At 32.5% G+C, this 115,343-nt stretch carries 111 protein-coding genes, 3 tRNA genes, 6 rRNA genes and 1 other RNA gene (2 of these 121 cut by a window edge); 17 read left to right on the forward strand and 104 right to left on the reverse strand.

Annotated elements, in window-relative coordinates; genetic code table 11:
• The 3 genes from radC to nagB all read right to left on the reverse strand — a co-directional run.
• On the reverse strand, positions 1–50 hold the 5' portion of the coding sequence (gene radC / locus FVE77_RS11140; RefSeq protein WP_051254471.1) for a RadC family protein. 670 nt of this gene lie to the left of the window's left edge; the window shows 50 of its 720 coding nt (coding positions 1–50); its start codon is at positions 48–50; the stop codon falls past the left edge of the window.
• A gap of 110 nt (positions 51–160) precedes the next feature.
• Entirely contained in the window at positions 161–1,309 is a 1,149-nt protein-coding gene (gene nagA, locus FVE77_RS11145) for an N-acetylglucosamine-6-phosphate deacetylase (RefSeq protein ID WP_026745698.1), read from the reverse strand.
• A gap of 15 nt (positions 1,310–1,324) precedes the next feature.
• Entirely contained in the window at positions 1,325–2,158 is an 834-nt protein-coding gene (nagB, locus tag FVE77_RS11150) for a glucosamine-6-phosphate deaminase (RefSeq protein ID WP_026745697.1), read from the reverse strand.
• A 217-nt stretch (positions 2,159–2,375) separates the two neighbouring features.
• Here nagB and FVE77_RS11155 point away from each other — a divergent pair, with 217 nt between their 5' ends.
• Both FVE77_RS11155 and rfbC read left to right on the forward strand, forming a co-directional pair.
• Entirely contained in the window at positions 2,376–3,581 is a 1,206-nt protein-coding gene (locus tag FVE77_RS11155) for a dTDP-glucose 4,6-dehydratase (protein WP_026745696.1), read from the forward strand.
• Positions 3,582–3,609: 28 nt separating this feature from the next.
• Positions 3,610–4,182, forward strand: a complete 573-nt coding sequence (gene rfbC, locus FVE77_RS11160; protein ID WP_026745695.1) for a dTDP-4-dehydrorhamnose 3,5-epimerase — start codon at positions 3,610–3,612, stop codon at positions 4,180–4,182.
• 470 nt (positions 4,183–4,652) lie between these two features.
• Here the strand turns inward: rfbC and FVE77_RS11165 are convergent, their stop codons facing one another.
• From FVE77_RS11165 to FVE77_RS11210, 10 genes are all read right to left on the reverse strand, one after another.
• Positions 4,653–5,678, reverse strand: coding sequence for a glycoside hydrolase family 16 protein (locus FVE77_RS11165; RefSeq protein ID WP_026745694.1), 1,026 nt, complete (start codon positions 5,676–5,678; stop codon positions 4,653–4,655).
• Positions 5,679–5,949: 271 nt separating this feature from the next.
• Positions 5,950–6,135, reverse strand: coding sequence for a hypothetical protein (locus tag FVE77_RS11170; protein ID WP_026745693.1), 186 nt, complete (start codon positions 6,133–6,135; stop codon positions 5,950–5,952).
• A 472-nt stretch (positions 6,136–6,607) separates the two neighbouring features.
• Positions 6,608–7,459 (reverse strand): glycosyltransferase family 2 protein, encoded by an 852-nt coding sequence (locus tag FVE77_RS11175; RefSeq protein ID WP_026745692.1) that lies wholly within the window; start codon positions 7,457–7,459, stop codon positions 6,608–6,610.
• 718 nt (positions 7,460–8,177) lie between these two features.
• Positions 8,178–8,254: transfer RNA gene (locus FVE77_RS11180), tRNA-Asn, on the reverse strand.
• A gap of 15 nt (positions 8,255–8,269) precedes the next feature.
• Positions 8,270–8,382 (reverse strand): 5S ribosomal RNA (rrf, locus tag FVE77_RS11185).
• Positions 8,383–8,443: 61 nt separating this feature from the next.
• A 23S ribosomal RNA gene (locus tag FVE77_RS11190) occupies positions 8,444–11,348 on the reverse strand.
• A 115-nt stretch (positions 11,349–11,463) separates the two neighbouring features.
• Positions 11,464–12,975, reverse strand: a 16S ribosomal RNA gene (locus FVE77_RS11195).
• Together the 16S, 23S and 5S rRNA genes with 1 tRNA gene alongside form the textbook arrangement of a ribosomal RNA operon.
• A gap of 384 nt (positions 12,976–13,359) precedes the next feature.
• On the reverse strand, positions 13,360–16,272 hold the full coding sequence (locus FVE77_RS11200; RefSeq protein WP_026745836.1) for a type I restriction endonuclease subunit R: 2,913 nt from the start codon (positions 16,270–16,272) through the stop codon (positions 13,360–13,362).
• Complete coding sequence (locus FVE77_RS11205) at positions 16,262–17,563, reverse strand: restriction endonuclease subunit S (protein ID WP_051254478.1); 1,302 nt, start codon at positions 17,561–17,563, stop codon at positions 16,262–16,264. Before FVE77_RS11205 ends, FVE77_RS11200 begins: the two co-directional genes overlap by 11 nt.
• Positions 17,556–19,733 (reverse strand): type I restriction-modification system subunit M, encoded by a 2,178-nt coding sequence (locus FVE77_RS11210; protein WP_026745837.1) that lies wholly within the window; start codon positions 19,731–19,733, stop codon positions 17,556–17,558. The genes FVE77_RS11205 and FVE77_RS11210 overlap by 8 nt, the downstream gene beginning before the upstream one ends.
• Positions 19,734–20,326: 593 nt before the next feature.
• Between FVE77_RS11210 and FVE77_RS11215 the strand changes: the two genes are divergently transcribed.
• From FVE77_RS11215 to FVE77_RS11240, 6 genes are all read left to right on the forward strand, one after another.
• The gene (locus FVE77_RS11215; protein ID WP_026745838.1) at positions 20,327–21,298 is read left to right on the forward strand and encodes a tyrosine-type recombinase/integrase; all 972 of its coding nucleotides are present in this window, start codon (positions 20,327–20,329) and stop codon (positions 21,296–21,298) included.
• A 116-nt stretch (positions 21,299–21,414) separates the two neighbouring features.
• Complete coding sequence (locus FVE77_RS11220; RefSeq protein ID WP_026745839.1) at positions 21,415–22,296, forward strand: peptidyl-prolyl cis-trans isomerase; 882 nt, start codon at positions 21,415–21,417, stop codon at positions 22,294–22,296.
• Between the two features lie 188 nt (positions 22,297–22,484).
• Complete coding sequence (locus tag FVE77_RS11225; protein ID WP_026745840.1) at positions 22,485–24,011, forward strand: hypothetical protein; 1,527 nt, start codon at positions 22,485–22,487, stop codon at positions 24,009–24,011.
• A gap of 88 nt (positions 24,012–24,099) precedes the next feature.
• Entirely contained in the window at positions 24,100–24,849 is a 750-nt protein-coding gene (phnC, locus tag FVE77_RS11230; RefSeq protein ID WP_006806067.1) for a phosphonate ABC transporter ATP-binding protein, read from the forward strand.
• A gap of 12 nt (positions 24,850–24,861) precedes the next feature.
• Entirely contained in the window at positions 24,862–25,656 is a 795-nt protein-coding gene (locus FVE77_RS11235; protein WP_026745841.1) for a PhnE/PtxC family ABC transporter permease, read from the forward strand.
• Between the two features lie 32 nt (positions 25,657–25,688).
• Positions 25,689–26,495: a PhnE/PtxC family ABC transporter permease gene (locus FVE77_RS11240; RefSeq protein WP_232052920.1), complete on the forward strand. Its 807-nt coding sequence runs from the start codon at positions 25,689–25,691 to the stop codon at positions 26,493–26,495.
• Positions 26,496–26,566: 71 nt separating this feature from the next.
• On the opposite strand, the gene FVE77_RS11245 is transcribed toward FVE77_RS11240, so the two are convergent.
• From FVE77_RS11245 to FVE77_RS11380, 28 genes are all read right to left on the reverse strand, one after another.
• Complete coding sequence (locus FVE77_RS11245; protein WP_036087787.1) at positions 26,567–27,256, reverse strand: hypothetical protein; 690 nt, start codon at positions 27,254–27,256, stop codon at positions 26,567–26,569.
• Positions 27,257–27,602: 346 nt separating this feature from the next.
• The gene (secY, locus tag FVE77_RS11250) at positions 27,603–28,910 is read right to left on the reverse strand and encodes a preprotein translocase subunit SecY (RefSeq protein ID WP_026745844.1); all 1,308 of its coding nucleotides are present in this window, start codon (positions 28,908–28,910) and stop codon (positions 27,603–27,605) included.
• 46 nt (positions 28,911–28,956) lie between these two features.
• A complete protein-coding gene (rplO, locus tag FVE77_RS11255) occupies positions 28,957–29,571 on the reverse strand; it encodes a 50S ribosomal protein L15 (RefSeq protein ID WP_026745845.1) in 615 nt (204 codons plus the stop codon).
• Positions 29,572–29,576: 5 nt separating this feature from the next.
• A complete protein-coding gene (rpmD, locus tag FVE77_RS11260; RefSeq protein WP_006806072.1) occupies positions 29,577–29,756 on the reverse strand; it encodes a 50S ribosomal protein L30 in 180 nt (59 codons plus the stop codon).
• A 21-nt stretch (positions 29,757–29,777) separates the two neighbouring features.
• Entirely contained in the window at positions 29,778–30,287 is a 510-nt protein-coding gene (gene rpsE, locus FVE77_RS11265; RefSeq protein ID WP_026745846.1) for a 30S ribosomal protein S5, read from the reverse strand.
• An 18-nt stretch (positions 30,288–30,305) separates the two neighbouring features.
• Positions 30,306–30,668 (reverse strand): 50S ribosomal protein L18, encoded by a 363-nt coding sequence (gene rplR / locus FVE77_RS11270; protein WP_026745847.1) that lies wholly within the window; start codon positions 30,666–30,668, stop codon positions 30,306–30,308.
• Positions 30,669–30,681: 13 nt separating this feature from the next.
• Positions 30,682–31,215 carry a 50S ribosomal protein L6 gene (gene rplF, locus FVE77_RS11275; RefSeq protein ID WP_026745848.1) on the reverse strand — a complete coding sequence of 178 codons (534 nt, stop codon included), beginning with the start codon at positions 31,213–31,215 and terminating at the stop codon, positions 30,682–30,684.
• A 32-nt stretch (positions 31,216–31,247) separates the two neighbouring features.
• Complete coding sequence (gene rpsH / locus FVE77_RS11280) at positions 31,248–31,643, reverse strand: 30S ribosomal protein S8 (RefSeq protein WP_018451269.1); 396 nt, start codon at positions 31,641–31,643, stop codon at positions 31,248–31,250.
• Positions 31,644–31,664: 21 nt separating this feature from the next.
• Positions 31,665–31,952 (reverse strand): 30S ribosomal protein S14, encoded by a 288-nt coding sequence (gene rpsN, locus FVE77_RS11285; protein WP_012806360.1) that lies wholly within the window; start codon positions 31,950–31,952, stop codon positions 31,665–31,667.
• 30 nt (positions 31,953–31,982) lie between these two features.
• Positions 31,983–32,537: a 50S ribosomal protein L5 gene (gene rplE / locus FVE77_RS11290; protein ID WP_006806078.1), complete on the reverse strand. Its 555-nt coding sequence runs from the start codon at positions 32,535–32,537 to the stop codon at positions 31,983–31,985.
• Between the two features lie 25 nt (positions 32,538–32,562).
• Positions 32,563–32,946 carry a 50S ribosomal protein L24 gene (rplX, locus tag FVE77_RS11295; RefSeq protein WP_006806079.1) on the reverse strand — a complete coding sequence of 128 codons (384 nt, stop codon included), beginning with the start codon at positions 32,944–32,946 and terminating at the stop codon, positions 32,563–32,565.
• 15 nt (positions 32,947–32,961) lie between these two features.
• A complete protein-coding gene (gene rplN / locus FVE77_RS11300; RefSeq protein ID WP_012806357.1) occupies positions 32,962–33,330 on the reverse strand; it encodes a 50S ribosomal protein L14 in 369 nt (122 codons plus the stop codon).
• A gap of 96 nt (positions 33,331–33,426) precedes the next feature.
• The gene (gene rpsQ / locus FVE77_RS11305; protein ID WP_026745849.1) at positions 33,427–33,687 is read right to left on the reverse strand and encodes a 30S ribosomal protein S17; all 261 of its coding nucleotides are present in this window, start codon (positions 33,685–33,687) and stop codon (positions 33,427–33,429) included.
• Positions 33,688–33,698: 11 nt separating this feature from the next.
• Positions 33,699–33,890 carry a 50S ribosomal protein L29 gene (gene rpmC, locus FVE77_RS11310; protein WP_006806082.1) on the reverse strand — a complete coding sequence of 64 codons (192 nt, stop codon included), beginning with the start codon at positions 33,888–33,890 and terminating at the stop codon, positions 33,699–33,701.
• Positions 33,890–34,315, reverse strand: a complete 426-nt coding sequence (gene rplP / locus FVE77_RS11315; protein ID WP_018451265.1) for a 50S ribosomal protein L16 — start codon at positions 34,313–34,315, stop codon at positions 33,890–33,892. Before rplP ends, rpmC begins: the two co-directional genes overlap by 1 nt.
• Before the next feature lies 1 nt (position 34,316).
• On the reverse strand, positions 34,317–34,973 hold the full coding sequence (gene rpsC / locus FVE77_RS11320; RefSeq protein WP_006806084.1) for a 30S ribosomal protein S3: 657 nt from the start codon (positions 34,971–34,973) through the stop codon (positions 34,317–34,319).
• Positions 34,974–34,998: 25 nt separating this feature from the next.
• Positions 34,999–35,337, reverse strand: coding sequence for a 50S ribosomal protein L22 (gene rplV, locus FVE77_RS11325; protein ID WP_006806085.1), 339 nt, complete (start codon positions 35,335–35,337; stop codon positions 34,999–35,001).
• Between the two features lie 46 nt (positions 35,338–35,383).
• Positions 35,384–35,656, reverse strand: coding sequence for a 30S ribosomal protein S19 (gene rpsS / locus FVE77_RS11330; protein WP_006806086.1), 273 nt, complete (start codon positions 35,654–35,656; stop codon positions 35,384–35,386).
• Between the two features lie 212 nt (positions 35,657–35,868).
• Complete coding sequence (gene rplB / locus FVE77_RS11335; RefSeq protein ID WP_021768816.1) at positions 35,869–36,696, reverse strand: 50S ribosomal protein L2; 828 nt, start codon at positions 36,694–36,696, stop codon at positions 35,869–35,871.
• Between the two features lie 209 nt (positions 36,697–36,905).
• Complete coding sequence (gene rplW, locus FVE77_RS11340; RefSeq protein WP_006806088.1) at positions 36,906–37,190, reverse strand: 50S ribosomal protein L23; 285 nt, start codon at positions 37,188–37,190, stop codon at positions 36,906–36,908.
• Entirely contained in the window at positions 37,190–37,834 is a 645-nt protein-coding gene (gene rplD, locus FVE77_RS11345) for a 50S ribosomal protein L4 (protein WP_021768815.1), read from the reverse strand. The genes rplW and rplD overlap by 1 nt, the downstream gene beginning before the upstream one ends.
• Positions 37,835–37,855: 21 nt before the next feature.
• Positions 37,856–38,482 (reverse strand): 50S ribosomal protein L3, encoded by a 627-nt coding sequence (rplC, locus tag FVE77_RS11350; RefSeq protein ID WP_026745850.1) that lies wholly within the window; start codon positions 38,480–38,482, stop codon positions 37,856–37,858.
• Between the two features lie 67 nt (positions 38,483–38,549).
• Positions 38,550–38,855 (reverse strand): 30S ribosomal protein S10, encoded by a 306-nt coding sequence (rpsJ, locus tag FVE77_RS11355; RefSeq protein ID WP_012806349.1) that lies wholly within the window; start codon positions 38,853–38,855, stop codon positions 38,550–38,552.
• 193 nt (positions 38,856–39,048) lie between these two features.
• Positions 39,049–40,233, reverse strand: a complete 1,185-nt coding sequence (gene tuf, locus FVE77_RS11360) for an elongation factor Tu (protein WP_026745851.1) — start codon at positions 40,231–40,233, stop codon at positions 39,049–39,051.
• A 77-nt stretch (positions 40,234–40,310) separates the two neighbouring features.
• Positions 40,311–42,395 carry an elongation factor G gene (fusA, locus tag FVE77_RS11365; protein ID WP_026745852.1) on the reverse strand — a complete coding sequence of 695 codons (2,085 nt, stop codon included), beginning with the start codon at positions 42,393–42,395 and terminating at the stop codon, positions 40,311–40,313.
• 157 nt (positions 42,396–42,552) lie between these two features.
• Positions 42,553–43,023: a 30S ribosomal protein S7 gene (rpsG, locus tag FVE77_RS11370; protein WP_018451569.1), complete on the reverse strand. Its 471-nt coding sequence runs from the start codon at positions 43,021–43,023 to the stop codon at positions 42,553–42,555.
• 32 nt (positions 43,024–43,055) lie between these two features.
• The gene (gene rpsL / locus FVE77_RS11375) at positions 43,056–43,424 is read right to left on the reverse strand and encodes a 30S ribosomal protein S12 (RefSeq protein WP_006806098.1); all 369 of its coding nucleotides are present in this window, start codon (positions 43,422–43,424) and stop codon (positions 43,056–43,058) included.
• 370 nt (positions 43,425–43,794) lie between these two features.
• Entirely contained in the window at positions 43,795–44,508 is a 714-nt protein-coding gene (locus FVE77_RS11380; RefSeq protein ID WP_026745853.1) for an N-acetylmuramoyl-L-alanine amidase, read from the reverse strand.
• A gap of 258 nt (positions 44,509–44,766) precedes the next feature.
• Between FVE77_RS11380 and FVE77_RS11385 the strand changes: the two genes are divergently transcribed.
• Together FVE77_RS11385 and FVE77_RS11390 are read left to right on the forward strand one after the other, a co-directional pair.
• The gene (locus FVE77_RS11385) at positions 44,767–46,242 is read left to right on the forward strand and encodes a carbon starvation CstA family protein (RefSeq protein WP_036087795.1); all 1,476 of its coding nucleotides are present in this window, start codon (positions 44,767–44,769) and stop codon (positions 46,240–46,242) included.
• A gap of 146 nt (positions 46,243–46,388) precedes the next feature.
• On the forward strand, positions 46,389–46,940 hold the full coding sequence (locus FVE77_RS11390) for a phosphatase PAP2 family protein (protein WP_026745854.1): 552 nt from the start codon (positions 46,389–46,391) through the stop codon (positions 46,938–46,940).
• A gap of 42 nt (positions 46,941–46,982) precedes the next feature.
• On the opposite strand, the gene FVE77_RS11395 is transcribed toward FVE77_RS11390, so the two are convergent.
• The 5 genes from FVE77_RS11395 to FVE77_RS11415 all read right to left on the reverse strand — a co-directional run bounded on the left by FVE77_RS11395 (position 46,983) and on the right by FVE77_RS11415 (position 52,803).
• The gene (locus FVE77_RS11395) at positions 46,983–48,638 is read right to left on the reverse strand and encodes a tetratricopeptide repeat protein (RefSeq protein ID WP_026745855.1); all 1,656 of its coding nucleotides are present in this window, start codon (positions 48,636–48,638) and stop codon (positions 46,983–46,985) included.
• A 147-nt stretch (positions 48,639–48,785) separates the two neighbouring features.
• Positions 48,786–49,184, reverse strand: a complete 399-nt coding sequence (locus FVE77_RS11400; protein WP_021744587.1) for a hypothetical protein — start codon at positions 49,182–49,184, stop codon at positions 48,786–48,788.
• 1 nt (position 49,185) lies between these two features.
• Positions 49,186–49,854: a protein adenylyltransferase Fic gene (fic, locus tag FVE77_RS11405; RefSeq protein ID WP_026745856.1), complete on the reverse strand. Its 669-nt coding sequence runs from the start codon at positions 49,852–49,854 to the stop codon at positions 49,186–49,188.
• Positions 49,855–49,877: 23 nt separating this feature from the next.
• Positions 49,878–50,786, reverse strand: a complete 909-nt coding sequence (locus FVE77_RS11410) for a hypothetical protein (protein ID WP_026745857.1) — start codon at positions 50,784–50,786, stop codon at positions 49,878–49,880.
• A 34-nt stretch (positions 50,787–50,820) separates the two neighbouring features.
• Positions 50,821–52,803 carry an ABC-F family ATP-binding cassette domain-containing protein gene (locus FVE77_RS11415; RefSeq protein ID WP_051254480.1) on the reverse strand — a complete coding sequence of 661 codons (1,983 nt, stop codon included), beginning with the start codon at positions 52,801–52,803 and terminating at the stop codon, positions 50,821–50,823.
• Positions 52,804–53,019: 216 nt separating this feature from the next.
• On the opposite strand from FVE77_RS11415, the gene FVE77_RS11420 reads away from it, so the two are divergent.
• Positions 53,020–53,178 carry a hypothetical protein gene (locus FVE77_RS11420; RefSeq protein WP_006806112.1) on the forward strand — a complete coding sequence of 53 codons (159 nt, stop codon included), beginning with the start codon at positions 53,020–53,022 and terminating at the stop codon, positions 53,176–53,178.
• A 70-nt stretch (positions 53,179–53,248) separates the two neighbouring features.
• Here the strand turns inward: FVE77_RS11420 and FVE77_RS11425 are convergent, their stop codons facing one another.
• From FVE77_RS11425 to FVE77_RS11510, 18 genes are all read right to left on the reverse strand, one after another.
• The gene (locus tag FVE77_RS11425; RefSeq protein ID WP_026745858.1) at positions 53,249–54,220 is read right to left on the reverse strand and encodes a hypothetical protein; all 972 of its coding nucleotides are present in this window, start codon (positions 54,218–54,220) and stop codon (positions 53,249–53,251) included.
• A gap of 181 nt (positions 54,221–54,401) precedes the next feature.
• Complete coding sequence (locus FVE77_RS11430) at positions 54,402–55,808, reverse strand: MFS transporter (RefSeq protein WP_026745859.1); 1,407 nt, start codon at positions 55,806–55,808, stop codon at positions 54,402–54,404.
• A gap of 79 nt (positions 55,809–55,887) precedes the next feature.
• The gene (gene crcB / locus FVE77_RS11435) at positions 55,888–56,247 is read right to left on the reverse strand and encodes a fluoride efflux transporter CrcB (RefSeq protein WP_026745860.1); all 360 of its coding nucleotides are present in this window, start codon (positions 56,245–56,247) and stop codon (positions 55,888–55,890) included.
• A 120-nt stretch (positions 56,248–56,367) separates the two neighbouring features.
• Positions 56,368–56,946 (reverse strand): DUF937 domain-containing protein, encoded by a 579-nt coding sequence (locus FVE77_RS11440; RefSeq protein WP_026745861.1) that lies wholly within the window; start codon positions 56,944–56,946, stop codon positions 56,368–56,370.
• A 176-nt stretch (positions 56,947–57,122) separates the two neighbouring features.
• Positions 57,123–57,779 carry a hypothetical protein gene (locus FVE77_RS11445; RefSeq protein WP_036087799.1) on the reverse strand — a complete coding sequence of 219 codons (657 nt, stop codon included), beginning with the start codon at positions 57,777–57,779 and terminating at the stop codon, positions 57,123–57,125.
• Positions 57,780–58,008: 229 nt separating this feature from the next.
• Positions 58,009–58,248 carry a 30S ribosomal protein S18 gene (gene rpsR, locus FVE77_RS11450; protein WP_006806119.1) on the reverse strand — a complete coding sequence of 80 codons (240 nt, stop codon included), beginning with the start codon at positions 58,246–58,248 and terminating at the stop codon, positions 58,009–58,011.
• A 67-nt stretch (positions 58,249–58,315) separates the two neighbouring features.
• Complete coding sequence (locus FVE77_RS11455) at positions 58,316–58,741, reverse strand: single-stranded DNA-binding protein (RefSeq protein ID WP_026745862.1); 426 nt, start codon at positions 58,739–58,741, stop codon at positions 58,316–58,318.
• 76 nt (positions 58,742–58,817) lie between these two features.
• The gene (rpsF, locus tag FVE77_RS11460; RefSeq protein WP_006806121.1) at positions 58,818–59,102 is read right to left on the reverse strand and encodes a 30S ribosomal protein S6; all 285 of its coding nucleotides are present in this window, start codon (positions 59,100–59,102) and stop codon (positions 58,818–58,820) included.
• Positions 59,103–59,343: 241 nt separating this feature from the next.
• Positions 59,344–60,492 (reverse strand): cell division protein FtsZ, encoded by a 1,149-nt coding sequence (ftsZ, locus tag FVE77_RS11465; RefSeq protein WP_026745863.1) that lies wholly within the window; start codon positions 60,490–60,492, stop codon positions 59,344–59,346.
• A gap of 46 nt (positions 60,493–60,538) precedes the next feature.
• On the reverse strand, positions 60,539–61,207 hold the full coding sequence (locus FVE77_RS11470) for a cell division protein FtsQ/DivIB (RefSeq protein ID WP_026745864.1): 669 nt from the start codon (positions 61,205–61,207) through the stop codon (positions 60,539–60,541).
• Between the two features lie 104 nt (positions 61,208–61,311).
• Entirely contained in the window at positions 61,312–62,166 is an 855-nt protein-coding gene (gene murB / locus FVE77_RS11475; protein WP_026745865.1) for a UDP-N-acetylmuramate dehydrogenase, read from the reverse strand.
• A 69-nt stretch (positions 62,167–62,235) separates the two neighbouring features.
• Entirely contained in the window at positions 62,236–63,597 is a 1,362-nt protein-coding gene (gene murC, locus FVE77_RS11480; protein ID WP_026745866.1) for a UDP-N-acetylmuramate--L-alanine ligase, read from the reverse strand.
• 33 nt (positions 63,598–63,630) lie between these two features.
• Complete coding sequence (gene murG, locus FVE77_RS11485) at positions 63,631–64,680, reverse strand: undecaprenyldiphospho-muramoylpentapeptide beta-N-acetylglucosaminyltransferase (RefSeq protein WP_026745867.1); 1,050 nt, start codon at positions 64,678–64,680, stop codon at positions 63,631–63,633.
• A gap of 95 nt (positions 64,681–64,775) precedes the next feature.
• Complete coding sequence (locus FVE77_RS11490; protein WP_026745868.1) at positions 64,776–65,948, reverse strand: FtsW/RodA/SpoVE family cell cycle protein; 1,173 nt, start codon at positions 65,946–65,948, stop codon at positions 64,776–64,778.
• A 40-nt stretch (positions 65,949–65,988) separates the two neighbouring features.
• On the reverse strand, positions 65,989–67,368 hold the full coding sequence (murD, locus tag FVE77_RS11495; RefSeq protein ID WP_026745869.1) for a UDP-N-acetylmuramoyl-L-alanine--D-glutamate ligase: 1,380 nt from the start codon (positions 67,366–67,368) through the stop codon (positions 65,989–65,991).
• Between the two features lie 183 nt (positions 67,369–67,551).
• Positions 67,552–68,640: a phospho-N-acetylmuramoyl-pentapeptide-transferase gene (gene mraY / locus FVE77_RS11500; RefSeq protein ID WP_006806129.1), complete on the reverse strand. Its 1,089-nt coding sequence runs from the start codon at positions 68,638–68,640 to the stop codon at positions 67,552–67,554.
• A gap of 90 nt (positions 68,641–68,730) precedes the next feature.
• The gene (locus FVE77_RS11505; RefSeq protein WP_026745870.1) at positions 68,731–70,110 is read right to left on the reverse strand and encodes a UDP-N-acetylmuramoyl-tripeptide--D-alanyl-D-alanine ligase; all 1,380 of its coding nucleotides are present in this window, start codon (positions 70,108–70,110) and stop codon (positions 68,731–68,733) included.
• A 254-nt stretch (positions 70,111–70,364) separates the two neighbouring features.
• Positions 70,365–71,786, reverse strand: a complete 1,422-nt coding sequence (locus FVE77_RS11510) for a glycoside hydrolase family 1 protein (protein ID WP_026745871.1) — start codon at positions 71,784–71,786, stop codon at positions 70,365–70,367.
• Positions 71,787–72,163: 377 nt separating this feature from the next.
• Between FVE77_RS11510 and FVE77_RS11515 the strand changes: the two genes are divergently transcribed.
• A complete protein-coding gene (locus tag FVE77_RS11515) occupies positions 72,164–72,703 on the forward strand; it encodes an ankyrin repeat domain-containing protein (RefSeq protein WP_026745872.1) in 540 nt (179 codons plus the stop codon).
• A 918-nt stretch (positions 72,704–73,621) separates the two neighbouring features.
• Here the strand turns inward: FVE77_RS11515 and FVE77_RS11520 are convergent.
• The 10 genes from FVE77_RS11520 to FVE77_RS11565 all read right to left on the reverse strand — a co-directional run bounded on the left by FVE77_RS11520 (position 73,622) and on the right by FVE77_RS11565 (position 83,410).
• Positions 73,622–74,884, reverse strand: a complete 1,263-nt coding sequence (locus tag FVE77_RS11520; RefSeq protein WP_026745873.1) for a prolyl oligopeptidase family serine peptidase — start codon at positions 74,882–74,884, stop codon at positions 73,622–73,624.
• Between the two features lie 45 nt (positions 74,885–74,929).
• Positions 74,930–76,678, reverse strand: coding sequence for an ABC-ATPase domain-containing protein (locus FVE77_RS11525; protein ID WP_232052923.1), 1,749 nt, complete (start codon positions 76,676–76,678; stop codon positions 74,930–74,932).
• A gap of 220 nt (positions 76,679–76,898) precedes the next feature.
• Positions 76,899–77,492 carry a flavin reductase family protein gene (locus tag FVE77_RS11530; RefSeq protein WP_026745875.1) on the reverse strand — a complete coding sequence of 198 codons (594 nt, stop codon included), beginning with the start codon at positions 77,490–77,492 and terminating at the stop codon, positions 76,899–76,901.
• A gap of 94 nt (positions 77,493–77,586) precedes the next feature.
• Positions 77,587–77,973, reverse strand: coding sequence for a VOC family protein (locus FVE77_RS11535; RefSeq protein WP_026745876.1), 387 nt, complete (start codon positions 77,971–77,973; stop codon positions 77,587–77,589).
• Positions 77,974–78,011: 38 nt separating this feature from the next.
• Positions 78,012–78,695, reverse strand: coding sequence for a YczE/YyaS/YitT family protein (locus FVE77_RS11540; RefSeq protein ID WP_026745877.1), 684 nt, complete (start codon positions 78,693–78,695; stop codon positions 78,012–78,014).
• Positions 78,692–78,916 carry a hypothetical protein gene (locus FVE77_RS11545; RefSeq protein WP_026745878.1) on the reverse strand — a complete coding sequence of 75 codons (225 nt, stop codon included), beginning with the start codon at positions 78,914–78,916 and terminating at the stop codon, positions 78,692–78,694. The genes FVE77_RS11540 and FVE77_RS11545 overlap by 4 nt, the downstream gene beginning before the upstream one ends.
• Positions 78,917–79,524: 608 nt before the next feature.
• A complete protein-coding gene (locus FVE77_RS11550; protein ID WP_026745102.1) occupies positions 79,525–80,946 on the reverse strand; it encodes a 6-phospho-beta-glucosidase in 1,422 nt (473 codons plus the stop codon).
• Between the two features lie 138 nt (positions 80,947–81,084).
• Entirely contained in the window at positions 81,085–81,945 is an 861-nt protein-coding gene (locus FVE77_RS11555; RefSeq protein ID WP_026745103.1) for a MurR/RpiR family transcriptional regulator, read from the reverse strand.
• 208 nt (positions 81,946–82,153) lie between these two features.
• Positions 82,154–82,477: a YlxM family DNA-binding protein gene (gene ylxM, locus FVE77_RS11560; protein WP_026745104.1), complete on the reverse strand. Its 324-nt coding sequence runs from the start codon at positions 82,475–82,477 to the stop codon at positions 82,154–82,156.
• A 39-nt stretch (positions 82,478–82,516) separates the two neighbouring features.
• Entirely contained in the window at positions 82,517–83,410 is an 894-nt protein-coding gene (locus FVE77_RS11565; RefSeq protein WP_026745105.1) for a tetratricopeptide repeat protein, read from the reverse strand.
• 390 nt (positions 83,411–83,800) lie between these two features.
• Between FVE77_RS11565 and FVE77_RS11570 the strand changes: the two genes are divergently transcribed.
• The 5 genes from FVE77_RS11570 to FVE77_RS11590 all read left to right on the forward strand — a co-directional run bounded on the left by FVE77_RS11570 (position 83,801) and on the right by FVE77_RS11590 (position 87,718).
• Entirely contained in the window at positions 83,801–85,273 is a 1,473-nt protein-coding gene (locus FVE77_RS11570; protein ID WP_026745106.1) for a hypothetical protein, read from the forward strand.
• A gap of 103 nt (positions 85,274–85,376) precedes the next feature.
• Positions 85,377–85,853 carry a hypothetical protein gene (locus FVE77_RS11575; RefSeq protein WP_026745107.1) on the forward strand — a complete coding sequence of 159 codons (477 nt, stop codon included), beginning with the start codon at positions 85,377–85,379 and terminating at the stop codon, positions 85,851–85,853.
• Positions 85,854–85,942: 89 nt separating this feature from the next.
• Positions 85,943–86,494: a hypothetical protein gene (locus FVE77_RS11580; protein ID WP_026745108.1), complete on the forward strand. Its 552-nt coding sequence runs from the start codon at positions 85,943–85,945 to the stop codon at positions 86,492–86,494.
• Positions 86,495–86,894: 400 nt separating this feature from the next.
• Positions 86,895–87,335, forward strand: coding sequence for a transposase family protein (locus FVE77_RS11585; protein WP_026745109.1), 441 nt, complete (start codon positions 86,895–86,897; stop codon positions 87,333–87,335).
• Between the two features lie 11 nt (positions 87,336–87,346).
• Complete coding sequence (locus tag FVE77_RS11590; protein WP_232052927.1) at positions 87,347–87,718, forward strand: transposase family protein; 372 nt, start codon at positions 87,347–87,349, stop codon at positions 87,716–87,718.
• Between the two features lie 221 nt (positions 87,719–87,939).
• Here the strand turns inward: FVE77_RS11590 and FVE77_RS11595 are convergent, their stop codons facing one another.
• From FVE77_RS11595 to FVE77_RS11730, 30 genes are all read right to left on the reverse strand, one after another.
• Positions 87,940–88,371 carry a DUF6314 family protein gene (locus FVE77_RS11595; RefSeq protein WP_026745111.1) on the reverse strand — a complete coding sequence of 144 codons (432 nt, stop codon included), beginning with the start codon at positions 88,369–88,371 and terminating at the stop codon, positions 87,940–87,942.
• A gap of 496 nt (positions 88,372–88,867) precedes the next feature.
• Positions 88,868–88,944: transfer RNA gene (locus tag FVE77_RS11600), tRNA-Asn, on the reverse strand.
• Between the two features lie 16 nt (positions 88,945–88,960).
• Positions 88,961–89,073: ribosomal RNA gene (gene rrf, locus FVE77_RS11605) — 5S ribosomal RNA — on the reverse strand.
• 62 nt (positions 89,074–89,135) lie between these two features.
• Positions 89,136–92,044, reverse strand: a 23S ribosomal RNA gene (locus FVE77_RS11610).
• Between the two features lie 115 nt (positions 92,045–92,159).
• A 16S ribosomal RNA gene (locus FVE77_RS11615) occupies positions 92,160–93,671 on the reverse strand.
• Positions 93,672–93,888: 217 nt separating this feature from the next.
• The gene (gene rsmG, locus FVE77_RS11620; RefSeq protein ID WP_026745924.1) at positions 93,889–94,611 is read right to left on the reverse strand and encodes a 16S rRNA (guanine(527)-N(7))-methyltransferase RsmG; all 723 of its coding nucleotides are present in this window, start codon (positions 94,609–94,611) and stop codon (positions 93,889–93,891) included.
• 51 nt (positions 94,612–94,662) lie between these two features.
• Positions 94,663–96,585 (reverse strand): tRNA uridine-5-carboxymethylaminomethyl(34) synthesis enzyme MnmG, encoded by a 1,923-nt coding sequence (gene mnmG, locus FVE77_RS11625; RefSeq protein ID WP_026745923.1) that lies wholly within the window; start codon positions 96,583–96,585, stop codon positions 94,663–94,665.
• A 200-nt stretch (positions 96,586–96,785) separates the two neighbouring features.
• Positions 96,786–97,124, reverse strand: a transfer-messenger RNA (tmRNA) gene (gene ssrA, locus FVE77_RS11630).
• 71 nt (positions 97,125–97,195) lie between these two features.
• The gene (locus tag FVE77_RS11635; protein WP_026745922.1) at positions 97,196–97,711 is read right to left on the reverse strand and encodes a COG2426 family protein; all 516 of its coding nucleotides are present in this window, start codon (positions 97,709–97,711) and stop codon (positions 97,196–97,198) included.
• A gap of 168 nt (positions 97,712–97,879) precedes the next feature.
• Complete coding sequence (locus FVE77_RS11640; protein ID WP_197735413.1) at positions 97,880–98,602, reverse strand: class I SAM-dependent methyltransferase; 723 nt, start codon at positions 98,600–98,602, stop codon at positions 97,880–97,882.
• Between the two features lie 154 nt (positions 98,603–98,756).
• Positions 98,757–99,431 carry a cupin domain-containing protein gene (locus FVE77_RS11645; protein ID WP_081690298.1) on the reverse strand — a complete coding sequence of 225 codons (675 nt, stop codon included), beginning with the start codon at positions 99,429–99,431 and terminating at the stop codon, positions 98,757–98,759.
• A gap of 15 nt (positions 99,432–99,446) precedes the next feature.
• On the reverse strand, positions 99,447–100,187 hold the full coding sequence (locus FVE77_RS11650; RefSeq protein WP_026745919.1) for a sirohydrochlorin cobaltochelatase: 741 nt from the start codon (positions 100,185–100,187) through the stop codon (positions 99,447–99,449).
• Between the two features lie 250 nt (positions 100,188–100,437).
• Positions 100,438–101,451 carry a type I glyceraldehyde-3-phosphate dehydrogenase gene (gene gap, locus FVE77_RS11655; RefSeq protein WP_026745918.1) on the reverse strand — a complete coding sequence of 338 codons (1,014 nt, stop codon included), beginning with the start codon at positions 101,449–101,451 and terminating at the stop codon, positions 100,438–100,440.
• Positions 101,452–101,665: 214 nt separating this feature from the next.
• Positions 101,666–101,740, reverse strand: a tRNA-Gln gene (locus FVE77_RS11660).
• 279 nt (positions 101,741–102,019) lie between these two features.
• A complete protein-coding gene (locus FVE77_RS11665; protein WP_051254483.1) occupies positions 102,020–102,736 on the reverse strand; it encodes a hypothetical protein in 717 nt (238 codons plus the stop codon).
• A 249-nt stretch (positions 102,737–102,985) separates the two neighbouring features.
• Positions 102,986–103,120 (reverse strand): hypothetical protein, encoded by a 135-nt coding sequence (locus FVE77_RS13025; RefSeq protein ID WP_269472240.1) that lies wholly within the window; start codon positions 103,118–103,120, stop codon positions 102,986–102,988.
• Between the two features lie 26 nt (positions 103,121–103,146).
• On the reverse strand, positions 103,147–103,851 hold the full coding sequence (locus tag FVE77_RS11670; protein ID WP_026745917.1) for a hypothetical protein: 705 nt from the start codon (positions 103,849–103,851) through the stop codon (positions 103,147–103,149).
• A 271-nt stretch (positions 103,852–104,122) separates the two neighbouring features.
• A complete protein-coding gene (locus FVE77_RS11675) occupies positions 104,123–105,151 on the reverse strand; it encodes a hypothetical protein (RefSeq protein WP_026745916.1) in 1,029 nt (342 codons plus the stop codon).
• 19 nt (positions 105,152–105,170) lie between these two features.
• The gene (locus tag FVE77_RS12765; protein WP_026745915.1) at positions 105,171–105,464 is read right to left on the reverse strand and encodes a hypothetical protein; all 294 of its coding nucleotides are present in this window, start codon (positions 105,462–105,464) and stop codon (positions 105,171–105,173) included.
• Positions 105,464–106,225, reverse strand: coding sequence for a precorrin-4 C(11)-methyltransferase (cobM, locus tag FVE77_RS11685; RefSeq protein WP_026745914.1), 762 nt, complete (start codon positions 106,223–106,225; stop codon positions 105,464–105,466). The genes FVE77_RS12765 and cobM overlap by 1 nt, the downstream gene beginning before the upstream one ends.
• A 48-nt stretch (positions 106,226–106,273) precedes the next feature.
• Complete coding sequence (locus FVE77_RS11690; protein WP_155828130.1) at positions 106,274–107,023, reverse strand: hypothetical protein; 750 nt, start codon at positions 107,021–107,023, stop codon at positions 106,274–106,276.
• A 323-nt stretch (positions 107,024–107,346) separates the two neighbouring features.
• Positions 107,347–108,984 (reverse strand): AAA family ATPase, encoded by a 1,638-nt coding sequence (locus tag FVE77_RS11695; protein WP_026745912.1) that lies wholly within the window; start codon positions 108,982–108,984, stop codon positions 107,347–107,349.
• A gap of 106 nt (positions 108,985–109,090) precedes the next feature.
• Positions 109,091–109,939 (reverse strand): hypothetical protein, encoded by an 849-nt coding sequence (locus tag FVE77_RS11700; protein ID WP_026745911.1) that lies wholly within the window; start codon positions 109,937–109,939, stop codon positions 109,091–109,093.
• Entirely contained in the window at positions 109,915–110,643 is a 729-nt protein-coding gene (cobI, locus tag FVE77_RS11705; protein WP_026745910.1) for a precorrin-2 C(20)-methyltransferase, read from the reverse strand. The genes FVE77_RS11700 and cobI overlap by 25 nt, the downstream gene beginning before the upstream one ends.
• Positions 110,644–110,653: 10 nt before the next feature.
• Complete coding sequence (locus FVE77_RS11710; RefSeq protein ID WP_146967936.1) at positions 110,654–111,187, reverse strand: hypothetical protein; 534 nt, start codon at positions 111,185–111,187, stop codon at positions 110,654–110,656.
• A 10-nt stretch (positions 111,188–111,197) separates the two neighbouring features.
• Positions 111,198–112,109: a hypothetical protein gene (locus FVE77_RS11715; protein WP_026745908.1), complete on the reverse strand. Its 912-nt coding sequence runs from the start codon at positions 112,107–112,109 to the stop codon at positions 111,198–111,200.
• Between the two features lie 25 nt (positions 112,110–112,134).
• Complete coding sequence (locus tag FVE77_RS11720; RefSeq protein ID WP_026745907.1) at positions 112,135–113,373, reverse strand: ATP-binding protein; 1,239 nt, start codon at positions 113,371–113,373, stop codon at positions 112,135–112,137.
• Positions 113,374–113,631: 258 nt separating this feature from the next.
• A complete protein-coding gene (locus tag FVE77_RS12510) occupies positions 113,632–113,793 on the reverse strand; it encodes a hypothetical protein (RefSeq protein ID WP_154669763.1) in 162 nt (53 codons plus the stop codon).
• Positions 113,765–114,889, reverse strand: coding sequence for a cobalt-precorrin-5B (C(1))-methyltransferase CbiD (cbiD, locus tag FVE77_RS11725; protein ID WP_006805271.1), 1,125 nt, complete (start codon positions 114,887–114,889; stop codon positions 113,765–113,767). Before cbiD ends, FVE77_RS12510 begins: the two co-directional genes overlap by 29 nt.
• A gap of 30 nt (positions 114,890–114,919) precedes the next feature.
• Positions 114,920–115,343, reverse strand: the 3' portion of a protein-coding gene (locus FVE77_RS11730; protein WP_012806221.1) for a precorrin-8X methylmutase. The gene runs 221 nt beyond the window's last position; the window shows 424 of its 645 coding nt (coding positions 222–645); its start codon lies off the right edge, out of view; its stop codon occupies positions 114,920–114,922.

The raw sequence follows: 115,343 nt of genomic DNA on the forward strand, positions 1-115,343 counted from the left end.
TCTTCAGCCAATTCAGGTCCCAATATCAGCTCTCTATTATCCCCTATCATTTTCCCCCCAAAAATGTATATTAAACTTTATATAGACAGTTTATCATAAAACGAAAAAAATAACAACATATCCCAAGCTCGTTTCAATACTGCATTATTAAAATTTTTAATTAATATTCTGTCAATATGCCCTTACTAATTGTCCCCTTCACATTAAACTTGTCATCAAAATATGTCAAATCTGCAACATACCCTTCCTTTATAAATCCATATTTTTCATCCACAGCTACAGCCTCTGCTGGATAAGAAGTAGCCATTCTAAGTGCTTCTTCTAGCGAAACATGAACTTTTTCTACAAGATTTTTTACTCCATCAATCATAACTAAAGCTGATCCACCTAGCGTCCCTTCTGGCGAAACACATTTTCCATCCTTATATAGAACTCTATTTCCTTCAAACATAAATTCTGTCATATTATCAGTTCCAGCAGGACTAACAGCATCTGTCACAAGATAAAGCCGATCCTTCAATATTTTTTTAGCAATCTCCACAGAGGCAAAGTCCATGTGAAGCCCATCAACTATTATTCCGCAGTTTGTAGTGTCATTATTGAATAAAAACCCTACAACTCCTGGCTCTCTTGAATCCAATGCTCTCATGGCATTATACAAATGCGTAGCACAGTTAAAATAGTCTTTCTTTTCCATACATTCCTTATACGTTGCATTCGTATGCCCCACAGCGATATTAATCCCTGCTTTTTTTAATATTTCAAGATGTTCAACTTTAGCCTTTTCAGGTGCAATTGTTATTATTTTTGTAGATTCAGGTCCTGCATTCGCTATTTTTTCTATCATTTCATCAGATAGGACTCTTATATATTCAGGACGATGAATTCCTTTTTTTTCAACACTTATATAAGGTCCTTCTATGTGAAGCCCCAAAACTCCAATTTCCTCCTTATCTTTTATTTCCTTCATAAGATTCAGAGCTTTTTCTATTTTCTCATCGGGAGAAGTTATAAGCGTTGGCAAAAACGAAGTGCATCCATATCTTTTATTAGTTTCATTCATTATCTCAAGTGTCTTTCTCGAAATATCATCATTAAACAGCACTCCTCCACATCCATTAAGCTGTAAATCAATAAATCCTGGCGACAGAACCATCCCTTTGGCATCAACTACTTCCTGATTTTCTAATTCTTTTTCATCAATCAATGAAAAATCTGTTATTTTCTTTATAAATTTCCCATCCAAAACAACGGTATCTTCCTCAATAAATTTTTCCCCATCAAATATCTTTGCATTTTTTATAATCATCTCAATAATTCCTCTCTATTCTGCTAATTCTATTAAATACTTTTTATATTCTTCCAAATCCAAATTTTTTGCCTCAATTTCCTTAAAATACCTGTACGTTTTTACTTTTATATCCGAAGCTGCCATCTCATCAATTACTAATACAGCCCTTCTATGCAGCTGCAAAGCTGAAATTGTCCAAAGATGATTTACTCCGCCTTCTACGCCATGATAAACTGCACGAGCCTTTTTATAGCCATTTGCAAGAATCATGACTTCCTTTGACTCCATTAATGTTCCTACACCTATTGTCAATGCCAGTTTTGGCACTTTTTCGATGTCATTGTCAAAAAATCTGGAATTTGCCAAGATTGTGTCGTAAGTCAAGTCTTTATCACGTGTATGTGAAGAAAGTGAGGACCCAGGCTCATTAAATGCAATATGTCCATCCTCTCCAACTCCACCTAAAAATAGCTGTATTCCACCTACTGCCTTTATTTTGTTCTCATAATCTTCACATTCTTTTTCCAAATCTCCGGCACATCCATTCAGAATATTTATATTTTCTTTTTTTATATCAATATATTTAAAAAAGTTCTCATTCATAAAATAATGATAACTTTGCGGATCTTCTGGCTTTAATCCCACATATTCATCCATATTGAAAGTCACAACATTCTCAAACGATAATATTTTTTCATTATACAAATTTATCAATTCCTTATAAGTTGCAAGCGGTGTAGAGCCAGTAGGAAGCCCCAGTACAAAAGGTTTTTCCTTTGTAGGCTTAAATTTCAGTATTTTTTTAGCTATTTGGTATGCACTCCATTTTGCAACTTCATCAGCATTTTTAAGAATAATTACACGCATTTAATTCACTTCCTTTAATAATTTCAAAAAATTTAAATTTTCATTAAAACGATCTTTACTATTATTATATAACCTTTTTTCATTATGTCAAGCATATTTTTACTTTTTATAAAATCTTAGCAATTTCTATTGGAAAAAAATGAAAAAGATTGTATAATCTAATTGGTGATGATAAATAAAAAAACTGTAAATTACAGTAAATTAATTAGGAGGAGATATGAAAACATATTTAGTGACAGGTGCCGCAGGCTTTATCGGTGCCAATTATTTAAAATATATTTTAAATAAATATAAAAATGATGAAATTAAGGTAATTGTCGTAGATGTGCTAACTTATGCCGGAAATTTAGGTACAATTGCTGAAGAAATTAAGGATGAAAGAGTAAAATTTGAAAGGGTTGATATTCGTGACCAAAAGGAAATTGCGAGAATTTTTTCTGAAAATGAAATTGATTTTGTTGTAAACTTTGCGGCAGAGTCGCACGTTGACCGTTCCATAGAAAATCCGCAAATATTTTTAGAAACAAACATTATTGGTACTCAAAATCTTTTGGAAAATGCTAAAAAAGCATGGACTGTTTCAAAAGATGAAAATGGATATCCAGTTTACAGAGAAGGTGTAAAATATTTACAAGTTTCCACAGACGAAGTTTACGGAAGTCTTTCAAAAGATTATGACACAGCGATTGACTTGGTAATTGATGATGAAGAAGTGAAAAAAGTTGTAAAAAATAGAACGAATTTAAAAACTTACGGAAAAAATTTCTTCACAGAAAAAACTTCACTTGACCCAAGAAGCCCATATTCAGCTTCCAAAGCGAGTGCCGACCACATCGTAATTGCCTACGGTGAAACTTACAAAATGCCAATAAATATTACAAGATGTTCAAACAACTACGGACCTTACCATTTCCCAGAAAAATTAATCCCACTTATGATTAAAAACGTACTGGAAGGTAAAAAGTTGCCAGTTTACGGAAAAGGGGACAATGTAAGGGATTGGCTTTATGTGGAAGATCACTGTAAAGGAATCGACTTAGTTTTAAGAAATGCCAATATTTACGAAATTTACAATATTGGTGGTTTTAACGAAGAACAAAATATTAATATTGTAAAACTGGTTATTGACATTTTAAAAGAAGAAATTGAAAATAATGAGGAATATAAAAAAGTTCTAAAAACTGACTTGCAAAATATAAATTATGATTTGATTACTTATGTTCAAGATAGACTTGGACACGATATGAGATATGCTATTGACCCTTCTAAAATTGCAAGGGATTTAGGATGGTATCCAGAAACAGATTTTGAAACAGGTATCAGAAAAACTGTAAAATGGTACTTGGAACATCAGGACTGGGTAAACGAAGTAGTCTCAGGAGATTATCAAAAATATTACGAAGAAATGTACGGAAATAAATAATCAAATTTATACAAAAAGGAGTAAATTAATGAACAATTTTACAATAAAAGAAACCCCAATAAAAGATTTAGTAATAATCGAACCCAAAGTTTTTGGAGATGAAAGAGGATTTTTTATGGAAACTTACAATCAAAAATCCTTTGAGGAGTTAGGACTTACAATGAACTTCGTCCAAGACAACCACTCAAAATCCAAAAAAGGCGTTTTACGTGGACTTCACTTCCAGACAAAGCACACTCAAGGGAAATTAGTTCGTGTAATAAAGGGAAGCGTCTACGATGTGGCAGTTGATTTAAGAAAAGAAAGTGAAACTTTTGGAAAATGGTACGCAGTAAAATTATCTGCTGAAAACAAATTAATGTTCTACGTTCCAGAAGGCTTTGCACATGGATTTCTAACACTTGAAGATGAAACAGAATTTGTTTACAGATGTACAGACTTATATGCTCCAGAATACGACAGCGGGCTTTTATGGAGCGATAAAACTTTAAATATCGACTGGAAATTTGAAGAATTTGGAATAAATCCCGATGAACTGACAATTTCTGAAAAAGACAAAGTTCAGCAGAAATTTGATGAAAACAAAAATTATTTTGAATAAAAAAACAATCTAAAATTAGCTATTTCTTATTGAGATAGCTTTTTTCTTTTACAAAAAAAGACAGAAAAATTTCTTTTCAAAAATCTTCCTGTCTAATTCACCTATATCCACGCTAATCAAATTAATACTAAACCCCGTTTAAATAACGAAATTATTACAAACTTTTCTAATTAATAAAGTATATAAACCTAATATTTTCAAATAATTAAAATATAATTTTCATTTTTTAATCAGATTCTAGTATAAATAACCTGTCGGAGCATTTTTCTGTGCTGGCAAAACTGTCTGAGCATAGCGAGTTTTTTGTCAGTGCAGAAAAATGTCGTAGACTAGCCATAGGTTGTAGGATTTGCGGCAATGAGCAATCCTACAAAAATAAAAAAAATAATTTAATTTAATGATTATGAGTTAGCTATTAAACAATCCTATTATAAAAATTTATTCCTATTTTTAAATGGGTTTGGTATAAATTATTTTTTCTGATAAACCCTTACATAATCAACTTTCATTTCTGTCGGAAAATCCACATCCCCATCTTCTCCGGTAATTTTACTTAACGCAACATTTATTATTATAAAGTAAGGCTGATTAAACGGATTTTGTAATCCTTTCCTATCAAGTTCCTTATAAGAAAATTTTTTATACACTTTGTTATTAAACAACCATTTTATTTCCTTATCATCCCATTCTACTGCATAAGTATTGAAGTTAGTCAATTTTTCTCTAGGCCATTTACTCAGCTTATAATCATCTCCATCAAACGTTTCATAAGTATTGTCGCTTTTAAGAACGTGAAGTGTCCCTGTCGCACGACGCATATCATCTCCATAAGTTTCCACTATGTCAATTTCCCCATTTGCATTTCCATCCGCCTGAGAATATCCTGCAGGCCACATCCAGAATGCAGGCCATGTTCCCACTCCTTCTGGCATAGCCGCCCTCATTTCAATTTTCCCGTATTTTACATTATATGTGTTTCTCGTATGAACTGCTCCTGAACTGTAAAGGATTTTTCTTTCCGTTCCATTTATATTAACTTTTTTGTCTGTCTCCTTTTTCAGTTTTATAACCATATTTCCATTTTCAATTTTTACATTGTCTTTCAGATAGTAGTGCTTTGCATCAAATCCATATTGATTGACTAGATTTCCATTTTCATCCAGATAATTTCCAGGATTCCACGGATTGCCGTAATCCCAGTAAGACCATTTCTGAGTATCCAGCTGGTTTCCGTTAAATTCATCATGCCACACTAATTTCCATTCTTTCCCCTTAATTTTTGAAATAAATGAATTTATTTTATTTTTTTTTGATTTTTTACCTCTTTCCTCCCTTACAATATCACTGCTCCCAACCTTTTCACTAATATCCTGCACTTCCTTTTCGCTGACTTCCATTTTCTTTTCCGTTTCTATCCTCACATTTTTCTCTCCTGCCGCAAACGAAATATTTCCCATCATTATAAGCACAGCCACACTTAAAAGTACTTTTCTCATAGTTTTATTCTCCTTTTTAAATTATACTCAAATCCCCTTAAAACAATTTTTATAAAAAATCATATACTTAAATATTTTATACTAATTTAAAAGGAAAATCAATTAGAAAATTTTTCTTAAAATCAGATAATTTCATTAAAATAATCTTATTTTTTTATATAAACTTTCCTTATTTTTAATATTAACCTGATAAGCAGTCTATCATATCAAAAAAGACAGAAAAACTTCTTCTCAAAAGTCTCCCTGTCTAAATCACTTTTATTTCACCCATTTAATACGTTCTATTTCCATATCTATCTTTACAATACATCTCTCCATTTGCTCTTCTATAACATTTTTCGCCTTTTTCTCTGCTACGTTCGTCGACTCTTTGCCAAAATTTTGGACTAAATAATTCACATCCAGTAACGCTCAGCCCTAGCAAAACCACTATCAGAACCCTAACCAAATTTTTCATTTCAGACACTCTCCTTATAACCTTTTCTATTCCATAACATTATAACAGACATTTATTTTAATCCTATTTCACTTGTGTTATTTTTTTTTTTTTTTTGATTAGAATATCATTATAATCCTCACTTTTTTATACTAAACCTTGTTTAAATAACAAATTTGTTACAGAATTTTCCAATATAATTTTCGCTAAATGGGAAATAGTATTAATTATGTTCTTTAATCATTCTATCAAGCCTTATTTTAAGTTTGTATTTTGAATTATTTTGTTTAATAATTGTTGCATTTTATTATGCAATCTAGCTTAACCATAGCTTTTTGGAATATTTTTAATCAAACTAGCTTTTATAATTGAATTAGAATATCATAATTTTCTAGAAATAAAAATTACTCTTTGGATTTTTTAGTAATCTTAAATTGCAATATTGACCAAATTAACTCTTGAATAAAAATTTAAATAAAAAAATTATAACTGCCTATTTTTTATATTTTTTAATACATTCCCTATTTTTCTCTTTTCTCTCCTTATCAAAAAACCATCCCCACTTATTAAAATATTTTATAGCCGAACTTACATGCAGGAGCATCATTTTCCGTGACTTATAGGATGCCTTGCCATGCTCATGGATTATTTCCGCCTCCGGATAAAAAACGGTTCTGTACTTCTGCCCAATTCGCCTGCATAAATCATAATCTTCCATATACATAAAGTATCTCTTGTCAAATCCGCCAGTCTCCTTCAGCACATCCGTCCGTACAAATATAAAACATCCTGATAAAATCGGAACATCTATCGTTTCCCTGTAATTATACCATTTCATTTCATAATTATAATCCAATTTTTCAACAACCGACTTCAATGGCAAAAATCTTCTAAATATTAAATTTATAGGCGACGGCAATAATCTGCAAGACTTTGTCACTTCTCCATTAAATCCGTATATTTTCGGTCCAATTTGCCCAATATCCTTATTTTCCCTCATATATTCAATAATTTTCTCAATAGTATTTTTCTCAAAAAAAACATCCGCATTTACCATCAAGTGAAATTCCGCTTCCACTTCCCCCTCAATCAGCCTCTTAATTACAACATTATGCCCAGCCCCAAATCCACCATTTGAATTATTAAAAATATACTCAATTCTAGCATCTAAAAATTCCCCTATAAACTCTTTCAAATCATCTTTTTCAGAATTATCCGAAATCCACAACTTAAATCTAAGTCCTGTTTTCTGAAAACACCCAATAACCTTCCTTAATTCTTCTTTCTCTGTATTATAAGTAACAATACAAGCTGTAAAATCATACATAAACCGACCTCTATCCATATTTTTTATTCATAAAATTATACCACTTTCCTTATAATCAAACAACTAAATTTTTTAACAAAATTTAACAACTGACTTACTTACCTATTAAAATCTTTAACTAGGAATTTGCCCTCTTGCAAGTAATATTCATTTCATCATATTTCCAAATTTATACCGTTATCCAGCATATCCAATAAATCTTCCATTTTAGCTTTAATTTTTTTAAACAAGGCTGTCAAATTAATTATCATATAATTCTATTCCTATTTTTTTTATGGGTTTAATATATACTCAGACCTGTTTAAAATCAAGCTTCTAAAAATTATATAAATTCAGGATTTGAGTAAAATAGCCATACCTTTTTAGTTCGGATTTAAGGCAGTTTTACTAGAGCTGTTTGATAACTGTATTAAATTTGAAAATTCAATGAGATAAATATTACTCTGAAGGGAGCAAAACATCTTATTAGAGATAAAAAATATAAAGTTGCCGAACAAGTCTGCTATAAAACTATCAAACTTGAAACCCCATTAAAAAGCATAAGCTTACTTTCCTGAAAACAAAAAAAGGCAAGAACGCCTTAATCCTTCCCTATCAAAGCTTCCCTGCCTAAGTCGCCCATATTCCCCACAATAACCTGCTGTCCTCATATTTACAACAGTGCTATCCATTAACATGCTGTCCAATACTTTATGCCTCTCTGCTTTAAACTCTTATGAAATTTTGCAAAAAAAAATGGCGTCCCCGGTTGGACTCGAACCAACGGCCCTCTGATTAACAGTCAGATGCTCTAACCGGCTGAGCTACGGAGACACACAAAAGAAAAAAGTTTGGCAACTGCCTATTTTCCCGGGACGAATCCAAGTATCGTAGGCGTAAGCAGACTTAACTGCCGGGTTCGAAATGTAACCGGGTGTATCCCTGCTGCTAGCATCACCAAACTTTAAAAACTAAATTGTCAAGTTAAGACAATGGGAAATAAATAGTAGCAGTAAAAGATTGACTAAAAAGCAGATGTAATATTAGTACCAGTCAGCTGAACGCATTGCTACGCTTACACCCCTGGCCTATCAACCATGTGTTCTCCATGGATACTGCGAACACTCATCTCAAAGCCGGCTTCCCGCTTAGATGCTTTCAGCGGTTATCCGTCCCAGACGTGACTACCCAGCCGTGCCACTGGCGTGACAACTGGTACATCAGAGGTCTGTCCAACCCGGTCCTCTCGTACTAAGGTCAGATCTTTACAGTATTCAGGCGCCTGCAGTGGATAGGGACCGAACTGTCTCACGACGTTCTGAACCCAGCTCGCGTGCCTCTTTAATGGGCGAACAGCCCAACCCTTGGGACCTTCTCCAGCCCCAGGATGAGACGAGCCGACATCGAGGTGCCAAACACTTCCGTCGATATGGACTCTTGGGAAGTATCAGCCTGTTATCCCCGGGGTAGCTTTTATCCGTTGAGCGACGGTCCTTCCATACGGAACCGCCGGATCACTAACTCCCACTTTCGTGCCTGCTCGACCCGTCAGTCTTGCAGTCAAGCTCCCTTATGCGTTTGCACTCCTAGGCTGATTTCCATCCAGCCTGAGGGAACCTTTGAACGCCTCCGTTACTCTTTTGGAGGCGACCGCCCCAGTCAAACTGCCCATCTAGCACTGTCTCCGCTTCCAGATTAGAATTTCAACGGCATATGGTTGGTATTCCAACGGCGACTCTGCTGAAACTGACGCCTCAGCTTCACAGTCTCCCAACTATCCTATACACACACAGCCAAAACCCAATGCCAGACTGCAGTAAAGCTCCACGGGGTCTTTCCGTCCTACTGCAGGTAGCCGGTATCTTCACCGGCATTACAACTTCACCAGGTCTCCAGCCAAGACAGCTCCCAAATCATTTCACCATTCGTGCAGGTCGGAACTTACCCGACAAGGAATTTCGCTACCTTAGGACCGTTATAGTTACGGCCGCCGTTCACCGGGGCTTCAATTCGGAGCTCTCACTCCTCCTCTTAACCTTCCGGCACTGGGCAGGTGTCAGCCCATATACGTCGCCTTTCAGCTTAGCATAGACCTGTGTTTTTGGTAAACAGTTGCTTGGGACTCTTCACTGCGGCCTGTTTCCCCTTGAGGCGCTTCTCCTCTCAGGTATGTCAGGCACCCCTTCTCCCGAAGTTACGGGGCTATTTTGCAGAGTTCCTTAGCTAGAGTTATCCTGTCGGCCTTAAGTTTCTCACTCTGTCCACCTGTGTCGGTTTACAGTACGGGCACTATTTTTCATCGATAGAAGTTTTTCTTGGCAGTGTAGGATCTGTGACTTATGCTAATGCACTTGCCCATCAGGTCTCACATTTAGACACGCGGATTTTCCTGCGTGTCCATGCTACGCCCTTAGAAAGACTATTCCGTCAGTCTTCTCACATACCTTCCTGCGTCACTCCGTCTCTCAAGCGATAATAGTGGTACAGGAATATTAACCTGTTTTCCATTCGCCATCACATTTTTGCTTATGCTTAGGTCCCGACTTCCCCAGGGCGGACAAACCTTCCCCTGGAAACCTTGGACTTCCGGCCGGCGGGATTCTCGCCCGCCTTCTCGCTACTCATTCCTGCATTCTCACTTCTGATGCCTCCAGAAAGCCTTGCAGCTTACCTTCGACGGCCTACAGAACGCTCTCCTACCAGGCGTGAAAACACGCCTCCGCAGCTTCGGTTTATGTCTTAGCCCCGTTACATCTTCGGCGCAGATACTCTCGACCAGTGAGCTGTTACGCACTCTTTCAAGGTATGGCTGCTTCTAAGCCAACCTCCTGGTTGTCTGTGAATATCCACCTCCTTTCCCACTTAGACATAATTAGGGACCTTAGCTGGCGGTCTGGGCTGTTCCCCTCTCGTCCATGGACCTTGTCATCCATGGACTCACTCCTGACTATTAATATATGGTATTCGAAGTTTGCTTGATTTCGGTAAGCAGTACGCCCCCTAGATCATACAGAGCTCTACCCCCACATATCTTAACATCAAGGCTGCACCTAAATGCATTTCGGAGAGAACGAGCTATCTCCTAGTTCGATTGGCTTTTCACCCCTAGACCTATCTCATCTCCCAACTTTTCAACGGCGGTGAGTTCGGCCCTCCACTGAGTCTTACCTCAGCTTCAGCCTGGACAGGCCTAGATCACTAGGTTTCGCGTCTATGACCAGCGACTTGACGCCCTATTAAGACTCGGTTTCCCTTCGGCTCCGCTTTATTAACCTTGCCACTGATCATAACTCGCAGGATGATTAACCAAAATCCACGCAGTCACACATAAAGTGCTCCTACCGTTTGTAAGCACACGGTTTCAAATTCTATTTCACTCCCTTGCTCAGGGTTCTTTTCACCTTTCCCTCACGGTACTCTTCACTATCGGTCAACAACAGTATTTAGCCTTACGTGATATGGTCCACGCTGATTCACGCCAGATTCCTCGTGCCTGACGCTACTCGGGTGCTTCCAGTCACCATATGCATTTTATGTTCTACAGGACTATCACCTTCTCCGGTCCAGCTTCCCAGCTGGTTCCACTTACATGCATACAGCTTAAACATTATGACAATCCGTTAATGGAAGTCCCGCAACCCCGTGCCAGCAACGCTGTCCGCTTGGCACTGGCACGGTTTAGGCTTTTCCCCGTTCGCTCGCCGCTACTCAGGGAATCGTTTTTACTTTCCTTTCCTCCCGCTACTTAGATGTTTCAGTTCGCGGGCTTACCGTTTTCACGCATGCCCTCCAGGCATGCAGGTTTTCCCATTCGGAGATCCGGGGATCAACGATTATGTGCATCTCCTCCCGGCTTATCGCAGCTTATCACGTCCTTCATCGGCTGTTGTTGCCTAGGCATCCTCCGTGTGCCCTTGTCAGCTTTTTATCCAGAATAACTTTTACTCCAGTTTCATTGTAATCTTTTACCTACTATTCATTTCCCATTGTCCTAAAGACCATAAAGATATGCGAAGAAGCAGTGCAGTGAATTAGCTCCTTAGAAAGGAGGTGATCCATCCGCACCTTCCGGTACGGATACCTTGTTACGACTTCACCCCAATCACTGTCCACACCTTAGATGCCTTCCTCCTTGCGGTTAGACCGGCAGCTTCAGGTGCAGACAACTCTCGTGGTGTGACGGGCGGTGTGTACAAGACCCGAGAACGTATTCACCGCAGCATTGCTGATCTGCGATTACTAGCGATTCCAGCTTCATGAAGTCGAGTTGCAGACTTCAATCCGAACTTGGACCGGCTTTGAAGATTCGCTGGGCGTTGCCGCCTCGCAGCTCTCTGTACCGGCCATTGTAGCACGTGTGTAGCCCAGATCATAAGGGGCATGATGACTTGACGTCATCCCCACCTTCCTCCTGCTCTTCGCAGGCAGTCTCGCCAGAGTCCCCAACTTAATGATGGCAACTGGCGATAGGGGTTGCGCTCGTTGCGGGACTTAACCCAACATCTCACGACACGAGCTGTCGACAGCCATGCACCACCTGTCTCCACGTTCCCGAAGGCACTGCCCGCTCTCGCAGGCATACGTGGGATGTCAAGATCTGGTAAGGTTCCTCGCGTTGCGTCGAATTAAACCACATGCTCCACCGCTTGTGCGGGTCCCCGTCAATTCCTTTGAGTTTCAGCCTTGCGGCCGTACTCCCCAGGCGGATTACTTATCGCATTTGCTTCGGCACGGACACTCTTCATGCCCACACCCAGTAATCATCGTTTACGGCTGGGACTACCAGGGTATCTAATCCTGTTCGCTCCCCCAGCTTTCGCACTTCAGCGTCAGTTGCCGTCCAGTGAACTATCTTCATCATCGGCATTCCTGCACATATCTACGAATTTCACCTCTACTCGTGCAGTTCCGTCCACCTCTCCAGCACTCTAGCCAGGCAGTTTCCAGGGCAGGCTTGCGGTTGAGCCGCAAGTTTTCACCCCAGACTTGCCTGGCCGCCTAGATGCCCTTTATGCCCAATAATTCCGGATAACGCTTGCGACATACGTATTACCGCGGCTGCTGGCACGTATTTAGCCGTCGCTTCTTCTGCAGGTACCGTCACTTCCTTCTTCCCTGCTGAAAGCACTTTACAATCCGAAAACCTTCCTCGTGCACACAGAATTGCTGGATCAGGGTTGCCCCCATTGTCCAATATTCCCCACTGCTGCCTCCCGTAGGAGTAAGGGCCGTATCTCAGTCCCCTTGTGGCCGTCCACCCTCTCAGGCCGGCTACCTATCATCGCCTTGGTGGGCCGTTACCCCGCCAACAAGCTAATAGGACGCAAAGCTCTCCCGCAGCATCTCTTTTCATTGCCGGGCACATGCGTGCCGGCAACTGTATCAGGTGTTGTCAGTCGTTTCCGTCTGTTATCCCTGTCTGCAGGGCAAGTTCTTTACGCGTTACTCACCCGTCCGCCTTGGCTAGCCTGTGCAAGCACAGATTCGCCAAAGACTTGCATGTGTTAAGCATTCTGTCAGCGTTCATCCTGAGCCAGGATCAAACTCTTCATTCAATATATTTTACATATATTTAAGTTCCACCTTTGTCTTGACGAGAATCTTGTTTTACAACAAGAGCTCTTGACTGTTATCTATCTTTTACACATTATTGCTTCTTCTATTCTTATCTCAATTGTCCTGCGACACGATTTCGTATCGACAAGATATATATTATCATAACTGGATTTATTTGTCAACTACTTTTTTCAAAGTTTTTTTGGTTTGGTAAATTGCGGCCTTAGAATTTTATTTTATGGAATTCTTTCACAAAGATAAAATAGGTTTAATTTTTATAAAAATTTAGGGCAGCATTTATTCTTGCTAAATATCGTTTCCATGCTTAGTTATTGTCTCTCGCTGCAGGATAAAAAAAATTTTCCTGAATACTGTATTCGCCATTAACCAGCTGAATTTTTTCTCATTATTTCATCAAAGACAATATCGCTGAGCCACTTGCTGAAATTTGAATTGTTTGTCCATTGACCAAATAATTCCATATTATCAGCCATAATAATTCTAAAGACTTCTTTTAAAGCTGACTGGTATTCCCTCTTGATATTTTCAATATCCGAATTTTTAAGAGCGTTTTTAAACTTTTCATTCTTCATTACCATTTCCGGCAACTCTTTTATCTGTCTTGCAACATTATCCTCATCTTGCCATTCAATATTACCAAAAATATCATTAAATGTAGACACAATGTTCTCTAATGAATCTAATTCAACTTTATTCTTTTTTCCTGCTCCTATACCCAGTCCTTCAACTGTGCCGTCTTTGTCTTCCAAGATAATATTAATTGTATTTTTCTTTTCCAATCTATAGCTTTCCAAATCCACCGACTCCAAAATTCCAGCAGATAAATCTTCTCCTTTTGGCGTTGGCAACCTATGAATCAGCTGTTCAAAAAAGATTACCTTCTTTTCCCAATCCACTTGCCCAACAGGTAAAAGGGAAGCCAGGAAATTATAAGTTCTTATAAAAGTTTTCACACCACTCTTAAATTCAACCTGTTCCTCTTCATTCAAAGCTGCGTATCTTTCTATAGATTTATCTACAATACTGTCAATAAAACTTCTTGGGCTATTTTTTAAGAATAAGTCAACTAATCTGTCCACCTCGTCTTCCTCATAAACATACTTACCGTCGAGCATATCTAATAAGTTATGAAGCTTATTAGGATCTGTTTCCCCTTCTAATTTTGTTTCTTTGTAATATGGTTGAAATGCCGCTAATATATGCTCCGGTTCGTTTGCAAAATCAATTACACAAGTATCTATTTTATATTTCGTGCTTCTATTAAGCCTTGATAGAGTTTGTACTGCCTTAATGTCATTCAAAACTTTATCCACGTACATAGTATGCAGAAGAGGTTCATCGTATCCTGTCTGATATTTATCAGCAACGATTAGGAATTTATATTTATCTTGTTTAAATTTTTCCGCTGTCTCCTTATCAGAAAAACCATTTAAGCCAGTTTCTGTTACAGCTTTCCCCTTATATTCCTTTTCGCCTGAAAATGCGGCTAAGGCCTCGTAACCGGTATTAGAATTTTTCAATAACTCACTAACTATATGATAGTACTCAACTGCTCTTAGAATACTTTGTGTTACAATCATCGCCTTAGCTTTCCCATTTATCTTATTAACAGTGTTTGCAAGGAAATGATTCACCATAACTTCAGCTTTTTCTCTTATCGGAAATTCTTGTCCTTCCACAAAATTTCTAATTTTCTTTTGAGCTTTCTTTTTATCAAAGTCCGGATTACCTTCTATAGTTTTGTAAATCTTGTAGTAATTTTCATAGTGTGTATAGTTCTTTAGCACATCCAGAATAAATCCTTCTTCAACAGCTTGTTTCATGGAATACAAATCAAACACGCTTCCAAACATCTGAACCGTTTTTGCTTTAGGTGTAGCAGTAAATGCAAAGAAACTAGCATTCTCAGGCATTTTTCTTGCTTCAATAAGTTCATTCAGTTTATCTTCAATTTCAAATTCATCATTGTTATTCAGATTTCCTGATACCGCCATATTTAATGAAGCCGCCGCACGACCGCTTTGAGAAGAATGAGCTTCATCAATAATAACAGCAAAATTCTTTCCCTTTAGTTCAGTACCTATTTTTTCAAGCAAATAAGGGAATTTCTGTACTGTAGTGATGATGATTTTCTTGCCATCAACCAAAAGTTTTTTCAAATCTGCTGAAGAATTAGCATGACCCACAATGCTCTTCTCGTCTATAAATTTCCTGATATTGTCATTTATCTGCTTATCTAAATTCAATCTATCCGTAACAACTATTACTGAATCAAACGCTTTTTTGCTATTGTACTTCGCTTCAACTAAACGATACGCAAGCCATGTTATAGAATTGCTCTTGCCGCTGCCTGCACTATGCTGAATCAGGTATCTATTTCCAACTCCATTTTTCTGAACATCATCTACAAGCCTAGTTACAGCTCTATATTGATGATATCTAGGAAAAATCAGATTTTCTGTCTTCTTGACCTTGTCTGCAGAAATATATGCAAAGTCTCTTATTAAGCTTGTTAAAGTTCTTTTCTTCAAAAATTCTTTCCACAAATAATCAGTCATTGTTCTGCCGTTATTTATCGGATTACCAGAACCGCCAAGCTCAGTGCCTTTATTAAATGGCATAAATCTTGTATTTTTACCATCCAGCTTTGTTGTAAAGGTAACAAAGTTCTCATCAGCAGCAAAATGCGCAATGCATCTTTTAAAACTAAATAACGCTTCTTTTGAATCTCTGTCATTTTTGTATTGCTCCTCAGCATCTTTATATGTCCATCCTGTACTGGAAGCCTTGCTCTTAAGCTCCATCGTTATAACAGGAAGACCATTAACAAATATCGCCAAATCAATTTCTAAGCCCTTATTTTTATCAGAATAAGCCAATTGATTCGTAACTGAAAAAATATTCATATTAAACTCATCATACGAACTTGGTCTTTTAGAATCCAGAGCATGATAAAAAATGATAGTTCCCGAAGAGGGGTAACACTTAATTCCATTTTTCAAAACAGCGACTATACCCTTTTGTTTTATAGAAATATCAAGCTGCTTATAGAACTTTTCTTTTCCTTCCTCTGTATCAAGTCTTAAAATATCAAATTCATCTGGTTGAGATGTCTTAATAAATTCCAAAAGTCTTTTTTCATCAAAAGCATATTTCCTATTAAAAGAAATCTTCATCTCATCCGGTTTTATATATGCATAACTCTGACTTGAAACAAGATATTCGATAATATTATTCTCAAGCTCCACTTCCATCTTTGTATCTCTAATTCCCATATTCTTTACCTTCCATTTCATCAGTTTCTTCTATTTCTCCATCTGCAATAGCCACTTTTTCATATTCAGGAATAGCAATGTCCCTCACATCAATTTGTCCTGTTACCACTTCTGATATTAGTGATTGTTTTAATAATTCTAATTCTGTAATTTTTTTGAATACAATTGTTTTGTAATTTTCAACACTATTAATTATTTTATTTACAATTTGAATTGTTTTATGCTGTGTTTCTTTATCTGCAATAGGAATTAATAAATTTGAATATTTCTCTGCACTTATATTCTGAATAGTTGACTGTATAAATACACTTTTTTTCCAAAGTTCATAATACTCAGACTGCAAATATAAATATACAAATTTTGGTATTACTAATTTATTATCAAGTCTTGCCCTTATCAAATATCCTGCAAATGACATTAATCCGTTATTATTTACATGCATGTATGATTTACCAACAGTGGCTCCGCTCCTTGCAAACAATATGTCGCCACACTTTAACAAAAACTTATCTTCACAATCATCAATATACAATTTTTTTTCATTTTTTAATTTTCCACAACTATCAATATCAGTTATTCTAACAAATCTAATTTTTCCTTTTTCTTTACCTACACCATTAATTCCATATAATAAAGGCTCTAAAAGCAACATTTTTAATCTTCTTTGTTCATTTATTTTTTTATACTCAATAGATATTGATACCTGCTTTTTATAATCTAATTGCTTTATTTTCTCTTTTTCAATTTGAATTAACCTATCAATTTCATTGATTTTCCAATCAAGATAATTTGCAATTTGGACTTGTTCTTTGACTGATGGTACAGGAATCTTAAATGAATTGAAAGTATCTATGCCTACAGTCTTTCTTAAACCCGAATAATACGGTTTCAAGCCTTTTATAAAATCTAAATATAAATAAAAATAATACATGTATCTAGGAACATGCCCTTTAACTGACATTATATTGTAGGCGTTGGTAATCATTCCTTCAATTCCTGCAATACCTATAGCACGTGGAGTTTCATCTATATCAAATAGGCAAAAAACTAATTCATCTAGGTTTACAATCGAATACTTTTCAAAGTTGGCAGGAAATTTACCACCTGCTTCTAGATTACGCTCTATTACTCCTTTTAATGATAAAGACAATAATTTATAATCTTGAAATCTATTACCTACACTTTTTTTATTTTCTTTAAATATATTTTTATTTCTGATTATTTCCCAATGATTAGGTATTTCTTTTAGCCATGGCAGATTTACTTTCTTATATCTCTCATACTTATTCATAAAGCCCCTCCAATATAGAAGCCATCATTCCATCAGATTGCCTTTCCAACTCTTTAATACGATTCACAATCTCTTCTACACTCTCCAGTTCTTTAGCTTTGTAGAAATACTTTGTAAAGTTTATTTCATATCCTATTTGTGTTTTGCTTTCATCAACAAAAGCATCTGCGTGATATGGCAATACTTCCTGCTTAATAAACTCGTCTATACCTCCTTCAAATGTCATCGGAATATTTTCGGTATCTCTAAGTTCCGGATCTGCAACTATATTACCTTTTGAGTCCTTCTGGATAATTGCCTCTTCATCCTTAACTATCATGCGGCTTAACAGTCCTGTTGAAGCAAGCTTGCTTAAACTGGCCCCTTTTATATCTTTCTTTTTTAAATGCTTATTAAAAGCCTTTTCAAATGCTGCATAATTTAGATATTTTTCATCACTTTTCATTAATTTCAAAACTTCCAGATATGTATTTACATTTTCACTCTTTTCAAGCTCCTTCATAGAGCTAGATGTCCCTTTAATAAAGCTTTCTGCAAGCACTTTTTTATCTATCGCCCCAGACAGCACGCCAATTTTTTCAAGCTCCTCCTCTATTTCTTTTATATTATTTGCATCACATAATACAGCTTGTCTTAGCGGTCTTTCCACTACAACTTTATAATATCCAAACTCATCATTTGAGAATATTTTCGAATACTCATTCTCTTCAAAATTTAGATATTGATTTAGAATAAATTGTCTATTATCTTCTGAAAATTCACAGTTTTTCTTGCCCATGTTTTTTCTAAGTGAAGTCTTTATTCCACTTGCATTAATAAGCTGTATCTTCCCCTTTCTTTTTTCTTCTTTTCTATTGGATAAAATCCAGATGTATGTTGTTATTCCTGTATTGTAAAACATATTTTCAGGCAACTGGATAATGGCTTCTATCAAATCTTTTTCAATCATAAATCTTCTTGCATTGCTTGCTCCATTTCCAGCATCACCTGTAAAAAGAGCTGAACCATTGTGAACCTCAACAATACGGGAACCCATTTCAGTCTCCTTCATTTTGGAAATATTATTAAGCAAGAAAAGCAGCTGTCCATCACTTACATCAGGTATCATCCTAAAATCATCCTGTTCTTTATAGTTTCCAACAAAACGTCTGTCTGTTATATTTTTCTTTGGGTCTTTATCATTTCCGCTTCCTAAAATAGCCAAATCTGTTTTCCAAGTTTTCCCATAAGGCGGATTAGACAGCATAAAATCAAAATGTTGTCCAGAAGTCTTGTCATCAGAAAGAGTAGAGCCATAATAAACATTGTTAGAATCTGTATCTCCACCTTTGATAAGCAAGTCAGCCTTAGAAATTGCATACGTCTCTGGATTTACTTCTTGCCCTATTAAGTGGATAGACACTTCCTTACTATTTTCTTTAGCAAATGCCTTTAACCTCTCTTCAGCAACAGTCCCCATCCCAAGAGTTCCACACGCGCCATCATATATTGAGTAAGTGCCATCTTTGATTTTATCCATAACCGGATACATAGCAATATCAGCCATAAGCTCAATTACATCACGAGGTGTAAAGTGTTCCCCTGCTTCCTCATTGTTTTCTTCGTTGAATTTCCTAATAATCTCTTCAAATAACGTTCCCATCGCATGATTATCTAATCCTTTCCTTATAACCTCTCCGTATGAATTTTTCTCGTCATAAGGACTTAAATTAAGTTCGCTTGATGTAAATTTTTCAATTACAGAACCTAAAATACCAGCATCTGTCATCTTAGCCAACTGATTATTGAAATCAAATTTTTGAAGTATTTCTTTTATATTTTCAGAAAAACCATTCAAATATTCTTCAAAGCTTCTTTTTAAATTCTGCCTGTTAGTTTCATATTTCAAATCTTTTAAACAAAAGTTAGAGGTATTATAAAACGGAAGTCCAGTAGCTGTATCTAAAGTTTTTGCAACATCCCAGCCCTGTGTTTCCGCCATTTCCTTAACTTCCATTATATTAGTTTTTTTTGATTCAATAATAGCATCAAATCTCCGAATTACAGTCATAGGAATTATAACATCCCTGTATTTACCTCTAACATAAACATCTCTTAGACAATCATCAGCCACAGACCAAATAAAACTAATTAATTTATTGTAGTCAAGCGCATTGTATGTACTTTCCATTTATTTATCTATCCTCCTCAACAGCTCTATTTACACAACTTAAATATCCAATATCCCTCTATATAAAAGTTTTTACAACCTCGACTAACTTTTTATTTCCCTCTTTCAACAAAGTTTGTTACTTAATTCTTTATGTAAGGATATTCAATTACCACAGCTTTACAATTTTGCTTAATATTTGTTTTAATCAAATTATTTTTCATAGTTAAATTAGGAATGTCGTGATTTTTTGGAAATAAAATTGACTGTCTGAGCGAAGTTTAACGTAGCGAGTTTCAATTTTGTTTTCAAAAAATGCTTAGACAAGCGGGGATTGTAAAGGGGATGGCGATTGATCCCCTTTACTTTATAAAAAAGAAAAAATATAAAAATTATAGGAAGAATATTTATTAACGACAACAAAAAATAAGATTTAGTATAAAAGACTATTAATTTCATTTGTATAATATAAAAAAATAACAAAAATATACGATTTTATGGTATAATACTTAGTGAAAAAATAGGAATGGACTAAGTAACAAACTTAGTTAAATTTACTAAACATTTTTCCAATAATTTAGTAAAATATAAAAAACTAAATTTAGGAGGAAAATATGGCTACAAAAAAATATTTAAACAAAAACTTGAAATACAAGGAATGGCTGGATATTTGGCTGGAAAAAGAAAGATTTTTTATAAAGGAATCGACTTATGCGACTTATACTAATATTATTGAAAATCATTTAAAGCCTGTACTCGGGAAAAAGAAAATTGGAAATATTGCAAATGAAGATTTACAAAATTTTATTATCTTAAAGTTAAGAGGCTCAAAGAAAAATTTGGAAAAAGGACTTTCCCTAAAAACAGTTAAGGATATGGCCGTGCTTCTAAAAAGCACTTTAAATACAGCAATTCAAGACGGGTTGATACCTTTTCAGAATTTCCGTTGCAAGTTCCCTTCTTCCTCTTCAAAATTGTATTTAAAAACTTTTTCTACTGAGGAACAGAAGATTCTTTTTCGATATTTAATAAATAATCAGAATTCTAAAAATCTGGGAATTTTACTTTGTCTGCAAACAGGACTACGACTTGGGGAAATATGTGGACTGCAGTGGAAGGACATAAATTTAGAAAAACACACTCTGACAGTTTGCAGAACTTTGCAGAAAATTTATATAAAAGAAAAAAATAAATCCTATTCCAAAACAATTATAAGCACTCCAAAAACAAAAACTTCCAATCGCATAATCCCTCTCAATACTGATTTCATAAATTTAATAAAACCATTTCAGCAAAATAAAAACAACTATTTTATTACAAACAGCACAAATTATCTAAAACCTCATCGTTACCGTTATTACTATCAAAAACTCCTTCATTCCCTGAATCTTCCAAAACTTACATTCCACAGCCTTCGCCATACTTTCGCAACGCAGGCCATCGAACTCGGAATTGACTGCAAGACTGTTTCTGAAATTTTGGGACACGCCAGCATGAATGCCACTCTAAATCTTTATGTCCATCCAAAGACCGAATACAAACGTAAGTGCCTTGATTTAATCTATCAAAACCTCAAAAACAGATAAATTTCTCTTCAATATAATTTTACTCTGTCTTTTTTTAATAAAGTTTGAAATGTTTGTAATGTTATGATATACTAAAGACATAATCTTAAAAATACAAAACCATCTTGGAGGAAAAAATGAAAAATAAATTTAAAATAGCTGTCTTGACAGCATTATGCACGCTTGCATTGTCTTGTGGAAATGGCAACGGAGGCAAAGTGCTATTTGAAACATCAGATAAAAAAATAAAAGTGTATGAAAAGGAAGTTAATAACGAACTGGAAAAAAGCCTTTTTTCTAGCGGAATTTCTGAAAAAGACCTTACTCCTGAGCAAATTACACAAATGAAACATTCTATTATTAAAAATATCGCTCTAAACAGAGCTCTTGCCTTAAAAGCAAAAGAAAAAAAACTTAACGAGGATAAAAAATATACAGAAAGCAAGGAAATTTTACAGGAACAGCTGCTGGCAAGCCTGGCAACACTAAGCGAAGTTAATGAACGAGCCAAAATTACAGATGCCGATGCCAAAGCCGCCTATGATGCCAACCAGGCAAGCTTCACACAGCCTGAAGATTCAGTAAGACTGCAAGTTATAGTATTCCAGCCTACTGATGCAGCAAAAGCTGAACAGGCATTAAAGGAAGCCGTTGCAAATCCTAACAATTTTACTGCATACGTAAACCAGTACAATCCTGGAACTGAGCAGAACGGACAGACACAATCAATTCTTCTAAGTCAGCTGGCAAGCCGTTTTGGTTCCGTAAGCGAAGCTATTAAGGACGTTAAGGCAGGACAAGTTGTCAATAAAGTTGTAAATGACGGAAAGAGCTTATATGTCGTGAAAGTTCTTGAAAGAAATCCTAAAGGGCTAATACCTTTTGAAAGCGTTAAAGAAGCTATCAAAACTCAGTTAAGAAATCAGAAAAGACAGATTGAGCAACAAACTTACCTAAAATCAATTTCTGATGAATTTAAAATATCAAATATGGATGAAGCATTAAAAAATATTAAATAATCTAAAACTTTTAAAAATTTGGAAAGGAGCTGTTTTAAATAGATATAAAATTTATAACGTCTATTTTTAACAGCTTATTTGATGTAAAAACTATAGCAAAACTTCTTTAAAACCAAGCTCCAAGTTATTTAAACCTATAGCAGTTTGATATTAAAGGGGTTTAATCATATATTAAAAGGAGGTCTTTTGTGAAAATTTTGAAATATTTATTGAGTCTTGTATTAATAGCTTTGGTTATGCTACTTTTTGGCGTAATGTTTTCCAGCAACATTGTTTCATATATGACAAAATCAAAACATTCTGAATTTGAAAATGTAAAATTTTCTATAAGAAATAACGAAATGATTTTTGATAATTTTGTAGTCAATGGAAAAAGTCTTGGAAAAGGACGTGCTACAGTTGGCATTGTACGAACAGGGCTATTTAACCTTGTGCCAAAATTAACGTTGTCTAACATGAAACTGGAAGATGTGAATCTGGAAAGTATCTATAAGGAAAAAAACTCGCAGATTGACACGTTTACTGAAAAGATAAATTCTCTTACCGCTCAAGAAAAATCTGATAAGACAACTGCAGATTTTATAAAGGAAACAACTGATAAGGTTACAACATTGTCAAATAATACAAACAATCTTATTAACAGCAAATGGAAAGAGAATATTGAAAAAATCAATGTTCTGAAAAAAGATTATGTGGAGCTTACAGACTTAAAAAGCAAAGCTCAGAAAATCGTAGAACTGAATAATGAGATTAAGCCGCTAGTAAAGTCTATCAATTCTGAAAAGGAAAACATTGAAAAAAATATTTCTGAAATTGAGCTTGAAAGGGATATTGCACTTGCAAATGTTTCTGATAATTTGACTAAGCTTGAAAAAGAGATTTCATTGAATGATTTTAACAATAATTCTAACAATAATGTTCAAAATATGAATCTATATATATTCCTAGACAAAGGAAAAAATTTGGAAACTTCACTAAACACAGCTTTAAAGGCCACTTCTCTTATAAAAGAGATAAAAGAGCTGAATATAAGAATTTCGGATATAAATATTAATGATGGAAAAATCGTGGCTAAAGGATTAAATGGGAATATTTCGCAGGTAAATGGGGAAGTTTTACTGGAAAATAATTCAAAAGCATTGATAAAAGGGATTAATAATGGTTATGAAATTATTTATAACAAAGATAATTTCACTTCCAAAACTTTATTTGCAATCAATAAAATAAGTTCTCTTATCGAATATTCAAAAAATGACTTGCTTGAAGGAAGAATTGTAAAACTTGCCTCAGAACTTATTTTAGAAAACAGCAATTTCAAAAATTTAAATCATACTGTATTAACTGACGAGGAAAAAACATTGCTGACTCAAAAAATTGAAAACCTAAGAAATAATAATTATCAGCAAATTATGTCTAAATATGAAGAAGATAACAAAAATATTGAAACATTAATTGATAATGTATATGTCCAAAAAAATAAACTTGACAAGCTTCAAAGAGATTTGCTGTCACTAGGAACGATTATCACATTTGAACAATCTGCCGCAACTGGTGAAAATAGCTCTCTAAGCAGTGAACAAAACGGCAGCTCAGCAATCAATATACAAAATAAGCCAGATTCCATTAATAACAGTGACAGTAACAACACAAATAACAGTACAGAAAAACAGAATAGCAATCAGAACACTAACAAAATTAATATTGGAAATAGATAAAAGTTTTTATATAGGCATACCAAGATTGATATGCCTTATTTTTTAAAACATTATTTGTATAGTAAAATTATTTAGAAAGGAATTTTTTATGTTGTTAAGTATAAAAAATGTTTCAAAAAAATATAATAACGGAACAAATGCCTTAAAAAATATTTCATTTGACGTAGAAAAAGGTGAATTTATCTCGATTATTGGCCCTTCAGGCTCAGGGAAATCAACATTACTTAGAAGTATAAACAAAATGATTGATATTTCACAAGGTTCAATTTTATTTGAAGACAAAAATATTGAGAACTTGAAAAAAACACAAATAGAACTTGTAAGACGAGAAATTGGAATGATTTTTCAAAGTTATAATCTTGTGGAAAGGCTCACTGTTATTGAAAATGTGCTTCATGGAAGGCTTGGATATAAGTCGGTAATTGCCGGAATATTAGGCATTTATTCAGAAGAGGAAAAAAAGGAGGCTTTTAACTTTCTGGAAAAAGTAAATATGACTAAGTACGCCTATCGCAAATGTAACGAACTATCTGGAGGTCAAAAGCAGCGTGTAGGGATTGCGAGGGCAATTATGCAAAAACCAAAATTATTACTTTGTGATGAGCCAATCGCCTCTCTTGATCCCAAAACTGCTGAAAATATAATGGACTATTTAAAAAAAATTGTTTCCGATCTAAAAATTACGTGCATTGTGAACCTTCACCAAGTTGATATTGCCAAAAAATATTCTGACAGGATTATTGCCTTGAATAAAGGCGAGAAAATTTTTGACGATAAAACAGAACGGCTTACAGATGATATGATTGAATTTATTTATAAAGATGAAGAAAATACTTGATAAGGAGGTTTTATGAAATTAAATGAAAAAGATGTTTTTAAGCAAAGATTTTACTCTAAAATTATATTTATATCAGCAATTATTCTAATTTATACAATATCCTCCATTATTGCAGGCTTCCAGAATGGGATGGCATTTTCTTCAATACCAGCTGGAATCTTTTGGCTATTACAAAAATTTATCCCTACACAAAATGCTTTGCAGTATTTTCCAGAAATTATGGATTCCGTAATAAAAACAGTTTTACTTGCCATAACTTCCACAACGATTTCCGCAACTTTTGCGCTATTTCTTGCAATAATCGGATCTAATTCAACTGGAATAAATATTTTTACAAAAATTATAACAAAGATAATTGCTTCTTTTTTTAGAAATATTCCAATTGTAGCATGGGCGTTAATACTTGTATTTTCCTTTAAGCAAAGTCAATTTACAGGATTTCTTGCACTATTTCTGATAACATTTGGATATTTAACACGTGCCTTTTCCGAAACAATTGACGAGGTGACAAGTGATGTAATTGAAGCGCTAAAATCAGTAGGAGCTTCCTATTTTCAGATAATATTCTGCGGAGTTATCCCAAGCGTTTCCTCACAGCTCCTGTCTTGGCTTCTGTTCTTTATTGAAACTGGCGTGCGGGAATCCACACTGGTTGGTATTTTAACAGGAACTGGAATAGGATTCACATTTAACCTGTATTACAAAAGTTTTAGGTATGATGCCGCTGGACTCGTAATTTTAACAGTTACGGTTATTGTAATCGGAATAGAAATTCTGTCTAACAAGCTTAGAAAAGAAATGATGTAAAACAAATTAACAGAAGGAAGGTGAATTTTCTTTTGGAAAAAATAAAGATAAGAAAACTTACAAAATCAAAAATTTATTTATATGCAACTTTATTCCTATTGTCAACTATTACAATTTATACATTGATTACAATGGATTTTGGCAATGTAAATATCGCTGAAGCTGCTGACCATTTTTTTAAAGATTTGAAAACAATGTTCTTTTCTCCAAAATTATCAGATAGATACACGTATAGCCAAGTTTTTCAAAGCCTTGCGGTAACAATTGCTCTAGCAGCCTTAACAACAATTATAGGTTCTTTTATAGCTCTATTTCTATCTTTCTTTGCAGCGCAAAATTTATCAAGCAAATATGTTTCTAAAATTATAAAATTAGGCATAACATTTTTCCGTGCTATTCCAACAATATTATGGGTTATGGTATTTTCTGTTGTTGCAAATGTTGGTGTAGAGGCGGCAATTATAGGAATGACTTTTCATAGCGTTGCCTACCTTGTAAAAGCCTATTCTGAAAGCATCGAAGAAATTGACAACGGAATTATCGAAGCTCTTAGAGCAACAGGCGCTTCATTCTGGAAAGTTATTTTTCAGGCTGTATTGCCAAGTACAAGCACTTCTCTTCTATCATGGACATTCATCCGTTTTGAAATAAACTTTACAAACGCTGTATTAGTAGGAGCTGCAGCTGGAGCTGGCGGAATTGGTTATGATATGTTTATGGCTGGAACTATGTACTTTGATATAAGAGAAATTGGGGTATTTGTATATCTAATATTTGGTGTAGCAATTATATTGGAATTTATTTCATATTTTTTAAGAAAAAAATATTTAAAAAATTAAATTCATAATTAAAAATAGCAAATAAAAAATCTCTAAAATAGAAATTATCCTAAATTAGAGATTTTTTTATTTTAGAATCCGAAACTGTATCCAAAGCTTGATGTAACAAATTTGTTATTAACTTTCGTATTCCATTTATCATATTCATATGTTGTACCTCTAACACCATTAACATTTGTGTGGTAAACTGAACTCATATATGTATTTTCAACTTTACTTCTAATTACATTATAAGACAAATCAACAAAGAAATTTTTATATTTTAATCCTGTACCAAGTCCATAATACAACCCATTTTTAAATTTATAGCTTTCATCTATCCTTCCAGCTGAATCAGGGTATTCTGTAGTATTCTGAGCATATTTTGATTCTAGCTTTCCTGAATTTATTGAATATCCTAAATTAGCTTTTACATAAGGAACTATATCTTCTGAAGGTGTAGCAAAATTATATCTTGCAATTGCATAAATTGGAAGAGCATTGAATTTTTTACTTGTTATATTTAATTCTGAGCCATCTTCATCAAGAATTGGTTCATCTGCTGCATTTTTCTTAAAGCTGTTTGCCTTATAAAATATACCTCCTCCAACTTCAAATCCTGTTCCTAGATTTCTTCTATATTCTGCACCAAGTTCAAACCCTCTTTTTAACAAATCAAAACTTGCATCTTCATCCTTGATTTTTGCTTTTGAACTGAAATCAAATCCTGCTCTAACATCAACTGTATTTCCTTCAGCAAAAGAAGCTAATGCTGTAATCATAAAAATTGATAAAATTAATTTTTTGACAGTAATCCTCCTATTATTTTCTATCTACCTCATTAGTATAGCATATATAAATTAAAATTTCAAAAATATTTTTGTATACAAATTTATTGCGAGTCTTTTTTGGTATTTATTAATTATTTCAAAATGTAATTTCACAAGTAGACAAAATTTTTATTTCTTTCTAGAGATAACTAGAAAGAGAGAGTTAGTATGTTCTATGGTAATCTTTTTACAAATTTAATTATCAAAGATAAATATTTACTGCAATGAATGATCCTTCAAAAAAAATAAAAAAGTACACAATTAAGTGTACTTCAAAAATATTTTATTTATACAATTCTTAACGATTTCTTCTGTTTATAAAACCTTTCATTTTCTTAACCGCTAGGTAAGAATCTATTTGCAACAGTAATTCTACTGCAGTCCCAACTAAGATTAGCAAACTTGTTCCTCCAAGCATAACTGGAAGTTTTAAAACGTATCCAAACCAGATATTTGGCATAATACCTAATAATGATAAAAATATCGCACTTCCAAACGTTACTCTTGTTGCAACTTTTTCCAAATAATCAGCCGTTTCTTTTCCAGCTCTTACCGTTGGAATTGTTCCTCCACTTTGCTTCAAATCATCAGACACTTTGTCTGGATCAAAAGCAATAGTAAGTGTATAGAAAAATGAAAATACTGTAATTAATATTGCAAATAATAATAGATATAAAACTCCTTTTGGCTCAAACTGAGCTGCTAAAAAGTTTTTTAAATCTCCAGTTTTCATCATTGAAACTAAAAACGGCGGTGCTGCCATCAATACTGACGCAAAGATTATTGGCATTACTCCTGACATATTTATTTTTAATGGCAAATATGTTCTTTTTCCAACTGTACTTTGTCCCCCGCCAAATCCAAGACTACCTTTTCCTGCATATTGAATAGGAATTCTTCTTTCAGCAAGCTGTACAATTACCATTAGTGCAATAAATACCACAAATGCTACAATTGATAATCCTAACAGAACTTTTCCCATTCCACTAGGTAATCCAGAGATCATTTGGCTTATTACTGTTGGCAATCCTGCAACAATATTCAGAAATATCAGCATTGAAGTCCCATTTCCAATACCTCTTATTGAAATTCTTTCAGAAATCCACATTAAGAATGAAGTTCCACCTGTAATCAGGACTACTGTACTAAGTATGAATTTTGGACCTGGTTCCAATACTAATCCTTGATTTTGCATTAAGACTGCAATTCCAAACGACTGAATTATTGCCAGTACAATTGTTACATATCTTGACCATTGAGTTATTTTATCTCTTTCTTTTCCACCTTCCTTTTGCATTTCATCTATCTTAGGAAAAATTACTCCTAATAATTGAAATACGATGGAAGCGTTAATATACGGGACAATTCCCAACGCAAAAATTGAAGCTCTTTCAACAGCTCCACCCGAAAATAAATTTAAAAATTGAGCAATTGCATTTCCCTGCTGGAAATTTTTAAAAGCATCTGTATTAATTCCTGGAACTGCTATATGAATTCCAACTCTTGCGACCATTATCATTAATAATGTAAATGTTACTCTTTTTTCTAGTTCAGGTATATTAAAAATAGCTTTTACCCTACTTGATAGTGCTTCAGCTAGAGTCAATTCTATCACTCCTTTAGTGTATGAAGAAAAAGCAAGATATTAAATCTTACTTATTCCCATCTTCTTTTTTATTATTTCCTGCTTTAGCTGAATATGATCTTACTTCTAATAATTCTACATTTCCTCCAGCTTTTTCAATTAATTCCTTAGCTGTTTTAGAAACTTTGTGTGCTTTTACAGTTAATTTTTTATTAACTTCTGCATTCCCTATGATTTTTAACAAGCTTGTAAAATCTTTTTCTTTTACATATGATTCAATATTTACATTTAAATATTCTCTTACAGCTCTTCTGCCTTTTGTATTTCTTAAAGCTTCATCCGAATATTTTGTTATAAATTTAGGGTTTTTAACTATTCCATTTTCAACTAATGTTTGTAAGCTAACTACATCTCCATCATTAAATCTTTCAACAATGTCGGCCAATGTAATTACTATTATATCTTTTTTAAATGGTGCATTAGAAAATCCTCTTTTAGGAATTCTTCTAATAATAGGCATTTGTCCACCCTCAAATATAGGTGATACATATGAACCTGATCTTTGTTTTTGTCCATTGTGACCTTTACCAGCAGTTTTTCCCCAACCAGTTCCGTGTCCTCTTCCTACTCTTCTTCTTTCTCTTTTCGATCCAGCGGCAGGTCTTAATTCATTAAGATTCATCTATTCTAAACCTCCTCTACTTTAAGTAAATAAGAAACTAATTTAATTTTTCCTTCTATATCAGCAGTTTTGTTATGAACTGCGCTTTGACTGATTTTTCTTAATCCAAGTGATTTTACAGTCGCAACATGATTAGGTTTTCTTCCATTAATTCCTTTTACAAGCGTTACTTTTACTTTAGACATTAATTTTACCTCCTAACCTTATTATCCTAAAATTTCTTCAACTGATTTTCCTCTAAGTCTTGCAACGTCTTCTATAGAACGTAATTGTTTAAGACCTTCTAAAGTTGCTCTTGCAACATTATCTTTAGTTTTTGAACCTCTAATTTTTGTAAGCACGTCTTTTACACCTGCTAGCTCTAATAATTCCCTAGTTGCTGAACCGGCGATAACTCCTGTCCCTTTTGAAGCTGGTTTCAATAATACAGAAGTTGCATTATATTTACCAATTTGCTCATGTGGCAATGTTCCACCTTTTAATGAAACAGTTACTAAGTTTTTCTTAGCGTTTGCAATAGCTTTTCTAATTGCATCAGGTACTCCGTTAGCTTTTCCTAAACCGATACCTACTTTTCCTTTTTCATCTCCAACAGCTGCTAATACTGAGAACGAAATTCTTCTTCCTCCTTTAACAGTTTTAGAAACTCTGCTTATTCTTAAAAGTCTTTCTTTATATTCACTTTCTCTTTCTCTGTTATCTCTATCTCTAGCCAAAATAAATCCTCCTTATCTTTAGAATTTTAATCCTGCTTCTCTCGCAGCATCTGCCACAGCTTTAACTCTTCCTGTGTAAACGTATCCTCCTCTGTCGAATACAACAGCAGTAATCCCTTTATCTAATGCTTTTTTAGCAATTCTTTCTCCTATTTGTTTAGCTGCTTCGATATTTGAACCTTTTTCAATTTTTGCACCTTTTTCAATAGTTGATGCAGAAACTAAAGTATTTCCTGTTGTATCATCAATTACTTGAACGAAGATATTTTGTAAACTTCTATACACAGCAAGTCTAGGTCTTTCAGCAGTTCCAACGATTTTTTTTCTAATACTTCTATGTTTTTTTTGTCTTAATTTATTTCTATCAAGTTTTTTTACCATTAAAATCTACCTCCTATCCTTTCTTACCTTCTTTTCTTCTAATTACTTCATCAGCGTATTTAACACCTTTCCCTTTATATGGTTCAGGTGGACGTTTAGCTCTGATGTTTGCAACAACTTGTCCAACTAATTGCTTGTCAATTCCTTCAACAGAAATTTTAGTATTTCCTTCAACTTTGAAAGTAATTCCTTCTACTGCTTCAACTTCAACTGGATGTGAATATCCTAAAGATAATGTTAATCCTTTTCCGCTAGCTTGTACTCTATATCCTACTCCGACTAATTCTAATCCTCTAGTAAATCCTTCACTTACTCCAACAATCATATTGTTTAAGTTTGCTCTTGTAGTTCCATGAAGAGCTCTTATATTTGGTAAATCATTTGGTCTTTCAAATGTAATTTCATTACCATCAATATTTACTTTAATTTCACTGCTTAATTCTCTTACTAATTGCCCTTTCGGCCCTTTTACAGTAAAAGTATTTCCTTCCTGCTTGATTTCAACGCCTGCAGGTATAGTTATAGGTTTTTTACCTATTCTTGACATTGTTTATCCTCCTAATTTATAAAATGCGTAAATTACCACACGTAGCAAAGAACTTCTCCACCAACGTTATGCTTTCTGCATTCCTTGTCTGTAATAACACCTTGTGGTGTTGAGACAATGGCAATTCCTAATCCACCTAATACTTTAGGTAAACTTTCTACAGATGTGTAAACTCTTCTTCCAGGTTTTGATATTCTTTTTAACCCTTTAATTACAGCTTCTCCATCTACAGTTTTTAAAGAAACAACTATGTTTTTTATAGCTCCTTCTTCTTTAATTTCGTAACCGTTTATATATCCTTCATTTTTTAATATATTTGCTATACTTTCTTTAATTCTTGAAAATGGTACTGCAACTTGCGCATGTTTAGCCATATTTCCGTTTCTGATTCTAGTAAGCATATCAGCAATAGGATCTGTTAAATACATTAATTCTTCCTCCTCTCAAAATTACCAACTTGATTTTTTTACTCCTGGGATAACTCCCTCTCCTGCTAATTGTCTGAACATAACTCTTGAAATACCAAATTCTCTCATATATCCTCTTGGTCTTCCGTTAATTTGACATCTATTTCTAACTCTTGTAGGCGAAGCATTTCTTGGTAATTTAGATAATTCTAAAACTGCTTCTCTATCACCTTTTTTAGCTCTTTCTTTTAACTCAGCTCTTTTAGCTGCATATTTATCAACTGTTTTTTGTCTTTTTAAGTTTCTTTCAACCATTGCTTTTTTAGCCATTGATTAAATTACACCTCCTTCAAAATAATACTATTTTGCAAACGGCATTCCGAATGCTTTTAATAAAGCTCTTCCTTGCTCATCATTTTGTGCTGTAGATACAATCGTGATTCCTAATCCAAAGATTTTATCCACTTTATCAATTTCAATTTCAGGGAATACGATTTGTTCTCTTAATCCTAATGTATAGTTTCCTCTTCCATCAAATCCTTTAGGTGACACACCTTCAAAATCTCTTACCCTTGGTAATGTGATACTGATCAATCTGTCTAGGAATTCATACATTTTTTCTTTTCTTAATGTAACTTTTGCTCCAATTTTTTGTCCTTCTCTTAATTTAAATCCAGCTTCTGATTTTCTAGCAGCTCTTGCTACAGGCTGTTGTCCTGTAATTTGTGCTAATTCAGCAATAGCCGTATCTATTAATTTAGGATTGCTTACTGCTTCTCCAATCCCCATATTCACTACTATTTTATCAAGTTTTGGCACTTGCATAACATTAGATAAATTTAATTCTTTCAATAATGATGAAACTATTTCATCTTTGTATAATTTTTGTAATCTTGGAATATATTTTTCAGCCATTTATTACATCCTCCTCTCTAAAATATTATATTTCGTTACCAGATACAACTGATATTCTTACTTTTTTTCCATCTCTTATTTCTTTTCTTACTCTTGTAGGTTTTCCTGCTCCTTCATCCCAAAGCATTACTTTAGATGAGAAGATTGGCATTTCTCTTTCTACAACTTCGCCTTGTGGGTTCATTGCATTAGGTTTAATATGTCTTTTTTTAATATTTACACCCTCAACAATTATTTTTCCAGTTTTAGGGAATACTTTTAATACTTTTCCAATTTTTCCTTTATCTCCAGTTTGTGTACTCTTTTCATTACGTAACAAATCTTTTGATCTACCACTAATTACGATAACTGTATCTCCAGTTTTAACATGTAATCTTCTAGGTACTGATTTTAAGTTTGGTTTAGCCACGTTTAACTCTCCTTCCTATAATACTTCTGGTGCTAGAGAAACTATTTTCATAAAGTTTTTCGCTCTTAATTCTCTTGCTACAGGTCCAAAAATTCTTGTCCCTCTTACTTCTAATGCCGTATTCAAAATAACTGCCGCATTGTCATCAAATTTTATATATGAACCATCTGCTCTTTTTAATTCTTTTCTTGTTCTAACGATTACAGCTTTAACTACATCACCTTTTTTAACGTTTCCGTTTGGTATAGCTTCTTTTACAGTTGCTACTACGATGTCTCCAATTTTACCGAATCTTCTTCTTGATCCACCTAATACTCTAATAACCATGATTTTTTTAGCTCCAGTGTTATCAGCAACATTAAGCATCGATTGTTGTTGAACCATTTAAAATTTCCTCCTCTCAAATATTAACTCACACTATTTTCTTCTTATTTTAATATTGAAAATAAAACATCAAGCAATTTTCTTAATAAGATTAAATTATTTAGCTCTTTCTAAGATTGTAACAACTCTCCATCTTTTATCTTTACTTAATGGTCTAGTTTCCATAATTTGCACTTTATCTCCGATTCCACAATTATTGTTTTCATCGTGTGCTTTATATTTTTTAGAAGTTTTTACTCTCTTTTTATAAAGTTTATGTAATTTCATTGTTTCTTCAAGAACAACTACAGTTTTATCCATTTTGTTAGAAACAACGATTCCTTCTCTTACTTTTCTTTCGTTTCTTTTATTTTCCACTCTTGATCCTCCTATTTACCAGTTTTTTCAGTTACAACAGTTTTTAGTCTTGCTATTGTTCTTTTAACATCTCGTATTTTAGCAGTGTTTTGTAATTGTCCAAGAGTTTTTTGAAATTTTAAATTAAACAATTCTTGTTTCAATTCATTTACTTTAACTTCCAATTCTTCCAATGATAATTCTCTAATTTCGTTAATTGTCATTACTTATCACCACCTACTTCTTCTTTTCTAACAAATTTAACTTTTATAGGTAGTTTATGTCCAGCTTTTCTTAATGCTTCTTTGGCTTTCTCTTCTGATACTCCACCAACTTCAAACATTATTTTATTCTTTTTAACTACTGCTACCCAACCTTCTGCATTACCTTTACCTTTACCCATTCTTGTTCCTTCAGGTCTTTTTGTATAAGGTTTATCAGGGAATATTCTAATCCAAATTTTACCTTCTCTTTTAAACGTTCTGTTGATTGTTACCCTACAAGCTTCTATTTGTCTTGAAGTAATCCAACCAAATTCTCTAGCGGCAAGTCCAAATTCACCAAAATCAACTTTGTTTCCTTTAGTTGCTACGCCACCCATTTTTCCTCTGAACTGTTTTCTATATTTCGTTCTTTTAGGTATTAACATATTATTCGTTTTCTCCTTCCTTTGTAGTAGAAAGAACTTCACCATTAAATATCCATACTTTTAATCCTAAAGCACCGTATGTAGTGTGTGCAGTAGCTGTTGCATAATCAACATCTGCTCTTAAAGTATGTAGTGGTACTCTTCCTGAAAGTGTCCATTCACTTCTTGCAATTTCGGCACCATTCAATCTTCCCGATACCATAACTTTAATTCCTTTAATCCCAGCTTTTTCTGCTCTTTGAATAGCTTGTTGAACTGCTCTTTTATAAGCAACCCTTTTTTCAATTGCAGTTGCAATACTTTCTGCTACTAATTGAGCGTCTTTATTAGGATTTTTGATTTCTTGTACTTTAATTTGTACTCTTTTACCAGTTAATTTTTCCAATTTTACTTTTAAAGCCTCGATTTCTTGACCTTTTCTTCCAATTAAGATTCCAGCTTTTCCAGTTTCTATGATAACTGCTACTTCTGTAGGTGATGTTCTTTCTATTTGAATAGAAGAAATCCCTGCGTGGTAATAGTTTTTCTTAACATATTCTTTTATTTTTAAATCTTCGTGAAAGTTGTTTACGTATTCTTTCCCCTCAGCGAACCATTTTGAATCCCAAGTTCTTGTGATTCCTAATCTTATCCCCCTAGGATCTACTTTTTGTCCCACAGACTTACCTCCTTATTTGTCTAAATTAATCTTCTCTTTCATCAACTTCTACTGTGATATGAGCTGTTGGTTTTCTAATAACGTCAGCTCTTCCCATTGCTCTTGGGCTGATTCTTTTTAGTACAGGTCCTTTATCAATTAATATTTTCGAAATAAATAATTTATCAGGATCCATGTTGTTATTATGTTCAGCGTTTGCAATTGCTGATCTTAATGTTTTTTCTATGTATAATGCCGCTTTTTTATTTGTAAATTTTAAAATGTTCAATGCTTGCAATGCATTTTTCCCTCTTACAATATCAGCAACTAATCTTGCTTTTTGAGGGCTTAATCTTTGGTATTTCAATTTAGCTACTACTGCCATTCAAAGTCCTCTCCTTTCATCAATGTATGTATATCGGTTATTTTAATTATTTTTTACCTTTTTTAGCGTCTTTTCCATGTCCGTAGAAAGTTCTAGTTGGTGCAAATTCACCTAATTTATGTCCAACCATTTCCTCAGTTACATATACAGGTATATGTTTTTTACCGTTATATACAGCAAAAGTATGTCCAATAAATTGAGGGAATATAGTTGATCTTCTAGACCATGTTTTAATAACTTGTTTTTTACCTCCCAATGCTTCTATTTTTTCTAATAAATATGCATCAACAAAAGGTCCTTTTTTTAATGAACGAGCCATTCTTTCCTCCTTATTTCATTTTTTAAATCGAGAAATGTTACTCAATACATCTCATTTTAATATTCAATTCAATGTATCAAGCAATATTTTTATATTCAGCCAAACTGTTATTTAGATGCGTTATCTGTCTGCTTGACTGGCACAGTCCATTTCTGCGTTTTTCATCTAAAAATTGTATTGTCAGTATTGACATTGACTTTATTTTTAAACTACTATTTTTTTCTTCCTCTAACGATGAATTTATCACTAAGTTTTTTACCTCTAGTTTTCTTACCAAGTGTAGGTTTACCCCAAGGTGTAACTGGTGATTTTCTACCAATTGGAGATCTTCCTTCTCCTCCTCCGTGTGGGTGATCCACAGGGTTCATTACAGATCCTCTAACATGAGGTTTTCTTCCTAAGTGTCTATTTCTTCCAGCTTTTCCTAATGATACTAATGAATGTTCAGAATTTCCTACTGATCCGATTGTAGCCATACATTCTTTATGAATAAGTCTTAATTCTCCAGATGGTAACTCTACGTGGCAGTAAGTTCCTTCTTTTGCAACAAGTCTTGCAGCTGTTCCTGCCGATCTTGCTAACTGTCCACCTTTACCAGGCATAAGTTCTACATTGTGAATAACTGTCCCTACTGGCAGGTCTTTTAATTTTAACGCATTTCCAGGTTTGATATCTGCACCTTCTCCTGCTAATACGATATCACCTTTTTTTAATCCATTTGGAGCTAAGATATATCTTTTTTCTCCATCAACATAGTGCAGCAATGCGATGTTTGCCGTTCTATTTGGATCATACTCAAGAGTTGCAACTTTTGCAGGCACTCCAATTTTATTTCTTTTCCAATCGATTACTCTATATAATCTTTTGTGTCCTTTATGTCTGTTTCTACCTGTTCTGTGTCCATAGTTGTCAATTCCATAAGATGAATTTAATGGTTCAACTAAAGATTTTTCAGGTCTTACTTTATCTAAGTCCTTATTAACTAATATCGACATATGCCGTGTCCCACTAGTCATCGGTTTTAATTTTTTTATTGGCATAACTTATGTTCCCTCTCTTCCTATTTCTCTTTTTATTTGTATAATTATTCAAAAAATTTCAAATAATTTCTATAATTTTACATAACTTATCTATTATAGCATTTTTAATAAATAATTTCCACAAAAAAATATAGTTATTTTTACTTTTTCTAAAAATTATTTTTCGGGGAAATCCCCGAGAAATAGATGTTATGATTTTATAATTTGTCTTATCCTTCGTAAGCTGCTATAGATTCTCCATCTTTCAACTTAACAATTGCTTTTTTGATAGCAGCTGTTTTATACATTGACATTCTGAATCTTTTGTTTTTTGGTTTAATGTTTAAAGTATTTACACCTTGAACTTTTACATTGAACAGTTTTTCAACTGCATCTTTAATTTGAAGTTTGTTTGCTCTTCTATCCACTATGAAAACATATTCATTGTTTTCCAATAAATTTCTTGCTTTTTCTGTATTAATTACAGGTTTTTTGATAATATCAGTAATATGCATTATGCTAGCACCTCCTCGATAGTTGCAAGAGCTTCTTTAGTTAAGATTACTTTATCTTGTTTGATTAACCAGTAGATGCTTAAATCTCTTGTATTAATTGCTGCAACTTTTTCAATATTTCTAGTTGATAAATATAAGAAATAATCTCTATCTATATTATCAGTATCATCATTTGTTATATATAATTGTTTTACACCATCAAAGTTTAATGCTTTTGCAAAATCAATGAATGTTTTTGTTTTTGGTGTTTCCAATGTGAAATCATCTAATACGATTACATTTCCTTCACTAATTTTTGTTGCTAAAGCTGATTTTAAAGCTAATTTTCTAACTTTTTTATTTACTTTTTTAGCATAGTTTCTTGGTTTTGGTCCGTGAACTACTCCTCCACCTACCATGTGTGGTGCTCTTGTAGATCCTTGTCTAGCTCTTCCTGTTCCTTTTTGTCTAAAAGGTTTTCTTCCTCCACCTCTTACTTCTGCTCTTGTTTTTGTTGAGGCAGATCCTTGTCTAGCTTCAGCTAATTCTGCTACTAAAACTTCGTGCATTACGTGTTTATTTGGTTCGATTCCAAATACGTCATTATTTACTTCAATAGTTCCTGCTTGTGAACCGTCTAATTTATATATATTTAAAACTGGCATGTTATCCTCCTCTCTTTCCTATTAATATTTCTTTACTGATTTTTTGATAACTAAGTAACCGTTTTTTGGTCCTGGAACAGCACCTTTTACTAATAAAAGACTGTTTTCTACATCGTATTTAATAACTTGCAAGTTTTGGACTGTTACTTTTTCAGCTCCAAGTCTTCCAGCCATTTTTTTACCTTTTGGCACATTACTGTTTGATGCGGCTCCTCCTGCGTTAGAACCCCCAAGTCTATGGTTTCTTGAAACCCCATGTGAAGCTCTGTTTCCACCAAAGTTATGTCTTTTCATAACTCCTGCAGTTCCTTTACCTTTTGAAGTTCCAGAAATATCAACAAATTCGATACCTTCTAATACATCTACTTTAATTTCTTGTCCTAATGCAAAGTCAGCTGGGTTAGTTACTTTAAATTCTTTAAGAAATCTTTTTGGAGTAACTCCTGCTTTTTTAAATATTCCTAATTCAGGTTTTGTTGTATTTTTTTCTTTTTTATCTCCGTATGCCAACGTGATAGCGTTGTATCCTTCTTTTTCTTCAGTTTTTATTTGTGTAATGAAGTTAGTTCCTGCTTCAATTACTGTTACTGGAATTAATTTTTCATCTTCGAAAATTTGAGTCATTCCGATTTTTTTACCTAATATCATTTTTTATTTTTCCTCCTTAATATATTGGTTGACAATTCCCTTTAAAATAGCCAACTTGTACTAAGCCTTATGATTGCTTAATTTCAACTCCCACACCTGATGGTAAGTTTAATGATGCTAATGCATTTACGATTTGTTGATTTGAATTTTTGATTTCTACAAATCTTCTGTGAATTCTCATTTCAAATTGTTCTCTTGAATCTTTATTTACGTGAACTGATCTTAAAACTGTATATTTTTTAGTTTTTGTAGGTAAAGGAAGTGGTCCTGCTAATTCTGAACCATTTTTCTTAGCTACTTCTGCAATTTTTTTAGCAGATTGATCCAACAGTTTGTGATCATAAGATTGTAAATATATTCTTATTTTATCCAAAGTTTTTCCTCCTGTTTTATTTTTTCTCTTTGTTTTAGCAATTAGAGAAATTAGATTATAAAACCTAATTTCTCTTTTTATTCAGCATTTGTGTACTGTTTTCTATTACATTTCTAAATATTATAACAAATATTTTCATTATCTGCAATATTTATTTTTATTTTATCTCTTAAAGAAAGTCCTTTACAGAAAACTATTTAGTAATAGTTGCTACTACTCCTGAAGCTACTGTTCTTCCACCTTCTCTTATCGCAAATCTTAATCCTTCTTCCATTGCGATTGGGTGAATTAATTCTACTGTCATTTCAATGTTGTCCCCAGGCATTACCATTTCTACACCTTCTGGCAAGTTTACTTCTCCTGTAATGTCAGTCGTTCTGAAGTAGAATTGCGGTTTGTATCCTGTAAAGAATGGTGTATGTCTTCCTCCTTCATCTTTTGTCAATACGTATACTTCTGACTTGAATCCTGTATGTGGATTGATTGTTCCTGGTTTTGCAAGTACTTGTCCTCTTTCCACTTCTTCTTTCTTAGTTCCTCTTAACAATGCTCCAATGTTGTCTCCAGCTTGTCCTGAATCCAATAATTTTCTGAACATTTCTACTCCTGTTACAGTAGTTTTTGTTGTTGGCTTGATTCCTACAATCTCTACTTCTTCACCAACGTTGATTACTCCTCTTTCTACTCTTCCTGTTACAACTGTTCCTCTTCCTGTGATTGTGAACACGTCTTCAATTGGCATTAGGAATGCTTGGTCTACTGGTCTTTCTGGTGTTGGAATGTAGTCATCAACCGCATCCATTAATTCCATGATTCTTTCTACCCATTGAGCTTCTCCATTTAATGCTCCTAATGAAGACCCTTTGATTACTGGTACATCGTCCCCTGGGAATCCGTATTCTGTAAGTAATTCTCTTACTTCCATTTCTACTAGTTCTAATAATTCTTCGTCATCTACCATGTCAACTTTGTTCAAGTAAACTACGATGTAAGGTACTCCAACCTGTCTTGCAAGAAGGATATGCTCTCTTGTTTGAGGCATTGGACCGTCAGCCGCTGATACTACTAGGATTGCTCCATCCATTTGAGCCGCTCCTGTAATCATGTTTTTTACATAATCGGCATGGCCTGGACAGTCAACATGGGCATAGTGTCTTTTTTCTGTTTCATACTCAATGTGGGCTGTGTTGATTGTAATCCCTCTTTCTCTTTCTTCAGGGGCTTGGTCGATGTTTTCAAAGTCAACTTTTTCAGCTAGCCCTTTTTCAGCCAATACTTTTGAAATTGCCGCTGTCGTTGTTGTTTTCCCGTGGTCAACGTGACCTATTGTCCCTACGTTTACGTGTGGTTTGCTTCTCTCGAATTTAGCTTTTGCCATTGTTATAATTCCTCCGTTATTTTTAGTTTTTTTAAGTTCTTTAATTATTTTTCTAAATTTATTCTTTTAAATTTTTATTACTTTCCTTGTCTTTCATCAATTACTTGTTGAGCAATGTTTTTTGGAACTTCTACATATTTTTCAAATTCCATTGAGTAAGATGCTCTTCCTTGTGTTTTTGATCTCAAGTCAGTTGCATAACCGAACATTTGTGATAAAGGTACTTCTGCATTAATAATTTTTGCATTATTTCTGTCAGTCATTCCTGAAACTTGTCCACGTCTTGAGTTCAAATCTCCGATTACGTCTCCCATGTATTCTTCTGGAGTAGTAACTTCTACTTTGAAGATTGGTTCCAACAATACCGGATTAGCGGCTCTAAGTCCTTTTTTAACTGCCATTGAACCTGCTATTTTAAATGCCATTTCTGATGAATCGACCTCATGGTAAGATCCATCATACAACGTAACTTTTATATCTTGAACAGGGTATCCTGCGACAACTCCTGCTTCTAACGCTTCTTGAATACCTTTATCTACTGCTGGAATATATTCTCTTGGAATAGCTCCTCCAGTAATTTCATTAATAAATTCGTAACCTTTTCCGTGATTAGCTTCAACTTTCATCTTAACATGTCCGTATTGTCCACGTCCTCCAGATTGTTTTGCATATTTTTCTTCAATATCTGCTAATCCATTGATTGTTTCTCTATAAGCAACTTGTGGTTTACCAACATTTGCTTCCACTTTGAATTCACGTTTCATTCTGTCTACGATGATTTCCAAGTGCAATTCTCCCATTCCTGAAATCAATGTTTGTCCAGTTTCCTGGTTAGTTGACACTTTAAATGTAGGATCTTCTTCTGCAAGTTTTGCAAGAGCTGTTCCCATTTTTTCCTGATCGGCTTTAGTTTTTGGTTCAACTGCGATTTGGATAACTGTATCAGGGAATTCCATTTTTTCAAGGATAATTGGGGCATTTTCAGCACACAATGTATCTCCTGTTGTAGTATCTTTTAATCCAACTGCCGCAGCTATATCTCCTGAGTAAACTGCATCAAGTTCTTCTCTTTTGTTAGCGTGCATTTGAAGCAATCTTCCCATTCTTTCTTTTTTGCCTTTAGTTGAGTTTAATACATAAGATCCTTTTTCTAATACTCCTGAATAAACTCTAAAAAATGATAATCTTCCAACAAATGGATCTGTAATAATTTTAGACACCAATGCTGAGAATGGAGCATCATCTCCCATTTCTCTTTGAATAGGCTCTTCGGTTTTAGGATCAGTTCCATTAATTTTTCCACCGTTAATGTCTAGTGGTGATGGCATGTAGGCAACTACTGCATCAAGCAATGGTTGAATCCCTTTATTTTTGAATGCTGTTCCACATAATACAGGTACAACAGTTCCTTCGATTGTTGCAGCTCTTAACGCTTTTTTGATTTCTTCTTCAGAGATTTCTTCTCCTCCAAAGTATTTTTCCATCAATTCATCATCAGTTTCAACTACAGATTCAATCATGTGTTCTCTTGCCGCTTGAGCATCATCTAACAATTCTGCCCTAATATCAACAACTTCATAATCTGCTCCCATAGTTTCATCTTTAAATAGGTATTCTTTCATCGTTACCAAGTCGATAATTCCTTCAAAATTATCTTCTGCACCAATTGGCAATTGGATTGGTACACCATTTCCACCTAATTTTTCTTTGATGTCGTTTACACACATGTTAAAGTCTGCTCCGACTCTATCCATTTTGTTAAAGAAAGCCATTCTTGGTACGTTGTATTTGTCAGCTTGTCTCCAAACTGTTTCTGATTGAGGTTGCACTCCGTCAACTGCTGAGAATACTGCAACCGCTCCATCCAATACTCTTAATGATCTTTCTACCTCAACTGTAAAGTCAACGTGGCCTGGTGTATCTATTATGTTAATTCTATGTCCATTCCAGAATGCTGTTGTCGCAGCTGATGTAATTGTGATTCCTCTTTCTTGTTCTTGTTCCATATAGTCCATCGTAGCAGCTCCTTCGTGAACTTCTCCGATTTTATGGTTTACTCCTGTATAAAATAAAATTCTTTCAGTAGTAGTTGTTTTTCCGGCGTCTATATGTGCCATGATACCAATGTTTCTAGTATCTTTTAAAGCAACTTTTCTTGCCATTTAATTTTTCCTCCTTGTTTTTGTAAGCTACTTCTTTATCTATAAAGTATATTTAAAATTTGAAACAATATTTTTATAAATCCAGTTCTGAAAAAATGAATTTCGTAAAAATACAAATATTTTTGAATACTTAACAATCTTTTTTAAACAAATAAAATTACCATTTGTAATGTGCAAACGCTCTATTTGCTTCAGCCATTTTATATGTATCTTCTTTTTTCTTAATTGATCCACCTTCATTATTGGCAGCTGCAATTAATTCTTTTTTAAGTTTAGCAACCATTCCGTATTCTTTTCTTTCTCTTGTATATCTAACTAGCCATCTAATTGCTAAAGTTTGCTGTCTTTCTTTTCTTACTTCAACTGGTACTTGGTAAGTTGCCCCTCCGATTCTTCTAGATCTTACTTCTAATTGAGGTCTTACATTTTCCATTGCTCTTCTGAAAACTTCAATTCCTTCTTCTTGAGTTTCTTCAGTTATTTGCTGTAACGCTGAATAAAAAATATGCTCAGCTAATGATTTTTTCCCATCTTTCATTAATCCGTTAATGAATTTAGTTACTACTTTATCGTTAAATTGAGAATCTGGTAATACATCTCTTCTTTCCGCTCTTCTTCTTCTTGACACTTAATTGTCCTCCTTACTTTTTTAAAATTTAATTACCCTTTTTTCGCTCCGTATCTTGATCTACCTTGTTTTCTGTTTACAACTCCTGCTGTATCCAATGCTCCTCTGATTATTTTATATCTAACCCCCGGCAAATCTTTTGTTCTTCCTCCTCTTAAAAGAACGATACTATGTTCTTGCAAGTTGTGTCCGATTCCTGGAATATAAGCAGTAACTTCGATTCCATTTACTAATTTAACCCTCGCTACCTTTCTTAAGGCTGAGTTAGGTTTTTTAGGTGTAGTTGTATATACTCTTACACAAACCCCTCTTTTTTGTGGATTACCTTTCAATGCAGGTGATTTTTTCTTTTTCTCAGTTGTACTTCTACCAAATCTTACTAATTGATTAATAGTAGGCATCTGTTTTCCTCCTCTCAAATTTCTTTGATTTATATATTTATTCTCGCGTTATATTTCAAAACTAAAACTTTTTATAAAGCTCATTTCTTCAATCTACATTTGATAAAGCTGCATTTGACAAAGTTTTTCATTTTTTTTGCTTTTCCTGCAAATTTACTTTATCAAACATAACTGCATACTTATTTTAAGTATGTCGATTTACTCTAAAATTCACTTCAAAACATATTATTTTATAAATAATACATTTTTCAAAATTTAGTTATGAGTTCTAACCTAATTATTTTATACTATAAAAGCCCTTTTGTCAAGGGCTATAAAAGATTTTTTATTCAATAATTTTTCAAAGAAGTTTTTATTTCAAATAATCAAATTATTTTTCTCTTAAATATTTTTCAATACCATTTATCATTCCTGTTACCATTTTTTCCTGATATTCTGGTGTTGACATTTTTCTGTCTTCTTCTGGATTTGACATAAATCCAAATTCAATCAGCGTATTTGTAACTTTGGACCAGTTTGTTCCTGTTAAGTCGTCACGATAGGATACTCCACGATTTTTGGCTCCTGTCGCTTTTACATATTCTGATAATATGTCACGTGAAAATTTGTCGCTGGATTTTTGGACACTTTTTGTGTATGGATTTTTTGGTGAAGAAGTCAAAACTGAAGCTCCCTGTGTTGAGGAATTATTAATTCCATCAGCATGAAGTCTTATGTATAATGAACATCCTGCGTTGTTTGTCTTGATTGCACGTTCTTTATTACTAATATCCACATCGTTTGTTTCACGCACCATAAACACTTTATACCCTTTATTTTTTAAAGCATCTCTTAATTTTAGCCCAACTTCCAGCGTAAGCTGATATTCATATTTTTTTGTTGCTACTCCTCTTGTTCCCGATGAAACTTTTGGCTTTCTTGTGGATGAGCCTGGCGCAATTTCTTCCAAAGCTGAATTTCCTCTAACCTGATGTCCTGGATCAATACAAATTAGCTCATTATTATTCCCGGCCGCATTTAATGGAGCCGCCATCATCAAACCTGCTGTCGCCACATATAACATTTTTTTTATTCCTTTTATCATTTTTCCTCCTGAAATTTTTTATTTAACACCAGTATCTCTAAAATTCTCCTTTTTAATTTTAGTTTCAACATACTGTCATCATTTCAGTTTAGCACATAATTAGAAAATTAACAACAACTTTTTTTAATTTATGTTAAATATTTTCAAACTGACACTTGTTTTTTTTAAAAATCAAGCTATTATATTATTAATAGAATAATTTTAAAAATTTTTATATAGTAAATAAATAAATATTTAAATTTATAGGAGGTTTTTATTATGATTTCTTTCATTTTAGCGATTGTCGCACTTATTTTAGGTTATGCATTTTACAGTAAATTTGTAGAAAAAGTTTTCGGAATAGAACCTGACAGAATGCCACCTTCAATCGAATATTACGATGGTGTGGACTATGTGGAAGTTAGCACTCCAAAAGCGTTTTTGATTCAATTTCTGAATATTGCCGGAACAGGTCCTATATTTGGAGCTATTGCAGGGGCTTTATGGGGTCCAGCCGCATTTTTGTGGATTGTCTTTGGATGCATATTTGGAGGGGCTGTCCATGATTTCTTGATTGGTATGCTTTCACTTAGGGATAAGGGGAGCAGTATTGGTGAACTTGTGGGACAAAATTTAGGTGTTGTGATGCAGCAGATTATGAGAGTTTTCTCAATTGTTTTACTTCTTTTAGTTGGAGTAGTGTTTATAAAATCACCTGCTGATATTCTTCACAATTTGATTCCAGGTGTGAGTGCCATGACTTTTACAATCATTATCATCGCTTACTACATTTTGGCTACAATCCTTCCACTTGATAAAATTATTGCCAAAATTTATCCAATATTTGGTTTTGCGTTGCTCTTTATGGCGATTGGTATTGGAGGAATGTTAATTTATGGACAATTTACAGGAGCTTTTGCAATTCCTGAAATTACTGAAATTTTTAAAGGAAATCCACATCCTAAAGGAGTATCAATGTTCCCTTACTTATTTATTTCAATTGCCTGCGGCGCAGTAAGCGGTTTCCATGCTACTCAGTCTCCAATGGTTGCACGTTGTATAAAAAACGAAACTGAAGGAAGAAAAGTATTTTATGGCGCTATGATTGCAGAAGGTGTTGTCGCATTAGTTTGGGCTGCCGCCGCAATGACAGTATTTGGTGGAATTAAAGAACTTGCCGCTGCCGGAACTCCTGCAGTTGTTGTAAATAAGGCATCTGTTCAATTACTTGGTGTATTTGGAGCATTTCTGGCTGTGCTTGGTGTCGTTGCCTGCCCAATTACGTCAGGAGATACTGCCTTTAGAGGTTCAAGATTAATTATTGCCGATATTTTCAAAATTAAACAGGCTCCAATAAAAAATAGATTTTTAATCGCAATACCTTTATTTATTGTTGGTATTTACTTAACAACTATTGATTTTAACATTATCTGGAGATACTTCGCATGGGCAAATCAAACTTTGGCGGCAGTTTCATTATGGACTGCGACAGTATGGCTTGTTAAAAAGGAAAAACCTTTCTTATTCGCATTAATTCCTTCAATGTTTATGACAATGGTTGTTACAACTTACATAATAATCGCTCCAGAAGGATTTGTAAGATTTTTCAAGAATGTGCCTGTTCACACTATTGAATTTTATGGTATTTTAATTGCAAGCATAGTTACAATCATCTGTACAGCATTATTATTTAACTATAAACATCATTTGCATGGAAAATCTCATCACGCCGGGCATTTAAACGTTGCAAAATAAATAACTAAATAAACAAAAAAATACAGTCAAACAAGATTTTATTCAGAATTCTTCGCTTGACTGTTTTAATTTATTTTATTTTTCACTTTATTTTTTGAACTTTTTCATATATAATATCTCTAAAACTACATTATTTAGGAGAAAAAATGTTAAACTTTATACAAAATATTGATATTTTTATTATTAAACAATTTTACAATTTTCAACACAGCTTAAATTCAAAACTCCTAAGCAACATACTAATATTTTTTACCAACTTAGGAAATCACGGATTAGTATGGATTGCAATAACATTATTTCTGCTTTCTAGCAAAAAATATCGAAAAATCGGATATTTAGCCATAATTTCATTGATTATAAATGCAATTATTGTAAATGTCATTTTGAAAAACCTTACACATAGAGCAAGACCCTTTACAGAAATATCTGACATTATTCTTTTAGTCAAAGCCCCAAAGGATTTTTCTTTTCCTTCAGGACATACCTCAGCATCTTTTACAATGGTATATATTTTTTACAAACATTTAAAAAAATACTTTCCAGCTGTACTGATAACAAGCATTATTATCGCCTTTTCAAGGCTATACTTAACTGTACATTTTCCAAGTGATGTTTTGGCTGGATTGCTTATTGGACTATTTGCAGGGTTTTTGGGGGAGAAAGTTTTTAATAGGAAAAATAATTTGATGAAAAGTTAGGATTTCCTAGCTTTTTTTTGTATAAAAATTTATTTTTCATAATTAATACTCCGAACATTTTATAATCAGCCGCAGTATAAAAATTATAATTCCAAATATCATCCAGAAATTTGACTTTTTTCTTTCATAAGTTTCTTCCTTTATATTTCTGCCTTTAGAATTTTTTTCTATAAAATATATCAAATCGTTATCGTATTCAATTTCATAATTTTTTTCTGAAATTTTATCACCCGTATATTCCCCCATTTCTTCCAGAAAATCCTGTGCATTTCTTATTACTTCTCTCCCAAGTTCAATCAATCCTGTTTCATTTAATACTTTAAATGCCCAGTCCTTTGATTTGTTCCCATTTTCATGTCTATTATTGTAATACATCATATCGCTAATTGCAGGAGCATATTTCATATTAGCGGCTTTTTCATATAGCGTGTATGTTTTCTCTTCACTTTTTCCAAATTCCTTACTACATTCATAAAGTATCCCAAGTTTATAAATAGATTTTGCATCTCCCATTTCCTGCCCAATTTTATACCATTTTTCAGCTTCTTTCTCATTTTCTTCAACTATATCAAAATATTTCCCCAGTTCATAAGCCGCCTCTTTCACTCCTAGAGAATAAGCCTTTTCATACATATCTTTGGCTTTTTCTCCATTGCCTGCAACATAATATGATTTTGCAAGCGACAAATATGCTCTTTCATTATATTGTGCCGCTTCAAGAAACCGTTTTTGAGCATTTCCCTTATCTCTCTTTTCCAAAAGTTCATTTCCCTGATTAATCAGTTCTGCGTATTTTCTGTCTTTTTCATTTCCAAGCATAAATTCAATATTCTTGATTATTTCAGAATTCAATCCCATAATTTGCTTTTCATTTAACAATTTTTCCTGCCATTCTAGTATTTTTTCTCTTTTATTCTGCTTAAAGTAAATTCTTACAAGATTGTATATTAATTCAGCATTTTTTGTATCAGCAATTTTTAAATAAATACTTTCAGCTTCTTCATAATCCTTCTTTTCTTCAGCAATTTTTCCTAGCCTAATTATTGAATTAATTTCGCCATTTTCCGCACCTGCCACATACCAGCCTTTTGCAATTTCATAATTTCCCGATTCTTCTTCAATCAGCCCTATGTAATACATAGCCTCCTTTATTCCTGAATTGTATGCCAAATTTAACGCGTTTACAGCGCTTTGGTTATCTTTCTCGCAATAATAGTAATACTTTCCAAGCTCGTAATTTGCTCTTTGGCTGAATTTCAAGGATTCAGCTATTCTATCCCTTGCTTCTCCAAAAAATCCTGACATTATAAATATATTCGCTGTTCTAATATTTTCTTGATATTCCTCGCTTTCCTTTTTATCATATTCTATAAAATCTTTCCCATAATCTTCTGTAACAATATCATCCAACGAAACTATCTTCACGCCAAATTTATCTATATTCGCTTTTTCTCCATTTTGTTTAGGCACACTTTCCGAAGAAATTCTATTTTCATCATAAGCACTTTCGCTAAAACTCGCTCTTTCTTCAGCTTCATATTTTTCAATTTCACGAACATTTCTTTTTCTTTTTTCCCTTTCCTGCATTTCTCTCGAAAAGTCATCAAATTCATCCATTTTTTTACGATTTCTAAAATTCATTATTATCAAAATTACAATTCCAATAACTACGATTAATACCGATATTAATATTTCCATATTTTATCTTCTACTCCTGCCATCTCAACTTATTATTTCTCTTTTCTCCTGCTCTTGCTGTTATATTTACGATTTTATCCATTATCTTAAACATTATCAATTCAAAATCTATTTTTATCATTCAATGTAAACGCTCATTATTTTTTATTATTTTCTTCCAAAATCTTTTATTTTCAAAAAAACAAAAACTATGACAGCACAAAAAATAAAAAATACCTCAAGATTACCAGCGTTATTATTGCTGTCAATACAATCCTGTCTTTCCTTAGCGTCAACAATACTTTCACAACTTCTCTGATTTGAACTTCCTGAATGAGATCCGTGACTTCTCCAAAAAGATGATGAATTTTCTTGTTCGTCGTCACTTGATTTTTTAGATTTTCCATTTCCTTCTCCATCTGAATGACCGCTCGAATGCTCTCCGCCACTATGTTCTCCACTGTGATGCCCACCACTATAATGATGGCTTCCTCCACTTCCATGAGAATGGCTATGTCCTCCGCCGTGAAAATGTCCACCGCCACCTCTTCTTACTAATTTTTCCATTTTAATCTCCTTTTTTATTCGCTAATTTTCCTAATTCATTTGAAACTTCCAGTTCCTTCACATTATATTTCCTCATATTTTCATATTCATAAGACTGATTAATCCCATTCATGAATACATCTCTACTTTCCACATCTTCCGTCAAATTTTCCTTCAAAAGCATCTTTAGTTCCAAAGCATTAACCACACTTCTTTTCATTGCCGATAAATAATCATTTCTACTAATATTTTGCCAATTCACACACATTCCAAGCCTTTTTATCAACATCTGATCCAGCCAAATTCTAATAGCTCTCCTATTTCCTTCATAAAACGGATGCATTATATTCATCTCAACATATTTTTCAATTATTTCCTCAAAATTATTTTCAGGCATTTTAGAAACTGTCTTTAAATTATCTTCAAGATACATCGCACGACAAAATACAGTATCGCCTTTCCGAATATCATGTTCCCGTATTTTTCCTGCAGTTCCATAACATTCTTGAAACAAATACCGATGTATTTCCTTCAATCCTTCAAAAGTTCCCACTTGAATTTTTTTCAATATCCCATTATCAAATAACTCTTTTGCCCTTTTTTTACTCAAAAATTCTTCATCATCTTGTGAAACTAACCTTTTTAAAATTTTGTCACTTTCGTTTTCCCAGCTGTATTTATTATTTGCCATTTGTTTTTCCTGCTTTCATAAAATTATTTCCATTTTTGAAAAACCATTGAATTATATAATGCCTCAAATAAAGGAAGTTTTACTACCGCTGTTGCCCTTTCAGAAAAAATTATTTCATCTTCTCTTGTTTTTATTTCTAACATTCCTCCAAAATTTCTAGAAACTTTTATTGGCTGTAGCCTATTCCACGGATAAATTGCACCATCCACAACTAATCCTTCTTTTTTTATTATTAACTTATTATTTGGCTTTTCAAAAACTTTACTAGCCTCATTTTGAAGTCTGTCAAGAGGCACAACTTTATCTCTCATAGCTCGATAAACTCTATCTCTACGCTTTCCAAGAAAATCTCTTTTACGGTAATCGGCTTTTATGTCTTCTTCTGAACGTACGCCAAAAACTTCTTCCCCACCTGAATTTATAATTTCTTTAGAAACCGGGATTCTGTCAAGCAGATGATTTTTTAGAAGACTTTGTATAGTTTGTGATGGAAAAGCTATTTCGGATATTGTTCTCCAGTAATTCTTATTATTTCTATAAGCCAGGAAATCCCCTGAATATGTTGTTATTATAAAATATTCCAAAGATTTATAATCTATATCTTCATTTTCAACATTTGTAACAAAAGTATTTTCCTTCAATTCCACAGTTCTTATCCCATTAAACAATATCGTCATCAATATTGAAAAACAGCAAAATACCGAAACTATCACACCAAGCATCGCCACTTGAAAAAAAGGCATCAAAATCCCAGAAATTCCACCAATAATAACCCATTTTATTAAATTTCTATACGTAACTGTACTAAATTTTATAAACACTTTCTGATTGTCTGAAATATCTACACAATTTACTATTTTTTCTTCTTTCCTCCCTAATTCTGATTGCTCTCTCATTCTTTCTGTTTCTACGTAGCTTTTTTCATCTTTCATAATTTTTATCCTCCTAAGTTTTTTGTATTTTTATTTAAAAATTATTTTTCATTCCTTTTAAATTTTTTCCAAATGAAATTAAATCCTGCTCCAAACTCTCCAACTCCCCACTTTTCACATCCCATTCTTCCATTTTCTCCATCTCTTCTTCTTCCAGCCTGTCCAGCTTTTCCTGCACTTCCATCAGTTTTTCCATATTATTTTCTTTTCCAGCTTTTTCGTATTCAGCGTTTAAGTTTTCTCTCATTTCTGTGATTTTTTCCATTTCCTTTTCCAGTTTTTCAATATCACGTTTCAATTTTGCGATTTTTCTTGACTGTTCCTTCTGCTCCTGATATGAAAGTTTTTTCTCTTCCTTCGTTTCTAGGTCTGTTCCCTGAGAAGCTGATTTTGCTGTTTTTAGGCTTTCTTTGTAGTCTTCGTAATTTCCTTTGAATTTTGTAAGTCCGTTTTCGTCAAGGCAGTAAATTGTGTTGCAGACCGTGTCTAAAAAGTGTCTGTTGTGGGAAACGACTAGCATTGTTCCGTCAAAATCCTCCAAAGCATCCTCCAGCACTTCGATGGAATAAACATCCAAATGGTTAGTTGGCTCATCTAAAATCAAAAAATTGGCTTTTTCCATATAAAGTTTCAAAAATGCCACACGGACTCTTTCTCCACCGCTTAGCATACTGATTTTTTTCTGCACATCATCTCCAGAAAACAAAAATCCACCTGCGAGTGTTCGCAAATATTCTTCTGTCAAATCAAGTGAATTGTTTATTTCCTGTAAAATCGTATTTTCTTGCGAAAATTCCTGATGATTCTGATCATAATATCCGATTTTTAGCCTTGTTCCAAACTCAATTTCCCCTGTATCCTTCGGCAATTTATCCAAAAGTATTTTTAAAAGCGTAGATTTTCCAATCCCATTTTTTCCAATAATTCCAACTCTTTCTCCACGAAAAAGCTCAAAATTTATATTATTCAAAACTTTTTTCCCGTCAAAGCTTTTAGACAAGTTTCTAACTTTCAAAACATTTTCCCCACTCATTTTAGCCGTTTCAAATTTTAGCCTCATTCTTTGTGGATTAAATACAGGATCTTCCATTCTCTCAATTCTATCCAGTATTTTTTGCCGTCCTTTCGCCTGTCTTGCCTTTATTCCAGCTCGAAATCTGTCAATATATTCCTCCATTTTCTTAATCTTTTCCTGCTCCTTCTCATACCGCTTGATTTCCCCCTTCAAAATCATCTCTTTTTGAAGAATAAACGATGAAAAGTTGCCATCATACTTGTGTAATTTTTTATTTTCCAACTCAAAAATTTTTGTACAGACATTATCCAAAAATATTCTATCGTGAGAAACAAGCAAAAACGCCTTATTATACCTTTTCAAATAATCCTCAAGCCACTCAATCGAAATCAAGTCCAAATGGTTTGTCGGCTCGTCCAGAATCAGCAAGTCAGGTTCAGATAAAAGCAGTTTTGCAAGTGAAACACGTGTTCTTTCCCCACCGCTCAAATCCTGCAATAGCAAATTCTCATATTCTCCAGTAAGCTCAAGTCCTGTAAGCACCTGCTTAATCTTGTATTCAATCTCATAACCATTTTTTGCCTCGTAAATAGAAGAAAGTTCAGCAGACTTGTTAATCAGCTTTTCCATTTCATCTTCGTTCGCTGTTCCTAAAAGCATATTAACTTTCTGAATCTCATCCCAGATTTTTCTCTCTTCCTCAAAAATAGTCATCATTTCCTCATAAATCGTATTTTTTTCATCTGAAAACTCTGTATTCTGTGACAAATACCCAATTTTTGTAGCCCCACTTTTCACAATTTCCCCAAACTCATTAAGATTATTCTCATTCCCATCAATCCGCTCTTCCCCCAAAAGCATCCTGATAATCGTAGACTTCCCAGCCCCATTTACCCCCACAAGCCCAATCTTGTCTCTTTCTTCAATCGTAAAATTAACATCTCTCAAAATATATTCCCCCGCAAATTGCTTATATACCTTGTTAAACTGAACTAAACTCATTAAATTTCCTTTCCTTTTCCCCATTTTTATCAAATTATTTTTATTTAAATTTATTTTTAAATTATATCATTTTTGATATTTGTTTACAACGTTTGTGAAATTTTGTAAAATAATAAAAAATTATAAGAACTTGAATTTTGCGAGAAATTAAGTTATAATATTCACAATTATAGAATTCAATAATAAAAAAATATTTAGAAAGTTGAGGAAAATAAAATGAAAAAATTTATATTTTTAGCAATGATTTTAATGCTTGCAAGCAGCTGTGGAGTAATTCAAAGAGCAAATATGAGAAGAGCGATAAAAAATAGTGGAGGCTCATGCGAATATGTATCAGGTGTTGGAGAAATCTGTGCAGTGCCTATAAGACAATAAATTCTACTGAATACTATAAAAATAAAAAAGGCTTCTACTCAATCAAGAACAGAGCCTTTTTTCATAAATTTTACCTCTCGATTCCCAAAACTTCGCAATTTCTCACAAACAAAAATGAAACATCTTCAACTAATATTTCCGATTTAGAAATAAAAATTCCCGTCATTTTATCTATTTCTTTTAAAGTTATTTTCTCGTTATCAAATCTTTCAATTATCCCAAATTTTTCAGAATATGATTTCTCATGCTCAAAATGCACTAATATTTTATTCTCAAAGCATTTTTTCAAAACTTCTTCTATTTTCATTTTTACAATATTTGGAAAAATTTTTTCTAAATTTATATCTTTTGTTTCTATTAAATTCATTCTGTCATTAACTTCTTCAATATCCGACATTTTTAATAACGTAAATTTACAATCGCCAAAAAATAAATCCTTCTCGTTAATCAAAATATGATTATCATCTTGAAAAATAATATCACCTAAAACATCCTCTAAATCATAAACTTTTATTAGTTTATTTTTTTTAATTTCGCTATCTTTTACAATAATATCTTTTATAACATTTTTTCCTGCTCTTATAATTTTTACTCCATATTTTCTTATAATTTCTTCTTCATCTTCATTTTCTTCATCACAAAAATGAAACCAAAAAAACTCATCTGAATTTTTAATTAAATAGCCATTATTATTCCAATCTCTATCATAAGAAATTTGTAATCTTATTTTATTTTTTATAAAATATTCAAATAAATGTTCAAAAAAATTATCTTTTCTTAAAATAACAGTTTTTCCCTCATTGGAAAGTCTCTCTTTTATATTTTCCTTCATTAATTCTAAATACCATTTTTTTCTTCCTAATTTCTTTAATTCTTCATCTTTTAAAAATTTGTATCCTTCATACTTTCCGTAAGGGTTAATTGATGTGAAAATATGAAATTTACTACTATTTCCAATATAATTCCCAACAGAAAATCTATCTCCTAAACGTGAATACTCCAACAACTCGTCTTTCCCAATTTTTTCTAAAATCTTTTTCATAAAATTCTCCTATTCTACAAAACTTTTACTCATTTTTAAAAGTCTAAAAACCCCAATAAACACAATATTTTTTAATGTTTAATTTCCTTACTTTTCTACACTCTTTGACAAGGAGTCTTGATTCCTTGCTATGCTACTCAATTTCTGCAACTTTTTACTCTTATAGCTGGCTACAAATCAATTACAGTTCTTTCTTACTTTCATTAGATTTACCACTAACATCCTCTTCCTTATCTACATTTTGTTCATCAGAATCTTCATTTTTTCCTTTATTAGAATGAATAACGTATCTTGATCCTGAAAACATTATTTTTGAAAACATGCTTTTTATTCGGCTGCTTCCGCCAGGATATACAAATGTTTTTTCAAAGGAATAAACTCTCGTTAATTCCAGCAATGAAAATAATCTTAAAATAAATCCTATAACAAAGGCAAATCTTATTGTGTAAAATTGTTCCCCAAAAATATAAATTACTCCGTTATTTATAAATTTTCCCAGTATTCCACCAAATAATCCGGCCAATATTGCTGAAAGCCCTGAAACCATCGCATAAGCTCCTACATAAGCATCAGCAGGCTCGCCTGAAACTTCCATCATAAGATTCAGTAAACTTAATGTTATCGCTGTAAATCCTATCGCATCAATTACTGCGGCTGCAAAAAGCATTGACATTTTATTGTCTTGAGTCATTGAAAAATAGGTAAGCACATAATATGTTGTAAAAAATATTCCCATTCTTAACATTGTCTTGTTTCCGTATTTATCAGACAATTTTCCATAAACTAGATAAAGTATGCTTGACAATACCGCTGTTAGGACTCCCATTTGGGAAATAAACATTGTATTTACACCAAGCACTTTTATTCTGTAATATTCTGTCATTGGCTTTAGAAATTCCCATGTAAACAGCCACACAGAAGCAAATTTTAGATAAACGACAAAATTTTTATTTTTAAATGCTGTCTTTATGCTCACTTTTTTCATATCGCTTTCTGAATCAGGCACATAATGAAGACACATAAATATCGCTGATCCTATTGCTGAAAGCGACATTGCCATTGTCAAGATGAGCATTGCAGTTTTCCTATCTGGCATTGACAAGACATATCCATAAAGCAAAGTATAAACCACAGTAGACAACGACGAAAATAAATTACGTTTCCCAAAATACTTCCCTCTTTCCCTTTTATCAATAATTTTCGTCATCACAGCTGTCCAGACATTATTTGAAAAAGGTGAAACAAGAGCATAAATAAACATTACCGCAAAATAGACTTCCTGCCTTCTTATATCAAAAAAAACAGCAAAAGGCATAACACAAATAACCAGCCTTGAAACAGTCGCCGCTATCACCATCGTCCTTTTCCTGCTCCCAAGCAGAAGATTTACCCGCTTAGTAAATATCTGCAGCAAATATCCTGCTGTTGGCAATGATGATACAATTGATATAAAAAAAGAACTCATATTAAAATAAATCGCCAGGCTCAAAAGCACAAAACTCTGCATTCCCACTGAATATCCATTAAAGAACATAACCTCCAGTATCGCATATTTTTTCGTATTTTCTATTGAATGTTCCTTATCCATATTAACTCCTTCACTAAATATTCAAGTTTTTTCATACCAAAAATTAATAAAAATATTCCAATTTTTTACATTACACTTTTTATGCCGCTCTAACAATCCCTCTTCCAATAAAAACTCCCACAACCGACAGCACAACGCTCAAAACCGCATATCCCAATGCAATCCAGGTGTTCCCCTTCTCAATCAAGTTATACGTTTCCAGCGAAAATGTAGAAAACGTCGTAAATCCTCCACAAATTCCCACTCTCCAGAATAAACTCCAATTCTGTGAAACCTGCTTTCCAGCCACCACCTCAACAACAACCCCAATCAATATTGCTCCCAAAACATTTGTAACAAAAGTCTGCACAGGAAAACTCACTTTCATAGGCACAGCACTAATCAAATACCGAAGAATCGCCCCAATTCCCCCACCAATTCCAATCATCAAAAATTTCATTATTCACCATCCTTGATACTAAAAATTTATCTAAAAGATAAAAAAATTAGGCTTTTATGAGATAACTTTAAAAATAAAATAGTCCCTTTGCCTAATTAAATATATTTATTTTACAATATTTTATTTTTTACCGCCAAAAAATTTCCCAACTAATCCCATTACATCATCCATAACATTTCCATCTTTATTTGAATCTAAAAGATTTGTAACCATGCTCATAATTCCACCTTCTCCTGCGAAATTTGCCGCAAGGTTAGATGTCAAATTTCCGATTCCTTGTGCATCCAGATTATTTTCCTTTTTTTGCTGTCCCAATGCACCCAATACAAGGGGAGCTAAAGTTTGTAATATTTTCATGCTTCCTTGAGTATCAAGCCCGCTTGATTGTGAAACGGCATTTGCTATATTTTGAGTATTATTTCCAAATAAATGTCCCAAAATTCCTGCTCCATCCTTCAAATCAGGATTTTTTAAATAATTATCCAGATTGTTTAATACTGAACCATCATGCTGATTCAATGCGTTATTCAATCCTTCCGCTTTTTCACTGTTATTTGCATTTTTATTAACTGCTGCCAATATTGCCGGTAATGCCGCTGCAACGCCATTTTTAACTTCCGTGCTGTTTCCCCCAACCTGTTCAGCCAGTTTTCCTAAATCCTGTCCTTGTAATAATCCTAATAATGCTTCTAAATTCATTTTCCCTCCTAAATTTTTGCTATTTATTTTGATTTTATTTTTTGTATGCTCAAACTTACTTTATATCTAACCAATGTGTTAAATAATATTAAAAGCTGAGCAAAACAGCAATAACTTTTAAGTTTGATTTTAAAGTGATATTTACAATAATTTTCAAATTAGTATACATCCGATACTTACCTTCCTCCCAAATTTGTCATTCTTTGAGAAGTTATTTCTTTTTTATCATTAAATTTAAGATTTTGAATGCTTGTAACTGCATTTTCGTTTTCTGATTCTCTGGCAAAAAATATAAATTCACCTGTCGCTGAATCTATTCTTATTCCATATATTATGCCATTTGTGTATGTTAATAAGCTTGACAGCTCCTTTTCTCCCATACTTGCCAGAATTTTCGTGTAAATTACTCTCGCTTCAGACTCGTTAATCTTTTCATCAGATACCTGTATAAGATTAACTACCATGTTTTCAATTATCCCCAAGTTAGCTCCATCCACCTTGCTAACCTTCAGAAATATGCTGGTTGCACTTATTCCGCTGTAATCAAGCGCATAAATTGCATCTCCTTTGGAATGTATCTTAGCGTAATAGTAGTTCTTGTTTTCATACACCAATTTTTCAAAATCTCCAATGCTTATTTTATTATCTTTAGACTTTTTAGAAAAAGTTTCAATTATTTTTTCAATAGAATTATTTGAAAAAATATTTTCCTGCGCAGCTTTATTCTGTACATTTTCAGGATTTCTTTTTTTCTCCTGACTCTCCTTTTTACCACAGCTCAGCATAAAAATAACCAAAAAAAGCAAAAACAGCACCTTACTTTTCTTCAACATTTTTACTACCACCTAATTTTTATATACTCAAACCTCTTCAAAACTGAATCAAGCCAAAATTTATTGCAGTAATTAATTCTTTATTTATAACAATCCAATTTTGAAGTAATTTTATACATTATACAATATTATTCTTAATTTTTCCATATTTTTTCACAAAAAAAGACTATCTAAAAATAAGTTGTACTCATTTTAAATAGTCTTAAAAATTTATAAAAACAAAAACTTATTATTTTTCAATTTTTGTATAAGGCATCAAAGCGATTTGTCTAGCTCTTTTAATTGCTTTAGCAATTTTTCTTTGAACTTTAGCTTCTAATCCTGTTACTCTCGCTGGAGAGATTTTTCCTTTATCGTTCATAAAGTTTTTTAACAGTTCAACGTTTTTATAATTAATATCTTCTACTTTAAATTTAACTTTTGGACGTCTTTTTCTTCTTTTAAATTCTGTAACTGGTTTAGCTCTCATTAATTTGCACCTCCTAAAACTTTTTTAGTAAATTTTATTTCCTATTATAAAATCTACTTAGTTATCATTAAAATGGAAACTCTTCATCGTCTTCCATATCATCATTATCATCATCAAAAGTGTCATTCTGTACTGGTTTGCTGTTATTATTGCTAAAAGATTTGTTTTGCTGGTATCCTTCGCTATTCCCAGAACTTTTCGAACTTTCAACAAATTCAAAGCTATTTACGACAACATTCATTCTTCTTCTTTTTTCACCGTTCTGTTCGTAACTATTTACGCTTAAACGACCTTGTACAAGAATTCTATTACCTTTTCTAAAATATTCAGCAATTGTTTCAGCTGTTTTTTCCCAGACAGTACAGTCAATAAATTCTACTTCATCTTTTGTTTTTTGTACAGCTAACGAAAAATTTGCAAATACCTTTCCTCCCGAAGTAAATTTTAATTCAGGATCTCTTGTCATTCTTCCCATTAGTATTACTACGTTCATAAATTTTCCCCCTATTTTTTTATTTTTTCAATTTAAAATAACAAAACCTCAAATTTAAAATTTAAGTTATTTCAAATTAGTCATTTTTAACAATCATATATTTCAAAAGTGATTCGTTAATGTTTAATTTTGCTTCAATTTCAGTAAATTGAGTTCCATCAGCTTGGAATGTTGTTAAAACATAGTATCCGTTTTCTTTTTTCTTGATTGGGTAAGCTAATTTTCTATCTCCCCAGATTTCTGTTTTAACTTCAGTTGCTCCACCAGCTGTCAATGTTTTTTCTACAAATTCAACTCCAGCTTGTTTTTCTTCATCTGTCAATTGTGTAGACAAAATAAACATAATTTCGTAATTTCTCATTTCTTTCTCCTTTCCTATGGCTTTTTAGCCCTACTTCCACAAATAGAGCAGGTTTTATTATTATACCAAAAAAGCCTAATAAAATCAAGTCATTTTCAAAATTATTTAGCACTATGAAATCCTAAATGTCTCTGTACACAAAAATAAAACTATCCAGATTTTCTTCAGCAAATAGTTTTATATTGTATTCATTTTGTAATGAGTCTGTTATTAGGCAGTTCTGTATATTTATTAAATTATTTTATTCTTCAAAGAATGGCGGCAATACAAAATCAATTTCATCTTCCTTGTCTTCTTCGTAATTTTCTTCTTCGTTCAGATGAGCATTCTCATTGTTTTTTTCTTCATTCTGATTTTCTGTTTCCAGTTTTGCCTCTTCAGATGGTGCGAACCTGATTGTTCCTGAAGTTTCATCAGCTACCAAAAATTCTTCCTGAAAATCTGTTGCCACTAATGACACGCTTATTGTACCTTCAAGTTCAGGCTCTAAAATATACCCCCACAGCAAGTTTGCCTTGTCGTGTCCCGTTTTTTTCGAGATTGTCTGTGCAACTTCCTGTATTTCCTGTAATCCAATATCCGGTCCCGCAGTAATATTTACCAGTATTTTCTTTGCCCCTTCAATTGATTTTTCCAGCAATGGGCTGTTCAATGCCTGAGCAGTTGCGCTCTTAGCTTTTTCATCGCCATTTGCCTCTCCAAATCCTAACATTGCAATGCCTGAGTTTTGCATAATTGATTTTACATCTGCAAAATCCAGATTCACAATCCCTTGTTTTGTTATCAAGTCAGAAATTCCCTTTATTCCCATTTTAAGAACGCCATTTGCCTCTTTAAATGCATTCATTAAAGAAATATTCATCCCCGGTATTTCAAACAGCCTGTCATTTGGAATTGCTATTAATGTATCTACATTTTCCTTTAAATTCTCAATTCCCGTTGCAGCGTTGCTTTTCTTCAGCGGTCCCTCAAAACTGAATGGCTTTGTTACAATGGCTACAGTTAAAATTCCCATTGCTTTTGCAACTTCAGCAATAATTGGAGATGCTCCTGTACCTGTTCCTCCACCCATTCCGGCAGTTATAAACAGCATGTCTGTTCCTTCTAGCACTTCTTTTATTTTTTCTTCTGATTCTTTGGCTGCAATCCTCCCTTTTTCAGGATCTGCTCCAGCTCCCATTCCTCTTCCCAAAAGCACCTTTGTTGCCGCCTTCGATCTATCTAAATCCTGCTGATCCGTATTTATTGCTATAAACTCAACAGTTGTTATATTACTTTCAATCATATCATTTATCGCATTTCCACCGGCTCCACCTACTCCTACTACTTTCAGTTTCGCTGCATTACTAAAGTTATCCATTTTCTCTTTGCTACTTACAAATGCTGACATTGTAAAATTTATTAAAGTAGCTTCTCCTTTCTCTTATTTACTGCAATTATTCTTTCACAACAATGTCTATGAATCTTAAATCCATAGAAGTTACTCGTCTTTCTTTTTTTATTCTTTCGTATAATTTATATGCATCTTCATATTTTTTATCTGTTACTTGTGTATCTGTTATTATTTTTACGTTATTAATTAGAAGTATCTCATAATTTTTTTCAGATTGCCTTATCTCGGAAATCATAGCATAAAAATCTTTATTTCTTATTTTAGAAAGTATGGTTTTTATAGCGTTTAGACTTTCATCATTTGTATATTCTATTACAGGAATATTTCTTGAAGGATCTTCCAAAATATCGCCATAAATAACCAAATCCTTATCTGCAAGAAGAGTTTCATCTCCTTTTTTTACATATACATAAGGCTGCTTTTCTTCCAGCGTAACTTCAATTTTGCTTGGAAAAAGTTTTTTTACCGATACTTTTTTTACTCTTGCATCTTTTTTTATAAGGCTCTCAATCTCATTGGTATTCAAATATACGATATTTTTGCCTTTCATCTGTTCAAGCTTTGTTACTATGTCCTGTTTCAGCAGTTTGGACTCTCCTTTTATGAGAACTTCCTGAACTTTAAAGTAATCCGTGTCAATAAATCTTTTACCAAAAAACATCATTCCTGCCAATAAAAATAGTAAAATCAATACATTAATCGACTTTTTCATATTTAAAACTCCGTTTTTTCTATTATTATACACTTTTTTTTGATTTTATTCAATATATTAAATAAATTTATTTAAATTTATTTCAAAATTAAAATTATTTATCATTATTTTTTTAAAATTATTATTTCTGTTTCCAATTTTACTCCAAATTTTTCAAATACTACTTCCTTTACGTGTTCAATAACTGAAATTATATCATTAAATGTTGCATTTCCCAAGTTTGTAACAAAATTTGGATGTTTTGGGGAAATTTCCACATCCCCAACTCTATATCCCTTTAAACCGGCATCTGAAATTAGTTTTGCCGCAAATGTGCCTTCCGGATTTTTAAATGTGCTTCCTAAATTCGGCAAATCCAATGGATGTTTTGTTTTTCTCTGCTCCCTTTTGTCCTCTGAAGCCGCTTTATCAAATCCAAAACCAAATTTAAACAAGGCAGAAACTACAATCCATTTATTTTCTTTTATTTCAGTAGTTCTGTATTTAAAATTCAAATCTGCTGTCTTAATTTTTACAATTTCTCCGTCATTTTTACAAACTTCCACTTCTTCAATACAGTCAAAAATTTCTGTTCCATAAGCTCCACCGTTCATATTTACAAGCCCACCAACAGATCCCGGAATACCAGTAATATTTTCTAGCCCTGAATAATTATTTTTTTCCATAAAATCTATCAAATCATCCAAGTCCAGCCCAGCTTCCACTCTTACCAGATCGTAGTCGCCTTTTTTTTCTTCAACTGTTATATTTTTCAATCTTTTTAATGATAAAAAGCTTATATCCAGATTTCCATCATTAATAAGAGTGTTTGTACCATTTCCCAAAAGAAAAATATTACTTCTAGTTTGTAAAATTTCCTTTAATTCTTTTTTATCATCTATGAAAATAAGCTCCTTTGCAGTTCCGCCAACTTTCATATTTGAATATTCCTTCATCTTGGCATTTTTTATTATTTCCATTTTTATTTCATTCTCACTTTCTATGAATCTTTATATAAAAATTTCAGTTATTCTGCAATATTATTTGCTCTAACCGTCAATTTCCATCTTTCTCAAGTCACTTGCAATCTCATGAGCCACCTTTGATACGCTCCCAGCTCCCATAAACACATAGGTATTTCCACTATTTCTGTCATTTTTTATAATGTCTTCTATTTCTTCCTGAGTTTGCACTCTGACATTTCCTCCAATTTTTTCTGCAAGTAATTCTGAACTTACGTCGTAAGTATTGTCTTCGCTTGCCGCATAAATTGGAAGCAAGATCAAGTCGTCAGCATCTTTTAATGAATTTACAAAATCATCAAAGAAAAATTTTGTACGGCTGTATCGGTGAGGCTGGAAAATTACAGTCACTTTGCCTTTTTCAGTATTATGTGCCGCATTGATTGTTACTTTTACTTCTGTTGGATGATGTGCATAATCATCAATTATTCTCAAATTATTGTCATAAATAACTTGGTATCTTCTGTTTGCACCTTTAAACTTCAAGATTCTTTCTTTTACTTTTTTCATATTACATTTAAACTCGTGTGCAAAATAAATTACTGGAAGTGAATTTGAAACATTGTGGTCTCCAGGGATGCTTAGGCTGAATGTTCCTAAATCTTCACCTTTTTTTACAACTTCAAAACTTGTTATTCCATTTTCCACTCTTATATTTTTCGCATAAATATCAGCGGTTTCATCCTTTATGCTATACCAGACTACATTTTTATTTTTTATATTAAGTCCAACTTTTTCTACTGTATCTTTACAAAGTACTGCTATTTTTTCTGTACTGTCTATAAACTGCTCAAATGATTTTTTTATATTTTCAAAAGTTCCGTGATGATCCAAGTGATCAGCTTCAATATTTGTCACAACAGAATACTTTGGTTTAATGTATAAAAATGAATTGTCACTTTCATCAGCTTCAGCAATAAAATATTCTGAATTGCCAATCTGGCTGTTACTTCTTATTTCTGGAATAATCCCCCCGACTACTATAAATGGCTCCTTTTCCAAAAGCGCCACGCTCATCATTGAGCTTGTTGTAGTCTTTCCATGAGTCCCTGCCACAGCGATTCCATCAAATCTGTTCATTATTTCAGCAAGCAGTTCCCCTCTTTTTATTTTTTTTATATTATTATCTACAATGTATTTGTACTCAGGGTTTGTTTCCTTAATCGCAGTTGAATATACAAATAAATCTATTCCTTTGTCCTTTACATTTTCCTCAACTTGTCCTATATAAACCTTTATTCCCATTTCTTCCATGTCTTCTGTTACAGGCTTTCTTTCGAGATCTGAACCTGCCACGTTAAATCCGTCTGATGCCAGAATTTTTGCAAGTCCGCTCATTCCAATTCCGTTTATTCCGCTAAAATATACGTTATTTATTTTTGTTAGCATTTTTCCTCCATATTTTTTTCCTAATTTTTATTCTTAAAGTCCCATTTCTCCAACTATTGTTTCTGCTGAATTTCCTTTTTTCAAGGTTTTTACATTTTCACTCATAAATTCCAGCATTGATGCCTGTCGAACGATTGACAAGGCTTCATCTATCGCTTCTTCCACTGTTTCATTTGTAAAAATTTTTGCGCCATTTGCATATTCCAGCACATCTGCATTTTCCTTCTGTCCAACAAAATCGTATGGAATCAGTACCGATGGTTTTTCAAGCTGGATAAGTTCAGAAATAGTCGAAGCTCCTGCACGGCAGATTACAATATCAGAAGCCGCCATTAATTCTGGAACATTTTCAAAATACGGTTCAACTACTGCTGTTCCGAAATCTCTTATTCTGCAAGTTGATGCTTCATAATTATCTTTTCCAGTTGCCCAGAACAGGCGTATTCTCTCATCTTCTGTTATTGTCTTCCATTTTTTCACAATTGCTTCGTTTATGTTTTTTGCACCAAGACTTCCACCGATAATAAGGATTACTCTTTCATTATCCTTTATTCCAAGCTTTTGTCTTTCCTCCTGCTTATTTTTTCCGTAAAATTCTTCCCGCAACGGATTTCCTGTTACAACAAATTTGCTTTTATATTTTTCCTTGATACTTTCAAGTGTATTTCCAAAGGCAATAAACACCTTTTTTGCACCTTTGTAGAACCATTTGTTAGCCTGACCCATTGTATGATTCTGCTCTTGCAGATAATACGGTATTCGTAACACATTAGCCGCTATTAGCACTGGTATTGTTATATAATTTCCAAATGCTATAATTTTTGTAGGCTTTTCTTTTTTTAGCAGTTTTATTGCGCTTGCCGTTGCCGTTATCATTTTAAATCCTGATTTTATACTTCTTAAAGGCAATACATCCAGCCCAATAAATCTAAAATTTTCATTTGGAACAATATCCTTTTCCATTCTGTGCTTTGTTCCAACAAACAGTGTATCTATACCTTTTTCCCTAACTTTTTTCGCAATTGACAAAGCTGGATAGATATGTCCGCCTGTTCCTCCTGTAGTAAATACTACTTTTTCCATTGTTTATTATTCCTCTCGTTTCTCAGTTTATTTTATAAATTATTTTAAAAGTCTTGTAAAGATAAATTCAAAATTATTCCAACAATTCTCCAGAACTACATCAGATAGTCAACTTCATTCAGCTCATCCAGGCTATCTCCCATTTCCTGCTTGTACAATGCCCTTATTATGTTGTATGCTATTCCAAGCGCTGTCATTGCAGTAATTATGGAGCTTCCGCCATAGCTCATCATTGGAAGTGGAATTCCTGTCGAAGGAACTGCTCCGCTCACAACCGCTATATTTCCAATTATCTGAGTGGCAAACATCACAAAAATCCCTACTAAAAGATATTTTGCATAGACATCCTTTATTTTTTTCAAGGTAACTGCCATTATAACAAGCATAGCCAAATATAGCCCCATAAGGAACACTACTCCCATAAACCCGTTTTCTTCAGCAAATCCTGAAAAAATATAGTCAGTATGTATTTCTGGCAGAAAATTATATTTCTGAAGCCCATTTCCATAAAATCTTCCACTTAGCTTTCCATTTGCTATTGCAATTAAAGAATGATGCGTCTGGTAAACAATGCTGTCCTTTGAATTGTAGGCAGCCAGCCTGCTTGCCCTGTATCCAACCTTTGTTATCGAAAGCCAGCCCCCTATACCTATTAAGGATGTATATACCAATATTACAGAATACTTTATTTCTGAAATAAAAAGATATGTCATTCCAATTATTATGATTTGAGCTGTGCTGCTGAAAGATTTTTCCAGTATAACAAGAATAGCATATAAAAAAACTGGCACCATGATTATAAGACTTGACACCCACGGAAATTTCTTTGTCCTGTCTATCACTTTTTTACCTTTATTTTTTTTCGCATCTTTACTTTTTAACATATAAATAATTGTAGAAAGCGTGATAATCAATATTATTTTTACAAATTCTGAAGGCTGTACGGATATCGGTCCTATGGAAATCCAACGTGTCGCTCCTTTTGTATTTTTACCCACTATAAGCACCAGCAGTAGAAAAAATACGCCTATAACATAGTAATATTTTGTATATTTTTTGTAGTTTCTATAGCTGTAATTTGCTGTAAATACAAATCCTACGCCACCTGCAACCAGCCATCCCGCCTGAAAAATCAGATAATGATAGCTGTTCCCGTATTCACTCTGAGACTTAGGAAAGCTCAGGCTTGCCATCGTTATAAGGCTAAGTGCCGAAAGAATTAAAACTATTATTATAAAACTTGTTCCCAATACTTTTTTACTATTCAATTTTTTCTCCTAAATTACATTTTTTTCTAAAAAATAAAAATTATTTCCCTAAAATTTTTTGTGTCAATTCCTTAAAGACTTTTCCTCTATGTTCAAAGCTTTTAAATTGGCAAAAGCTCGATGTTGCAGGTGAAAATAGTACTGTCTGATTTTGTGAAAAATCCACATTTTCCTTCAAGTAATTTAGTACATTTTCAACTGTTTCTAAATTTTTATAATTTTTATATCCAATCTTTTCCATATCGTCAATCAAAATCTGAGCATTATCTCCAATTAAATAAACAAAATCGACTTTTTCCTTAACTCTTTCAATCAAAGGCATATTATCAATTTTCTTATCATCTCCACCAAGAATCATAATAATCGAATTATCAAATGAATCAATTGCTTTTAATGTTGATTCTACATTTGTTCCCTTAGAATCATTAATAAATGTAGTATTTTCTTTTACAAGAAAATTTTCTAGCCTATGCTCCAACGCATTTGTCGATTTTAAAAATTCTGCTATCTTTTTATTTTCTACATTTAATATTTTTGCTGAACTTATCAAAAATAACATATTTTCCAAATTATGTCTACCCTTTAATGACAATTCTTCAGTTTTTAACAAAATTTCTGAAATTTCATCAATTTTTTCACCAAAATTCTGAATTTCATCAACCAGTTTACTCAAATCCTTCATTATACGAATATTATTTTCATAAACAAAAACTGTCCCTTTTGTTTCTTTACTCAAATATACTTTTTGAGCCTTTATTTTCTGCTTTATCTCATTTCTTTCATACAGTTCTGCAAAAACTTCATCGTCTAGATTAATCAGTGCAAAGTCATCATCTGTCTGCTTATCAAAAATCGCAAACTTTGTAATATAATAATCTTCCACCGAATCATATCGTGTCAAATGATCTGGAGTTAAGTTGATTATTCCAGCGATATTTGAATGAATTTGCGGATTATTTTCCAGTTGGTAGCTGCTAAGTTCCAGCACAATATAATCAAGCTCTTCTTCATCAGCCACCAGTTTTGCAAATGAAAAACCTGCATTCCCGGCAAGTTTTGCACGAAATCCAGCAAAGTTAAGTAATTCTGCCATTTTAGTAGATGTTGTAGTTTTTCCGTTTGTGCCAGTAAACGAAATAATTTTTATACTTTTATCCACATATTTATAAGCCAGATCAATTTCTGAAATAATCTTAACACCTTTTTCCTTGGCAACTTTCAAAAGTTCTGCCTTCCACGGAATCCCAGGACTTTTTACTATAAATTCAACCTTTTCCTCATTCAAAAGCCTAATTCCCTCTGCTGACGGCATTGCAGCCTTATCATCTATCAAATATACTTCATATCCATTTTTTTCTAGCAATTCCTTAGCACCAAGCCCACTTAACCCAGCACCAAATACAATTCCCTTTTTATCCATGTGATTTTTCCTCTTTCTATTATTTATTTTATATTTCTAAATTCCAAATTCTTAAGTACTCAACTAAATTAGTTTTTATAAAAATAAATTCATTATATTCTTATTTACAATTTCATTTTTTATGAAACAATAAATAAAAATATAATTTAATTAGTTTGCAGGGGAAAAATCCCCCTGCTTTATTTATCTTAATTTCAAAATTACAAATGTTAATAGACATGTCATTATTGAAACAATCCAGAATCTTATTGTAACTTTTGTTTCAGGCAATCCCAGCAGTTCAAAATGATGATGTATTGGTGCCATTTTGAACACCCGTTTTCCAAAAGTTTTAAAGTGCCAGACTTGAATCATAACTGACAAGGCTTCCATAATAAATATAAATCCAGCAATCGGCAATAACAGCTCTTGCTTTATAAAAATAACAATAATTCCTAAAATTCCACCCAATGTTAAAGAACCTGTATCTCCCATAAACACTTGTGCTGGATAGAAATTATACCATAAGAAACCAATTAAAGCTCCGATTACTGAGGCTAAATAAACTATCATTTCAGCTGCCTGCGGAACGTAATAAAGATTTAGGTATTTTGCATATTTTACATTTCCAGTTAAATAAGTAATAATTAAAAGCGTAATACTTACTACAATTGTAGGTCCGCTCACAAGTCCATCCAGTCCATCTGTCAAATTTACCGCATTTGAAGAACCGATTATTACAAATGCCACAAAAATAAAGAACAGTATTGGAGTTATATATAAATATGAATTTTTAATTAATGGATTTATTATTGAAAAATCAATTGTTTTGCTTACAAGTCCGAATTTATATACAAAGCTGAATGTTAATGCTGTGATTATTAGTTGTCCTAATATTTTTTTCTTTCCAGAAAGCCCTTTCTTGTGCTTTGTCAATTTTAAATAGTCATCATAAAATCCAATTGTTGTAAATAAAATTGTAATTACAAATAAAAATATAATAAATTTATTTGTAAAATTACCAGCAATAGCAGTTGCAAATAAAATTGCACCAATTATTAGAAGTCCTCCCATTGTAGGCGTTCCAGACTTGTCAAAATGTGATTTAGGCCCTTCTTCTCTTGCTGTATCTCCATATTTTTTCTTTTTAAGCCAAGCAATAAACGGTTTTCCTAAAATTAACATAAACAGAAACGCAATCATAAACGCCACAGACGCTCTCAACATTATTGATTTAAAAACACGTAAAACTCTCCAGTTATTGATAAATAACTCTTGCAGTAAATATAACATTCTTTATTATAGAGTTTTTTACCCAATAATCCATATTTAAACAAATTATACAGTAATAAAAAACTCTTCTCCTTTCTTTGTTTATAATATTTATTTTTCTATGATTTCTTCTAATCTCATTCCTCGTGATGCTTTTAACAGCACTGCCTTTTGTTCAGAAATCTGTCTTATTTTTTCTTTTATTTTTTCTTTTTCATCAAAATGTCCAAATTCCTTGTTTTTTAAATTTTCATTGTCCACATTTTCCTTTATTTTTTCAAATAGGCTTTTCATCCTTTCTCCAAATAAATAAAGTTTGTCAAATTTTGTATTTTTTATTGTATTAAAAAGGCTGCTATGAAGTTCAAGCTCATTTTCTCCCAGTTCCAGCATATCTCCTAGAACCATTATTTTTAGTCTGTCGTTATATATTTGGGAAAATGTTTCAAGTGATTTCTCCATAGACATTGGACTTGCATTATAGGCATCGTTAATATATGTTGTATCACCGTTTTCAATTATTTGAAACCGCATTCCAGTCAAGCCAATATTTTTCACAGCTTCACTGATTATTTTATCTTCCATTCCGAATTGTTTAGCCACAGCGATTGCCATAACTAAGTTTAATACATTATGTTCCCCTAGAACATTCGTCTTATAATTTCTCTCAACCGTACTTTGACAAATTTTTCCAAAATATTTTAGAAAAAAATCAGTTCCATTTTCGTTAAAATGAACGTCCCCATAATAAAAATCAGACGTCTTCTCTCTAAACTCATTATTTTCTAGACTCAAAGCCCTTACAACTTCAATATTTTCAGCTTTTACATTTTTTAAATATTCATCATCTCCATTGATTACAAGCGTATTTTTAATATAAGGAATAATCTCCGTCTTTGCCAAAAATACATTTTCCTTTGTTTTCAAAAATTCCAGATGTGATTCACCAATGTTGGTAATTACATTAATATCAGGCAATGCAATCTGTCCAAGAAGATCAATTTCTCCAAAACCGCTCATTCCCATTTCCAGAATAATAAATTTGTCATCTTCTTCAGCACGCAACAAAGTGAAGGGCAATCCAATATGATTATTGTAATTCCCTTCAGTCTTTTTTCCTTTATATTTTTGTGAAAGCAAATGGTAAATCATATCCTTTACAGTGGTTTTTCCATTACTTCCCGTAATTCCAATTACTTTTATATCTAAATTTTTTCGCCATTCCTTAGCAAAATTTTGTAAAAATTCAACACTATCATTTACAAAAAATGCACGATTAGCATATTTTTCATCTATTTTTAAAGTTTTACTGTCATAAACAGCAAAAGCACCTTTTTCCAACGCTTCATTAACAAAATTGTTCCCACCTCTGATAGCAACAAAAATATCATTTTTACCAAGTTCTTTCGAGTTAATCGAAATATTATTTATCTCAAAATCTGATATTTCTACTTTATTAAAGAAACTTTGAAACACTTCAGCTTTATTCATAAAATTTCTCCAGATTCCTATCTAATTTAATACTTTTTTCACAATTATTCGCATTATAAAATTATATCATTTGAAGAGCATTTTTTCAATATATTTTTATTTTTTTTTCAAATTTTTCTAAAAGAATTTATCTTATGCACAAATCCCCTTAGAGTCAAGCTGGAAAAATTATATAAACCTAAAATTTCAGCAAAATAACCTCAATTTTTAAGTATATTTTTAAAGTAATTTTACCATAAGTATCTAAATATTTATTAATCTTTTTTAATATCCCAGCCATCAATTTCGTTAGTTTCAGAAACTTTCTTTATCCAGTACCCTGATTTTTTTACCGTCTTTATTTGCGTTGGCAAATCTACCGAGATAAATCCGTATCTGTTTTTGTAGGCATTTGTCCAGGACCAGCAGTCTATCGGTGTCCAAGTGTGATAGCCAAAGCAGTTTGAACCTTCTTCTATTGCTCTATGAAGATGTGTCAGATGTTCCCTAAAAAAATCTATTCTGTAGTCATCTTCAATTATCCCCTGTTCATTCTTAAATTTTTCTTCTCCTTCAACTCCCATTCCATTTTCTGAAATAAACCATTTTATATTTTTATAGTTATCCTGAATATTTTTAGCAATATCATAAATCGCCTGCGGATAAATTTCCCATCCTCTGTAAATATTCATTCTTTTCCCCGGCATATCATAATTTTCAAAATATTTATCAGGCAGCCAGCCATTTTTAGAAATATCAAATTCCGTTTTTCGAGCCTTTATTCTTCTTGGCTGATAATAATTCACTCCTAGAAAGTCAACTGTATTTTCTGCAATAACTTTTAGTTCCTCTTCTGTACTTTCCCACAAGACTCCATCCTTTTCCAGTATTTCTATCAATAATTCAGGAAATTTGCCATAAATCGCAGGATCTAAAAATGAATTATTAAAAAACACATCTGATATTTTGGCGGCCTTTACATCCTCTTCATTTTCACTTCTTGGATACGATGGCGTCAAATTCAAAATTACTCCTATTTTCCCTTTTTTTTTCAACGATTCTATTTTCCTAAATTCCCCAATTACCTTTGCCGAAGCAAGTGCCGTATTATACAAAACCTGCATAGCTTTTTTCCCATCTACAATAAGCGGATAATGGAATTGATACATGTACTGTGCTTCCACAGGTACTATAGGCTCATTAAAAGTCGTCCAGTATTTCACCTTGTCCCCAAACAGCTCAAATGCTTTTCTGGCATATTTTACAAACAATTCTACCACATGCTTTGATTCCCAGCCGCCATATTTTTCCTGCAATTCTATTGGCATATCAAAATGGAACAAATTCATCACAAGAGTAATCCCATTTTTCTCAAATTCCTCTATAACCTCTGTATAAAATCTCACTCCATCCTCATCAGCTTCCCCAGTTTCAAAATCCTTTATTAGCCGTGTCCATTGAATCGATGTTCTTAGTGAATTAAGCCCCATTTCCTTATACAATTTTATATCTTCCCTAAAGCTGTTATAAAAATTTGAAGCCACATTTGGTCCTACACCATCAAAAAATGCCTTCTTATCTGTATCAAACCAGTAATCAAATATATTTCTGCTCTTTTTATTAAATCTCCCCTCACTCTGTGGTCCCGAAGTAGCCGATCCCCACCAGAAATTATCTGGAAATTTCAATTTTGCCATACAATATCACTCCGTCTATCTAATTATCCGTATTTTTCCCTTATTTTCAATATTATTATATTTCCATTTTTAATAAAAAGCAACCTCTATTTCAAAAAGATATATCTTTTCTATTAAAAAAGCTATAACAACGATTTCCTTATTCTATAATGAATATATAGAAAAAATAGTACAATATATGCTATAATAACAAAACAAAATCTACTATCAAGAGAGATAACTTATGAAAGAACTATTTAAAAGCAAAATAGAGATTGTAGAATTTTACTAAAAATTTTACTATATTAGAATATAAGCCAGATTATATAAATAATATACAAAATATAATTCAAAAACAACAAATGAAAATACCTACAAAATAGAGAAAGGACAAAGCTATGACAATTTATTCAGCAACAGATATGGGAACATATGAAGAATTTCTAAAATTATTTAAAGAAGGTGATCAAAATAAAATAAGTTCATCAGGAAGAAGTTTACTTTTTATAGCATTATGTAATACAAAATCAAAAGAAAGATATAGAATAGCAAATTTTTTAATAAATAAAGGAGCTGATGTTAAAATAATAACAGAAGATGGAATGAGTATGTTTTTTCCATTATTTTCTCATGGATGGCAAGATATAGTAAAAACAACAATTTTGTGTAAGACATTATTGGAAAAAGGTGCAGATATAACAACAATACATAAGAAAGAGAAAACGGTTTCATTCAAAGAATTATTTAATATCGGCACCCCTGAAATAGAAATGTTACCGTTGTACCAACTGATATTTTCTCAACCAGGACTTCCTCTTTTAGTAAAGGATAAATGGGGATTAACAGTAATTGAATTTGCGAGAAGGTTTAATAGACTAATAGCGGTGAAAATGATGGAAGATTATGTAAAGAAATATAATTTAAAAGAAGAAAATTAGAATTTTTAGATAACTATTGTTGCAAAAATCAATGGTTATTTTTTTAGAATCAAGCTGTTTTTATTAAAATATCCTTTAATTAAATTTAATCATTAAGTATCCATATAAGGGATTTTTATTTAAAAAAATTGCTTATAATAAATATTTTTCCTATAATTTTTATGTTTTTTCTTTTTATAAAGCAAGGGAAATCAATCGCCATTTCCCTTGCAACCCTGGCTTGTCTAAGCATTTTTTTGAAATAAAAACGAAACTCGCTGACGCTTAGACAATCGTTTTCATTCCAAAAAAATCACGACATTCTATATTAAATTATAAAGATTATTATATTTAAAATTTAGGTTTTAACATTTTGAAAATATTAAATAAGCAAAATTTCGTTAAAGGAAAAATAACTAAATACAAATGTATTTCTTTCGACACAATTTTTATAATGATAAAACTTATTTATGTTAAAATAACTCTTGTTTGCGAAAGTGAACGTAGTTTTACGAAGCGAGTTTTATTTTTTCTTTATAAGAAAGTTTTGCGTAAATGGGGTAGTTCGTAGAACGTTTCGCCATTATATCTAAGTAGTAGCCAGTTATACATGTTAAAATAACTATTATTGCGAAAAAAGGCATGGCGTCTGATGCCCTTACGTTACAAAAAAATTGAATAAAAAAATAGAAAAAACTATTATTAATCATAATACTTATAAATAAAATTATAAAAGTCTTTAAGATGGATACTTAAAAATTAAATTTGATTTTTTTTAACAAGGCTATCAAATTAATTGTTATAGAATTTTATTGCTATTTTTCAAATAGGGTTTAGTATAAAAATAAAGTTATAAACAAAAAAGACTAGACTCAGAATTTACTATTCCAAGCAAGTCTTTTCCAATTTCATTTTAACATCCCTAATAATCTAAAATTTTTATTTTTTCAAACGTTGCTTTGCCATCCACTCAAACAAATGTTCCCCTTTATTATTCACAGGCATATTTCTAAGACTATAAATCCAGCTCCAGTGTCCATTGTACTCAGTTTCATGAATTTTTACATTTGGATAAGAGGAAAGTATTGCTCCATATTTTGAAAGAACATCGTAAACTCTTTTACTTGTATTTTCGTAGGAAATAGTCGGATCATTTTGTGCGTGAACCATCCAAAGCGGTTTATTTCTTATTTTCATCAAATCCTGTGTAGTAGTTGCAACTCCGCCAGAAGTAGCCGCTTTATCAAGAGCAGCCGCACTTGTACTAAATGCTGCAAAATAATCTGGATATTCAATCATCATTCTAAATGACATGTATCCACCAGCAGAAGCTCCAAAAACATAAATTCTATTTTTATCAACGTTATTTTCAGAAGCAAATTCATCAATCATGGCCTTTACTGATTTTATATACCCTTTGGTATAATTATTGTACCAAGTGTCATCAGCCTGTGGTGCCACAACATAAGCCCCGCCAAATATCTTTTGTGTTTTATCTTCTGCAAAAGCCACTGCACCACGATTTGCCAATTTTTGTGAAACATTATTCCGATAATCCTTGTATCCGCCTTCACCATTCCCATGAAACCAGATTATAAGCGGATGTTTCTTCCCATCATCTTTATTAACAGGTTTAAAATATTGATAGTTCACTCCACTTTTAGACTTCGCCGCCACAAACTTATCAGCTTCCTCATCAACAATTTTCCCTTGTCTATAAAATCCTGCTTTATAACCCTTTATCCCCTTTTTTTGCTCCACTCTATACTCCAAGTCCATCAATATATTTCGAGAAACATCCCCAGTAACATAACTCAAAGTATTTGCTCCAGCCACATCTTTTCCATATTTCAAATTAATAACAATATTCCCCTTATCATTTACAAAAATATTCTCAATTTCCCTCTCAACTTCAAATGCTCCAAGAGATTTGGTTTTTTCGTCAAGCACAATTCCAGCCTCTTTTGGCAAAGTTCCTTTAGCAAAAACTTTAAATGTATCTTTATCAATTTGTTTATTTTGAATATTTTTCCCTTGCCCTTTTGTATCAATCTCAATGGAAACAATATTCTGCCCATAATCAAATACTTTCGCATTTAACGAATACGAAATAATTGGAATAGTTGGAAAGGGTAATTCACTAGAAATTCCCAACACACTCACCAAAAACAAACCTACAAACACCAATACTTTAGTTTTCATACCAACCACTTCCTTTACAATATTTTTTTATTTCAAATTTAATTACTATTTTATTTTCAACTTCCTATACCTATTCACCGTCGCACAAAATTCCTGCTTTCTAGGCAATGCCAAATTTCCTGGATGCCCTGTGTACGAAGAAATCGAGTCAAGCCCTTCCTTTTCAATTTTTTCATAGATCCTGTCAGCCGCTTGCGAAAGTGTCAATTTTTCATCCAGCACCTTATTTTTAAAATAGTCAATCATTACGGCAATACAGTTTGTTTGGCTATCATCCACAAGTTGCTCCAGCCCTGAAATATCAATTAATTCTTTTCCATATAGAATGCTGTATTTCCCTTTGGCTTTGGTTTTATCCAGTTTTCCAGATTGTGAAAAACTTTTTTTGAGTGGAATACGCTGTGTAACTCCTTGAAATTTATCATTTGAAGAAAATTCTCGCTTGTTTTCATCTAATTTTGCAATCTCTTTTGCTTTTTCCGTTACATCTTTTGGCACATATTCATCCATCATTATAACGTGATTTGCCACATCAAAATAATCTCCAGAGCCCCCGACAATCAATATCGTAGAAACTCCAAAATTGTCATAAAGTTCCTTTACCCTGTCAATAAACGGCGTTATCGGCTCTTTCTCCTTTACCACAAGTTTTTGCATTCTTCCGTCACGAATCATAAAATTAGTAGCCGAAGTGTCCTCATCTATTAGAAGTAAAGAAGTCCCGTATTCCAGTGCTTCTGCGACATTTGCCGCCTGCGACGTGCTTCCGCTCGCATTTTCAGTCGAAAAAGCCCTTGTATCCTTATTTTGTGGCAAGTTATTGATAAATCCGCTTATATTAACCTTTTCCACATTTCTTCCATCTTCCGCACGTATTTTTACCGCATCCGATTCAGAAATTATAAATTCACGCCCATCTTGAGCAATGTGGTTGTAAACTCCTCTTTCAAGTGCCGCAAGCAACGTGGATTTACCGTGATAACCTCCACCCACAATTAGCGTAATTCCTTTTGGAATTCCCATTCCGCTTATTTCTTTCCCACTTGGAAGCTTTAATGTAATCTCAAATTTTTCTGGACTTCTAAACTTAACTGCATTTTTCATAGGCTTATCCGAAACTCCACTTTCACGTGGAAGCACAGAATCATTAGCCACAAATGAAGCAAGCCCTTTTTCCTTCAACATTTTTCTCGCATATTCCTGATCCAGCACTAGAATTACCTGCTCATTTAGCGCTTTTTTATTCAAATTATCATAAATAATGGATTTTTCCACAATTTCAGGCAGCTGCTCAAAAATAATTTTCTGTGCAGCTTTTCCCATTATCCGTCTGCCTCTCGCAGGCATCCCCATTTCAAACCTCACTTCAACTTTATCCCCCTTTATCAGAACTGAAGTTCTTTCCAAGATTTCCTGTCCACACCTGTCAATAAAAATTCTTCCACTCCCCCCAGTTCCTGTACTATCATTTCCGCTTTTCTGAATTTCCCTGTAAAAATTTCTCGTAAGAAAATCCGAAACTGCAATATTCTTATCCTTCGTATCTGTCAGCTCACAAGGAATCCCACAAATTTTCCTATCCATTATAACCCTCATTTTTGAAGGTGGAGCATAAGGATCCGACTGCACATGATCAATCGCAAAAATATACTTTTCAAATTTATATTCTCCTTTAAGCGATTTATATGCCGAATAACTTTTTCCATCCATTGAAAATAATGTTTTTTCTAATTCTTTATAATTTTTCATTTCTGTAAACTCTCCTTTACTAGCCATATATCTTTCTATTCTCATTTTAACACACTTCTCTTTTATTTCCCAAATTCTTTTTCTTAATTGGATATAAAAAAATGCCCTAATCAATTAAAACTAGAGCATCTTTTCATCTTTTTTACAATTAACTATAGATAAAGATAGTTATTTTTCATTCAAAACTACTTTATCAAACCTGCTTTAATTACTTAATTCTCAATTTTTTATTTTATTAATAAGGAATCACGTTCCCAAATTCTTCTTAAACTTCCTGAAAATTAAAATTCAATCCCAATCTATCGCCTGTTGAGGTATATTCCCTAAATTTATAAATTAATGGTTTCCATTTCTTTGTATCGATGTGAGAATCATCCTTCATTATTTTTTCATCAACAAAAATTCCCTGTATTTCACAGGTTACTATGGCAAACCAGTCTTTTTTTTGAATATCTGTAACTTTTGCCTCTATGTGAATTGGACACTCCTTTATTCTCACAGAATTTACTATTTCACCAGCTAGTTCAGTAAATCCTGCAATTTTAAACTTATCTTCACAGTATATATATCCAAGATTCTGCTTTACTTCTGATATTTCTGTATCGCCTGTAAATTTTTCAATCTTTTTTACACTTTCGTACAAGTTTTCATCTGGAACATTAAAAGTTACATCCGATCCATTTTCAATATTCTTAAATCCTTTATTTCCAAATCCTATTCCCACAACTATTGATTTCCCAAGTACAAATGAAGATGATAACGGAGTTACATTGCTTTTGCCTGTTTCTTTATTCTTTGTAGTCATCAGTAATACTGGAAATCCATAATAAAATCCATTTTTTTCTAATTTTTTAAACATAATTACCACTCCTCAATATATGAAAATTTTTATGTATCTTTTTAGTAATTATACTCCCATAATCTTTTTTCTCAATTTGCAAACAAACATTTTATCATTCCGTTATTTCAATCAAATTCCCTTCACAATCCTCAATAACACTCTCATAATATCCATCTCCAGTCGTCCTAGGTCCGCTTAAACATCTAAACCCGTCATTTACAAGTCTTTGTGTCAATTTATCGACATTTTCTTTGTTTCCAACGCTAAAAGCAAGATGGATAAAGCCTTCATTCATTATTTTATCATTTCTTTCCAAAAGTTCAGGACGTGACATTATTTCAAGCCGTGCTTCACTATCTGGAAAACTTAAGAAATAAGTCTGTAATCCAGTTTTTTTATTATGATATTTCTCATTTGCCTTTGCTTCAAAATATTTCTCATAAAATTCCCTTGTTTTTTCCAAATCTTTTACATAAATTGCTACATGATTTATTTTCATAACTAATCTCCTTCAATATTTTTTATAAAATTTATCTTTTATTCCAATCCTTCTATTTCCTTCTCAATTTGACTTTTTCCATCTACCAAATCCCATTTTTCATAGAGTTTTTCAATTCCTGGCATAAATATTCCAAGTAAAGGCCCAAACAGAGCCATGCTAATTATCGTGCCTTCACGTAGACTCCATTCTATAGGAAATACAAGTGTCAAAATAACTACAAGCCCAACACAGAAAAAATCTACCCATTGCCTAAACTTTGCAAACGGAATCCCAGTTTTTACATGTATCGCACTGCAAAAACCTTCCAAAGCAAATGTTGGCAATCCCAAAACTACTATCGCTCCCATTGTAAAGGCAACTGATACAAGTACTATAACATTAGTTGTTATTCTAAAAATATAGTTATTAAATGCCATATTTTTAAAAACTACATATACAAAAAAATTAATTGAATATCCTAGCAACATAGAAATAGGTATTTGTAAAAAATTTATCTTTTTAAATTCCTTTTTTAGTAAAATAAGTTGTCCCAATACACATAAATAATTACATATTATCGCTATTGTTCCCATTTTTATTCCTGTCAAAAACGAAAAAGATAGTGCCATCGCATCCCAAGGTCCAACTCCTACATTCATCTTTACCAAAAGTGCTAATTCCATACCTGCCAGTATCGTAAGTAATATAAGCAATCCATACGCTCTTATCATTCTATTCATTTTCTCTCTATTTCTCCATTTTTAAAACACAGCCTCAATAGCCCCAAAATATCAAATACATCGCTCACATATCTCAAAAATCCATTTTCTGTTAGCAAAGGATACATCAAAGCCTTATTTACGTGATCAATCAACATTGATAAAAAAGCGATATATTTTAATTGTGCTCCTGAAAAGATTCTTATCTTGCTAAATCTATTATTCCCATAAGCTGTACTCATAACAATTCTCCCTTTACATTTTTATTTTTTCTATAATTCAGATTTTATTTAAGTTTCTCAATTTCATTTTAATACTAAACCCCATTTAAATAGCGAATTTATTAAAAACTTTTCTAAAAAAGGATAAAAACCTAATATTTTCAAATAATTAAAATATAATTTTCACTTTTTAGACAGAATCTGCCATAACCTAATCCGTCGGAGCATTTTTCTGTGCTGGCAAAACTGTCTGAGCATAGCGAGTTTTTTGTCAGTGCAGAAAAATGTCGTAGACTAGCCATAGGTTATTGCGTAGCAATCTTGCCATAATTTTAATTATCAGGATAAACCTTTATTGCAAGATAAGGTTTTGCGGCAATGAGCAATCCTACGAAAACAAAAAAGAAAAAACATAGTAATTAGTTGAATAATTATGAAATAACTATTATAAAAATTTATTCCTATTTTCAAAAGGGGTTTATTATTACATTTTTATTTTTTCTAAAATTCTGATATTATTTAAGTTTCTCAGTTTCATTTTAAAAAGTTTCACACAAAAGCAAAGGGGGTTCGCTATTTTAAAAATCCCCTTATTTTTTACTAATTTTTTCAATAAATAATTTCAAATGCTAATCCAAATCTTCTCCATTACTTGCAATAACTTTTTTATACCAGTCAAATGATTTTTTCTTGCTTCTCTTCAATGTTCCATTTCCATCATTATCTCTATCTACATAGATAAATCCGTAACGTTTTTTCATTTCTCCAGTTCCTGCACTTACTAAGTCAATAGGCCCCCAAGTTGTATACCCTAGAAGTTCTACTCCATCCAGTTCAACCGCTTCCTTCATTGCCTTTATATGATTTCTCAAATAGTCAATTCTATAATCATCTTCCACATATCCATCTGCATCTGGAATATCCACAGCTCCAAGCCCGTTTTCCACAACAAACAATGGTTTTTGATATCTGTCATAAATTTCGTTTATTGTAGTTCTAAATCCTAACGGATCTAGCCCCCATCCCCAGTCTGTCACTTCAATATACGGATTTCTCATTGTTTTTAGCAAGTTTCCTTCTCCAAGTCTATCAGCTTCTGCAGAGATACAACGAGTTGTGTAATATGAAAAACTTACGAAATCAACTGGATTTTCCCTCAAAATTTTCTCATCTTCATTTGTAATTCCAATGTTTATATTTTCTCTTTCAAAGAATTTCTTAGCATAGGCAGGATAATATCCACGAGCCTGCACATCTATGAAAAAATAATTTTCTCTGTCTTTTTCAAGTGCAACCCACACATCTTCTGGTTTTGAAGTAAGTGGATAAAATTTCCCAGCCGCAAGCATACATCCAATTTTGTTTTCTGGATCAATTTCATGTCCAATTTTTGTAACCCAAGCGCTTGCCACCAATTCATTGTGTGCCGCAGTATACAAAACCTGATTTTTATTTTCCCCTTCTTCAAAAACAATTCCTGCTCCCATAAACGGTGCGTGTAATAAAATATTAATTTCATTAAACGTAATCCAATATTTTACAAGCCCTTTATATCTAGTGAAAATTACAGTACACAATCTTTTGTAGAAATCAATAACTTTTCTGTTTCTCCATCCCCCATATTCCTTGATTAAGTGAATAGGAAAATCAAAATGCGTTATTGTAACCAATGGCTCAATTCCATATTTTCTACATTCCTTAAATACATTTTCATAAAATTCAAGCCCTTTTTCATTCGGAGTTTCTTCATCTCCATTTGGGAAAATACGAGTCCATGCTATCGACATTCTATAAGTCTTAAATCCCATTTCTGCAAATAATTCAATATCTTCCTTGTATCTATGATAAAAATCAATCGCCCCTTTAGCAGGATAAAAATGCTCATCGTCAAATTCCAGCATTTTTTTCTCTCCAGTAATTACAGCAAGCCTATCTTCCCCAACTGGCGACAAATCTACATTTGCAAGTCCTCTTCCATCCTCATTATAAGCTCCTTCAAGCTGATTTGCGGCAGTAGCTCCGCCCCATAAAAAGTCTTTTCTAAATCCCATTTCTATCTCCTCCTAAAAAATTTTCGTATTTAATATTTTTAATAATTTTCTTTACATTAAAAATATAACACTAAAATCTTACAAAAACAAGAGCATTTATCAATTTTCCCCATTGTTTCAAAATTATGTCTATTGTAATTATTTTTTTGATACTTTCGGTTCATTTGTCTCATAATTTTTACTGACTTCCAGTGAAGTATTTATATTTTTGTAGTAATTCGACACTAAAAGCGAAGTGAAAAATATGTCCAGCACATAATTAATCCCAGTAAATAGCGACGCCATCTCAAAACTCAAAATATAATTTGGAGCATGTATTTCAATATATTCTGAACACGCTTTTTTTATTTCCTCAGACGAGCCATTCCCAATTCCTACAACAAATACATTCCTTTTTTTCAAATATTCCGCAATTCTAATCATATAGGGATTATTCCCCGAAAGCGAGATAATAAGAGTCATGTCTTTTTTCCCTTTTTCCGTAGAAATTACATAATGCTCATTAAGACCATCATAAGCCGCGCTCTCTATTCCAAGCGTCATAAATTTAAATGAAGCCAATTTTGCTAATATATATGAAATTCCAGTTCCATAAATCTCAATTTTCTTAACATTTTTAAGTTTTTCAATAATTTTTTCCATAACAGGTGTATCCAAATTAAGTTTTGTAGCCCCGATAACTCTTTCATAAAGCGATGGAATAATTGAGATAATTTCATCGTATTTTGTTTCACTGTTTACAGGCTCTTCGCTAAGCAGTCCTTTAATTTTCATCATTTCCTCGACTTCCTTATCCAGACTTCTCTGAAAGTCCCTATACCCTTCAACTCCTAGTTTTCTGCAAAATCTCACAACAGTAGCCTTGCTCACAAACGCCTTTTTAGCCAAACTCTCCGCTGACAGCAAATGTACCTCATCCAAGTGTTTTAAAATGTAATCTGCTATTTCATTTTCATTATTTGTAAAATTCTCCTTTTTTTCTAGTTTACTAATAATCATCCTTCACCTTCTTATTAAATAAAAAAGGCAAAACCAAAGGGGGAAAACATTTATTAGAAGTATTTCCCGCCATTTCAGTTTTGTCTAATCCAAATAGTAATAACTCAAATTTATAAACTTCACATATTCTTTACATAACCATTATACCTTGACTTTCCTATTTGTCAATAGCAATTTATTTTTTATTTTTGCTTTTTCAAATTTAATTTTATTCTGTATATTCAAAATCCTCTATTATCTTTTCCAAATTTTCCTTCGTAAAATTTTTTCTCAAATTCTCCAATTTCCCCTTCAATTCCTTTTCTTTTTCGAATATTCCAAGTTTACTCTCATATTCATCCAGCTTCTGAACACCTTTTTTTATATTATCAAAAACAGCCTGCCTTGTAACCCCGCATTGTTCAGCAATTTCAGAAAGGGAGCTGTTTTCCTCCAGATAAAGCTCCAAATATTGCCTTTTCTTTTTGGGGAAAAGTTCTCCATAATATGAAAACAAAACTGAATATTTCAAGAAATTTTCCAATTTATCCATATATTCAACTCCTTTTTTATTACCTGCATCCCTAAATAGCTAACTTTTTAACTTTTTCACAATTTGATCCTTCCATACATACTGTTCCATCTTGTGTTTCTCGATTTCTTTCCTTACAATTGAAATCTTTTCTAAAATATTTTTATAATTTTCATTTTCCGTTCCTAAAACATTTTTACACACTTCTTCACATTTTTCCAGCAATACTAAAGATTTTTTGTAGCTATTGCTTTCAAAATAGACATTTGCCAAATTATTAATAATATTCAAATAAAGGTTTGAATTTTCTCCAGCTTCATTGCTTAATATTTCCAATGATTCGTCCGTTATGCTTTTTGCCAGTTTTTTTTCGCCAAGTTTAACATACGGTTTTACCATATTACTTAATATTACTGCTTTCTGAATTTGATTATTCTCAAGTTTTTCCAATATTTCCAGACTTTTTTGCTGCCATTTTATCGAATCCTGATAACGCTCATTTTCTTCATAAAATAACCCCAAATTGTTACAAATACCCGAAAAAACATATCCATTCCTAAAGTTATTTTTTTTATAAACTTTTACCGCCTTAAAATATTTTTCCTCCACCTTGTCACATTTTTTCATAATCCTGTAAACTTCAGCCAGATTTGCGCTGCAAGTAACAAATGCAAGACTATTTTCCCCATATTTTTTTAAAACCATTTTTTCCACTTTAGACAAAAGCCTTAATGACTCCTCAAATTTTCCAACATATTTCAAAGCATTTCCCAGTTCCGTCAGAACTCGTATATTCTCATTGCTCTCATCTCCATATACTCTTCTAAACAGCACCTTCAATTCCCTCAAAACCACAATTTCCTTTTGAATTTCCCCATTATTTACATACTCTTCTCTTTTTAACAGCAATTCCTGTATCCTAGCCTCTTTGATTTCTTTTTCTTTATTAGTCATCTATAAATTTCCTCTTTTAAAAAGTTTTATTTTTTAACCCGTTCTTACTTATTTATAATACCATAAATTCTGCAATAAATCTAATTTTTTTCAATAAAATCAGTCAAAACTCCGCTATCCCCAATTTTATTTTACAAAAAAAAGGAAAATCCCCAAATTAATCCCTTCCATCCTAAATTTTTTCCATTTCTTCTATTCACGTCTTATGCCTCTTTCTTTTCTTGCTTCACGTACATCTTCCATCCTTTCGGATAATCTTTTTTTTACCCACATCATTACTTTTCTTGATTATAATTATTTTGAAAATTCCCTCTATAATGAATATATAGAAAAAATAATACAATAATGCTATAATAACAAAACAAAATCTACTAGCAGGAGAGGTAACTTATGAAAGAACTATTTAAAAGTAAAATAGAAATTATCGAATTTTTGAAAAAATTTTTCATTCAAAAAAGAAAAAAAGAACTGGAAAATGAACCAAAATTATTAAATGAACTAAATAAAAAATCAACCTTGCTAAACAATCAGCTAAAATTAAAAAATACAAATAAAACTAAAATAAATAAGCAATTGGAAAAAATTCAAAATATAAAAAATGGTAAGATACAAATTATAAATGTAAATAGATATGTTTTAAGGTTTCTGCTAATAGTCCTATTTTATATTTCATTTTTAAATCTTGCGTTAAATCTAAAAGGATACAACTACTTTATATATGCTTCAGCTGTTATTATAATAATACTATCGTTTTTGTCAATGCTTATAACTTTTATTATTAAAAAGAAAATTTTTACTGCTTATTTTTACGACTATAGTATTAAAAAAATTCTTCCAATGGCTTTAATTTTCTTTGGAGCAGGCTACTTCCTTAATTCTTACAAAAACGAACTTGAAATATTAAATAAAAAATCCATTCTAATAAAAAACGCAGAAATAAATTCAATAGACGAGTTAAAAAACAGCACTCTCGAAATTGTAAACAAAGATGGAAAAACAAAATGGAAAGTAGATAAAAATTTAAAAATTCTTACTTACGAAAACTCTCAAAAGGGAAATATAAATATCACAGATACAGTAATTGACGACAATAACAATGTAAATTTATCTTTTATAAATGAAAAAAATGAAACAATATGGCTAAAAGGAAAAATAATTTATTTCAACTGGGATACCGTAAAAATAAAACTAAAAAATAAAAAAATTATTGAAGGAGAAGTATCTGGAAAAATAATTAAGCTGGAAACTGGTAAAACTTTAATATTAAACAATAATTTTGAATTACGGGATGAAAGTAAAAAAATTAGTGATTTTGGTGTGATGGGAACTAGTTTAAATATCAAAAAAATTATAAATAATTTTTTGTTTACATTTTTAATAATTTTTATTTTGATAGAATACGAATACTACAATTTTCCATTTGAAGAAAAAGAAAAAATAGTATCCAAATTAATGCTAAATGAAAAAAATACTCTAACAATAAAAAAATCTGTTTTTTCAATCCTAAGAACAATAAAACTGCTAATGTTCCCAATAGCCTTGATTCAAACGCTACTAATAAGAGATTTTATCTTTAGTCTGTTTTTTGACAAAAACCTAAAAAAAGGCTACGACATAATAAACGTCCTCGTATCCTATTTTTCAAAATCCTACTTGCTAATTTTTATAATACTCCTGCTCCCAATACTAACAGAGTTATTTAATATTCTAAAATTAATTAAACGCTACATAATACTAAATAAAATAGACAGATTTTCTAATATAAAGAAAAAAAGAAATTATTCTCGAATAATGATTTATAACAGAAAAAAAAATAACCGCTATTTAAACTCTTTTATAAAAAGAACTTATAAAAAAGAGTAATTTTACTAAAAATTTTCCTGTATTAAAATCTAAACCAAATTATATAAATAATATACAAAATATAATTTGAAAATACAAATAAAATGAAGAAAGGAGATCAACTATGAATAAGTTTTTTAAATTATTATTGTTACTTACTTTTATAATTGCTATTAGCCTATTTTATAAAAATCATTTAAAAAAAGCAAGAATAAATGTATCGGATTGTCCAAATAATCGCTATATGGCAAACAGAAAAGAATATTATGAAAAAAATTATAAGATTTTTAAAGAAAGGCAAATAAAATTTTATATAGATGACAAAAACGGAAAAATGCGAGAAATTGCTAATCAAGATGAATTTTTTGCTTCATTACGAGAAGCTACAGATTATGCTTATGAAATAGTTGGAAAAAAATGGTTCTATACAAAAAGAAAGTTATTTGGAATAGCATTTGGAATTGATAAGGAAGCAAAAATAAAATATATTTCAGTACCAGAAAAAGAAAAGAAAAATATATTAAAAAATATAGATAAATATCCTGAAAAGAATATAGAAAATAAATGTGTACTAGTAGAAGTGCTGAAAGGCAATTATTAAGAATACTAGAATAAAAATAAAAACAACTTTAAATTTTAAATATTTTTAAAAACAAAAATGAAGCATTAAAATTAAAAAAGGAGATAAAAATGTCAGAATATAGAACAGTATCTACAGCAGCAATGTTAGGAACATATGAAGATTTTTTAGAATTATTTGAAAAAGGATATGAAGATAAAGAAAGTGTCTTGAAAAGTAATATTTTATATGATGCCTTAAGAAATAATAATGACGAAGCACGTTATAAAATATCAATTTTTTTAATAAATAAAGGTGCTAATATTAAATACAGAACAAAGGAAGGAACTACTTTATTTTTTCCTTTATTTGAAAGTGGAGGGAATGATATAGCTGGAACAACAGAATTATGCAGAATTTTTTTAGAAAAAGGAGCAGATATAACAGCATTATACAAACCATACAGAATTGTAGTTTTTAAAAATATTTTTAATTATTTTACTAATGAAAACGAGATGATTCCACTATATAAATTAATCTTTTCTCAACCAGGATTACAATTATTAATAAAAGACAAGTGGGGATTAACAGCTTTAGAATTTGTTAAAAGGTGTCAGAAACCAGTAGCATTAAAAATGATGGAAGATTATATAAAAAAATATAACCTGAAAGAAGACAGTTAGAATTTTTAGATAACCGTTGTTGTAAAAGACAGCGGTTATTTTTCAGGATTAGTATATAGCATTTTCGCCATTCTTTTTAATATTATTAGAATAATTATTATTGCGAAATAAAGGGAAATACTGACTGATTTGACTTGCGTATATCATATAAAAGAAAAAACATAAAATTATGAAAAACATTTATTAATAATAAGTAGTTTTTCAAAATCTGAATAAAAATCTCCTATACAAATACTTAAAAGTTAGATTTGATTTTTTTACAAGGCTATCAAACTAATTATTATAAAATTTTATTACTATTTTTTAAATAAGGTTTAGTATAAGTTACTTTATTTCAATAGACCTGTTCGACAACTTGTATAAAGACCAATATCAGGGTATAATAATACTGGTGATGAAAATGATAAACAATGTTGAAAGAATAAAAAAACTTAAAGAAGAAAACTATCAGAAAATTTTTGGCATTAAAAAAAATACCTTTGATAAAATGCTGAAACTTTTGAATGAAGCATATAGAATTGAACATTTAAGAGGCGGACATCCGCCAAAACTGTCTGTTCTTGACAGACTTGTAATTATGCTTTCATACTATCGTGACTACAGGACTATGGAAAATATTGCCTTTGAATACGGTGTTGCAAAAAGTACCGTCTGTGAGTGCGTTAAGTGGGTTGAAAACATCTTGATAAAAAGCGGGGAGTTTTCCTTGCCCAAAAAAAGGGAGCTTGTCAGGGACACTGAGATAGAAGTCGTGCTGGTTGATGCTACGGAATGTGAAATTGAGCGTCCTAAAAAAAATAGCGGAAATACTACTCAGGAAAAAAGAAAAGGCACACGATAAAGGTTCAGATAGTGGTAGACGAAAAGGATTTAAGGATACTCAGCGTCTCGTTTTCGCACGGGAGCGTTCATGACTTCAGGCTGTTCTGCAGAAGCCGTGTGCATTTTTCAAAAGATGTCCTTTTAATTGCCGACAAGGGATACATAGGCATGGATAAGATACACGGCAACAGCCTGGTGCCTAGAAAATCGACAAAAAAGCATAAACTAACTAAAGAGGACAAGGAATACAATTCAATTATTTCAAGACGTAGAATTTACATAGAGCATGTGAACAGGCATATCAAGAAATACAGGATAGTGTCTACACGTTATAGAAACAAGAGAAGAAAATTTGCCCTGAGATTTTCGTTGATTTGTGCAATTTATAATTTTGAACTATAAGTTATCGAACAGGTTTAATAAATTAATTATTTAAACGAAGTTTAGTATCAAGTATACTAGATGTATTCTCTAACCTAAGTTTTTTCATTTCCACAAAGGGCAACACCCCTGCTTCAGAATATTTATTTTATTAAATTCTAAATACATATCGTTATCAAACAGGCCTACACTAAACACACTCTACTTCAACACTTTTCAAAAGTCCTGAATTGACTACATTTCTATGTTAAGTACGTGTATTCTAAAACTTCATTCTTCTTTTCCCCCTTTACTTTTATAAGCAAACAAATTCTATTATCCAAAATCTTCATTTCTCCATAATATAAATCAGGACTGCACAAATATTCTTTCTTCATCATAAATTCCCCATCACAAAATAAAAACTCAAATATCTTCTCATAATCACCATTTCTAAACCTATAAAATCCAATATAATTTTCCTTAAACTCCCATAATTTTCTATCACTATACCGAATATCATTATCCAGAATAATTTCTTCAATAAAATACAACCTATCTCCTTCTTCTCTAACCACAACATTCCCTTTGCCAGCATAATTCCAACCTGTCGAAGACCCTTCCAAACTCTCCGCCTTAAAAGAAATCCTTCTAACATTTCTCATCATTTCATAAATATCGATAATTCTATCCATACTATTTCTCCCTTAATTTCAAACATCTTCCAATATATTTATTACAGTATATCAAAAATAAAGTACAAAATAAAGAAAACAAATACTATTTATCCATTTTTATAAGTAAAGTTATCACCTTACAACCATTAAATACTCTCTAAAATTTATGTATAAAAATAAACAAATTTATTTTGCAACTACCTAGTACTATTCCCGTCCTCTTAATAGAAAATATTTAACAAATTTTAAATTACATACTATTTAACTTCTTGCTCATAATATGATTTCTATAATAAAACTCTCAAATTTGAAACCCCATTAAAAAGCATAAGTTTACTTTTCTGAAAACAAAAAAGACAAGAACTCTTTTTAAAGAAAGTTTTCTTGTCTAATTAACAATATTCTTGGAATAATTTACTATTTTGATATTTAGAATAGTCTCATTCATTAACATACTGTATAATACTTTATACTTTTTTGTTTTAAATTCTTATGAAATTTTAACAAAAAAAAATGGCGTCCCCGGTTGGACTCGAACCAACGGCCCTCTGATTAACAGTCAGATGCTCTAACCGGCTGAGCTACGGAGACACGCAAAAGAAAAAAAGTTTGGCAACTGCCTATTTTCCCGGGACGAGTCCAAGTATCGTAGGCGCAGGCAGACTTAACTGCCGGGTTCGAAATGTGACCGGGTGTATCCCTGCCGCTATAATCACCAAACTTTTGAATATAGATTGCATTGCCTAAGGCAATGGGAAATAAATAGTAGCAGTAAAAGACTACATAAAAAGCATACGTAATATTAGTACCAGTCAGCTGAACGCATTGCTGCGCTTGCACCCCTGGCCTATCAACCATGTGTTCTCCATGGATACTGCGAGCACTCATCTCAAAGCCGGCTTCCCGCTTAGATGCTTTCAGCGGTTATCCGTCCCAGACGTGACTACCCAGCCGTGCCACTGGCGTGACAACTGGTACATCAGAGGTCTGTCCAACCCGGTCCTCTCGTACTAAGGTCAGATCTTTTCAGTGCTCAGGCGCCTGCAGTGGATAGGGACCGAACTGTCTCACGACGTTCTGAACCCAGCTCGCGTGCCTCTTTAATGGGCGAACAGCCCAACCCTTGGGACCTTCTCCAGCCCCAGGATGAGACGAGCCGACATCGAGGTGCCAAACACTTCCGTCGATATGGACTCTTGGGAAGTATCAGCCTGTTATCCCCGGGGTAGCTTTTATCCGTTGAGCGACGATCCTTCCATACGGAACCGCCGGATCACTAACTCCCACTTTCGTGCCTGCTCGACCCGTCAGTCTTGCAGTCAAGCTCCCTTATGCGTTTGCACTCCTAGGCTGATTTCCATCCAGCCTGAGGGAACCTTTGAACGCCTCCGTTACTCTTTGGGAGGCGACCGCCCCAGTCAAACTGCCCATCTAGCACTGTCTCCGTTACCAGATTAGAATTTCAACGGCATATGGTTGGTATTCCAACGGCGACTCGGCTGAAACTGACGCCTCAGCTTCACAGTCTCCCAACTATCCTATACACACACAGCCAAAACCCAATGCCAGACTGCAGTAAAGCTCCACGGGGTCTTTCCGTCCTACTGCAGGTAGCCGGTATCTTCACCGGCATTACAACTTCACCAGGTCTCCAGCCAAGACAGCTCCCAAATCATTTCACCATTCGTGCAGGTCGGAACTTACCCGACAAGGAATTTCGCTACCTTAGGACCGTTATAGTTACGGTACGCCGTTCACCGGGGCTTCAATTCGGACCTCTCAGTCCTCCTCTTAACCTTCCGGCACTGGGCAGGTGTCAGCCCATATACGTCGCCTTCCAGCTTAGCATAGACCTGTGTTTTTGGTAAACAGTTGCTTGGGACTCTTCACTGCGGCCTGTTTCCCCTTGAGGCGCTTCTCCTCTCGGGGTATGTCGGGCACCCCTTCTCCCGAAGTTACGGGGCTATTTTGCAGAGTTCCTTAGCTAGAGTTATCCTGTCGGCCTTAAGTTTCTCACTCTGTCCACCTGTGTCGGTTTACAGTACGGGCGCTGGTTCTCATCGATAGAAGTTTTTCTCGGCAGTGTAGGATCTGCGGCTTATGCAAGATGCACTTACCCGTCAGGTCTCACATTTAGGCATGCGGATTTTCCTGCATGCCCATGCTACGCCCTTAGAAAGGCTATTCCGTCAGCCTTCCCGCATACCTTCCTGCGTCACTCCGTCTCTCAGGCGATAACAGCGGTACAGGAATATTAACCTGTTTTCCATTCGCCATCACATTTTTGCTTATGCTTAGGTCCCGACTTCCCCAGGGCGGACAAACCTTCCCCTGGAAACCTTGGACTTCCGGCCGGCGGGATTCTCGCCCGCCTTCTCGCTACTCATTCCTGCATTCTCACTTCTGATACCTCCAGAACGGCCTTGCGGCATTCCTTCAACGGCCTACAGAACGCTCTCCTACCAGGCGTGCAGACACGCCTCCGCAGCTTCGGTTTATGTCTTAGCCCCGTTACATCTTCGGCGCAGATACTCTCGACCAGTGAGCTGTTACGCACTCTTTCAAGGCATGGCTGCTTCTAAGCCAACCTCCTGGTTGTCTGTGAATATCCACCTCCTTTCCCACTTAGACATAATTAGGGACCTTAGCTGGCGGTCTGGGCTGTTCCCCTCTCGTCCGCGGACCTTGTCATCCGCGGACTCACTCCTGACTATTAATATATGGTATTCGAAGTTTGCTTGATTTCGGTAAGCAGTACGCCCCCTAGACCATACAGAGCTCTACCCCCACATATCTTAACGTCAAGGCTGCACCTAAATGCATTTCGGAGAGAACGAGCTATCTCCTAGTTCGATTGGCTTTTCACCCCTAGACCTGCCTCATCTCCCAACTTTTCAACGGCGGTGAGTTCGGCCCTCCACTGAGTCTTACCTCAGCTTCAGCCTGGACAGGCCTAGATCACTAGGTTTCGCGTCTATGACCAGCGACTTGTCGCCCTGTTAAGACTCGGTTTCCCTTCGGCTCCGCTATATTAACCTTGCCACTGATCATAACTCGCAGGATGATTAACCAAAATCCACGCAGTCACGCGTAAAGCGCTCCTACCGTTTGTAAGCACACGGTTTCAAATTCTGTTTCACTCCCTTGCTCAGGGTTCTTTTCACCTTTCCCTCACGGTACTCTTCACTATCGGTCAACAACAGTATTTAGCCTTGCGTGATATGGTCCACGCTGATTCACGCCAGATTCCTCGTGCCTGACGCTACTCGGGTGCTTCCAGTCACCATATGCATTTTATGTTCTACAGGACTATCACCTTCTTTGGTCCAGCTTCCCAGCTGGTTCCACTTACATGCATACAGCTTAAACATTATGACAATCCGTTAATGGAAGTCCCGCAACCCCGTGCCAGCAACGCTGTCCGCTTGGCACTGGCACGGTTTAGGCTTTTCCCCGTTCGCTCGCCACTACTGAGGGAATCGTTTTTACTTTTCTTTCCTCCCGCTACTTAGATGTTTCAGTTCGCGGGCTTACCGTTTTCACGCATGCCCTCCAGGCATGCAGGTTTTCCCATTCGGAGATCCGGGGATCAACGATTATGTGCATCTCCTCCCGGCTTATCGCAGCTTATCACGTCCTTCGTCGGCTGTTGTTGCCTAGGCATCCTCCGTGTGCCCTTGTCAGCTTTTTATCCAGAATAACTTTTACTCCAGTTTCATTGTAATCTTTTACCTACTATTCATTTCCCATTGTCCTAAAGACCATAAAGATATGCGAAGAAGCAGTGCAGTGAATTAGCTCCTTAGAAAGGAGGTGATCCATCCGCACCTTCCGGTACGGATACCTTGTTACGACTTCACCCCAATCACTGTCCACACCTTAGATGCCTTCCTCCTTGCGGTTAGACCGGCAGCTTCAGGTGCAGACAACTCTCGTGGTGTGACGGGCGGTGTGTACAAGACCCGAGAACGTATTCACCGCAGCATTGCTGATCTGCGATTACTAGCGATTCCAGCTTCATGAAGTCGAGTTGCAGACTTCAATCCGAACTTGGACCGGCTTTGAAGATTCGCTGGGCGTTGCCGCCTCGCAGCTCTCTGTACCGGCCATTGTAGCACGTGTGTAGCCCAGATCATAAGGGGCATGATGACTTGACGTCATCCCCACCTTCCTCCTGCTCTTCGCAGGCAGTCTCGCCAGAGTCCCCAACTTAATGATGGCAACTGGCGATAGGGGTTGCGCTCGTTGCGGGACTTAACCCAACATCTCACGACACGAGCTGTCGACAGCCATGCACCACCTGTCTCCACGTTCCCGAAGGCACTGCCCGCTCTCGCAGGCATACGTGGGATGTCAAGATCTGGTAAGGTTCCTCGCGTTGCGTCGAATTAAACCACATGCTCCACCGCTTGTGCGGGTCCCCGTCAATTCCTTTGAGTTTCAGCCTTGCGGCCGTACTCCCCAGGCGGATTACTTATCGCATTTGCTTCGGCACGGACACTCTTCATGCCCACACCCAGTAATCATCGTTTACGGCTGGGACTACCAGGGTATCTAATCCTGTTCGCTCCCCCAGCTTTCGCACTTCAGCGTCAGTTGCCGTCCAGTGAACTATCTTCATCATCGGCATTCCTGCACATATCTACGAATTTCACCTCTACTCGTGCAGTTCCGTCCACCTCTCCAGCACTCTAGCCAGGCAGTTTCCAGGGCAGGCTTGCGGTTGAGCCGCAAGTTTTCACCCCAGACTTGCCTGGCCGCCTAGATGCCCTTTATGCCCAATAATTCCGGATAACGCTTGCGACATACGTATTACCGCGGCTGCTGGCACGTATTTAGCCGTCGCTTCTTCTGCAGGTACCGTCACTTCCTTCTTCCCTGCTGAAAGCACTTTACAATCCGAAAACCTTCCTCGTGCACACAGAATTGCTGGATCAGGGTTGCCCCCATTGTCCAATATTCCCCACTGCTGCCTCCCGTAGGAGTAAGGGCCGTATCTCAGTCCCCTTGTGGCCGTCCACCCTCTCAGGCCGGCTACCTATCATCGCCTTGGTGGGCCGTTACCCCGCCAACAAGCTAATAGGACGCAAAGCTCTCCCGCAGCATCTCTTTTCATTGCCGGGCACATGCGTGCCGGCAACTGTATCAGGTGTTGTCAGTCGTTTCCGTCTGTTATCCCTGTCTGCAGGGCAAGTTCTTTACGCGTTACTCACCCGTCCGCCTTGGCTAGCCTGTGCAAGCACAGATTCGCCAAAGACTTGCATGTGTTAAGCATTCTGTCAGCGTTCATCCTGAGCCAGGATCAAACTCTTCATTCAATATATTTTACATATATTTAAGTTCCACCTTTGTCTTGACGAGAATCTTGTTTTACAACAAGAGCTCTTGACTGTTATCTATCTTTTACACATTATTGCTTCTTCTATTCCTATCTCTATTGTCCTGCGACACGATTTCGTATCGACAGAATATATATTATCATAACTGAATTTATTTGTCAACTACTTTTTTTCAAAAAATTTGTGTTTTTTGTAGTTATAAAGGTTTCTTTACTGGTATTCCTACTTTTCTAGGATATTTTATATTTGTTTTTTGAAGTTTTATAATCTCCAATATTATTCTTGCATCTTTGCTTTCTGGAAGATAAAATTCAAAAGTTTTGTTTATTTTTGCATTTAAAATCTTTAAAGCATTTTTCGATTCTTCTATTTCGTTTAGGTTTAATTTTTGCGGTAAAAATCGTCCATTTACTTTTATGAATGGAATCATATACTCCAGTATTATTCTTAAATTTGCTACTCCTCGACAAAGAGCAACATCAAAACATTCTCTTCTATCTTTTATTAATTCTTCTGCACGTTCAAAACTTGTGGTTACATTCTGTAAATTTAATTCTTTTATTACTTCATTTATGAATTCTATTTTTTTCCTTACTGAATCTACTAACAAAAACTTTTTCTCTGGGTAATAAATGGCAAGTACAAGCCCAGGAAATCCAGCACCTGTTCCCACATCTATAAAAGATTTTTCGTCATCATTTATAACTTTTGTTAAAAGCAAGGAATCTATAAAATGTTTTTCCAGCATTCCTTTTTTCTCACGAATTGCTGTTAAATTCATAATTTGATTTTTATTATATAAAAGTTCCAAAAATTTCAGCATTTGTGTAATTTTTTCATCTGGTACTTTAATTTCTGATTTTGAAAGCAAGCTTAAGAAATATTCTCTTAAATTGGCTTCTTCGTTTATATTTTCCACTTTTTCTCCTTACGTTCCATTAATATATAAAAGTTTTTTTATAGCTAGATTTTATTTTAAAACTCCATCTAAATACATGAGCAACACAGAAACATCTGCTGGTGTTACTCCAGACATTCTAGATGCCTGTCCTACATTATACGGTCTATTTTCTTTCAATCTTTGTTTTGCTTCTCTTGTAATTCCCTTCATATTATCATAGTCAAAATTTTTAGGAATTTTTTTATCATCCAGTTTTTGCTGTTTTTCCATAATTTGGATAGCTTTGGCGATGTAGCCTTCATATTTTGTCTGAACTTCAATTTGATATTCAGTTTCATCGTCAAAATTTAGATTTGGTACATTTTCAATGATTTCAGCGATATATTTTATATCCTGATATGTAACTTTTGGACGACGTAAAATTTCCTTTAAAGTCGTTCCACTTTTTAGACTTTCATTGTATTTATCAAGAATTTCCATAAGCCTTTGGTTACTGCTTCCAAGTTTTATATTCTCAAGGTTTTCTATTGTTTCCTTAACATTTTTTTTCTTTTCCTGTACAATATCGTAATACTTTTTATCAAGAAGTCCGATTTTATAAGCTTTTTCAGAAAGTCTTATATCAGCGTTGTCTTCACGTAAAATAAGGCGGAACTCAGATCTTGCTGTAAACATTCTATATGGCTCAAACAATTCCTTATTTATTAAATCATCTATCATTGTCCCAATGTATGAACTCTCCCTATCCAAAATAAACGGCTCTTCTCCTTTAATTTTTAAAGCTGCATTGATTCCTGCTATAATTCCCTGTGCAGCCGCCTCTTCATAACCACTTGTCCCATTTAGCTGTCCAGCTAAATAAAGTCCTTTTACTTTACGGGTTTCAAGAGTGTAGTCAAGTTCGCTAGGGTCTACAATATCATATTCCACAGCATACCCGTATCGCATTATATGAGCATTTTCGAGTCCATCAATTGTATTTACTATCTTCTGCTGCAAACTAGCGGGATAACTTGTGGAAAGTCCGCTTATGTAGACTTCCGCCGTGTCAAATCCTTCTGGCTCCAAAAACAGATGATGGCTGTCTTTATCATTAAATTTTACAACTTTATCTTCAATTGACGGACAGTATCTTGGTCCTGTGCTGCTTATACTTCCATTATACATTGGCGCTTTATCCAGATTATCCATTATTATTTTATGTGTATTTTCATTAGTTCTTGTCAAATAGCACGATAATTGCGGTTTTTCCAAAACTTCATCATTTGGCGTTCTCATTGAAAATTTTAATGGAATACCTGTTATTCCTGGCTGTTCTTCCAATTTTTCCAGATTTAATGTTCTAATATCAAGTCTAGGAGGTGTCCCTGTCTTGAATCTATCCATTTTAAATCCTAACGATTTTAAGGAATCTGTAAGGTCATCTGCCGATAACTCTCCCATTCTTCCACCTTTCACCCTTTTATCTCCAATGTATAAAAGTCCTCTCAAGAATGTTCCTGTTGCAAGTACAACTGCCTTTGCAAAAAACTCCATTCCTGTCTTAGTTCTTATCCCTTTTATAACTTTTTCAATTCTTCTGGAATCATCTTCAAAAATTTCAACTTCTTCAACAATTAATTCTGTGACAATATCTTGAACAGTATCTAAATTTTGCTGATTTTCTATTGTTTTTTTCATTTCCCTTGCGTAAATTTTTCTATCTGCCTGAGCTCTTAACGAACGAACCGCTGGTCCTTTTTTTGTATTCAGAATTCTCATTTGTACAAAGCTTTTGTCCATATTTCGTCCGATTTCTCCGCCTAATGCGTCAACTTCCTTAGCCAGATGGCTTTTTGCAGGCCCTCCAACTGATGGATTACAAGACATAACACCTATATTATCTAATGTTATTGTAAAAATTGCTGTATTCAACCCTAATCTCGCCGATGCCAATGCCGCTTCAATTCCTGCGTGTCCAGCACCAACTACAATTACATCATAATTTCTCATTTTATTTATAAATTGTAATTTTTATTCTCAAAATAATACTTTGACCTAAAATTACACTCTCCTTTCAATTACAATTCTTTTTATAAATCCATTATATATTAATATTTTGTTTTTTTCAATAAAGTATTTTTTAAAAAAAGAAAAAACGAGTTATTCAACCCGTTCTCGTTATTTAATAATTATATTTTTATTTTCTGTTTTGGTGGAAATGACGGGAATCGAACCCGTGTCCAAAATAAAAAGTTCTTACTATCTTCTACAAGTTTAGTCTATTTAACGCTTTAACCGTTAGATATTAAACAGACAAAAGTCTAAAGGCGAGATTATAAGATTTCCCCAAATGACATAATCATACATTTGAGTAAGCCATTAAAAATGACATCATCTAATGGAAAAATGGCATTCCCAAAAGAGATGAGCCGCTATCTTAGGCAGCTAATGCGTAATTATCGTTTCCGATTATTTTTAAGTTGGATTTTAAAGCTCCCGCTTACTTGCCAATAGTAATCTTTTTATCCTGTCGAAACCAAAACATTCCCTTAACTATTTTTAACTCTTAAGTAATTCTATCACAAAAACATTTATTTTTCAACAGCCGTTTTAATTTTTTTTAATGTTTCGGTGCAAAAAGGCTTATTACACCGTAAGACGCTAAAGTCATTATTACTGCAGCTATTACGACTCCTAATCCAATGTAAAAAAATGACCTTTTTCTATTAAATTGAAGCAACGCCGCAATTAACGCACCTGTCCAAGCACCTGTCCCTGGAAACGGAATTGCTACAAACAGCATTAAACCAATAAATTCTCCTGTTGCAAGCTCTTCACTTCGCTTTTTAGCACGATTTTCTATTTTTTCGATAAATTTTACCATAATATTATGTTTTTTCATAAATTCAAAGGCTTTTACTGAAAACATCAGAATAAATGGTACAGGAAGCATATTTCCAACAATCGAAACAATTATATTTAAGTACCAGGGCAATCCAATAGCCGCTCCAATCGGTATTGCACCACGAAGCTCAATTATAGGCAGCATTGATATAAGAAATATTCCAATCATTTTGTTTAAAAGTGGAGCTCCAATCAAAGTTACCTTTATAAAATTTTTAAAAGATTCCATCATTTTTATTTTTTACTTTATAATAATTACATTCATTAATTATTACAAATTTCTCCTTTATTGTTTATTTACGTTGTTTCAAGAGAACGCATGCTCTATTTTTTTATTTAAAATCTTATCTAATTCTTACAAAAATTCATACATTTACAACATATTTCCAACTAAATTTAATTATTTTTTTGTAATCACAAATATTAACGGCTGTGATTTTTCCAAGATAAACCCAGATTCATTAAAGCCACCAAATACTTTTACATTGCTTATGCCTAACTGTTCAAAAAATTTCATAAAATCAAAATAATTGACATTTGTTAAAACTTCCTCATTTTCAAACTTATCATCCAAAATAGTTTTGAAAATCACATTATTATCAGAATTTTTGTAATAATAACGTTCAAATTTCACATTTTCATTTTCAATCAATGGTAAATTTCCCAAAAAATCAGATTCAGATTTTTGATTTTCAAAAAATTTATAAAAATTTATTAGTTGAATAATCAGTTTTCCATTATTTTCAAGCTGTGAATAAGCCTTTTTTAAAAATAAAAAAATCTCATCTTTGCTATTCAAATGCGATAACGTATTTCCAACATTTATTATTGTGTCGAATTTTCCCAATTCATCAATTTTCAGCATATCCAATTTTTTTACATCAACATTTTTTTCTCTAGCCTGCTCAATCAATTTTTCATTTATATCAATCGAAATTACATCATATCCTTCATTTTTCAGAAATTTTGACAAATTGCCTGTTGCAGCTCCCACATCAAGCACTTTTTTCCCTGTAATATATTTTTGAAAAAAATTCTTCTGAACATCTGAAAGCGAAAAAATAAAATCATATTTTTCTGCGATTGTATCGTAAAACTTTTTCATATTTTTTTTATTTTCCATATTTTCTCCAAATTTTAAAATTTTTTGAATTTTAACAGCAAAGTTATAATTTTAGATTATTATAACATAAATTTTATAAAATAAGAATTAAATTTGCCCAACTTTTTGGGGTCAACACATCTATCTAATTTATATAATTTTTTTGATAAAATTCTTATTCTTTAACAAGTATTAATAACATTTTGAAATTTTCTGTTTCGGCTTCCACAGCATGAGGTATATTTGCAGGAAGAACAGCACTTTCACCTTTTTTCACAACAAATGGTTTTCCATCAACATAATATTTCCCTTCCCCATCAAGCACAGTAACCAAAGCATCTCCAGGTGCTTTATGTGGATCAAGACTCTCACCTTTCCAAAAAGACATAATTGTCATTACTAAGTTTGGTTTTGCTACCAAATTTTTACTTACTATTTTCCCTTCCTGATATTCAACAACTTCAGCAAGATTAAAAGCACTTGCACTTTCCAGCATTTTTAATGTCTTATTTTCCATATTTCCTTCTCCTATCTTTTCTCCAATTTCAATTAACTTCAAATTATCCCTTGCTTCAATAGAGTAATTATGATTTGCTGTGATTTCAAGAAAATCTCCATTGGAAATTGTTTTTTTATTATTTTCAATAAAAATTTCTCCATTACCATTAAAGCAGTAATAATAACGGTTTCCAAGCATAGCTTCTGCAGTTATTTCCTCATCTTTTGCTAAAGAGAATAAAGAAATATAGCTATTTGGCTGATTTAAGATTCTCATGCTTACAACTTCGGCTTCCTTAGATGTGATAAGCTCATTAAAATTTATCGGTTTTGCAACTTCTATTTTAACCATAAATCTCTCCTTAATTTATAATATTTTTTCCAGCTTTTTCATAAACATTTCCTGAATAAATTGATATTCTCCCATTCCTACTAATTCTGTTTCCACAGTATATCCATTTTTTTCAAGAATTGTTTTCCATGAATTTTCAGTATCTGACATAATGTCTTTTTTTGCATGTTTACCAGCAACTATTAAAAAAGGTTTTAGCAGTATTTTTTTATAATCTGTATTTTGTAATTTCTCTAAAATATCTGAAATTTGAATCTTTCCTTCAATTGTTCCAATAAAAATATTGTTTTTTCCAGCTTTTTCATATTTTTTCTGTAACTTTTCATAACTTTTATCCGAAATATCTTCTGAACCGTGTCCTACAAAAATAATTGCATCATTGTCTTTTGTATCATTAAATTCCTCATTTTCAACAATTTTTTCATAATCTTCTTCCGCAAACAATAACGGTTCTGAAATTTTTCCGTATTTATTATTCAATTTTTTGTACTCAACTCCATCCAAAATATGAAGCGACATTGTTACAATATTATTAAAACCCTTATTTTTTAAAGCATTCAGAACTTCTTCATGATTAAAGACTAAATAATTTTTTTCAGTTTTCAGTTTATGGCATACTCTTTTAGACGTAAATGCACGTTCAAAATTATTTTCTCCATATTTTTTCTTTACATTATTTTCTATAACCTCAATTGTTTTTTTTAATGTCTCAGTATGTACAGTTCCATAACTTGCAACAACAATCCCTTTTTTCATAAACTACATTTCCTTTCAATTTTATAAAGCATACTTTAACCTCTTTAAATATCCAAAAATTCATAATTAAACAAGATAACCGTAACCTTTTAGTTTGGCTTTAAACTGATTTTATTATAGTATAACACATATTTAAAAAAATAGAAATTTAAAAATAAATATATTAATTTTCTTCCAATACAAAAAAAGAAAACCGACCATTTCTAGTCGATTTCCTAAGTTAATTTTTAAGATTTCTGTTTAAAATCAATTATTTAGCAATTTTGCTTGCGAAGTATCCTAAAGTTCTGATTAATTGAGCTGTATAAGACATTTCGTTGTCATACCAAGATACTGTTTTAACTAATTGAGTATCTCCATTTTGAACAATTTTAGTTTGAGTTGCGTCAAATAATGATCCGAAGTGGATTCCAACTATGTCAGAAGATACTAATTGTTCTTCAGTGTATCCGAATGATTCAGTTGCTGCTGCTTTCATAGCTGCATTTACTTCTTCTACAGTTACTTTTTTCTCTAAGATAGATACTAATTCAGTTAATGAACCAGTTGGAACAGGTACTCTTTGAGCAGCTCCATCTAATTTTCCGTTTAATTCAGGTACTACTAATCCGATTGCTTTTGCAGCTCCTGTTGAGTTAGGAACAATGTTTACAGCTGCAGCTCTTGCTCTTCTTAAATCACCTTTTCTGTGAGGTGCATCCAAAGTGTTTTGATCTCCAGTGTAAGCGTGGATAGTTGTCATTGTACCAGTTACAACACCAAAGTTATCGTTTAATGCTTTAGCCATTGGCGCTAAACAGTTAGTTGTACAAGAAGCTCCTGAAATAACTGTTTCAGATCCATCTAAAATTTCGTGGTTTACATTGTAAACAACTGTTTTAACATCGTTTCCACCAGGTGCAGTAATAACTACTTTTTTAGCTCCTGCTTTAACGTGTAATTCTGCTTTATCTTTTGTAGCAAAGAATCCTGTAGCTTCTAACACTACATCAACACCTAAATCTCCCCAAGGTAAGTTTTCAGGGTTAGATTCTGCAAAAGTTTTAATTTCTTTTCCATTTACTACGAAAGCTCCTTCTTTAACTTCGATAGTTCCATTGAATCTTCCTTGAGATGAATCATATTTGAATAAGTGTGCTAACATTTTAGCGTCTGTCAAATCATTAATTGCCACCACTTCAAATTTGTCTGTTTGTTCAGTCATTAATCTTAATGCTAGTCTTCCGATTCTTCCAAATCCATTAATTGCTACTTTAACTGCCATTTTAATAATACCTCCTAAAAATTTTAATATATTTAAAATATATTATTCTATACAATTTGAGTATACCATATTTTTGTTTAATTTTCAACAGTCAGAAATTAATAAAATTTTATACTAGGATTACTAAAAAATTATACAAGTATTTCATTTTTCTATAATAAAAAAAACTACTATAAAAATTAGTAGTTATATATCACATAATTTATAATTAAAATGGCTGGGCTGAATGGATTCGAACCATTGCATGCTGGAGTCAAAGTCCAGTGCCTTACCGCTTGGCGACAGCCCAACAATATTTCCTAAGACAAGAACTATTATACAAAATAAATTTAATTTTGTCAATACTTTATTTTGAAACTTTTATATAATTTCTAAATTTATGCTATTTTATCGCTTAAATTCTATTAATATTCGACAAAAAACTGAATGGCTTTTAAGTTTAATTTCTATTTTAAAAATAATCTTATTGTAAAATATAAACCTCTAAAATATACTAAAAAAAGTATACTCAAGAGGTCTTTTTCTTAATTTTCTTTCTCAATCTTCTGTTTACAGGAATTTGTATCCTCTATTTTAATTCTATCCCATCTTCTGTAACTACAGGATTTGTAACTTTCCATTTTCCATTTACCCTTTGAAGCGTTGCCGGCAAATCATCCAGAATTACATCTTCATCTGTAACATTTTTTATTTCTTCAGCAAAACGGCTTACCAGCTCTTCCACTGCAACATTGTAGAAGTTTCTTTTGGCAGGCTCGTTTCCTCTTCTTTTCATAATTCTTTCCAGTTCATCCACACTTCCAAATCTTGCACGTTCTACAACTCTTCCAATAATATCGTTGTTTATTGCCAGTCCGTTTGCAGCTCTTGTCAAGTTTCTTGCTTTTATGTCGAAAACTACATCCACTTTGTTTTCTGAAATGTGATTTATCTGTTTTGCTTCAAATCTCAAAGTTGATTCCTTTATTGCCTCCTTTGCCAATTCACGTACATATTTTTCTGCAATTTCACGTTTTAGTGAATTGCTTACGATATAATTTCTGTCAAACAGATTATTATATGCCTGCTTTTCAAGTTTTTTTTCATTTTCTCCTATCACAGCATTTACATAGCTGTAAAAGAAATCCTGCAAATCTCTTTGGAGCGTATATTCAATTTCCTTTTTTTCCCAGTTTGCCGCTCTCTGCTCTTCCTTTTCCCTTCTGATTGTTTCCGATATGCTACGGTTTGACGCGAGGATATTTCCTGCCGCCGCCAGCATAATTACAAATAATATTTTTTTCATGCTCATCTCCTTATTCTGTTTTTTTTGATTTTCACTAAATTATAACACACTTTTTAGTTAAAAGTATTAGTATATCCTAAGTCTTCAACTTGCCACTTTCCAATTTTTTTTTTCAAAATATCACTTATAATGTAATCTTTTTCAAAAAATTGTTCAAATGCCTCTTCGCCAATATTTCTTCTTGCTTCCGTAATTCCAAAGTTTATAACATAATCTGCAAAAGGTTTTGTTTTTTTTTGAACTGCTTCCTCAATCTCTTTTTTTTTCGCTTTCCAATATTCTGCTTGCTATTGAATTTCTTGTACTTTTAGTCTTTTGCGACTTTGGTGCTGTAAATGTATTTCCTGTTACCGTTAATATTAGCGGAAATAATAATTTCTTCATAGGTTACCCTCATTTTTATTGATTTATTAATTAAAAGCGTTCCTTAAATTCTCCAAATTTTCTATTTCCCATTTTCCATTTACTTTTATTAAATTTACAGGTACATTGCTTAAAAATACATTTTCTTCTTTAATTTCACTCAAGTTTTCATTCAAAAGATTTATTGTTTCTTCCAGTGCTACGTTATAAAAATTTCGTTTTTTATCTTCATTTCCTTTATTTTTCATAACTTTTTCAAATTCATCCACAAATTTATATCCTAATCTTTTAAAGCTTCTTTCGTAAAGTATATCATCTTTTCCTCCTATATCAAGCACTTTATCCAAATTTCTTGACGTGAAGTCCAAAGTTACATTTACTTTATTCTCTGAAATATAGCTAATTTGATTAATTTTAATTTTTAAATCAAAAGACTTTAAAATAAATTTTACTATTTCATCTGAATATTTTTTTAAGATTTCTTTTTTCAAAGGCTCACTTATGACAAAGCCTTTTTCAAACAGGCTGGCATCTTTTTCAATTTCCTTTTTATAATCATTAATTCCAATACTTAAAAGCTTATTGAAAATAGGGGCCATATCCCTTTGAATGACGTTTTCAATCTCCTTTCTATCGCTTTCTGATATTCTGCTTGTTGTTACGGATCTTGTGCTTTTAGACTTTTGTGATCTTGGTGCCGCGAATGTATTTCCCATTACTGCCAGCATTAATACAAATAATAACTTTTTCATAAACTCTCCTCATTTTATCGTTTGGTTTTCTTACAGAAGTATAACATATTTTATAAAATATTAAAATTAAAAATTATTTCAAAGGAAAAGTTGCATTTAATATTGGAATTTATGGAGATAAAAAACTTACGAAAAAATAATTTATGTAACGCAATACAAAGAACTTATAATCTAGAAAGAGTAATTTAATACACAAAAAAATAAAAACATGATTATCAAACTATTGTCAGTTTCTTTAATCATGTTATTTTTTTACTATTTTACATATTTTTCAACTTTTATTTTTTAAATCACATCTTTTCCCAAACTCATCATATTCTTCTCTTGCAACAATCTTATTATTTTTATCAAAAAAAATCCAGTTATAAAACTTTCTCCCATCTCGTATAACACCGTTTATAACTGCCTTTTCTCTCAAATTATCGTCTTTTCCCTTACTAAACCATTTATTAAAATAACGAAAAAAATTATTTTTTATTTCCACAAAATCTGTAACTTCTATTTTTGCATTTATTTTTCTCCCGTTTAATCTATAAATCGGAACATCTTTTTCAAAATCTTTTTCTTCAATTTCAATAATATTATTTTCTACTTCCAATTTTTTCCATTTCTTGAGATTATTCCATTCTTCCAAAGTCATTTTTATCATATCAAAATCTTTAATAGGCTTAAAATCACGAAATTCTATAATTATATATTCTCTAATAAATTTTCCTATTTCTTCATTTTCTAAAAACTCGCCATTCTCAAAGACAATCCTATTTACATTATTTTCTTCAATAAATTTCATTATATTCTCAAAACCAATTTCCCGTGTTACAACATCATCAAAAATTTCTATTTTTTCTTTCCAAATTGATTTATACAGCCCAACTTTTTTCAGTTCTATACGAAATTCCTTCTTGTTTATTTTTTCTCCCACTTTTATTTTCTCAAGAAGTTCAATTAATTTTTTTGAAAAATCAACCTTATTTTTATGAATTATTTCTTTCAAATATCTAATTGTGCTGTTTCTCAAAATATCATAATTTCCTAAAATTTCATTTTTCAATTTTTCATCATTCGTAACTTCATTTTCATAACATTTCCACGAATAATCCTGCCCATCAAAACAATGAAATATTTTATCTCCCTTTTCTTTCTCAAAATCATAATAAGAACAGCTATACAGCGGATCATCTTCCCTTCTCAAATCAAATGCCACATAATTTTTATCTTCTTTTGCTTCTCCAATATGCAAAAAACATTCTGCTTCAAAAAAAGAATCATTTTTCTGATTTTCAAGTTTTATAATTTTCATATTTCCAAGTCCTTATACATTAAACAATATTAAAAAAAACTTCATTTATTAATTTTTGAATTTTTGGAAAAAACTCACTTAATTCCATAGGTGCGTTTTTATTAAATTTATTTTTTAATTGAGGAAGTTTAGATTCTAATATTTTCTTTGGCTTTTCATTATCATAACTATATAACATTTTTTCAATTTTTTTATTTTCCACCTCAATCTGCTCTTTTGACAAAGTAACATTTTTTCGCTTTATTACTTGATACTGCCCTGCAAAAATTTGCATAGAAAATATAAATAGAATTATTGTTATTAGTTTTTTCATTATTCTTCAATTCCTTTTCTAAATTCATGCGAAAATGCTTTGTCATAAAGTTTAGATTTAGAATATTCATTTCCCATAAAGTTTCCTACAAGAATTTGTGCCGTTTTTGTAATTTTTTCCTTTTTCACAAGTTCAGCAATGTTTTCTAATGTTCCCATAACAATTTTCTGATCTTCCCAAGTTGCTCTTTGAACAATTGCAATTGGTGTCGTTTTATCGTAATGTTTTAATAATCTTTTTACAACTTCATCTATCATTTGCACAGATAGGAATATTGCCATCGAACATTTGTGAGAAGCAAGGCTTTCAAGACTTTCTGCTTCAGGGACAGGCGTTCTTCCTTCCAGTCTTGTACAAATTATTGTCTGACTTACATCCGGCAAGGTAAATTCTTTTTTTATTGCAGCAGCGGCAGCTACAAACGAACTTACTCCTGGAATTACTTCATATTCAATCCCATATTCATCCAGAATATCCATTTGTTCCCTTATCGCACCATAAATGCTCGGATCCCCAGTATGCACCCTTGCTACCAGTTTCCCTTTTTTCTGTGCCTTTATCGTAACTTCCATCACTTCATCCAAGTTCATTGGAGCGGAATTATAAATTTCAGCTCCATCCTTATGGCAATCAATAACCTCTTTTGGAACCAATGACCCCGCATAAATTATTACATCTGCTTCCTTTACAATTTTTTGCCCTTTTACTGTAATCAATTCAGGATCTCCTGGTCCTGCTCCTATAAAGTATACTTTTTTCATTAATTTCTCCTTTCAATTTCTTCTTTATTCACACATTTTACTTCTGTGTCAGAAGGATTTTAATTCTATCTCTTTATTCCAATTTTTCTTGTATTCCTCGTTAAATATTTTCATTATATTTAAAATTTCTTTTAAATTTTCTTCCAGTGAGCTTTTTCTAAAAAACGATTTTGCATATTTATGTAGTTTGTCATAACTTTTATCATTATCGTGAGCTTTTTTTATGTCATCTATGAGATTCATCATTTTTAACAATTCATTTTCTTCAAAAAAATTATCTATTTGATTATATAACTTAGACTCTATAAAATGATACAAGGGAATTAACATTTCCCATTCACTTTTAATATAATCTGCTATACTTTTTATAAAGTCTCCCCACTTACCTTTCACACTGCTTAAAAAACAAGGTATACTCTCTAAATCTAAATTTTTAAATATTTTGTCAAAATTTCTAACTGTGTATAATTCTTCTATATTTTGTATTTCCTTTATTTCTATATCAGAATACCTGCACATCTCTATACATAAAGAATTAAACCTTTTAAATATTTTAGCTATCCTATTATACACAACTTCTTTTTTAGGTTCTTCTTCTTCATTTTTTATTTTTTCCTGTATTCTTTCAATCCAAAAAATAGTAATTCCAACAAATATAAACTCGAAAAAGAAACTTGAACCTATGGTTTTTATAAACTCATTTTTATTTAATTCTCCTAATATCCAGATATTCCAAAATACAATGGATGAACATACTAAAAATATTAAAAGTTTTTTATTACTTTTCCAAAATTTCATATATTTATCTTTCCCTTTCATTGTTACTCTACTTTTTTAATTATTCCTATTTTATTTTTTTACTGAACACCTTGATAATTTTTTTTTAATTTTATTTTTCTCATCATATTCCCCTAAAACTTTTTCCACCTCATTTTCAAGAACTTCCTCATTAGGAATAATGTGTATTTTGAAGCAAAAATTTGATTAGAAAGTTAGTGTATATTCGGACTGAATACCATTCTCTTTCATAAAATGCTCTTCTTTTATCATCAGATATACTCAAAACCTCACAATACTCTGCTCTCTCTCACTATTTTCCTACTCATCTTCTATAATAATTTTCAATTTCTAGCAACCTTCACTAATTTCCCATAAAAAGCTACACCTACAAAAATAATATCCTTTATTCCTTTTTCTTTCAAGTTTACATCATACTTTTTAGAAATTATTTGTTCTACTGCTTCTTGGCTTTCTTTATTTAAACTTTCTTCACTTTTGGCAACTTTAAATTCTAAAATATAGGCTTTATCATTTTTGTTCTTTGGCTCCATTACTAAATCGTATCTTCCTAAGCCACTTTCTTTATTTGAACTTATATGATATTGATTCTCTAAATAAAGGCTCATTCCTAAAATTAATCCGTGATAAAAATCTTCATTTTTTGTATCATGGTAACTTGCTGAAGTCAACAGAATTTCTTGAAATTTTTCTTCAAAATCTTCTATTCTATTTTCAGTCAAAGCCTCCATTAAATCTATTAGTTTACTTCCTCTTCCAAAATATCTTTCTAAAAATGTTTTTCTAAAAAGATCCTTCACTTCTTTATTTGGTAATCTTAATGTGTAAATACTTTCGTGAACATCTCCAATTTTTTCTTTAACTGTTAAATAACCGCTAAATAGAAGTAATTCCCATAATTCATCCTCGCCTAACAACCTTGATAAATCTGATGTAGAAGATATATTTTGCTTTAAACCTTCTCCATTAAATAATTTTTCTAAAGCTCTAATAGTATATTTGTTTGTTGTTTTAAGTACATCATTTATTAAATCATTTCCTGAAGTGTCTACCCAGTAGGCTCTTAATTCTTTAGATTGTAAGAAATTTAATATGCTCCAAGGATTATAAACTTCGCTTTTTCCAAATTTATAGCCATTATACCAATCTTTAACATCTTGTATTTCGTATTCTAAATCATAATCTTTTAATGCCTGTTCTACTTCTTTTTCTGTTAATCCATAACAATCAGAATAAAAATCATTTAATATAGTATAAGTGCTTATATTATTTAAATCTGAAAAAATACCAGCTTTGATAACTCTAATAATCCCTGTCATTACTCCTATTTGTAAATAGACATTATCTTTCATTACTGTGCTGTAAAAAGTTTTAAAAAAGTTTTTAGCCTTTTCATAATATCTGTTCATATATGCCGATACTAGAGGAGCATCGTATTCGTCTATTAATACCACAACTTTTTTATTATATTTCTCATATAATATTCTTGCTAAAAATTTTAATGAAGATTTTAATCCTTCAACTTCTATTTCCTTGTTAATAATTTTTTTGAAATTCAATAAATCAAATTCATCTAATTCTTTAGCTAAATTTTTATATTCTATAAATATATTTTGTAACAACTCTTTTATTCCAACTTGCATTTCTTCCCAAGATTCAGCTTTTAAATCCTTTAAGGATAAAAATATAACAGGATATTGCCCCTGCCTTTTAAAACTTTCTGCCTTTTCTATATACAATCCGTTAAAAAGTTTTTTATTTTCTTTAGCTTCCTTAATATCAAAAAAATATTTTAACATCGACATATTCAACGTTTTCCCAAATCTTCTTGGTCTAGTAAAAAGTTTTACTTGAGAACCATCTTTAATAATCTCATCAATAAAATTTGTCTTGTCAAAATAATAATAATCTTCCTCTATTAAATACTTAAAATCACTTATTCCTATTGGCAATCTCTTCATAGCGAGTCTCCTTTCAGAGAATTTTCTTAATTAAATAATAACATTTTTTATTACTTTATACAATTTTATATTCAATCCTAAATCTTCTCTGCCATAAACAATATTATTATTTTGTTTTTTTCAAAGTTCCCAAATAAAATCCCATATTAACAATCATCGCATAAACAAAGTACCTCGACTCTAATGTCTTTATAATCCCAACTTTTTCAATACTAATCTGAGCTTCTTCTAAATACATCAATACTTTATACGGAAAAATATAAATTATTGCGTGATAGTCTTCTTTATACCAATTAAAGCCCATAAAAATAAATATTCCCATAATTACTAGACAACCTGCTATTATCAGTATTCTTACAACTTCAATTTCTTCTTTATCAAAATATTTTTTTATAAAAAATCCAAAACAAACATTAATAATAAAAAATGGAATTAAAATACTAAATTGGCTCATATCTCCATAAATTCCAAACATACTTTTTACTATTTCGACAAAAATTCCAAAGCAAATTGCAAAACCAGGAATCAAAAAATACATTGTAACAAACCACAATATAATTTTAGAAACTTTAGACAGATAACTTCTAATCTTTATTTTACTTCTAAATATTCCTAAAATGAATAATCCGTTGTAAAAACATAATTTTATAACTCCAATAATATCTATTCTAAATAATAATACTACTGATAAAATTATAAAAAATATTGGCAATTTCAAAATTTTGTCATTTTCATAATTTTTACTTTTCCCCATTGAATAAAATATCCATCCAAAAATTATTCCTGTTATTGCTGAAAATATTCCACCAAATAATAACCGAAATGGCAAATCAAAGCCATAATCCCAATCATATTTTCCAATCCAAAAATAATACATAAATAATAAAATTTGTAAAACTATAAATATTATTATTTTAGGTTTTAACTTTTTTACGCTTTTAGAAATCTCTTCCATTCTTCTATTCCCTGTTTTTTAAGAATTAATGTAGAAAAATAATGTACACTTTCAACATTTTCAATATCTGTAATAATTTCTTCATTTTCTTTTCCACAGTTTGAAACAATAACTATATTTTCTTTATTTCCTGTTTCAATAATCGCTTTTCTTATTCTCTCAAAATCTCGGCTAATTTTCATTAACACTAAATTTTGATTATTTTCAATTTCTTTATAAACATCAGTCTTTCTATTGACAGAAACTACTTTTAAATCTTCATCTCCAATCATCAGCGGTATATTAAGCCTTGCCGCAATGCTGTTAAATGAAGTTATTCCCGCAATAGTTTCAACTTCCACATCATCTGAAATATGTTCCAATACATAAGTATAAGTGCTATAAGTCATTGGGTCACCTATTGTTAAAAATGCTACATTTTTCCCTTTTTCCAATTCAGCGCTTATTACATCCGCATTATTTTTACGAAAAACTTTTCTTGCTTCTACATCCCTTATCATTGGAAACTCCAAAAATAGCTGCTCTACTTCTGGTTTTACATATTCTTTTACAATATTAAAGGCTGTACTCCCTTCTCCGCTTTTTGCCTCAGGCAGTACTATCACATCTACTTCATGCAGTCTTTTTGCTGCTTTAACTGTTATATTTTCAGGATCTCCTACTCCTACTCCTATTCCATAGAATTTACCTAATTTACTAGCCATTTTTTCTCCTCTAATTTATTTTTTCTACACTATAAATATATTTTATTGCATTTTCAACTTCATCTCTTGAAGCAGAATAAAAATTAATAATTAATAAATAACCTTCAGTCATAATCCCGCAAGAAATAGAATAAGTTTTTTCATTATCTTCATAATAATCATATTCATAGCATTTATGTTTAAAATTCTCTATTTTAAAATTATTCAAATTCAATTCTTTTTCTTCTAATTTTTTATTATTTCTTAGTTCTATATTTTTAACACTTTTATCAAAACTTTCAGATAAATCATCAATTGAAGCAAGTATTTTTGAACCATTTTCTAAATCTTTAAAGATATGAAAACTCGATACTCTAATAGTTAAATCACTATCAAGAGGATAATACACATGATGTCTGTCAACTTCATCTCTTTCTTCTATCCAATTTTTAGGTAATTCTATAGTCCAACCATTATCAATATTAAATATTTTTCTTTTCTCTATTGAATAAGCTGTAAATGAACCCAAAATTAATATAAATAATGAGAATATTTTTAAATTCATAATAAATCTCCTAATTTTTTTCTACTTCTTCCATCCAGTACTTTATCCTACTAGGTAATATTTCTTTATTGTTTTTAATAAAATCCAATATTTCTTCTTTTTTCAAACATATTACATTATTTATATTTTCCCTTTTATATCCCTCTAATGTAAACAAATAAACTTTGACATTATTTTCAGTTAAATGTATATAATTTTCTGAATCTAGTGTTGTGTTACCTGTTTTTACTTGTATACAACATTTTTCTTTTCCATCTCTACTTATCATAACAAATTCATATTTAGCTGTATCTATTTTATTGGTACTAGTATATATCAAATAATTTTTTTCTAATTGAAGATACAAACTCACAATTTCTTCAACATCTTCTGGTAATAAAAAATTTAAAAAATCTTCAATTTTTTTAATTTCATATAACTTATTATTTGATTTTTTATTATAAATTTTTTTTGTCATTTCAAAAATACTTTCACCATGAATTCTTTGTAAAGTTGCATTTGCTCTAAATGAGTTCACTACTTTTCCTGGAACTTCTTCTACAGTTCCAACTTTGACATATTCTACAGGAAAATAACTAAAGATGTCATTAACTTTATTGTCATTTTCATAACTATATTCCCATTTACCTGTAACTCGACATATATAAAAGATATTATCTCTATCCCTTGCCCATATTAAATCATCTTTCTCAATTTCAGAATAACAATTTATCACTTTTTTTAAGCCATTATCTTTATTATATTGTTCTAAAACTAGTTTTTTATAGTTTTCAAAATTACTTTCTTTTTTAAATTTTTCTAGGTTTTCTTTATCCAATGGCCAACCTATACCAACTATACTTTTTTGTTTACAAAATTTAAATGGATTTTCTTTTTTATCATTTTGTGGTTTTAAATGAATTCTATAGATGTATTCTTTCATAGATTTTCCTCCAATATATTTTACTTTATTCTCCTAACAACCACTCCAGAGCATTTACAACCTTTATTCCGTCATAGTCAGTATTTACCATTACATCATCTAAAGTTATAAGATACTTCGGATAGTTATCCTTAATATTTTTAAAGGTATCCAGTTCCCTTTTTAAAGTGTTTTCATCTAAAACTGTCAAAGCAACCTGATAATATTCAATTTCATTTGAATTAATAACAACAAAATCAATTTCATTTTTATCAAACTGCCCAACATATACATTGCCTTTTCTTCTAAGCAGTTCAAGATAAATTACATTTTCCAGTATATGCCCCATATCTATATTTCTATTACCTAAAATCATCTGTCTAAGCCCTAAATCTGCAACATAATATTTTGATAATGTAGATAGAAATTCTTTCCCTTTTATATTATATCTGCTAACTTCATGCACAAGTAAACTGTCAGTAAGCCCTCTAATATACTTTTCAATGGTTTTTGCATCCGTTTTTCTTCCCATTGAAGTTAAGGTATTCCCTATTTTTGAAAGCGAAGTTAAATTACCTATATTATCAAATATATACTTCACAACACTTTCAAGTCTCATCACATCTGAAATTTTCAATCTTGCAACTATATCTTTTAAAAGCACAGAGTTATATATTCCACTTAAATATTCATGTATATTTTTCAAATCACTGTCTAACTGTAAAGTATAAGGAAACGAACTGTTTACTATATATTCATTATAATATTGTATAAGTGTTTTTAACGTCCTATTTTCCTTTTGCTCCAGTTTTTCATACTCTAATTTAGCCTGATAATACTCCTTAAATGATAAAGGCAACATTTTCAATTCTATATAACGCCCACTTAAAAGAGTTGCCAATTTGCTAGACATAAAATTGGCATTAGAGCCTGTTATATATAAATCTGTATTTTCTTTTATAAAAAGGCTGTCTACAACTTTTTCAAATTTATCCACATGCTGAATTTCATCTAAAAATATGTAATTCCTTTTATCTCCAATCATTTTAGATTTTATATATTCATAGAGTTTTTTATAATCTGTAAGCTCTTCATAATCCATATCTTCAAAATTTATAGATATAATCTGATTTTTTTCAACTCCATTTTCAAGCAGAAAATCTTTATATATCTCAAAAAGAGTGGATTTTCCACATCTTCTTACACCAGACACAACCTTTATTATTTGTCTGTCTTTTGATTTTACTAAAAAATCTAAATATTCTTTTCGATCTATTCTTATCATTTTAACACCTCATTTCCTTTTAAATTATACCCCTTTTTTATTCAAAAATCAATTTTTATGGAATATAATCCTATTTTTTTATAAATTTTTATAATTTCAGGAATATATTCCTTGAATTTTAGAATTTTAATTTTTTAAGAAATACAATCCTATAATTTAAAAATTATCAATGAGGTTTTACCAGCTTTTATTTCTTCATAAATTTAATTAAACTTGCATTTAAAATTTGATAAAACAAATATTCTGAAACAAGGGGTATTAAACCCCTTGTGAAAATAAAAAACTTAGGCTGTCTAACAGGTCTATTATACAAATAGTATTTTTTCCAAACATCATAGTACAGTCTGATTTTTTCAATCTGCTAACAACAACCGTAACAACTTCTATATCCTTAAAGCCCTTTTCTTTTAAAATTATCAAAAAAGTTCTTACTGCTTCCCAGCTCTTTTCTTTCAGCAGAAATAATAAGTGTTTCCACTTCCAGATCCCAACCGTTTCTTCGGCAATATTCTTCACATTTCTGTTTGGCTTTTTTTGCCAGAAGATCGTAAACTTCTGTTTTTTCAATGTATTTTGTAGCTTCTTCGGTTGTGTTGGAAGCCATTATCTTTTTAAGGTTTTCCATGCTTTCGCCTACAAGCAGCGCATTTGCAGCGAGTATTTCCATTTTTGCGTCAGAAACTCTGCTGTGTGTATGAAATATCCCGCCTGCAACTTTCACAAATTTTCCAAGTTCACCAATAAAATAAATTTTTCTTGCCTCAAACTCGCACGCCCTGTCAAACATATAGCCCACAAAATTACTTATTACAACAGATAATGAAGTATTATCCTCAAAATTGTCAGTTAAATATTTTTTCCCCCTGTTTCCAAATAGAAATATTGCCTCGCCATTTTCAGCATTTTCAAGAGCCATCTTCAATTCAATGGCAAGCGATGCTTTCCATGCGTCTTCCGACATCGGCTTTACTATTCCCGTTGTACCAAGAATTGAAATTCCACCAATAATTCCAAGTTTTGCATTCAATGTTTTTTTTGCAGTTTCTTCGCCTTTCGGCACAAAAATTTCTATATCTGCACCTTTTCCAGTTGGAAGAACACTTTCCACCGCCGCTCTTATCATTTTTAAAGGAGTAGGATTTATTGCAGAATTTCCAGGAGAGATGGGAAGACCCTTTTTGGTAACTTTCCCTACTCCTATCCCACCAAAAATATTTATTTTTGCATCATCACGCAAACTTACCTTTGAAAAAATCTGAAGTCCGTGAGTAACGTCAGGATCATCTCCCCCATCCTTTAAAACCGATGCAAGCGCATAGTTATCTGCTTTTTTTAATGAATCTACTTTTATTGTTATAGATTTTCCTGAGGGAAGTCCGATAGTTACTTCTGGTATATCCTGTTCTCCGTCTTGCAGAAGATACATAAGTGCAGCTTTCGTGGCTGCCGTTGCAGAACTTCCCGTTGTATAGCCATATCTTAGTTTTCTACCGTTAAAATATACGTATTCTTCCATTTTTACTTCCTTCCCTTTGTTAGTAGTTTTTTAATATCTGTCTCTTTCAAACATTTGATACAGTATTCCATGTAATACTGCCACAGCTACTGTACTTCCACCTTTTGTACCGTTAGTTCTTATAAATGGCACATCATAATCTGAAAGCGCGGCTTTTGATTCAGGACACCCTACAAATCCTACTGGTACTCCTGCAATAAGTTTAGGCTTTTCTGCCCCTTCCTTGCTTATTTCTTCAAGAAGTTTAAATAATGCTGTTGGAGCATTTCCAATCAAAAATATTTTTGTATCCTTGTCTTTCACTGCTCTTTCAATTCCAACCATCGATCTTGTAATTCCTCTTTCCTTAGCTTCTTTTGCCACTTCTTCATCATTTACAAGACAATATGCTGAACATCCAAATTTCGCAAGACCTATTTTATTTAATCCAGTAACAATCATATTTGTATCACAA

The organism is Leptotrichia hofstadii (assembly GCF_007990525.1).
GTDB lineage: Bacteria > Fusobacteriota > Fusobacteriia > Fusobacteriales > Leptotrichiaceae > Leptotrichia > Leptotrichia hofstadii.

Coding starts and splice junctions, on each gene's coding strand:
- FVE77_RS11650 (WP_026745919.1), bottom strand. CDS start 100,187: ATGAAAAAAGGGATTGTTGTTGCAAGTTATGGAACTGTACATACTGAG.
- rplB (WP_021768816.1), bottom strand. CDS start 36,696: ATGCCAATAAAAAAATTAAAACCGATGACTAGTGGGACACGGCATATG.
- FVE77_RS11525 (WP_232052923.1), bottom strand. CDS start 76,678: ATGAGAATAGAAAGATATATGGCTAGTAAAGGAGAGTTTACAGAAATG.
- FVE77_RS11425 (WP_026745858.1), bottom strand. CDS start 54,220: ATGAAAAAGATTTTAGAAAAAATTGGGAAAGACGAGTTGTTGGAGTAT.
- FVE77_RS13025 (WP_269472240.1), bottom strand. CDS start 103,120: ATGAAGAAATTATTATTTCCGCTAATATTAACGGTAACAGGAAATACA.
- FVE77_RS11440 (WP_026745861.1), bottom strand. CDS start 56,946: ATGAATTTAGAAGCATTATTAGGATTATTACAAGGACAGGATTTAGGA.
- FVE77_RS11390 (WP_026745854.1), top strand. CDS start 46,389: ATGTTAAACTTTATACAAAATATTGATATTTTTATTATTAAACAATTT.
- FVE77_RS11640 (WP_197735413.1), bottom strand. CDS start 98,602: ATGGAAAATAAAAAAAATATGAAAAAGTTTTACGATACAATCGCAGAA.
- rplD (WP_021768815.1), bottom strand. CDS start 37,834: ATGCCAGTTTTAAATATATATAAATTAGACGGTTCACAAGCAGGAACT.
- FVE77_RS11515 (WP_026745872.1), top strand. CDS start 72,164: ATGACAATTTATTCAGCAACAGATATGGGAACATATGAAGAATTTCTA.
- cbiD (WP_006805271.1), bottom strand. CDS start 114,889: ATGGAAGAATACGTATATTTTAACGGTAGAAAACTAAGATATGGCTAT.
- phnC (WP_006806067.1), top strand. CDS start 24,100: ATGTTGTTAAGTATAAAAAATGTTTCAAAAAAATATAATAACGGAACA.
- ylxM (WP_026745104.1), bottom strand. CDS start 82,477: ATGGATAAATTGGAAAATTTCTTGAAATATTCAGTTTTGTTTTCATAT.
- gap (WP_026745918.1), bottom strand. CDS start 101,451: ATGGCAGTTAAAGTAGCAATTAATGGATTTGGAAGAATCGGAAGACTA.
- FVE77_RS11580 (WP_026745108.1), top strand. CDS start 85,943: ATGTCAGAATATAGAACAGTATCTACAGCAGCAATGTTAGGAACATAT.
- FVE77_RS11670 (WP_026745917.1), bottom strand. CDS start 103,851: ATGAAAAAGTTATTATTTGTATTAATGCTGGCAGTAATGGGAAATACA.
- murG (WP_026745867.1), bottom strand. CDS start 64,680: ATGGAAAAAGTAGTATTTACTACAGGAGGAACAGGCGGACATATCTAT.
- FVE77_RS11570 (WP_026745106.1), top strand. CDS start 83,801: ATGAAAGAACTATTTAAAAGTAAAATAGAAATTATCGAATTTTTGAAA.
- FVE77_RS11530 (WP_026745875.1), bottom strand. CDS start 77,492: ATGTTTAAAAAATTAGAAAAAAATGGATTTTATTATGGATTTCCAGTA.
- FVE77_RS11455 (WP_026745862.1), bottom strand. CDS start 58,741: ATGAACGTAGTAATACTAATGGGAAGAATGACAAGAGATCCTGAATTA.
- rplN (WP_012806357.1), bottom strand. CDS start 33,330: ATGGTTCAACAACAATCGATGCTTAATGTTGCTGATAACACTGGAGCT.
- FVE77_RS11695 (WP_026745912.1), bottom strand. CDS start 108,984: ATGAAGAGATTGCCAATAGGAATAAGTGATTTTAAGTATTTAATAGAG.
- murC (WP_026745866.1), bottom strand. CDS start 63,597: ATGCTAACAAAAATAAATAACGTATATTTTAGCGGAATAAACGGAATT.
- fic (WP_026745856.1), bottom strand. CDS start 49,854: ATGGCAAATAATAAATACAGCTGGGAAAACGAAAGTGACAAAATTTTA.
- FVE77_RS11550 (WP_026745102.1), bottom strand. CDS start 80,946: ATGGGATTTAGAAAAGACTTTTTATGGGGCGGAGCTACTGCCGCAAAT.
- mnmG (WP_026745923.1), bottom strand. CDS start 96,585: ATGAGAAATTATGATGTAATTGTAGTTGGTGCTGGACACGCAGGAATT.
- rpmC (WP_006806082.1), bottom strand. CDS start 33,890: ATGACAATTAACGAAATTAGAGAATTATCATTGGAAGAATTGGAAGTT.
- rplV (WP_006806085.1), bottom strand. CDS start 35,337: ATGGCAGTAGTAGCTAAATTGAAATACCAAAGATTAAGCCCTCAAAAA.
- FVE77_RS11665 (WP_051254483.1), bottom strand. CDS start 102,736: ATGAAAAAAATATTATTTGTAATTATGCTGGCGGCGGCAGGAAATATC.
- rplE (WP_006806078.1), bottom strand. CDS start 32,537: ATGGCTGAAAAATATATTCCAAGATTACAAAAATTATACAAAGATGAA.
- FVE77_RS11170 (WP_026745693.1), bottom strand. CDS start 6,135: ATGAAAAATTTGGTTAGGGTTCTGATAGTGGTTTTGCTAGGGCTGAGC.
- nagA (WP_026745698.1), bottom strand. CDS start 1,309: ATGATTATAAAAAATGCAAAGATATTTGATGGGGAAAAATTTATTGAG.
- FVE77_RS11575 (WP_026745107.1), top strand. CDS start 85,377: ATGAATAAGTTTTTTAAATTATTATTGTTACTTACTTTTATAATTGCT.
- FVE77_RS11220 (WP_026745839.1), top strand. CDS start 21,415: ATGAAAAATAAATTTAAAATAGCTGTCTTGACAGCATTATGCACGCTT.
- FVE77_RS11210 (WP_026745837.1), bottom strand. CDS start 19,733: ATGGAAAGTACATACAATGCGCTTGACTACAATAAATTAATTAGTTTT.
- rfbC (WP_026745695.1), top strand. CDS start 3,610: ATGAACAATTTTACAATAAAAGAAACCCCAATAAAAGATTTAGTAATA.
- FVE77_RS11715 (WP_026745908.1), bottom strand. CDS start 112,109: ATGAAAGAATACATCTATAGAATTCATTTAAAACCACAAAATGATAAA.
- FVE77_RS12765 (WP_026745915.1), bottom strand. CDS start 105,464: ATGAAAAAACTAATAACAATAATTCTATTTATATTTTCTATGCAAATT.
- ftsZ (WP_026745863.1), bottom strand. CDS start 60,492: ATGTCAGCATTTGTAAGTAGCAAAGAGAAAATGGATAACTTTAGTAAT.
- fusA (WP_026745852.1), bottom strand. CDS start 42,395: ATGGCAAGAAAAGTTGCTTTAAAAGATACTAGAAACATTGGTATCATG.
- crcB (WP_026745860.1), bottom strand. CDS start 56,247: ATGAAATTTTTGATGATTGGAATTGGTGGGGGAATTGGGGCGATTCTT.
- cobM (WP_026745914.1), bottom strand. CDS start 106,225: ATGAAAAAAGTATACTTTATAGGAGCAGGACCAGGAGATCCTGAATTG.
- mraY (WP_006806129.1), bottom strand. CDS start 68,640: ATGTTATATTTACTGCAAGAGTTATTTATCAATAACTGGAGAGTTTTA.
- FVE77_RS11690 (WP_155828130.1), bottom strand. CDS start 107,023: ATGAAATTTTGGAAAAGTAATAAAAAACTTTTAATATTTTTAGTATGT.
- FVE77_RS11445 (WP_036087799.1), bottom strand. CDS start 57,779: ATGTTGAAGAAAAGTAAGGTGCTGTTTTTGCTTTTTTTGGTTATTTTT.
- FVE77_RS11505 (WP_026745870.1), bottom strand. CDS start 70,110: ATGAATAAAGCTGAAGTGTTTCAAAGTTTCTTTAATAAAGTAGAAATA.
- FVE77_RS11200 (WP_026745836.1), bottom strand. CDS start 16,272: ATGGGAATTAGAGATACAAAGATGGAAGTGGAGCTTGAGAATAATATT.
- rpsS (WP_006806086.1), bottom strand. CDS start 35,656: ATGGCTCGTTCATTAAAAAAAGGACCTTTTGTTGATGCATATTTATTA.
- FVE77_RS11595 (WP_026745111.1), bottom strand. CDS start 88,371: ATGGATAGAATTATCGATATTTATGAAATGATGAGAAATGTTAGAAGG.
- FVE77_RS11700 (WP_026745911.1), bottom strand. CDS start 109,939: ATGGAAGAGATTTCTAAAAGCGTAAAAAAGTTAAAACCTAAAATAATA.
- FVE77_RS11175 (WP_026745692.1), bottom strand. CDS start 7,459: ATGGATAGAGGTCGGTTTATGTATGATTTTACAGCTTGTATTGTTACT.
- FVE77_RS11520 (WP_026745873.1), bottom strand. CDS start 74,884: ATGAAAACTAAAGTATTGGTGTTTGTAGGTTTGTTTTTGGTGAGTGTG.
- FVE77_RS11395 (WP_026745855.1), bottom strand. CDS start 48,638: ATGGAAATATTAATATCGGTATTAATCGTAGTTATTGGAATTGTAATT.
- FVE77_RS11585 (WP_026745109.1), top strand. CDS start 86,895: ATGATAAACAATGTTGAAAGAATAAAAAAACTTAAAGAAGAAAACTAT.
- FVE77_RS11635 (WP_026745922.1), bottom strand. CDS start 97,711: ATGATGGAATCTTTTAAAAATTTTATAAAGGTAACTTTGATTGGAGCT.
- FVE77_RS11675 (WP_026745916.1), bottom strand. CDS start 105,151: ATGAAAATTATAAAACTTGAAAATCAGAAAAATGATTCTTTTTTTGAA.
- FVE77_RS11540 (WP_026745877.1), bottom strand. CDS start 78,695: ATGAATAGAATGATAAGAGCGTATGGATTGCTTATATTACTTACGATA.
- murB (WP_026745865.1), bottom strand. CDS start 62,166: ATGGAAATAATAAAAAATGCCAAGATGAAGGAATATTCAAATATGAAA.
- FVE77_RS11205 (WP_051254478.1), bottom strand. CDS start 17,563: ATGAATAAGTATGAGAGATATAAGAAAGTAAATCTGCCATGGCTAAAA.
- FVE77_RS11245 (WP_036087787.1), bottom strand. CDS start 27,256: ATGATTACAGCATTAGCTTCTTTTGCTGAAGGAAATACAGTTGATGTT.
- cobI (WP_026745910.1), bottom strand. CDS start 110,643: ATGGCTAGTAAATTAGGTAAATTCTATGGAATAGGAGTAGGAGTAGGA.
- FVE77_RS11470 (WP_026745864.1), bottom strand. CDS start 61,207: ATGAAAAAGTCGATTAATGTATTGATTTTACTATTTTTATTGGCAGGA.
- FVE77_RS11555 (WP_026745103.1), bottom strand. CDS start 81,945: ATGATTATTAGTAAACTAGAAAAAAAGGAGAATTTTACAAATAATGAA.
- FVE77_RS11420 (WP_006806112.1), top strand. CDS start 53,020: ATGAAAAAATTTATATTTTTAGCAATGATTTTAATGCTTGCAAGCAGC.
- FVE77_RS11235 (WP_026745841.1), top strand. CDS start 24,862: ATGAAATTAAATGAAAAAGATGTTTTTAAGCAAAGATTTTACTCTAAA.
- murD (WP_026745869.1), bottom strand. CDS start 67,368: ATGGATAAAAAGGGAATTGTATTTGGTGCTGGGTTAAGTGGGCTTGGT.
- rpmD (WP_006806072.1), bottom strand. CDS start 29,756: ATGTCTAAAGTAAAAGTAACGCTTGTAAAAGGAATTAATGGAAGAAAA.
- FVE77_RS11385 (WP_036087795.1), top strand. CDS start 44,767: ATGATTTCTTTCATTTTAGCGATTGTCGCACTTATTTTAGGTTATGCA.
- FVE77_RS11430 (WP_026745859.1), bottom strand. CDS start 55,808: ATGGATAAGGAACATTCAATAGAAAATACGAAAAAATATGCGATACTG.
- rpsH (WP_018451269.1), bottom strand. CDS start 31,643: ATGTATTTAACAGATCCTATTGCTGATATGCTTACTAGAATCAGAAAC.
- FVE77_RS11535 (WP_026745876.1), bottom strand. CDS start 77,973: ATGAAAATAAATCATGTAGCAATTTATGTAAAAGATTTGGAAAAAACA.
- rplR (WP_026745847.1), bottom strand. CDS start 30,668: ATGGTAAAAAAACTTGATAGAAATAAATTAAGACAAAAAAAACATAGA.
- rplO (WP_026745845.1), bottom strand. CDS start 29,571: ATGAATCTTAATGAATTAAGACCTGCCGCTGGATCGAAAAGAGAAAGA.
- FVE77_RS11565 (WP_026745105.1), bottom strand. CDS start 83,410: ATGACTAATAAAGAAAAAGAAATCAAAGAGGCTAGGATACAGGAATTG.
- FVE77_RS11410 (WP_026745857.1), bottom strand. CDS start 50,786: ATGAAAGATGAAAAAAGCTACGTAGAAACAGAAAGAATGAGAGAGCAA.
- FVE77_RS11155 (WP_026745696.1), top strand. CDS start 2,376: ATGAAAACATATTTAGTGACAGGTGCCGCAGGCTTTATCGGTGCCAAT.
- rplC (WP_026745850.1), bottom strand. CDS start 38,482: ATGATATTAGGTAAAAAAATCGGAATGACTCAAATTTTCGAAGATGAA.
- tuf (WP_026745851.1), bottom strand. CDS start 40,233: ATGGCAAAAGCTAAATTCGAGAGAAGCAAACCACACGTAAACGTAGGG.
- FVE77_RS11510 (WP_026745871.1), bottom strand. CDS start 71,786: ATGGCAAAATTGAAATTTCCAGATAATTTCTGGTGGGGATCGGCTACT.
- FVE77_RS11165 (WP_026745694.1), bottom strand. CDS start 5,678: ATGAGAAAAGTACTTTTAAGTGTGGCTGTGCTTATAATGATGGGAAAT.
- rpsN (WP_012806360.1), bottom strand. CDS start 31,952: ATGGCTAAAAAAGCAATGGTTGAAAGAAACTTAAAAAGACAAAAAACA.
- nagB (WP_026745697.1), bottom strand. CDS start 2,158: ATGCGTGTAATTATTCTTAAAAATGCTGATGAAGTTGCAAAATGGAGT.
- FVE77_RS11710 (WP_146967936.1), bottom strand. CDS start 111,187: ATGAATTTAAAAATATTCTCATTATTTATATTAATTTTGGGTTCATTT.
- FVE77_RS11720 (WP_026745907.1), bottom strand. CDS start 113,373: ATGATAAGAATAGATCGAAAAGAATATTTAGATTTTTTAGTAAAATCA.
- FVE77_RS11380 (WP_026745853.1), bottom strand. CDS start 44,508: ATGATAAAAGGAATAAAAAAAATGTTATATGTGGCGACAGCAGGTTTG.
- FVE77_RS11215 (WP_026745838.1), top strand. CDS start 20,327: ATGGCTACAAAAAAATATTTAAACAAAAACTTGAAATACAAGGAATGG.
- rplW (WP_006806088.1), bottom strand. CDS start 37,190: ATGCATATTACTGATATTATCAAAAAACCTGTAATTAATACAGAAAAA.
- rplF (WP_026745848.1), bottom strand. CDS start 31,215: ATGTCAAGAATAGGTAAAAAACCTATAACTATACCTGCAGGCGTTGAA.
- rpsR (WP_006806119.1), bottom strand. CDS start 58,248: ATGAGAGCTAAACCAGTTACAGAATTTAAAAGAAGAAAAAGACGTCCA.
- rpsF (WP_006806121.1), bottom strand. CDS start 59,102: ATGAGAAATTACGAAATTATGTTTATTTTGTCTACACAATTGACAGAT.
- FVE77_RS11545 (WP_026745878.1), bottom strand. CDS start 78,916: ATGAGTACAGCTTATGGGAATAATAGATTTAGCAAGATAAGAATCTTT.
- rpsL (WP_006806098.1), bottom strand. CDS start 43,424: ATGCCTACTATTAATCAATTAGTAAGATTTGGTAGAAGTACAACTGAG.
- rplP (WP_018451265.1), bottom strand. CDS start 34,315: ATGTTAATACCTAAAAGAACGAAATATAGAAAACAGTTCAGAGGAAAA.
- FVE77_RS11415 (WP_051254480.1), bottom strand. CDS start 52,803: ATGAGTTTAGTTCAGTTTAACAAGGTATATAAGCAATTTGCGGGGGAA.
- FVE77_RS11400 (WP_021744587.1), bottom strand. CDS start 49,184: ATGGAAAAATTAGTAAGAAGAGGTGGCGGTGGACATTTTCACGGCGGA.
- FVE77_RS11645 (WP_081690298.1), bottom strand. CDS start 99,431: ATGGTTAAAATAGAAGTTGCAAAACCGATAAATTTTAATGAGCTTATC.